Origin of the sequence: Pseudomonas sp. Irchel s3a12 (assembly GCF_900187485.1) — a bacterium.
GTDB classification, from domain to species: Bacteria; Pseudomonadota; Gammaproteobacteria; order Pseudomonadales; family Pseudomonadaceae; genus Aquipseudomonas; species Aquipseudomonas neuropathica.
In genome coordinates this window covers 11301-126392 of the sequence record NZ_FYDN01000011.1, presented here as the reverse complement: position 1 = coordinate 126392, position 115092 = coordinate 11301, and the positions used below count along the sequence as shown (strand labels likewise).

100 protein-coding genes and 1 pseudogene (1 of these 101 cut by a window edge) are annotated in these 115092 nt (G+C 59.4%); 43 read left to right on the top strand and 58 right to left on the bottom strand.

Translation table 11 applies throughout. The features are described 5' to 3' along the window. Positions 1–67 carry the final stretch of an APC family permease gene (locus tag CKW14_RS19405; RefSeq protein ID WP_095125883.1) on the top strand. 1259 nt of this gene lie to the left of the window's left edge, so the window shows 67 of its 1326 coding nt (coding positions 1260–1326); the start codon falls outside the window, past its left edge; its stop codon occupies positions 65–67. Between the two features lie 7 nt (positions 68–74). Here CKW14_RS19405 and CKW14_RS19400 read toward each other — a convergent pair whose 3' ends face one another. Genes CKW14_RS19400 through CKW14_RS19380 form a run of 5 tightly spaced genes read right to left on the bottom strand, consistent with a single transcriptional unit; the run spans position 75 to position 8409 of the window. Further along, a complete protein-coding gene (locus CKW14_RS19400; protein ID WP_095125882.1) occupies positions 75–1478 on the bottom strand; it encodes an ATP-binding protein in 1404 nt (467 codons plus the stop codon). After that, positions 1475–3289: a DAHL domain-containing protein gene (locus CKW14_RS19395; RefSeq protein ID WP_095125881.1), complete on the bottom strand. Its 1815-nt coding sequence runs from the start codon at positions 3287–3289 to the stop codon at positions 1475–1477. Before CKW14_RS19395 ends, CKW14_RS19400 begins: the two co-directional genes overlap by 4 nt. After that, on the bottom strand, positions 3286–4239 hold the full coding sequence (locus tag CKW14_RS19390) for a cytochrome-c peroxidase (RefSeq protein WP_095125948.1): 954 nt from the start codon (positions 4237–4239) through the stop codon (positions 3286–3288). Before CKW14_RS19390 ends, CKW14_RS19395 begins: the two co-directional genes overlap by 4 nt. Before the next feature lie 40 nt (positions 4240–4279). Further along, the gene (locus CKW14_RS19385) at positions 4280–6154 is read right to left on the bottom strand and encodes a bifunctional diguanylate cyclase/phosphodiesterase (RefSeq protein ID WP_095125880.1); all 1875 of its coding nucleotides are present in this window, start codon (positions 6152–6154) and stop codon (positions 4280–4282) included. Next, positions 6151–8409, bottom strand: coding sequence for an EAL domain-containing protein (locus CKW14_RS19380; protein WP_176471309.1), 2259 nt, complete (start codon positions 8407–8409; stop codon positions 6151–6153). The genes CKW14_RS19385 and CKW14_RS19380 overlap by 4 nt, the downstream gene beginning before the upstream one ends. A 252-nt stretch (positions 8410–8661) precedes the next feature. Between CKW14_RS19380 and CKW14_RS19375 the strand changes: the two genes are divergently transcribed. The 4 genes from CKW14_RS19375 (at position 8662) to CKW14_RS19360 (ending at position 11687) form a co-directional block, all read left to right on the top strand. Further along, positions 8662–10023: an HD domain-containing phosphohydrolase gene (locus CKW14_RS19375; RefSeq protein WP_095048305.1), complete on the top strand. Its 1362-nt coding sequence runs from the start codon at positions 8662–8664 to the stop codon at positions 10021–10023. Between the two features lie 67 nt (positions 10024–10090). Beyond that, the gene (locus CKW14_RS19370; RefSeq protein WP_095125878.1) at positions 10091–10525 is read left to right on the top strand and encodes an NUDIX domain-containing protein; all 435 of its coding nucleotides are present in this window, start codon (positions 10091–10093) and stop codon (positions 10523–10525) included. A 23-nt stretch (positions 10526–10548) separates the two neighbouring features. Next, the gene (locus CKW14_RS19365; RefSeq protein ID WP_093430595.1) at positions 10549–11187 is read left to right on the top strand and encodes a LysE family translocator; all 639 of its coding nucleotides are present in this window, start codon (positions 10549–10551) and stop codon (positions 11185–11187) included. A 2-nt stretch (positions 11188–11189) separates the two neighbouring features. Continuing rightward, a complete protein-coding gene (locus CKW14_RS19360) occupies positions 11190–11687 on the top strand; it encodes a GNAT family N-acetyltransferase (protein ID WP_095125877.1) in 498 nt (165 codons plus the stop codon). Positions 11688–11797: 110 nt separating this feature from the next. Here the strand turns inward: CKW14_RS19360 and metR are convergent, their stop codons facing one another. Both metR and CKW14_RS19350 read right to left on the bottom strand, forming a co-directional pair. After that, the gene (gene metR / locus CKW14_RS19355) at positions 11798–12715 is read right to left on the bottom strand and encodes a transcriptional regulator MetR (RefSeq protein WP_007916739.1); all 918 of its coding nucleotides are present in this window, start codon (positions 12713–12715) and stop codon (positions 11798–11800) included. Positions 12716–12864: 149 nt separating this feature from the next. Then, positions 12865–18411, bottom strand: coding sequence for a dermonecrotic toxin domain-containing protein (locus CKW14_RS19350; protein ID WP_095125876.1), 5547 nt, complete (start codon positions 18409–18411; stop codon positions 12865–12867). Between the two features lie 218 nt (positions 18412–18629). On the opposite strand from CKW14_RS19350, the gene CKW14_RS19345 reads away from it, so the two are divergent. Beyond that, positions 18630–19664 carry an alpha/beta fold hydrolase gene (locus CKW14_RS19345; protein ID WP_095048301.1) on the top strand — a complete coding sequence of 345 codons (1035 nt, stop codon included), beginning with the start codon at positions 18630–18632 and terminating at the stop codon, positions 19662–19664. 178 nt (positions 19665–19842) lie between these two features. Beyond that, on the top strand, positions 19843–20508 hold the full coding sequence (locus CKW14_RS19340) for a DsbA family oxidoreductase (RefSeq protein WP_095125875.1): 666 nt from the start codon (positions 19843–19845) through the stop codon (positions 20506–20508). A 200-nt stretch (positions 20509–20708) separates the two neighbouring features. On the opposite strand, the gene CKW14_RS19335 is transcribed toward CKW14_RS19340, so the two are convergent. The 11 genes from CKW14_RS19335 to CKW14_RS19285 all read right to left on the bottom strand — a co-directional run bounded on the left by CKW14_RS19335 (position 20709) and on the right by CKW14_RS19285 (position 33364). Further along, positions 20709–21047 carry a GlpM family protein gene (locus CKW14_RS19335; RefSeq protein ID WP_095125874.1) on the bottom strand — a complete coding sequence of 113 codons (339 nt, stop codon included), beginning with the start codon at positions 21045–21047 and terminating at the stop codon, positions 20709–20711. A gap of 11 nt (positions 21048–21058) precedes the next feature. After that, entirely contained in the window at positions 21059–22387 is a 1329-nt protein-coding gene (locus CKW14_RS19330) for a sigma-54 dependent transcriptional regulator (protein ID WP_095048298.1), read from the bottom strand. Further along, positions 22384–24285, bottom strand: coding sequence for a sensor histidine kinase (locus CKW14_RS19325; RefSeq protein WP_095048297.1), 1902 nt, complete (start codon positions 24283–24285; stop codon positions 22384–22386). Before CKW14_RS19325 ends, CKW14_RS19330 begins: the two co-directional genes overlap by 4 nt. 177 nt (positions 24286–24462) lie before the next feature. Beyond that, positions 24463–25197 carry an amino acid ABC transporter ATP-binding protein gene (locus tag CKW14_RS19320; RefSeq protein WP_007963947.1) on the bottom strand — a complete coding sequence of 245 codons (735 nt, stop codon included), beginning with the start codon at positions 25195–25197 and terminating at the stop codon, positions 24463–24465. After that, positions 25194–25865 (bottom strand): amino acid ABC transporter permease, encoded by a 672-nt coding sequence (locus CKW14_RS19315; RefSeq protein WP_003227756.1) that lies wholly within the window; start codon positions 25863–25865, stop codon positions 25194–25196. Before CKW14_RS19315 ends, CKW14_RS19320 begins: the two co-directional genes overlap by 4 nt. After that, a complete protein-coding gene (locus CKW14_RS19310; protein WP_095048296.1) occupies positions 25865–26611 on the bottom strand; it encodes an amino acid ABC transporter permease in 747 nt (248 codons plus the stop codon). Before CKW14_RS19310 ends, CKW14_RS19315 begins: the two co-directional genes overlap by 1 nt. Positions 26612–26804: 193 nt before the next feature. Further along, positions 26805–27731 carry a glutamate/aspartate ABC transporter substrate-binding protein gene (locus tag CKW14_RS19305; protein ID WP_095048295.1) on the bottom strand — a complete coding sequence of 309 codons (927 nt, stop codon included), beginning with the start codon at positions 27729–27731 and terminating at the stop codon, positions 26805–26807. A gap of 538 nt (positions 27732–28269) precedes the next feature. Continuing rightward, positions 28270–29808 (bottom strand): glycerol-3-phosphate dehydrogenase, encoded by a 1539-nt coding sequence (gene glpD, locus CKW14_RS19300; protein WP_095048294.1) that lies wholly within the window; start codon positions 29806–29808, stop codon positions 28270–28272. A 273-nt stretch (positions 29809–30081) separates the two neighbouring features. Continuing rightward, a complete protein-coding gene (locus CKW14_RS19295; RefSeq protein WP_007916700.1) occupies positions 30082–30837 on the bottom strand; it encodes a DeoR/GlpR family transcriptional regulator in 756 nt (251 codons plus the stop codon). 95 nt (positions 30838–30932) lie between these two features. Next, the gene (gene glpK, locus CKW14_RS19290; RefSeq protein ID WP_093430586.1) at positions 30933–32435 is read right to left on the bottom strand and encodes a glycerol kinase GlpK; all 1503 of its coding nucleotides are present in this window, start codon (positions 32433–32435) and stop codon (positions 30933–30935) included. A 77-nt stretch (positions 32436–32512) separates the two neighbouring features. Then, positions 32513–33364, bottom strand: a complete 852-nt coding sequence (locus CKW14_RS19285) for an MIP/aquaporin family protein (RefSeq protein WP_095125873.1) — start codon at positions 33362–33364, stop codon at positions 32513–32515. Positions 33365–33726: 362 nt separating this feature from the next. On the opposite strand from CKW14_RS19285, the gene ybaK reads away from it, so the two are divergent. Then, positions 33727–34197 (top strand): Cys-tRNA(Pro) deacylase, encoded by a 471-nt coding sequence (gene ybaK / locus CKW14_RS19280; protein WP_090285884.1) that lies wholly within the window; start codon positions 33727–33729, stop codon positions 34195–34197. Between the two features lie 95 nt (positions 34198–34292). Next, a complete protein-coding gene (locus tag CKW14_RS19275; protein ID WP_095048293.1) occupies positions 34293–35075 on the top strand; it encodes a PhzF family phenazine biosynthesis protein in 783 nt (260 codons plus the stop codon). A 78-nt stretch (positions 35076–35153) separates the two neighbouring features. Here CKW14_RS19275 and CKW14_RS19270 read toward each other — a convergent pair whose 3' ends face one another. Then, positions 35154–36263 carry an ABC transporter ATP-binding protein gene (locus tag CKW14_RS19270; RefSeq protein ID WP_007916688.1) on the bottom strand — a complete coding sequence of 370 codons (1110 nt, stop codon included), beginning with the start codon at positions 36261–36263 and terminating at the stop codon, positions 35154–35156. Continuing rightward, positions 36260–37180, bottom strand: a complete 921-nt coding sequence (argF, locus tag CKW14_RS19265) for an ornithine carbamoyltransferase (protein WP_093430582.1) — start codon at positions 37178–37180, stop codon at positions 36260–36262. The genes CKW14_RS19270 and argF overlap by 4 nt, the downstream gene beginning before the upstream one ends. Positions 37181–37583: 403 nt before the next feature. On the opposite strand from argF, the gene CKW14_RS19260 reads away from it, so the two are divergent. The 3 genes from CKW14_RS19260 to grxD all read left to right on the top strand — a co-directional run bounded on the left by CKW14_RS19260 (position 37584) and on the right by grxD (position 40553). Continuing rightward, a complete protein-coding gene (locus tag CKW14_RS19260; RefSeq protein ID WP_016986650.1) occupies positions 37584–37874 on the top strand; it encodes a hypothetical protein in 291 nt (96 codons plus the stop codon). Between the two features lie 134 nt (positions 37875–38008). Continuing rightward, positions 38009–40114 (top strand): molybdopterin oxidoreductase family protein, encoded by a 2106-nt coding sequence (locus CKW14_RS19255; RefSeq protein ID WP_095048292.1) that lies wholly within the window; start codon positions 38009–38011, stop codon positions 40112–40114. A 97-nt stretch (positions 40115–40211) separates the two neighbouring features. Further along, positions 40212–40553, top strand: a complete 342-nt coding sequence (grxD, locus tag CKW14_RS19250; RefSeq protein ID WP_016773402.1) for a Grx4 family monothiol glutaredoxin — start codon at positions 40212–40214, stop codon at positions 40551–40553. 187 nt (positions 40554–40740) lie between these two features. Here the strand turns inward: grxD and bfr are convergent, their stop codons facing one another. Both bfr and CKW14_RS19240 read right to left on the bottom strand, forming a co-directional pair. Next, the gene (gene bfr / locus CKW14_RS19245; protein WP_007916671.1) at positions 40741–41214 is read right to left on the bottom strand and encodes a bacterioferritin; all 474 of its coding nucleotides are present in this window, start codon (positions 41212–41214) and stop codon (positions 40741–40743) included. A 201-nt stretch (positions 41215–41415) separates the two neighbouring features. Beyond that, on the bottom strand, positions 41416–41634 hold the full coding sequence (locus tag CKW14_RS19240; protein WP_093430580.1) for a bacterioferritin-associated ferredoxin: 219 nt from the start codon (positions 41632–41634) through the stop codon (positions 41416–41418). Positions 41635–41948: 314 nt separating this feature from the next. Here CKW14_RS19240 and CKW14_RS19235 point away from each other — a divergent pair, with 314 nt between their 5' ends. The 3 genes from CKW14_RS19235 to CKW14_RS19225 all read left to right on the top strand — a co-directional run bounded on the left by CKW14_RS19235 (position 41949) and on the right by CKW14_RS19225 (position 43653). Continuing rightward, positions 41949–42551, top strand: a complete 603-nt coding sequence (locus CKW14_RS19235; protein WP_003227723.1) for a peroxiredoxin — start codon at positions 41949–41951, stop codon at positions 42549–42551. Positions 42552–42767: 216 nt separating this feature from the next. Beyond that, on the top strand, positions 42768–43238 hold the full coding sequence (locus CKW14_RS19230; protein WP_095048291.1) for a Panacea domain-containing protein: 471 nt from the start codon (positions 42768–42770) through the stop codon (positions 43236–43238). A 1-nt stretch (position 43239) separates the two neighbouring features. Further along, positions 43240–43653: a hypothetical protein gene (locus CKW14_RS19225; protein WP_093430578.1), complete on the top strand. Its 414-nt coding sequence runs from the start codon at positions 43240–43242 to the stop codon at positions 43651–43653. Positions 43654–43715: 62 nt separating this feature from the next. Here the strand turns inward: CKW14_RS19225 and rnt are convergent, their stop codons facing one another. Beyond that, complete coding sequence (gene rnt, locus CKW14_RS19220) at positions 43716–44393, bottom strand: ribonuclease T (RefSeq protein ID WP_007916667.1); 678 nt, start codon at positions 44391–44393, stop codon at positions 43716–43718. After that, positions 44390–45436: a dihydroorotase gene (pyrC, locus tag CKW14_RS19215; protein WP_095125872.1), complete on the bottom strand. Its 1047-nt coding sequence runs from the start codon at positions 45434–45436 to the stop codon at positions 44390–44392. The genes rnt and pyrC overlap by 4 nt, the downstream gene beginning before the upstream one ends. 160 nt (positions 45437–45596) lie before the next feature. On the opposite strand from pyrC, the gene CKW14_RS19210 reads away from it, so the two are divergent. Both CKW14_RS19210 and CKW14_RS19205 read left to right on the top strand, forming a co-directional pair. Continuing rightward, entirely contained in the window at positions 45597–46505 is a 909-nt protein-coding gene (locus tag CKW14_RS19210) for an OmpA family protein (RefSeq protein WP_095125871.1), read from the top strand. A 129-nt stretch (positions 46506–46634) separates the two neighbouring features. After that, positions 46635–47852: an argininosuccinate synthase gene (locus tag CKW14_RS19205; protein WP_007916658.1), complete on the top strand. Its 1218-nt coding sequence runs from the start codon at positions 46635–46637 to the stop codon at positions 47850–47852. Between the two features lie 133 nt (positions 47853–47985). Here the strand turns inward: CKW14_RS19205 and CKW14_RS19200 are convergent, their stop codons facing one another. Continuing rightward, the gene (locus tag CKW14_RS19200) at positions 47986–48702 is read right to left on the bottom strand and encodes a hypothetical protein (protein ID WP_095048288.1); all 717 of its coding nucleotides are present in this window, start codon (positions 48700–48702) and stop codon (positions 47986–47988) included. 510 nt (positions 48703–49212) lie between these two features. Between CKW14_RS19200 and CKW14_RS19195 the strand changes: the two genes are divergently transcribed. Further along, complete coding sequence (locus CKW14_RS19195) at positions 49213–49839, top strand: response regulator transcription factor (RefSeq protein ID WP_064119001.1); 627 nt, start codon at positions 49213–49215, stop codon at positions 49837–49839. Between the two features lie 89 nt (positions 49840–49928). Here CKW14_RS19195 and CKW14_RS19190 read toward each other — a convergent pair whose 3' ends face one another. The 8 genes from CKW14_RS19190 to metG form a co-directional block, all read right to left on the bottom strand. Beyond that, positions 49929–50105, bottom strand: coding sequence for a PA3496 family putative envelope integrity protein (locus CKW14_RS19190; protein ID WP_093430574.1), 177 nt, complete (start codon positions 50103–50105; stop codon positions 49929–49931). 106 nt (positions 50106–50211) lie between these two features. Next, positions 50212–50850, bottom strand: coding sequence for an endonuclease III (gene nth, locus CKW14_RS19185; protein WP_038369071.1), 639 nt, complete (start codon positions 50848–50850; stop codon positions 50212–50214). Further along, positions 50847–51428, bottom strand: coding sequence for an Rnf-Nqr domain containing protein (locus CKW14_RS19180; RefSeq protein ID WP_093430572.1), 582 nt, complete (start codon positions 51426–51428; stop codon positions 50847–50849). The genes nth and CKW14_RS19180 overlap by 4 nt, the downstream gene beginning before the upstream one ends. Then, positions 51425–52030, bottom strand: coding sequence for an RnfABCDGE type electron transport complex subunit G (locus tag CKW14_RS19175; RefSeq protein WP_095125870.1), 606 nt, complete (start codon positions 52028–52030; stop codon positions 51425–51427). Before CKW14_RS19175 ends, CKW14_RS19180 begins: the two co-directional genes overlap by 4 nt. After that, on the bottom strand, positions 52027–53010 hold the full coding sequence (locus tag CKW14_RS19170; protein ID WP_095125869.1) for an RnfABCDGE type electron transport complex subunit D: 984 nt from the start codon (positions 53008–53010) through the stop codon (positions 52027–52029). The genes CKW14_RS19175 and CKW14_RS19170 overlap by 4 nt, the downstream gene beginning before the upstream one ends. Continuing rightward, the gene (gene rsxB, locus CKW14_RS19165; RefSeq protein ID WP_095048285.1) at positions 52997–54205 is read right to left on the bottom strand and encodes an electron transport complex subunit RsxB; all 1209 of its coding nucleotides are present in this window, start codon (positions 54203–54205) and stop codon (positions 52997–52999) included. Before rsxB ends, CKW14_RS19170 begins: the two co-directional genes overlap by 14 nt. After that, positions 54202–54771, bottom strand: a complete 570-nt coding sequence (locus CKW14_RS19160) for an electron transport complex protein RnfA (protein ID WP_095048284.1) — start codon at positions 54769–54771, stop codon at positions 54202–54204. Before CKW14_RS19160 ends, rsxB begins: the two co-directional genes overlap by 4 nt. Before the next feature lie 131 nt (positions 54772–54902). Next, positions 54903–56954, bottom strand: a complete 2052-nt coding sequence (metG, locus tag CKW14_RS19155) for a methionine--tRNA ligase (RefSeq protein WP_095048392.1) — start codon at positions 56952–56954, stop codon at positions 54903–54905. A gap of 155 nt (positions 56955–57109) precedes the next feature. On the opposite strand from metG, the gene apbC reads away from it, so the two are divergent. Further along, complete coding sequence (gene apbC, locus CKW14_RS19150; RefSeq protein ID WP_095125868.1) at positions 57110–58204, top strand: iron-sulfur cluster carrier protein ApbC; 1095 nt, start codon at positions 57110–57112, stop codon at positions 58202–58204. Between the two features lie 131 nt (positions 58205–58335). Here the strand turns inward: apbC and CKW14_RS19145 are convergent, their stop codons facing one another. After that, positions 58336–59094 carry an SDR family oxidoreductase gene (locus CKW14_RS19145; protein WP_064391936.1) on the bottom strand — a complete coding sequence of 253 codons (759 nt, stop codon included), beginning with the start codon at positions 59092–59094 and terminating at the stop codon, positions 58336–58338. Positions 59095–59257: 163 nt separating this feature from the next. Between CKW14_RS19145 and CKW14_RS19140 the strand changes: the two genes are divergently transcribed. The 4 genes from CKW14_RS19140 (at position 59258) to groL (ending at position 62782) form a co-directional block, all read left to right on the top strand. After that, positions 59258–59989 (top strand): HugZ family protein, encoded by a 732-nt coding sequence (locus CKW14_RS19140; RefSeq protein ID WP_095125867.1) that lies wholly within the window; start codon positions 59258–59260, stop codon positions 59987–59989. A 65-nt stretch (positions 59990–60054) separates the two neighbouring features. Continuing rightward, a complete protein-coding gene (locus tag CKW14_RS19135) occupies positions 60055–60531 on the top strand; it encodes an FxsA family protein (protein ID WP_095125866.1) in 477 nt (158 codons plus the stop codon). Positions 60532–60791: 260 nt separating this feature from the next. Next, positions 60792–61085, top strand: a complete 294-nt coding sequence (locus CKW14_RS19130; RefSeq protein WP_007916610.1) for a co-chaperone GroES — start codon at positions 60792–60794, stop codon at positions 61083–61085. A gap of 50 nt (positions 61086–61135) precedes the next feature. Then, positions 61136–62782: a chaperonin GroEL gene (gene groL, locus CKW14_RS19125; protein ID WP_095048279.1), complete on the top strand. Its 1647-nt coding sequence runs from the start codon at positions 61136–61138 to the stop codon at positions 62780–62782. Between the two features lie 197 nt (positions 62783–62979). On the opposite strand, the gene CKW14_RS19120 is transcribed toward groL, so the two are convergent. Next, positions 62980–63723: a phosphatase PAP2 family protein gene (locus CKW14_RS19120; protein ID WP_095048278.1), complete on the bottom strand. Its 744-nt coding sequence runs from the start codon at positions 63721–63723 to the stop codon at positions 62980–62982. Between the two features lie 220 nt (positions 63724–63943). Between CKW14_RS19120 and colR the strand changes: the two genes are divergently transcribed. From colR to CKW14_RS19095, 5 genes are all read left to right on the top strand, one after another. Then, a complete protein-coding gene (gene colR / locus CKW14_RS19115; protein WP_095048277.1) occupies positions 63944–64615 on the top strand; it encodes a two-component system response regulator ColR in 672 nt (223 codons plus the stop codon). After that, positions 64615–65889, top strand: a complete 1275-nt coding sequence (locus CKW14_RS19110) for a HAMP domain-containing sensor histidine kinase (RefSeq protein ID WP_095048276.1) — start codon at positions 64615–64617, stop codon at positions 65887–65889. Before colR ends, CKW14_RS19110 begins: the two co-directional genes overlap by 1 nt. 161 nt (positions 65890–66050) lie before the next feature. Continuing rightward, positions 66051–66719, top strand: a complete 669-nt coding sequence (locus CKW14_RS19105) for a class I SAM-dependent methyltransferase (RefSeq protein ID WP_095048275.1) — start codon at positions 66051–66053, stop codon at positions 66717–66719. Between the two features lie 4 nt (positions 66720–66723). Beyond that, positions 66724–67440 (top strand): lipopolysaccharide kinase InaA family protein, encoded by a 717-nt coding sequence (locus CKW14_RS19100; RefSeq protein WP_095048274.1) that lies wholly within the window; start codon positions 66724–66726, stop codon positions 67438–67440. Positions 67441–67442: 2 nt separating this feature from the next. Continuing rightward, positions 67443–67670, top strand: coding sequence for a hypothetical protein (locus CKW14_RS19095; RefSeq protein WP_034153490.1), 228 nt, complete (start codon positions 67443–67445; stop codon positions 67668–67670). 165 nt (positions 67671–67835) lie between these two features. On the opposite strand, the gene CKW14_RS19090 is transcribed toward CKW14_RS19095, so the two are convergent. The 10 genes from CKW14_RS19090 to CKW14_RS19045 all read right to left on the bottom strand — a co-directional run bounded on the left by CKW14_RS19090 (position 67836) and on the right by CKW14_RS19045 (position 82212). Then, entirely contained in the window at positions 67836–70871 is a 3036-nt protein-coding gene (locus CKW14_RS19090) for a multidrug efflux RND transporter permease subunit (protein WP_095125865.1), read from the bottom strand. Positions 70872–70884: 13 nt separating this feature from the next. Beyond that, positions 70885–72033 carry an efflux RND transporter periplasmic adaptor subunit gene (locus CKW14_RS19085; RefSeq protein ID WP_095048272.1) on the bottom strand — a complete coding sequence of 383 codons (1149 nt, stop codon included), beginning with the start codon at positions 72031–72033 and terminating at the stop codon, positions 70885–70887. 180 nt (positions 72034–72213) lie between these two features. Then, complete coding sequence (locus CKW14_RS19080; protein ID WP_095048271.1) at positions 72214–73314, bottom strand: DUF1513 domain-containing protein; 1101 nt, start codon at positions 73312–73314, stop codon at positions 72214–72216. Between the two features lie 14 nt (positions 73315–73328). After that, entirely contained in the window at positions 73329–74393 is a 1065-nt protein-coding gene (locus tag CKW14_RS19075) for an imelysin family protein (RefSeq protein ID WP_038366849.1), read from the bottom strand. Between the two features lie 26 nt (positions 74394–74419). Beyond that, positions 74420–75847: a di-heme oxidoredictase family protein gene (locus tag CKW14_RS19070; protein WP_095125864.1), complete on the bottom strand. Its 1428-nt coding sequence runs from the start codon at positions 75845–75847 to the stop codon at positions 74420–74422. Positions 75848–76122: 275 nt separating this feature from the next. Continuing rightward, positions 76123–77469, bottom strand: coding sequence for an imelysin family protein (locus CKW14_RS19065; protein ID WP_095125863.1), 1347 nt, complete (start codon positions 77467–77469; stop codon positions 76123–76125). A 211-nt stretch (positions 77470–77680) separates the two neighbouring features. Then, a complete protein-coding gene (locus CKW14_RS19060) occupies positions 77681–79732 on the bottom strand; it encodes a bifunctional diguanylate cyclase/phosphodiesterase (RefSeq protein ID WP_095125862.1) in 2052 nt (683 codons plus the stop codon). A gap of 433 nt (positions 79733–80165) precedes the next feature. Next, the gene (locus CKW14_RS19055; protein ID WP_007918933.1) at positions 80166–80762 is read right to left on the bottom strand and encodes a superoxide dismutase; all 597 of its coding nucleotides are present in this window, start codon (positions 80760–80762) and stop codon (positions 80166–80168) included. A 440-nt stretch (positions 80763–81202) separates the two neighbouring features. Continuing rightward, the gene (locus CKW14_RS19050) at positions 81203–81805 is read right to left on the bottom strand and encodes a LysE/ArgO family amino acid transporter (protein ID WP_095048266.1); all 603 of its coding nucleotides are present in this window, start codon (positions 81803–81805) and stop codon (positions 81203–81205) included. A 5-nt stretch (positions 81806–81810) separates the two neighbouring features. Beyond that, a complete protein-coding gene (locus tag CKW14_RS19045) occupies positions 81811–82212 on the bottom strand; it encodes an ACT domain-containing protein (RefSeq protein WP_095125861.1) in 402 nt (133 codons plus the stop codon). Positions 82213–82308: 96 nt separating this feature from the next. Between CKW14_RS19045 and CKW14_RS19040 the strand changes: the two genes are divergently transcribed. The 4 genes from CKW14_RS19040 to CKW14_RS19025 all read left to right on the top strand — a co-directional run bounded on the left by CKW14_RS19040 (position 82309) and on the right by CKW14_RS19025 (position 86179). Further along, on the top strand, positions 82309–83202 hold the full coding sequence (locus tag CKW14_RS19040; protein WP_095125860.1) for a LysR family transcriptional regulator ArgP: 894 nt from the start codon (positions 82309–82311) through the stop codon (positions 83200–83202). Positions 83203–83256: 54 nt separating this feature from the next. Next, positions 83257–84249, top strand: coding sequence for an NAD(P)-dependent oxidoreductase (locus CKW14_RS19035; protein ID WP_095048263.1), 993 nt, complete (start codon positions 83257–83259; stop codon positions 84247–84249). Positions 84250–84365: 116 nt separating this feature from the next. Next, positions 84366–85217: an ATPase gene (locus CKW14_RS19030; protein ID WP_095048262.1), complete on the top strand. Its 852-nt coding sequence runs from the start codon at positions 84366–84368 to the stop codon at positions 85215–85217. 113 nt (positions 85218–85330) lie between these two features. After that, positions 85331–86179 (top strand): cache domain-containing protein, encoded by an 849-nt coding sequence (locus tag CKW14_RS19025; RefSeq protein WP_095048261.1) that lies wholly within the window; start codon positions 85331–85333, stop codon positions 86177–86179. A gap of 131 nt (positions 86180–86310) precedes the next feature. Here CKW14_RS19025 and CKW14_RS19020 read toward each other — a convergent pair whose 3' ends face one another. Together CKW14_RS19020 and pobA are read right to left on the bottom strand one after the other, a co-directional pair. Then, positions 86311–87828, bottom strand: coding sequence for an MDR family MFS transporter (locus CKW14_RS19020; protein ID WP_095048260.1), 1518 nt, complete (start codon positions 87826–87828; stop codon positions 86311–86313). Between the two features lie 79 nt (positions 87829–87907). Beyond that, positions 87908–89092, bottom strand: a complete 1185-nt coding sequence (pobA, locus tag CKW14_RS19015) for a 4-hydroxybenzoate 3-monooxygenase (protein WP_176471312.1) — start codon at positions 89090–89092, stop codon at positions 87908–87910. A gap of 186 nt (positions 89093–89278) precedes the next feature. On the opposite strand from pobA, the gene CKW14_RS19010 reads away from it, so the two are divergent. Further along, positions 89279–90163: a helix-turn-helix domain-containing protein gene (locus CKW14_RS19010; protein ID WP_093430541.1), complete on the top strand. Its 885-nt coding sequence runs from the start codon at positions 89279–89281 to the stop codon at positions 90161–90163. Between the two features lie 59 nt (positions 90164–90222). On the opposite strand, the gene CKW14_RS30005 is transcribed toward CKW14_RS19010, so the two are convergent. After that, on the bottom strand, positions 90223–90399 hold the full coding sequence (locus CKW14_RS30005; protein ID WP_176471308.1) for a hypothetical protein: 177 nt from the start codon (positions 90397–90399) through the stop codon (positions 90223–90225). Between the two features lie 220 nt (positions 90400–90619). After that, positions 90620–91525, bottom strand: coding sequence for a LysR family transcriptional regulator (locus CKW14_RS19005; RefSeq protein ID WP_218233180.1), 906 nt, complete (start codon positions 91523–91525; stop codon positions 90620–90622). 114 nt (positions 91526–91639) lie between these two features. Between CKW14_RS19005 and CKW14_RS19000 the strand changes: the two genes are divergently transcribed. Together CKW14_RS19000 and CKW14_RS18995 are read left to right on the top strand one after the other, a co-directional pair. Then, a complete protein-coding gene (locus tag CKW14_RS19000; protein ID WP_095048257.1) occupies positions 91640–92518 on the top strand; it encodes an MBL fold metallo-hydrolase in 879 nt (292 codons plus the stop codon). A gap of 45 nt (positions 92519–92563) precedes the next feature. Then, positions 92564–93178: an NAD(P)-dependent oxidoreductase gene (locus tag CKW14_RS18995; protein ID WP_095125859.1), complete on the top strand. Its 615-nt coding sequence runs from the start codon at positions 92564–92566 to the stop codon at positions 93176–93178. A gap of 222 nt (positions 93179–93400) precedes the next feature. On the opposite strand, the gene CKW14_RS18990 is transcribed toward CKW14_RS18995, so the two are convergent. After that, positions 93401–94282 carry a LysR substrate-binding domain-containing protein gene (locus tag CKW14_RS18990; protein ID WP_095125858.1) on the bottom strand — a complete coding sequence of 294 codons (882 nt, stop codon included), beginning with the start codon at positions 94280–94282 and terminating at the stop codon, positions 93401–93403. A 224-nt stretch (positions 94283–94506) separates the two neighbouring features. On the opposite strand from CKW14_RS18990, the gene CKW14_RS18985 reads away from it, so the two are divergent. From CKW14_RS18985 to CKW14_RS18960, 6 genes are all read left to right on the top strand, one after another. Continuing rightward, positions 94507–96144 (top strand): 5-guanidino-2-oxopentanoate decarboxylase, encoded by a 1638-nt coding sequence (locus CKW14_RS18985; protein WP_095125857.1) that lies wholly within the window; start codon positions 94507–94509, stop codon positions 96142–96144. Further along, a complete protein-coding gene (locus CKW14_RS18980; protein ID WP_095125947.1) occupies positions 96144–97592 on the top strand; it encodes an aldehyde dehydrogenase family protein in 1449 nt (482 codons plus the stop codon). Before CKW14_RS18985 ends, CKW14_RS18980 begins: the two co-directional genes overlap by 1 nt. A 217-nt stretch (positions 97593–97809) precedes the next feature. Next, positions 97810–98913: an ABC transporter substrate-binding protein gene (locus CKW14_RS18975; RefSeq protein ID WP_095048253.1), complete on the top strand. Its 1104-nt coding sequence runs from the start codon at positions 97810–97812 to the stop codon at positions 98911–98913. A gap of 186 nt (positions 98914–99099) precedes the next feature. Next, positions 99100–100008 carry an ABC transporter permease gene (locus tag CKW14_RS18970; protein ID WP_095125856.1) on the top strand — a complete coding sequence of 303 codons (909 nt, stop codon included), beginning with the start codon at positions 99100–99102 and terminating at the stop codon, positions 100006–100008. Next, a complete protein-coding gene (locus CKW14_RS18965; RefSeq protein ID WP_095048251.1) occupies positions 100005–100853 on the top strand; it encodes an ABC transporter permease in 849 nt (282 codons plus the stop codon). The genes CKW14_RS18970 and CKW14_RS18965 overlap by 4 nt, the downstream gene beginning before the upstream one ends. 13 nt (positions 100854–100866) lie before the next feature. Next, positions 100867–101922: an ABC transporter ATP-binding protein gene (locus CKW14_RS18960; RefSeq protein WP_095048250.1), complete on the top strand. Its 1056-nt coding sequence runs from the start codon at positions 100867–100869 to the stop codon at positions 101920–101922. Positions 101923–102147: 225 nt separating this feature from the next. Here CKW14_RS18960 and CKW14_RS18955 read toward each other — a convergent pair whose 3' ends face one another. Next, a complete protein-coding gene (locus CKW14_RS18955) occupies positions 102148–103077 on the bottom strand; it encodes an AraC family transcriptional regulator (protein WP_093430530.1) in 930 nt (309 codons plus the stop codon). 338 nt (positions 103078–103415) lie between these two features. On the opposite strand from CKW14_RS18955, the gene CKW14_RS18950 reads away from it, so the two are divergent. Both CKW14_RS18950 and CKW14_RS18945 read left to right on the top strand, forming a co-directional pair. Further along, on the top strand, positions 103416–103769 hold the full coding sequence (locus CKW14_RS18950; RefSeq protein ID WP_095048248.1) for an antibiotic biosynthesis monooxygenase family protein: 354 nt from the start codon (positions 103416–103418) through the stop codon (positions 103767–103769). A 43-nt stretch (positions 103770–103812) separates the two neighbouring features. Next, positions 103813–104055, top strand: coding sequence for a hypothetical protein (locus tag CKW14_RS18945; RefSeq protein WP_095048247.1), 243 nt, complete (start codon positions 103813–103815; stop codon positions 104053–104055). Positions 104056–104059: 4 nt separating this feature from the next. Here CKW14_RS18945 and CKW14_RS18940 read toward each other — a convergent pair whose 3' ends face one another. From CKW14_RS18940 to CKW14_RS30505, 7 genes and pseudogenes are all read right to left on the bottom strand, one after another. After that, positions 104060–104689, bottom strand: coding sequence for a flavin reductase family protein (locus tag CKW14_RS18940; protein ID WP_007912610.1), 630 nt, complete (start codon positions 104687–104689; stop codon positions 104060–104062). Between the two features lie 257 nt (positions 104690–104946). Then, complete coding sequence (locus CKW14_RS18935) at positions 104947–105222, bottom strand: hypothetical protein (protein WP_038366788.1); 276 nt, start codon at positions 105220–105222, stop codon at positions 104947–104949. A 379-nt stretch (positions 105223–105601) separates the two neighbouring features. Beyond that, positions 105602–106921, bottom strand: a complete 1320-nt coding sequence (locus tag CKW14_RS18930; RefSeq protein WP_007912608.1) for an MFS transporter — start codon at positions 106919–106921, stop codon at positions 105602–105604. 400 nt (positions 106922–107321) lie between these two features. Beyond that, positions 107322–108650 carry a sigma-54 dependent transcriptional regulator gene (locus tag CKW14_RS18925; protein WP_095125855.1) on the bottom strand — a complete coding sequence of 443 codons (1329 nt, stop codon included), beginning with the start codon at positions 108648–108650 and terminating at the stop codon, positions 107322–107324. Further along, on the bottom strand, positions 108650–110410 hold the full coding sequence (locus CKW14_RS18920) for an ATP-binding protein (protein WP_095125854.1): 1761 nt from the start codon (positions 110408–110410) through the stop codon (positions 108650–108652). The genes CKW14_RS18925 and CKW14_RS18920 overlap by 1 nt, the downstream gene beginning before the upstream one ends. A 76-nt stretch (positions 110411–110486) precedes the next feature. After that, positions 110487–113225, bottom strand: coding sequence for an RHS repeat-associated core domain-containing protein (locus CKW14_RS18915; protein WP_095125853.1), 2739 nt, complete (start codon positions 113223–113225; stop codon positions 110487–110489). Next, positions 113222–115063: pseudogene (locus CKW14_RS30505) on the bottom strand (RHS repeat-associated core domain-containing protein); the annotation flags it as partial. The pseudogene CKW14_RS30505 and the gene CKW14_RS18915, both read right to left, overlap by 4 nt. Between the last annotated feature and the right edge of the window lie 29 nt (positions 115064–115092).

The window sequence follows — 115092 nt, the reverse complement described above, 5'->3', positions numbered from 1 at the left end:
CCTGGCAGTACTTACCGGTGGTTTCCGTCGCCAGCCACCGGAAATGGACTTTCAGGAAGCGACCTGAGGCGTCTTCAGGCAGCGGGCCGGTTCTGGCGCATCGGCAACTCGATGCGAAAGGTCGTGCCCACCCCCGGTTCGCTGCGTACCGAAATGTCGCCACCGTGCTTTTTCACAATGCCGTAGGACAGGGACAGGCCAAGCCCGGTGCCCTGGCCGACGGGTTTGGTGGTGAAGAACGGATCGAAGATTTTCTGCAGGATCTCCGGCGCAATCCCCGCGCCGGTGTCCGCGACTTCCACCCACGCCGTGTCTTGTTGTTGCCCGGTGCGCAAGGTGATGGTGCCGCGTTCGGGGCCCATGGCCTGCGCCGCATTGACCACCAGATTCATGATCACCTGATTGATTTGCGACGGCAGGCATTCGATGTCCGGCAGGGGCTGGTACTCCTTGATCAGGTCGGCCTTGTACTTGAGTTCACTGGCGACAATGTTCAGGGTCGACTCGATGCCTTGTTGCAGATTGGCCCACTGCCATTGCTGCTGGCTATCGACCCGGGAGAAATCCTTCAGGTCCTTGACGATCTGCCCGACCCGGCCAATGCCTTCCTTGGATTCGCGGATCAGCACCGGAATGTCTTCGAGGAGAAAATCCAGATCGGCGTCTTTGCGCAATTGCTCAAGCCGCGCCACGGATTCGCTGTCTGGTATTGGCCCAAGCGTCTGCCAGGCATCGAGTACGCTGAGCAATTGTTTGAAGTAGCCGTCGAGGGTGCCGAGGTTGGAGGAGATGAAGCCGATCGGGTTGTTGATTTCATGGGCCACGCCCGCCGCCATTTGCCCCAGTGAGGCGAGTTTTTCCGACTGTACCAGCTGACTTTCCAGTTGCTTGCGCTCATCGATTTCCCGTTGCAGGTCTTCGCTGGCCTGCTTGAACTGGGCGGTGCGCTGATCGACCAGATGTTCCAGGTGATGCATTTGCAATGACGCGCGTTCGGTCATCTGCCACTTGGTCAGCAGGGTGTTGGCCATCTGCTGCACTTCGATGTTGTCGAAGGGCTTCTTCAGAATCAGCAAGCGGTCATGCGCCTGCAGACGCTCCAGCAGTTCATCCCAGGAATAATCCGAGTAGGCAGTGCAGACCACCACCTGCAACTGTGGATCCTGCTGCCACAGATGCTCGATGGTTTTCGCGCCGTCCCAGCCGTCGGGCATGCGCATGTCGACAAAGGCCAGCGCATAGGGGCGTTGTTCCGCCAAGGCCTGATTCAGCTTGCCCAGGCCTTCCTCGCCGCCATAGGCCGAGTCCAGCTCGAACGGCGGACGTTCGGCGCGCACCTGAGCGCCGAACAGTGCTGCTTCCATCTCGTCCAGTTCCACCGACTGCGCCGCCGGCGGCGCGAGAATCTTGCGAAAGTCTTCATGGATCGACGGCATGTCGTCGATCAGCAGAATGCGGCGGTTCGACAGCTCGCTCATGCGCTCTCCGTGACGCTGATCAGGGGGATCTGCAAGGTGAATAATGCACCCTGGCCCGGGCCGTCGCTGTGCGCGGTGAGGTGGCCGTTCATCTCGATGGCGGCCAGGGCGCAGCTGTGCAGACCGAAACCGTGGCCTTCCTTGCGGGTGGTAAAACCGTGGGCAAAGATCCGCGTCATGTTTTCCGCGGCGATGCCTTCGCCGTCGTCCTTGACGCTGATTTCAAGGAAGTTGTCATCGACAATTTTGACCGCCAGGGTCATGGTGCGTGGGCGGTTGCTGAGGTCGGACATGGCGTATTTAGCGTTGCTGATGAGGTTGATCAGGATCAGCAGCAAACGGTGTTTGTCGCCCATCACCTGCGGCACGTCAGCGTACTCCCGGACCACCGTGACGTGGTGCCGGGTGAGTGCCCCGGCGTTCATGCGCAACGCGTCTTCGAGCAATTCGTTGATGAACAGCGGTTCGGTCATGCTGTTGGCGCCGGCATAGGATTGCTGGGTGGCGACGATGTCTTTGATGTGGTCGACGCTTTTGTTCATCTGGTTCAACTCGTCGAGCATTTCCTGCTGTTCCTGGGTAATGGCGACCACCAACTGGTTGAGGTAGCCGGGGAGCAATTTGCCCTTGGCGTCTTCGCTGAGGAACACGCCGAGTTCATCAGGGTGTTCGTTGATCAATTGCATGGCCTTGCCCAGGCCTTGGGCCTTGCTGTTGCGCAGCTTGCGCGTGATCAGGTCGCTGGAAATGTTCACGCTATTGAGCACGTTGCCGACGTTGTGCAGCACATTGGTGGCGATTTCCGCCATGCCGGCCTGACGTGCCGCGTCGAGCAGTTCGCTCTGGGCGTCCCGCAGTTCCCGGGTGCGTTCTTCGACTCTTTGTTCCAGTGCATCGTTGGCGGTTTGCAGGGCGTTATTGACCCGGTTGATCTCGGCGAAACTACCGATCAAACGGATGGCCAGCCACACCAGCGACAACACCAGCAAGACCGAAAACAACAGCAGGTAGAAGTGGTACTGCCGGTCGACCTGATCGGCGCGCTGCTGATCGCGATCGAGCATGGTGGTGATGTTGTCGAGGCTGTCGGCCACGGGGATGTTTTCGATGCTTTCGAGCAACTGATTGACCACAGGCTGCTCGCGCGCAATCAGCGAAATATGGCTGCTCATGATTCTGATCGGGGTCTGAAACGCGAGCGGCAGGCGTTGTGCATTGACCTTCAGTTTGTTCAGGCCGACCTCGATGTCGGCGGCCCGGTCGTCGGAGGTGACCTGGGCGAATTCGAGGGCGCTGAGCAGCAGGTCGTAGGTGTCGGTGGTGATGTTTTGCAGCTGCAATTTATCGAAGTCCGACAGGCTGGCCAGTTGCTGTTGGATGTCGTCTTCAGCGGTGGGCAAAAAAGCCAGGGAGTTGCGTAACAGCGCGTTGTGCGATTTGAACTGTTCGACCAGACGGGTCTTTTCCTGCATCGCCTGCAGGAAGCTTTCGTGAGCATCGTTCCATTGCGTCGAGTCGTTGCGCCCATGCCCGGACTCGATCTCGTCGAAGCGCGCCCAGAGCCGGTTCATCTCATTCATCGGTGACACCAGCGGATCGTAGTTGTGGGTCAGCGCCACCCTGGCCTTGAGGATCTCGTTCTCCCACTGCGAATTCTGCTGTTTGATCTGCCGGATCAGATCCCGCGATTCGGTGTACGTCATGCTCTGGTCAGAGCTCGACTTGAAGTACAGGAACAGCAGGATCGAGGCCAGCGCCAGGGCCACCAGGGTCAGCAACAACAGGCTGCGTCGCCGCGAAATGTTGATCATGGCTGGACTTCCCGTTGGCCGGTCAGGGTTGTGAGAAACAGCATGATCAGCCGTTTATCCTCAGCGCTTGGCATGCGCCCCAACTGATACTGGAACATCACATCCACGGCGCGTTCGAGGGTAGGGGCCGATCCGTCGTGAAAGTACGGTGCGGTGATCGCGACATTGCGCAGGCTCGGCACCTTGAACACCGCCCGGTCTGCTTCGTCGGCGGTGACGTTGAAGCGGCCTTGGTCGGCCACGGTCGGGTTGCCACGATCGGCAATGTAATCGCCGAACACGCCGAATTTCTGGAACATGTTGCCACCGATGTTGACCCCCTGATGGCAGGCAATGCAGCCGTACTCCTTGAAGCGCTGGTAACCGTACTTTTCCTCCAGGGTGAGGATGTCGGTATTGCCCTGCAGGTATTGATCGAAGCGTGAATTGGGCGTCAGCAAGGTGCGTTCGAAACTGGCCAGCGCTTGCTGGACGTTGGCCTGGGTTACGCCGTCCGGGTAGGTGGCGGCGAAATCGCGACGGTAATCGGGGTCGTTGCCGATGCGTTCGATTACGGTGCGCCAGTCGCTGCCCATTTCATGGGGGCTGGTGATGACGACGTTGCTTTGTTCCTCCAGCGTTTTAACGCGGCCATCCCAGAACTGGCGGAAGTTGAGGGCTGCGTTGAACAGGGTCGGTGTGTTGACGGCCACCGGTTTACCGTCGAAGCCCAGTGACAAGGCGCGGCTGTCGGCACCGTTCTTGTCGAGTTGATGGCAGCTGGCGCAGGAAAGCGTGTTGTTGATCGACAAACGTGGCTCGTGGAATAGCCGTCGACCGAGTTCCACGCGCCGGGGATCCTGCTGCGGCACCGCGGGCAACGGTTTGAGCGGCTCGTCCAGCGGCTCGGCACTGGCGCCGATACAGACTCCGCACAGCAGCAACGCGACAGCGTGATGGAAAAGGCTCATCGGCATTTGTCTCCCTGACTCAAGGCCGGTTTCACAGTGATCATTCAATCGTCCAGGGCGCGGGTTGCGTACCGGCCAGCAACCGCGCAAATGCCTCTGCGGGTAGGGCTTCGCTGAAAAAGTAGCCCTGGCCTTCTTCGCAGTGATGGGCCTTGAGAAAGGCCAGTTGGTCAGCGGTTTCGATGCCTTCGGCGATGACGTCCAGTTCCAGACTCTTGCCCAGGTTGATGATGGCGCTCACCAGCGCGGCATCGTTGCGGTCGTTGCACAGGTTGCGAATAAACGATTGGTCGATCTTCAGCACATCGATGGGAAATCGCCTCAAGTAGCTCAGGCTGGAATAGCCGGTGCCGAAGTCATCAATGGCCAGACGCGTGCCCAGCGTCTTCAGGCGATTGAGCGCAGTCATCGTCGCCTCGACGTTTTGCATCAGCACGCCTTCGGTGATTTCCAGTTCCAGCCACTCGGGCGCCAGACCTGTCTGTTGCAGTACGCCCTCGATGCCTGCGACGAAGTCACGCTGGCGAAAATCGATGGGTGAAGTGTTGACCGACATGCGGATCGGCGGCAGTCCGGCCAGTTGCCAGGCACGGGTCTGACGACAAGCTTCAGCCAGCACCCATTTGCTCAACGGCACGATGAGGCCGCTGTCCTCGGCCACCGGTATGAAGTCCGACGGATAGACCCAGCCATGCCCGGGTTTCTGCCAGCGCAGCAGTGCTTCGGCACCCACCACTTTGGCACTGCGCAGGTCGACTTTCGGCTGAAAGTGCAGGACGAATTCATGCGCCTGCAGGGCGCGGCGAATGCCCGACTCGATGCTGTGCTGCTCCCGGGCGTGCTGGTTCATGGCTTCGATGAAAAAGCCGATGTTGTCAGGCCCCTGCTCCTTGACGTTGCGCATCGCGGTCTCGGCTTTCTTGATCAGCTCGGTGGCTTCGAGGCCGTCTTCGGGGTAGACGCTGATGCCGACGCTGGCGGTGACGCTGACGTCGTGGCCGGCAATCGTCTGCGGCAGGCGAATGGCGGCGAGGAGTTTTTCCGCGATGCCGTGGGTTTGCTGAGGGTGGTTGATGTCGCCGAGGATCACCACGAACTCATCGGAACCGTAGCGAAACACCGAGTCTGAATCGCGCACGCAGGACAACAGTTGTCGGGCGACCCGTTTGAGCATCTCGTCACCCGCCGGATGGCCCAGCGCATTGTTGATGCGCTTGAAGCGATCCAGACCGAGAAACATCACCACCAATTGTTTGTCATGCCGTCGGCACACGGCCATGGCCTGACTCAGGCGATCACCGAGCAAGGTGCTGTTGGGCAGCTCCGTGAGGCTGTCGTATTGCAGCAGGTGCGAGACCTTGAGCAGTTCGTGCACCCGCGCCTCGATGGTCCGCTCAAGGCTGAGCATCTTCAGCGCCGCGTCCTGCGCCAGTTGCCATTTCCAGGTCAGGGCATTGGCCATCTGACGGATTTCCAGACTGTCGAACGGCTTTTTCAAGATCAGCAACTGATCGCCGAACTCCAGCCGTTCGGCCATCGCTTCCCAGCTGTAGTCGCTGTACGCCGTGCACAAGGCGATTTGCAGGTTCGGGTCGACACGCCACAGTTGCTCGATGGTTTCCAGGCCATCCCAGCCGGGCGGCATGCGCATGTCGATAAAGGCGAGGGCGTAGGGATTGCCACTGGCCAGTGCGCGATTGACCAGTGCCAGCGCTTCCTGGCCTTGATAGGCGGAGTCGAGCTGGAAGCTCAGGTGCGGCGTCTGCTGGCTGCCGAACAGCGTCTGCTCCAGTTGCTGCAAATCGACGGCGTCCGCCACCTGCGGGGCGAGGATCTTGCGAAAGTCATCGTGGATCGCCGGCGTGTCATCGATGATCAGGATGCGCCGGTTGGTCTGCGGAAAAGGCGTTTTCATGCCTCGTCCTCCTTTGGCGCCAGACGGCAACTGTCCTTGAGCAAATGCCCGGCTTGTTCGGCGCTGACCGCTGCGCTGAAATACATGCCCCGGGCGCTGGGCAGCGGGGGCGCGGTGGGGGGCGTGCACGGTTGATCCGACGATGGCTGGCCTTCGGCAATGATGTCGATGTCCAGGTCCCGGGCGAAGTTGACGATCGCGCGCAGGGCGTTGGCACTGGCGACATCGTGGGCGGCACTGTCGACGAAACTCTGCGCCAGTTTGAGGTGATTGACCCGGTAGGTTTTCAGGTAGTCGAACGAGGAGTATTCGGTGCCGAAATCATCGATGGCGATGCTCACGCCCAGTTCACGCAGGCGCGGCAACGCGTCGTTGTGCGTCCACTTGGTCTGGGCCAGTGTGGCCTCGGTGACATCGAAACGCAGGTCCCAAGGGGCGAGTTCCCAACGGGCGGTGGTGCGCAGCACGTTGTAGATCAGCTCGGGGCCGCTCTTGAGTTGGGCCAGCGAAAGTTTGATCGCCATTACGGGCGGCGCGACGCCTTCGTTACGCCACAGATGCATCTGGTGGCAGGCGTGATCCAGCACCCAACGCCCGAGCGGAATGATTGCGCCGGTTTTCTCTGCAATCGGCACGAAGTCGCAGGCCTGCAGCAGGCCGCGACGAGGATGCTGCCAGAGGACTTGTACCTCCATGCCGAGAATCCTGCCGCTGTGCAGATCGACCTCCGGCGCATAGCGCAGCATCAGCTCATTGCCCTCGAGGGCGGTCATCAATTCGCTGACCAGAGTCATGCGTTCGGCCACTTCCCGAGAGATTTCCTCGGAGTGGAAGTGGTACTGGTTGCGGCCCATTTCCTTGGCGCGGTACAGCGCCATGTCGGCTTGCCCGAGCAGCGCGTCGGCATCGAGGCTGAGGTCGCTGTAACTGCTGATGCCGATGCTCACCGAAATATGCAGCGCATTACCGGCCAGGTGGTAGGGCGCCAGCAGCGTGTCGCGAATCTTGGCGGCCATCGCGGCCGATTGGGTCGGGTCGCTGACGTCCAGTTGCAGGATCGCGAATTCGTCGCCGCCCAGGCGCGCCACTACGTCACTTTCGCGGACACCGGACTTGATGCGCCGGGCGACTTCCTGCAACAGCAGATCGCCCACCGGGTGGCCGAAGGTGTCATTGATCCGCTTGAAATGGTCGAGGTCCAGGTAGAACACCGCGAACGGCATGGCGCCTCGTCGTGCGGCGGCGAACGCTTGATGCAGGCGCTCGATCAGCGTGGCGCGATTGGCCAGCCCCGTGAGGCCATCGGAGCGGGCGAGCAAGGCCAGTTTGTCCTCGGCCAGGCGGCGCTCGGTGATGTCGAGGATGATGCCTTCGACTTCCAGCAGACGGCCGTCATCATCGCGCACCGGAATGTAGCGGTTCTCCACCCAGCGCCAGGTGCCCTGGCCGGTGCGCATGCGGAACTCGATGGACGCGCCCGACGCATGCCGATCCAGCACCCGGGCCATGGCCGCATCGACGTTCGCCTGATCGTCCGGATGAATCAGCGCCTGTGCCCAGTCGGGCGAACCCACCAGGTCGGCGGCGACATGGCCGTAACGGGTGATGTTGTGGGAGATGTACATCAGCGCAAACGAGGGTTCGCCGCGCAGACGGTAAAGAATCGTCGGGCTGTTCTGCACGATCACATTGGCGTCGGACAGCTCCCGGGTGCGTTCCTGCACCGCAGCTTCTAGCAGGCTCATCTTCAGTTCGGCGTCTTCGGTCATCTGCCATTTGACTGTGAGGGCGCTGGCCATCTGGCGGATCTCGATGGCGTCGAAGGGCTTTTTCAAAATCAGCAAGCGGTCGTTCAGTGCCAGACGCCGGTCGATGTCTTCCCAGGAATAATCGGAATAGGCCGTGCACAGCGCAACTTGCAGCTTGGGGTCGACTTGCCACAGCCGTTCAATGGTCTCCAGGCCATCCCAGCCCGGTGGCATGCGCATGTCGATGAAGGCCATGGCGTAGGGGCGGTTTTCTGCCAGCGCGGCCTCAAGTTTTTCCAGGGCTTCGCGGCCCTGAAACGCCGAATCCAGTTCGAAATGTTGGGTTTGCGGTGCGGACGGCGTGCCGAACAGCAGGCTCTCGGTTTCGCCCAAACCATCGACACCGGGGATGACCGGGCTGAGAATCTTGGCGAAATCGCCATGGATCGCTGGGCTGTCGTCAACGATCAGCACGCGGCGATTGATGTGCACGGTTGGCGCTGTCATGCCGCGCCACCCGTGGGGAGGCATGCTGTGGTGATCCGGGGCATCCTTTTCCCTCGCCATTTGCCTGTTTGTATCAGCCGATGGAGTCTTGCGCTGTCTTCAGCATAGTCGGCTCCCCGGCACTGCGCTTTCGGCCCCGGACAAAGATCGGCGTGAATGCCGGCCAAAATCATCTAGCCTTGGACTCAGGCGCGGACCGGCGCAGTGTTGGCTCGGTGCGTCGTAATTTCCCTGTTTGCTTGAGGCCATGCCATGGAAGAGCCATCCGCGCCGCTGCCGGCGCATCGACCCACAGTGCTGCTGGTCGATGACGAGGAGTCGATCCTCAACAGCCTGCGCCGCCTGTTACGCGGCCAACCCTACGATCTTCTGTTGGCCACCAGCGGCGCTCAGGCGCTGGAGATCCTCGCGCAGCAGCCGGTGAACCTGGTGATGAGCGATGCGCGGATGCCGGGCATGGACGGTGCTTCGTTGCTGGCGCATGTCCGTGAACGTTTTCCGGCGACGGCGCGGATCATGCTCACCGGCTATGCCGACCCGGCGGCGATCATCAAAGCCATCAATGACGGGCAGATTCACCGGTACATCAGCAAACCGTGGAATGACGAAGAGCTGTTGCTGATTCTGCGCCAGTCCCTCGAACACCAGCATTCCGAGCAGGAGCGCCAACGGCTGGAGCGCTTGACCCGAGTGCAGAACGATCAGCTCAAACTGCTTAACAGCACTTTGGAAAAGCATGTCGCGGCGCGCACCGCCGAACTGCAGCAGACCGCCGACATGCTTGATCTGGCGTACGAAGAGCTCAAGCACAGCTACGTTACCGGCACCGAAGTGTTCTCGCTGCTGGCCAATTTGCGCTTGCCACCTGCCAAACAGACCAACCGGCAGATCATCGAACTGGTGCGCAGCTACTGCAAACAGCATGGGCTGGACGAGGCCACCAGCCGTGATCTGACCATGGCTGCGGCGCTGTACAACATTGGCAAACTGAGCTGGACCGACGCGATGATGACCACGCCCTCGGATCTGCTGCGCCATACCGAACGCGAGCGTTATCGCAGCTATCCGAAGCAGAGCGAATCGTTGCTCATGACCCTGGACCCGATGAAGGATGCGGCGCGTCTGATCCTGCATCATCAGGAGCGTTGGGACGGCAGCGGCTTTCCCGACCGGCTCAAGGGCGAGGGCATTCCGTTCGGCTCACGCTTGCTGAAACTGGCGGTGGATTTCGTCGAGTTGCAGCGCGGTCTGATCCTTGAGCGGCAGATGAACAGCGATGAAGCGCTGCTGTACCTGCGCCAGTACGCCGGACGTTTGTACGATCCCGATCTGGTCGAGGATTTCATTCAGGTGTGTGCCGCGTTCCTCAGCGACGTAACGCTGGCCGATCCGTCGGTCAAGGTGCTGTCCACTCGGGATCTGGCGGCGGGAATGATTCTGGCGCGCAACCTCAATGCCGATAACGGCATGCTGCTGCTCAATGCCGGCAAGGTGCTCAGCGCGCTGTTGGTGGAAAAGCTGATTGCGTTTGAAGCCATGGAGGGCGGCAAGTACACGATTTTCGTCAAGGTGCCGGAGGAGGTTGAAGCCACGCTCAAGGCGCAGGGGGAATGATCGGTGAGGTGACGTCATTGGGCCGGGCATGGGATCCTTGCGGTTTTTCCAGGCCGGTGGCTGATCCATGACTTGTGCATCCGTTGTCTCTGCAAACCTCATTCGTATAGCCGCCGCGCTGTTGCTCAATCCCGCAGGCCAGACTCTGTTGGTGCGCAAGCGCGGCACTACGGCGTTCATGCAACCGGGCGGCAAGATCGAGGCGCACGAGTTGCCGGTGCACGCGCTGGCCCGCGAGCTGGAAGAAGAGCTGGGCTTGCAGATCGATCCGGCGCAGGCGGCTTTTCTCGGCCAGTTCTCGGCGCCTGGGGCCAACGAGCCGGGGTGTGTCGTGCAGGCCGAGATCTTTCAACTGACGATCGAGGCCGACGTCACGCCGGCGGCGGAAATCGAAGAAGTGATCTGGGTCGATCCGGCCACTGATCCTGCTGTGGTTCTGGCGCCATTGACACGTGACCTGATCCTGCCGTTTTATCGCAAGTCGCTGAACGCAATCGCCTGATCATCCACGCAAAGGACTTTGCCATGATCCCGCTTCAAGACTTGCTGATCTTCGCCGCTGCCGCATTGCTGATGGTGCTGACGCCGGGGCCGAACATGATCTATCTGATTTCGCGTTCGATCTGTCAGGGACGCAAGGCCGGGGTCACGTCGTTGCTCGGTGTGGTCAGTGGATTCTTTGTGCATATGTTCGCCGCGGCGGCGGGATTGACTGCGGTGTTTCTGGCAGTGCCGATGGCCTATGAAGTGCTGAAGTGGGCCGGTGCGCTGTACCTGCTGTGGCTGGCCTGGCAAGCAGTGAAACCCGGTGCGCGCTCACCGTTCGAGGCGCAGCAATTGCCGCCGGACTCGTCGCGAAAGCTGATCACCATGGGCTTTCTCACCAGTGCGCTGAACCCGAAAATCGCCGTGTTCTACCTCTCGGTGTTTCCGCAGTTCATCTCCCCTGAACACGGCTCGGTGTTCACCCAAAGCATCATTCTCGGCCTGACCCAGATCAGCGTCAGTTTCTGCGTCAATTTGCTGATCGCGCTGTTCGCGGCGGGCATCGCTTCGTGGTTTGTGCGTAACCCGACGTGGCTGGCACTGCAGCGTTATTTCATGGGCTTCGTCCTCGGCGGCCTCGCTGTGCGGCTGATGCTTGAGCAACGCAGGACGGCGTGAACATGTGGATCGAACGGCTGGACGCCAGTCATGCCCTGGCTTACCGCGAACTGATGCTCGAAGCCTATGACCGCCATCCGCAGGCGTTCACTTCCAGTGTTCGCGAACGCGCGGTGATGCCATTGAGCTGGTGGGAAGGGCGCCTGACCAGCAAGCTCGATGTGGTGCTTGGCGCGTTTGAAGCTGGCACGTTGGCCGGCATCGTCGGCCTGGCCCTCGAACCGCGCGAGAAGGCCCGCCACAAGGCCACGTTGTTCGGCATGTACGTCTCGGCGGATTTTCGCCAGCACGGTCTGGGCCATGCACTGGTGCAGGCGGCCATTACCGAAGCGCAAAACCACCCGGCACTGAAACTGCTCCAGCTTACCGTTACCGCCGGCAATGACGCCGCGTTCAATCTCTACCAGCGCTGCGGCTTTATCCAGTTCGGCCTCGAACCGCTGGCGGTGCGGGTGAACGAAGATTATTTCGACAAGATCCACATGTGGCGTCAACTCTGATATTGCGCTGATCCCTGTGGGAGCGAGCCTGCTCGCGAAGGCAATCTGACAGTCACTATTTGTGTGTCTGATACATCGCTTTCGCGAGCAGGCTCGCTCCCACAAGTGACTCAGCGAACCGCGCTGACACCGTCCAGGGTCGAGAACGACGTGTCCTTCGCCGTCAGCAGAAAATCCCGCATGTACGGTGCATCGAGCATGTCGGTGCGAATCGCCGCGTACAACGTTGCGAACAAACCTTTTTCCCCCAGCCGTTTACCCTTCACGTAACCGCGCGAGCTGTATTCGTGCAGCGCCCAGTGCGGCATGCCACAGACGCCACGGCCGCTGGCGACCAGTTGCATCATCATCACCGTCAGTTCCGAAGTGCGCACCTGCGCCGGCTCGATGTCGGCCGGCTCCAGGAAGCGTGTGAAGATGTCGAGACGGTCGCGTTCCACCGGGTAGGTGATCAGCGTTTCCGTCAGCAAGTCTTCGGGGACGATGTACGGCTTGCTCGCCAGCGCATGCTGATTGGCCACGGCAAGCATGGCTTCGTAGGTGAACAGCGGTACATAGGTGATGCCGGCGATTTCCAGTGGATCGGAAGTCACCACCAGATCCAGATCGCCACGCGCCAGCGCCGGCAGCGGTGCGAAGGCGAAACCCGAAGCGAGATCGAGTTCGACTTCCGGCCAGGCATCGCGGAACTGGTCGATGGTCGGCATCAGCCACTGAAAGCAGCTGTGGCATTCGATGGCCATGTGCAAACGCCCGGCCGTACCACCGGCGAGACGGCCGATATCCCGCTCGGCGGCGCGCAACAGCGGCAGGGTTGCGTCAGCCAGTTGCAGCAAGCGCAAACCGGCGCTGGTGAACCGGACCGGTTTGGTCTTGCGCACGAACAACGCCATGCCCAGGCGTTCCTCAAGCTCCTTGAACTGGTGGGACAGCGCCGACTGCGTCAGGTGCAAACGGTCGGCGGCATCGACCAGGCTGTCGGCTTCACGCAAGGCGTGCAGGGTTTTCAGGTGACGGATTTCAAGCACCGAAGGCTCCATGAGGAAAACTTGTGATAAGCGCAAAGAGGGTGAGTTTGTCTCATGATGATAGCGCTGTCGACATCGACGCGTTCTTTTACGGCAGAACTGCCGAGTGATGGCTCGGCAGTTCTTCATATGACTACAGTGTCTTATGCTCAGAGTCCCTCGAAATGCCGCAGGACAATGGACTGTGCAGTGATTCTGGAATCAAGCAGGGTCGGGTCGTCAGCGTGAGTCAGCTTGCGATGCGCCGGCAGTTTCAGGTGGGCTCTTTCGAATTGGCGCAAGGGTCGGGTCGCCGAACGGTAATGGAAATGCACGTACCAGAGTAATTGCGCGGGCTCCTGTGTGAGGTTCCAGACCTCATATTCCTGCAGGTAGTTGGGGCGCCCCTGATGATCAGCCAGTTTTTGGATCGCAAGGGGTTTGCGGATCTCCACCGCGTTCTGTCCGATGAGGTCATCAAGCATGCCGTCGGTGGGCTTTTGACTGGTCATCGAGCGTTGGGTGCGCAAGGCGCGACCTTCGACGATCAGCTCGGCGGCCTGATCGCGCAATTGCTGGATGATCGGTTGCTCTGCCGACTTGGCAGCGATACCGTCGGCACGGGTGGTGAGTTCACTCGCCTGACTGTCAAGCATGTGTTGCAGGTCGACGGGCAGCATGCCGCGATTGGCGTTGCTCTGCACCGTGGCGCGGTAAGTGGCCACGTTCTCCAGACGTTGCTGTGCCTCAGTTACCAGGGTGGCCAGACTCAGCTCGGCGGGGGAGGGAACTGCCAGGTTTTGCGGGTTGGTCAGGCGCACGACGCCATCGGCGCCATGTTCCCAGATTTCTTCATAGCCTCTAATCCCGGTACTTCTGTATTGACGGGCGTTGGTCAGGTTATCCCATTGCTCCACGCCATGGCGCAATTGGTTGTCATCCGTGATGAACACGCGCTGCAGGGGTTGCCCCGCGACCCTCGGCTCGGGTGGCCTGTTGATAGCGGCACGCGCTCGATCCGCCAGGCGATCAACGCCTTCCAGCAAGGGCTCGACTACGCCCAGATGAAAGAATTGCGGATAGCTGGCGGTCCATACCGCCATCTCGCGCCGATACTCGACGCAAGCGTCGATGCTTTCCTGAAGAATGCGATTACGTTGGGCGGTCGTGTTCTGCATGTTCGGCAAGTCGTACTGGCGGTACAGATGCAGATCGATTCTGTTGCGCAGGGGCTCTGCCATCGTCACAAAATAGCGCCACGAGGCATCGTCGGGGCTGCCGGCTTTTCTGACGATTTCCAAGCGTTGGGAGGTTTTCAGGTACAGCAGGATGGGTTCACTGTGACGGCTGTTAATGTTATCGACCAGCGCCGACATTTCCGGCCGGTCTTTAGCCAGCATGCGATCATACCAGTGATGGACCTGGTCCCTGAGTTCGCCCAACTGATCGAGCTGATTGACGATCTCGACACGAAACCTGTGTATGTCTTCAATGTGTTTCAAACGTTCAGCCACAGCATCACCCGGCAGCGCATTGTGTAGCTGCTTCAATCGGTTGATTGCTCGTGTTGTGCCATGAATTTTATGCGACAGGTGGAAGGCGCGTCGCTGGTAACGATCAGTCAACAGCCATGCGGTCTTGCCTCGCATTTGGGCGACAGTCCTGTGTTTTCTGCCTTGGGTCAACGCAGTCAACTCGGTCAACGCCTCATAACGTTGCCTGGCCAGTTGGATATCGCCAATGCATGCGGCTTCGGCCGTTGGCAACATGGTCAGGCGTTGCGCTTCCGTGGCTTCGGCGTAGGCATTGATCACCTGGTCACTTTTCGCTCCCCTGAGTTGCAATTGGCGGCCCAAATTGTTTGCGGTGGCGGCCAGTTGATGGTGGCGGCGGAAGTTTCGATCTACCAGCCAGCGCGGCAGGTGTTGCCGAATCACCGACGGCCAGTAAGGGTCGAGTGTATCGACCAGGCGCCCGCCGACATTGCCACCCCCCACCACGCCACCTTCAAGGGCTGTGCCATAGACGCCAAACCAGGTGTCCCATTGCCCGCTTTCATCCAGTGCGATCGGCTGCTTGTAGGTTTTTCGCGAGTTGCCGGACAGACGCCAGCTGCGCGAATCCCGGCTCAGCTCTACTTGGTAGACGCGGCCCTGACGCTCGATGAAGTCGCCGTCGGCAAGCCGGTAGATCCCGCGGTAGAGGCCGTGGCTGGCCGGTTTTGTGCCACCCAGGGAAATCGGCTTTTCATAGTCGTAATCCTTGAAGCGCGCCAGCACATGTCGGGCGTGGCGCTGCGACTTGACCTGCAGTGTCGCCACATCGCGCACCACCGCGTGCAGCTGACGCGCCCGTGTCAACGCGCGGGTCGTCCGGGAGGGCGTCGAGGCCGCGGCTTCACCCGGGAGCAGATCCATGAAGGCGTCGATCAGCGACAGCAGCATTGACTCGATTTCAACCAGACCGTCAGCCACGTCACCACGCAAGAACGCGGCGGCTGCCTGATTGGCAGCGGTCCAGGCCTGATAGAGGGCCAGCACACTGCCGACGAAGGGCACCATGCCCAAGGCCATTTTGATGTAGTTGAAGGCGCGCGGGCCTTTCAGGGCGTAGCGCTCGAAGAACAGTTCATCGTTGGAGCGCGACGTGCCGCGATGGGCCTCGATCAAGCGTCCCATGTGCGCATCGAGCAGGTGTGCGGCCAGCGAGGTACTGGCCGGCCAGCGCACTCCGACTTCGATGATCGCATCGAAGTTTTTTTCCACGGCCTGACCGATTCGGTTGACATGGGCCCTGACGTTACCTTGCAACGTTCTGTGCGCCAGGTACTCGATCCACTTGTCACTTGCGCACAAGGTGAACAGTCCTTTGCGCGCCGCTTCGAGCGTGTCGTAGCGGCGCAAGAACTGCCCGTCGTGGCTGTCCGGCAGGTACAGCAGAGTGACGCCGCTGATCTGCTCTTCGATGAAGCTGACGCCGGACAGGGTCACCGGGCCTTCGCCGGGGGTGTCCTTGCCGCCGACTTTCAGCGACACCGGCAACAGCACAAGACGCTTGCCGCTGGCTTGCCACGCCTGTGGGGTGTCGGCGTCGATGGCGATGTTCAGCAGCGCCGCTTCATCAGCGCTGAGGTGTTTTTGCAGGCGTGCATTTTCGCTCTGTATTTTCAGCATCAGGCGCCACGGCTCGATCAGGCTTTCCCGGCGATGTTGTTTGACGAATGCTGACTCGCTGGCGGCGCCCTGGAAGGCGTCACGGATCTTCTGCTCATAGGCTTTGGGCAGGTCCAGCTCCGGCAGAACCTTGCGCAGATAGGTCAGGTTGATGCCGTTGAGCAGGCGCGTCCGATCCTTTTTATGCGTCGCGGTGATTTCCAGACGCAAGAAGATCAAGCGTTGTGACAGCGAGTCATTGAGCACCGATTGCACGTTATCGATATTGAGCTGGGCCAGGTCCTCCAGTGACATTTTGCTGAGTGCTTTGCTGGGCACAATGGTTGTGATCTTTCTGACGCCACCCGGCCCCGACTCCGGGACCTGTTCGGTTTTGGTCGAGTCGGGCAGTTCGACTTGTATGGAAAAGTCGCCCTCAAGGGAAAAGTCCCTGCGCAATCGGGCGTGCAGATGGCGGCGGGTGAAGTCATCACGAGGTTCCAGGGCGAGGGTCATGAGGGCGTGGCTTTGACGCATCGCCGCGACGTACGCCTCGATGTTCTGTTTCAGCGCGCTACGCTCGTTTTCCTTGAGTTTGACCAGCCAGCCCGGCAGGTTGCCGGCGAGGGTGCCGCTGCGTTGCTGTTCCTGCAGATGAGTGAAAGCCAGGTGTCTGGCGGCGTGCAGCGGAACCTGAAGATTGGCGAGGCAGCCCTGGCGCAGAACCTCCAGCGCGTCAGCCTGTTCGGGTTTGCCGCGCAGGGGTGTGGCTTTCGCTTCGAAGTCGCTCACCAGCGCGTTGAGGCAATAAAGCAACGGGTCGGTGGTGATCGGACTCAGTTGCAGGGCCAGGTCGTTGTCGTCGTCGAGAATCCTGAACACCTCGCGCGCCAGTGTCCGGCGATCGGCAAAGCGTTGCAGGCCACCGCCATTGCCCGGCCAGTAGAGCATCAGACTGGAAGTGTCCGAGAGTGCCGCCTGGCGTCCGATGACGAGTGCGCCCTTGAGCACTTCGCTTTGCGTTGTCGTGACCCCGTCCTTGGTTTCGCTCAGTGACAAGGTCAGGCTGGCCGCCGTGATATCCGTGTCACGCTCGGCCGCGACGGGGGGGGCCAGCACGGCCTTGAGCAGATCGTGTTCGGCGCTGTCAAGTTGGCCAAGGTTTGCTTGCAGTCTGCCTTCGGCATACAGGCCGTCCCGGTGTGCCTGACGCAGGGCACTGAGGGCGGTGTTGAAGGTATTCGCGTCGAGGGCCGTTTCGCGGTAAAGCAGGGTTGTGGCAGCGGTCGCGCCAGTTTGTTCGGCGGCTTCCAGCGCTTTGAGGGCGTCCTGGCATTCTCGGTATCGAGAGCCGTCGCTGTCATTGGCCTGCAAGCGCTCAAGCGCCTCGCGTTGGCGTTTGAGCGCCGCGTGGCGCACCGCCAGTGGAATCCCGGCGGACAGGCTGCCGAACAGCGGTGTTTCGTCGGTCTCGACATCGCTGGCGGAATTGAGCGGTTTTGGCGGCGCCGCCACGATGATCGCGCTGCTGCGCTGATGATCAATCAGGTCGACATGCACCAGTGAGCGCGCGCCATGCGCCCTGAGCCCGGGATGGCCTTTGTTGGTATTGCTCAAGGCGTCGAGCTGCGCGTGGTGACGGTCGGCGAACAGATCGCTGGCGCCAGTGACCATCGGGTCAAGCGCTGTGCTGTAGTCAACGCGAAGGATTTTCTTGGGCAGTCCGGTGGGGATCTGTACCTCGCTGGTCAGCCACGTCTGCATGTCTGCGCGGGTGGTGAAGGCCTGGATCGATATGGCGTTTCCGGGCAGATAAAGCAAAGGCGCCGCCGTGGCCAAATTGCCGACGCTGACGACCCATGCACCGGGGAGTTTGATTTTGCTGTCGTTGCTCAGCACCAGGGCCAACTTTTCCGTGTGCACAGGTTGACCCTCGATTGTCAGCGCGCCAGCACCTGAATCAATGATCAGTTGCAGCGTTTTGAGTTGTGCCGGGGTAATCGTCTGATGGGCGAGAGCCATGTGCGCAGTGGCTTCGAAATGCTCGCGGTAAAGCTGCGTGGCGCGGCTACGTCGCGACACCGGTGTGCGCGGCGCTCGCGCGTCCCAGAATTCTGCCCAGCGAATCTCGTGGCTTTTGCGTGGGTCGAGGGCTTTGAGTTTTTCCAGGAGCTGCAGGGGCTTCAGGGTGGCTAACAGATGGCCCGCGCGGATACCGGTGAGGACACAACGCTGATCCAGATCGGTTTCCAGTGTCGGGTGTTGAACGACAAAGGCACAGGCGTCGGTGAGGCTGACGATGTGCTCCGGCTGGTCAGCGGTGGCCGCAAAGCGCAGTCCGGTCTTTTCGCCGTCTAGTTGCAGTTGTTGGCGCAGCAATTCATTGACGCTGTCGCGCAGGGCCGGGCTGGCGGCAAACAAATCGCGCAAACCCTCGCTGCTGGCGCGCCAGCGTTGGCAAGCCTGCAGCAGGAGGCTGTCATCAATCGTTTTCGGTAGCTGTTCGACGGTCTCGGGCAACGGTGACGGTGCGGGGAGCTCATCCAGAATAAGGCGCTCGAGCATGGTGGTGTGACTCGCATTGGCGGGGCGGGGAATCCGTCCCTGAGCGGGTCATTCAAGAGAAATCGCGCAAGGCGATGGCGGTACATAGATATTGTTTGCAACCACCGCCCATGACCATTCGGCACTCTTCATCAAACTGTCATCGAAGTGTGGCAGCGCGCTTGAACAAACTTCATCAGACTCGCGCTCTACTGGGGTTCTGCGTTTCGGTGTTTTTCATGGTCAAGGGTTTTGTATCGGTCGCGGCTGTTCTGGTCGCGATTTTTTTCGGATCGTCGTCTTGGGCGGCGGCGCGTTGCGACGTCAATGTGCCGACCGAGCACGTTGATCTGCAGCAGGTGAGCCTGGCTTACCAGAGCATTGGTCGCGCGTCGGATCCGGCGTTGTTGCTGGTCATGGGCTTGGGTGGACAGTTGATCCACTGGCCGGACGAAGTAGTGGTTGCGCTGTGTCAGCAGGGTTTTCGGGTGATTCGCTATGACAACCGCGACGTCGGTCTGTCGACCTGGCGGCAGGCGCCGGCTGACGCCAATCTGACCTTCGAAGTGCTGCGCTACAAGCTCGGTCTGCCGGTGGCAGCGCCTTACAGCCTGACCGACATGGCAGACGACGCGCTGGGCTTGATGGACGCGTTGCACGTCGAGCAATTCCACGTGCTGGGCGCGAGCATGGGCGGGATGATTGCCCAGCACATGGCGGCGATGGCACCGCAGCGGGTCGAGAGTCTGACATTGATCATGACCACCTCGGGCGCCGAAGGTCTGCCGGCACCCAGCGCGGCGCTGGTGCAGTTGTTGTCGCGTCGCGGCGCACCGAATCGACAGGTGGCGCTGGAACAGCAGGCTGATCTGCTGGCCGCGCTGGGCAGCCCGGCGGTCACCGATGATCGCCAGGTCTTGCTGCATCAGGCTGCGCTGTCGTATGACCGCGCGTTCAATCCCGAAGGCGTGAAGCGGCAGATCATGGCGATTCTTGCCGAGCCGAGCCGGGTGGCATTGCTCAATCAGTTGCGGGTACCGACGCTGGTGGTGCATGGCACGGCGGATCCGTTGTTGCCGGTGATGCACGGGGTTCATCTGGCGGCGCATATTCGCGGCAGCCAGTTGAAACTGATTCCGGGGTTGGCGCATCGCTTTCAAGAGGCGTTCAAGGAGCCGTTGCTGGCGGCGGTGCTGCCGTATTTGCAGGCGCATCGTGAAGACACTTCGCATTGGGCGCAGATTGAGCCGGTGGTGGGCGGGAATCTGCTGTAATCGAGGTATTTGTATCGCCTGAGCGGGCCTCTTCGCGAGCAGGCTCGCTCCCACAGGGGAACGCATTCCAAGGGTGGGAGCGAGCCTGCTCGCGAAGGGGCCACTACGGTCACCAAAAAATCCGGAGCAGGTGTATCGTGCAAATTTTCCCGCACGATTTCCCCCCGCGAGGTGTGTGATGAGTTCTGCCTTGAAAATCGATTTTGTCAGCGACGTCTCCTGCCCCTGGTGTGTCGTCGGTTTGCGTGGCCTGTTACAGGCACTGGAGATCCTACGCAACGAAGTGCAGGCCGAGATCCGTTTTCAGCCGTTCGAACTCAATCCGAAAATGGGCGCAGACGGGCAGAACATCGCTGAGCACATTCAAGAGAAGTACGGCTCGACCCCGGAGCAATCGCAGAAAAATCGCGAAGCCATTCGTGCCCGTGGCGCTGAACTCGGGTTTGCATTTCGCACTGACGGCAACAGCCGTATCTACAACACTTTTGATGCGCACCGCTTGCTGCACTGGGCCGGGCTCGAAGGTGTGCAACTGTTGTTGAAAGAGGCGCTGTTCAAGGCGTATTTCAGCGATGGCGGCAATCCGTCGGATCATCGGCAACTGGTGCAGATTGCGGAAAGTGTCGGGCTCGATCGTCAGCGAGCCGAGGCGATTCTGGCGTCCGACGAGTTTGCCGATGAGGTGCGTGAAGAAGAGCAATTGTGGTTGCAGCGCGGGGTGAGTTCGGTGCCGACCGTGGTGTTCAACGGGCACTACGCGGTGACGGGTGGGCAACCGGTGGAGACGTTTGTCGGGGCGATCCGGCAGATTATGGCTGACGCCCGGGGTGGTGCCGTCAACTGAAAAGCTAAAAGCCCCTCACCCTAGCCCTCTCCCTGAGGGAGAGGGGACTGATTGGGGGATGCTGGAGTGATACGCCGACGTGAACGTGCTGTACCGAATCCATAATCGACTGGATCTTTCAGGTCGATGCAGCTTGCAAGACACCTCGGTCGGCCCCCTCTCCCGGAGGGAGAGGGCTGGGGTGAGGGTGGCTTTTGCACTTAGCCGTGCAGGCGCACCCACACAGTCACCAACACCGTGGCGGCCATCAACCAGGCCACCGCCGCCACCGCCAGCGATGCCTCCAGCCGCAGCCGATCCACCATCACATACAACGTCGCCAGATAGATGAAGTACGGAATGATCGACCACATGCCGAACACAATCGTGGTCTTCAAATCCTCAATTGAACGCCCCTTGCCGACGATGTAATGCGCAATCAGCGCAAACGTCGGAAACAGCGGCACCAATCCGGCGATGTAGTAGTTTTTGGTTTTCGACAGCGCCGCGATGATCAGTACTACCGCGGCGCCCAACAGGGCTTTGAAAAACAGATCCACATCGTTCTCGCTTAATGGCTCAGACCGTATTTTTTCACTTTGTCGAACAGCGTGGTCTTGGCCATGCCCAATTCCAGGCTGGCCTGAGTCAGGTTACCGCCGCTGCGTTGCAGGGCGTCGCTGAGCAGGTTGCGCTCGAAGGCTTCCACCGCTTCGGCAAACGCCAGGCCTTGGCCGCCAGCGCTGGTGCCGGACTTCTTGAACGCCGGCAAACCGAGGGCAAAACGTTCGGCGACGTTGCGCAATTCACGCACGTTGCCCGGCCAATCATGGCTCATCAGGTTCGACAGGGTCTGGTTGTCCAGCTCCGGCAGTGCGCGGTCGAAGCGCAGTGCTGATTGCTGGGTGAAGTGTTCGAACAGTTGCAGGATGTCTTCGCGGCGCTCGCGCAATGGCGGCAGTTCCAGGGTCACGACGTTGAGGCGGTAGTACAGGTCGCTGCGAAACTCGCCAGCCTTGCTCGCTTCGTCGAGGTCGGATTTGGTTGCTGCGATCACCCGGCAATCCACGGCCACGCTCTGGTTCGAGCCGAGACGTTCGAGGGTGCGCTCCTGCAACACGCGCAGCAGTTTGATCTGCAATGGCAGCGGCATGCTTTCCACTTCGTCGAGGAACAGCGTGCCGCCGTCGGCGTGTTCGATCTTGCCGATACGGCGTTTGCCGGCACCGGTAAAGGCGTTGGCCTCGTGGCCGAAAATCTCGCTTTCGAAAAGGTTTTCCGGCAGACCGCCGCAGTTCAACGCGACGAATTGCTTGCTGTGGCGACGACTGAAATCGTGCAGGCAGCGGGCGACCAGTTCCTTACCGGTGCCGGTCTCGCCTTCGATCAGCACGTTGGCCGAAGTGTCGGCGACGTTGGCAATCAGTTCGCGCAGGTTCTGCATCGCCGGCGAGCGGCCAATGATCCGCCCTTCAAGGGAGTCGCGCTCGGCCAGTTGCCGGCGCAGCGATGAGACTTCGCGGGCGAGGCTGCGTTGCTCCAGTGCCCGCCGTGCGACGTCGACCAGGCGCTCCGGCGAGAACGGTTTTTCCATGAAGTCATAGGCGCCTTTCTGCATCGCGCCGACGGCCATGGAAATGTCGCCGTGGCCGGTGATCAACACCACCGGCAGGCTGCGATCACGTTGCTTGAGGCGGGTCAGCAGTTCGAGGCCATCGATGCCCGGCAGGCGAATGTCGCTGATGACGATGCCGGCAAAGTTGTCGCCGACGCGCTCCAGCGCTTCTTCTGCACTGCCGACGCCGACACAGGGAATGTCTTCGAGGGTCAGCGCCTGTTGGCAGCCGAGCAGCACATGGGGGTCGTCTTCGACGATCAGCACACTAAGGTCGTGGTTCATATTGGCTCGGCAGGAGTAGGGCTTACCAACGGTAAACTGAGGACGAAGGTGGTGCCACCGCTGGCCGGGTGTTCGACACCCAGATGCCCGCCGGTGGCGGCGGCGAGGCTGGCGGAAAGGGTCAGGCCAAGGCCCAGGCCTTGTTCGCCGGGTTTGGTGGTGAAGAACGGTTCGAACAGATGCTTGCGCGCTTCAGCGTCGATGCCGTGACCGTTGTCACGTACACGCAGGCGATATTTGGCGTTGAATTCTTCACCCTCCAGCCACAGCTCGGGCAGGGGTTGCGCCTGCATGGCGTCGAGGGCATTGCCGATCAGGTTGACCAGAATCTGTTCGAGGCGGGTCTGGTCGATCTGCACCTGGACATCGATGAACTGGCGGTGAATGTTGACCGCCGAACTCTCCAGGCGTGCACCGAGCAATTGCAGCGCGGCCTCCACGGCTTTGCCGAGGCTGGCCTGGCCCTGGTTGTCACCGCGCCGGGCGAACGAACGCAGGCTGGCGGTGATCCGGCCCATGCGGTCGATCAGCTCGTTGATGGTTTTCAGATTGGTGCTGGCGACATCCAGTTGGCCCCGTTCGAGGAAGCGCACGGTGTTGCCCGACAGCGTACGCATCGCCGCCAGCGGCTGATTCAATTCGTGAGCGATGCTGGTCGACATCTGACCGATGGCGGCGAGCTTGCCAGCCTGCACCAGTTCATCCTGCGCACGGCGCAACGTCTCTTCGGCCTGACGCCGTTCGCGGATCTGGCTCTTCAGGCGCTCGTTGCTGGCGCGCAGATCAGTGGTGCGTTCGGTAATCCGACGCTCCAGTTGATTGTTGGCTTCCTGCAAGGCTTCGCGGGCGGCGAGACGGGTGGCGATGACCTTGCGTCGCTCGTTCCAGGCGATCAACAGGAATGCCACCAGCGCAAACGCGACGGCGACCAGAATCCCTTGGTTGATGGCTTCGCGGCGCAGGTCCTGCAACGGCGTGAGCAGGGTGAAGTTCCACGGTGTGTCGCTCAGTGGCCGGGTCTGTGCCAGATAGCTGATGTCGTCATCGTCGGAGCGCACTTCGCTGTTGGCGGGGAAGGTCAGTTTTTCCACGCCTTCGGACAGGGTTTCCCGGGCCAGCGGTTGCAGTTCGTTGAGCGGGAACCAGTAGTACTGCAGGCTGCGGGCGAGTTTTTCTTTGATTTCGTCGGTGAGCGGGATCACTGACTTGAGGCGTCGAGCCGGATCGCTGGAGAGAATGATGATGCCGTTCTCATCGCTGACAAAGGCTTCTAGACGCGCGCGTTGCCAGCGTTCTTCCATGGCTTCCAGGCGCACTTTGACCACGGCGACGCCGATGATCTTGCCATGCTCTTCGAGGCCGTGGGCGAGGTAATAGCCGGGCTCACCGTTGGTGCTGCCGATGCCGTAGAAACGCCCCGACTCACCGCGTACGGCTTTCTGGAAATAGGCGCGGAAGGACAGGTCTTCACCGAGATAACTGTCGACATCGCGCCAGTTGCTGGTGGCCATGACACGGCCGGTGGTGTCCATCACGTAGATGGCCCGACTGCGACTGCGCCGGTTCAGGCCTTCAAGGTAATCGTTGACCGTTCGCCGGTGTTCCGGGGTCGGGTCGGCCAGCAACTGCGACACACTGGTTTCGAGTTCCAACAGGCTGGGCAGGTAGGTGTATTTGCTGATTTCGCTTTCGACGGCGCGGGCGTTCAGTTCGAGCTGACGCTGGCCGTTTTCGCCGAGGCTGCGAATGCCGAAATGCTCACTGGTCCAGAAGCCGGCGTAACCCAACCCGATCATCAGGACGATGACCAGTGGCGGCAGGAACAGATGACGAATCAGACGAGGCTTCACGGCAAGTGATGGCGGCGCGGCGCGATAGAGATTGGGGTCGCATTTCATCACAGTTGCCTTGGGTCAACCACCACACTTGTTGCAAGGGCAGCGCCGGCCCTTGTGGGAGCGAGCCTGCTCGCGAAAACGGACTGACATTCAACATCCAGGCTGAATGTAATGGCCTCTTCGCGAGCAGGCTCGCTCCCACAGGGATGGAGCAATGCCCCGGCAGGTGTGTTGCTTTTAGTGCTGCAGGATTTTCTCGAGGAAGTGCTGCGCGCGTTCGGAGCGGGCGCTGATGTCGCCGAAGAACTCCTCTTTCGGGCAGTCTTCGATGATCTTGCCGGCGTCCATGAAGATCACCCGGTCAGCCACTTTGCGCGCAAAGCCCATTTCGTGGGTCACGCACATCATGGTCATGCCTTCGTGGGCCAGTTGCACCATCACGTCGAGCACTTCGTTGACCATCTCCGGGTCGAGCGCCGAGGTCGGTTCGTCGAACAGCATGACGATCGGGTCCATCGCCAGCGCACGGGCAATCGCCACACGCTGTTGCTGACCACCGGAGAGTTGCCCCGGATGCTTGTGGGCGTGAGCGGACAGACCGACGCGCTCGAGCAGTTGCAGGCCCTTCTTGGTCGCCTCTTCCTTGCTGCGGCCCAATACCTTGATCTGCGCGATGGTCAGGTTTTCGGTGATGGTCAGGTGCGGGAACAGTTCGAAATGCTGGAACACCATGCCCACGCGCGAGCGCAGTTTCGGCAGGTTGGTCTTCGAGTCGGCAATCGAGGTGCCGTCGACGACGATGTCGCCTTTCTGGAACGGCTCCAGCGCGTTGACGCATTTGATCAGGGTCGATTTGCCGGAACCCGACGGGCCGCAGACCACGATCACTTCGCCTTTTTTGACCTCGGTGCTGCAATCAGTCAGCACCTGGAAGTCCCCATACCACTTGTTGATGTTCTTGATAGAGATCATACGGCGAACCTTTTTTGCAGACGCTTGACCAGCAGCGAGGCGGAAAAGCTGATGATGAAGTAGACGACACCGGCGAAGATCAGGAACTCGTTGGATCGACCGATGATGTCGCCGCTGGAGCGGGCGGAGTTGAGGAAGTCCACCAGGCCCACGGTGTAGACCAGCGAGGTGTCCTGAAACAGGATGATCGACTGTTGCAGCAGCAACGGGGTCATCTTGCGGAACGCCTGGGGCAGGATGATCAGACGCATGGTCTGGCCATAGGTCATGCCCATCGCTTGTGCGGCGGCCATCTGGCCTTTGGGGATCGACTGCACACCGGCGCGGACGATTTCGCAGAAGTACGCGGCTTCGAACATCATGAAGGCCACGACGCAGGAGGTGAACGCCCCGATTGGCGTGTCTTCACCGGTGATCCAGCGCAGTACGAACGGCACCGCCAGGTAGAACCAGGTGATCACCAGCAGCAGCGGGATCGAACGGAAGTAGTTCACATAAGCGCCGGCCACCCGCGACAGCAGTTTGCTCGACGACAGGCGCATCAGTGCGAGGATGGTCCCCAGCACGATGCCGCCGACCACGCCCATGACCATCAACTGCAAGGTCATGACCATGCCGTTCCACAGGCCCGGAATGGCGGGGATGATGCCGCTGAAATCGAAGTCCATTATTTACCCCCCACGGAGATCAGGCCGGGCACTGCGACTTTCTTCTCGACCATGCGCATCAGCAACATCAGGCTCATGTTCAGGGTGAAGTAGATCAGCGTGGCCAAGGTGAAGGCTTCAAACAGGTTGGCCGAGAATTCGGCGGTCTGTTTGGTTTGCGCCAGCAGTTCCATCAGGCCGATCAGGGACGCCACGGAGGAGTTCTTGAAGACGTTGAGGAATTCCGAGGTAAGCGGCGGAATGATGATCCGGTAGGCCTGGGGCAGCAGCACGTTCCAGTAGATCTGCGGCAGCTTGAATCCCATGGCGCGCGCGGCGGATTCCTGGCCGCGTGGCAGCGCCTGAATGCCAGTACGCACTTGCTCGCAGACACGGGCGGCGGTGAACAGGCCCAGGCACACGACAACGCTCAGGTAAGCCGAGGTGGTCGGGTTGAGGTCCTGTTTGTACCAGTCCTGCAGGTTTTGCGGCAGCAGGTCGGGCACCAGGAAGTACCAGATGAACAGTTGCACCAGCAGCGGCACGTTACGGAACAGCTCGACGTAGCAGGTCGCGATGCCCGATACGATGCGGTTTGGCACCGTGCGCATGACCCCCAGAATGGAGCCCAGCAGCAAGGCGATGATCCATGCCACGATGGCGATGGCAATGGTCCAGCCCAGGCCGGAGATGTACCAGTCGAGATAAGTCTCGCTGCCAACGCCGGTGGACTTGAAGAACACGCCCCAGTCCCAGTTGTAATTCATTAGGGTCTCCCCTCGAGATCGATCGATGTACAAGCACCCGCTTGGGGAAGATCCTTTCCCGCCTGACGTTGAACGTCAGGCACACGCGATCGGCTCGGAAACCGCCAGGTCGAGTGTTCCACAGTGAAGCCAGCAGGTAGTAACAAACGCCTGAGGGAGGGTCGCCCCCTCAGGAGACAAGGTTAGTCAGGAATCAGATTTTTACGTCAGGCGCCGGCTTGTCGCTCGGGTTGGCGATCAGATCTTTTACCTTGTCGCTCATCGGGAAGTTCAGGTTCAGGCCTTTTGGCGGGATCGGGCTCTCGAACCACTTGCTGTAGATCTTGTTGATCTCGCCGGACTTGTACAGGCCGACAATGGCGGCATCGACGGCTTTCTTGAAGGCCGGGTCGTCTTTACGAACCATGCACGCGTAGGCTTCGAAGGACTGCGGCGTACCGGTGATGATCCAGTCAGTCGGCTTCTTGGCCTTGGCTTCTTCGCCGGCCAGCAGGGCGTCGTCCATCATGAAGGCTACGGCGCGGCCGCTTTCCAGCATGTTGAAGGATTCGCCGTGGTCTTTGGCGGAGATGATGTTCATGCCCATCTGCTTGTCGGCGTTCATCGCTTTGATGATGCGCTCGGACGTGGTGCCGGCGGTGGTCACGACGTTTTTGCCTTTCAGGTCGGCAAAGTCAGCGTAGGACGGCTTGCCATCCTTGTCTTTCTTGACCAGCAGACGGGTGCCGATTTCGAAGATGTTGACGGTGAAGTCGACTTGCTGGGCGCGTTCGGCGTTGTTGGTGGTGGAGCCGCACTCGATATCCGCGGTACCGTTCTGGATCAGCGGGATACGGGTTTGCGAGGTTACCAGGTTGTATTTGACCTGCAGGTCTGGCTTGTTCAGGTCTTTTTTCAGGGCTTCAACGATGGCCACTTGAATGTCGTGGGAGTAGCCCACTGGTTTGCCGGAAGCATCCGCGATGTAGGAAAACGGAATGGAGCTGTCGCGGTGAGCGAGCGTGATGGTGCCCGAATCGTTGATTTTCTTCAGGGTGCCGGTGAGTTCGGCGGCGAAAACTGGCGTGCTGATCAGAGCGGCCGCAATGGCTGCGCCCAGGATATGGGGAACGATGCGCATCAAATTTTCCTCGAATTGTTTTTTTTATGGAGCCAGTTCGTCGGCCCTTTTGTGCTTCGAATGCCTGACGGCTCCTGAAGTGTTGGCACAACAAGCATTCGTCGAGAGAGTGTAGAGCATGACTCGTGCCAGACCAGGGAGATGTACTTAACTTGATGATTTATAACGTTATTAAAGTTTTGTGATGGTTTGTTTTGGCATAACTGATCCGGTTTACCGAATCGACCGGGAAGTCGCGTTCGGAAAACCGAACGATCAAAAGCCCCTCACCCTAGCCCTCCCGAAACGTCGGACCGCCCAGAGGGAGAGGGGACTGAACGCGGCGACTGGGCGAGATGCACCGACCTGAGATACCGAGTCGAACTCAGAATTTGAACCTCATGAAGATCGGCTCCCTTCCCCCTCTACCCCCCTGGGGGAGAGGGCTGGGGTGAGGGGGAAACGATCAAACTGACACAATCAAATTTTGCAGAGCCCACAAAACAAAAAGCCCCTGAATCTCTCAATTCAGGGGCTTTCGTTTAAAGCGATGTTCACATCACGCCGCTTCAATCTTGCTACGGTTCTGCTCGACCTTGCCTAGGTACGCCGCCAGTTTCTCCTGCTCGGCCGGAGTGGTGAACAGGCCCAGCTTGCTGCGGCGCCACAGAATGTCGTGGGCCGTGGTTGCCCACTCTTCGCTGCACAGGTAATCGACTTCGCGGGTGTAGAGCCCGCCGCCGATGTGTTCGCCCATGTCCGCGAGGCTTTCCACACCTTCAAGCATGCGCCAGGTCCGGCTGCCGTAGGTGGTGGCCCAGCGGCGGGCGATCTCGGTCGGTACGAAGTCGAACTTGTCGCGGATCTGCGCGCACAAGGCTTGCGGGGTGGTCATGTCCTCGCCGCCAGGCAGGGTAGCGGTGGCGGTCCAGCTCGGGCGCATCTGGGTGAAGAACGGCATCAACTGCGCCATCGCCGATTCGGCGAGCTTGCGGTAGGTGGTCAGCTTGCCGCCGAACACCGACAACAGCGGTGCCTCTTCAGTGCTGCCCGACAAGGCCAGGGTGTAATCACGGGTGACGGCCGACGGGTTGTCGGATTCGTCGTTGCACAGTGGGCGTACGCCCGAGTAGCTGTGCTGGATGTCGTCACGGCTGATCTGCTGCTTGAAGTGGGCGTTGACCACTTTCAACAGGTAGTCGGTTTCGGCGTCGGTGATTGCCACTTTCGCCGGATCACCGGTGTACTCACGATCAGTGGTGCCGATCAGGGTGAAGTGGTTCAGGTACGGAATGGTGAAGACGATGCGCTGATCTTCGTTTTGCAGAATGTGCGCGTGATCGCCTTCATACAACTTCGGCACGATGATGTGGCTGCCCTGGATCAAACGGATGCCGTAAGGCGATTCCATCTTCAGGTCGTCACGAATGAACTTGGCAACCCACGGGCCGGCGGCGTTCACCAGCGCTTTGGCGGTGATTGAAAACAGGCTGCCGTCGGCTCGTTCCAGATGCAGGTGCCACAGGCCTTTGGTGCGACGGGCGCTGACGCACCGGGTCTGAGTGTGCACGTGGGCACCTTTTTCGCGGGCGGCCATGGCGTTGAGTACCACGAGGCGGGCGTCGTCGACCCAGCAGTCGGAGTATTCGAAGCCTTTCTTGATTTCGCTTTTCAGTGCGCTGTCGGCACCAAACTTGAGGCTTTTCGAACCTGGCAGTTTTTCGCGCTTGCCGAGGTTGTCATAGAGGAACAGGCCAGCGCGGATCATCCATGCCGGGCGCAGGTGTGGACGGTGCGGCAACACGAAGCGCATCGGTTTGACGATATGCGGCGCCTTGGCCAGCAACACTTCGCGCTCAGCCAGCGCTTCACGTACCAGACGAAATTCGTAATGTTCGAGGTAGCGCAGGCCGCCGTGGATCAGCTTGCTGCTGGCCGACGAGGTGTGGCTGGCCAGATCGTCTTTTTCGCAAAGGAACACCGAAAGCCCACGACCGGCGGCATCCGCTGCGATCCCCACGCCATTGATCCCGCCGCCAATGACAGCGATGTCGTAGATCTCGGAGAGAGGGGGCGTACGCAAGGTAGAGGTGGACATCGGCTGGCCTCGGGTTCTTTTGATTTTCTATATTGGAAATCGAACATGAATGTTCATTTGCGAAAATGGTAGCCCATAAACACGCGCACAGCCAGTCACGTTCGATTGAAAAAACTCATCGAAGGGCGAGTAAAAGAAAATATTCGAACATTTACGGGCAGATCGTTCCCATGCGCAGCAAAGGAATGCATCCATCGACGCTCTGCGTCGGCTTTGAGGTGGGACGCAGAGCGTCCCGGGCTGCATTCCCACGCGGAGCGTGGGAACAAGTAACTAGACGACTTCCAGGCGAATCTTGTGCTGACTCAACAACTGCGCCAGCGCCGGCACCGGCTGCTGATCCGTTACCAGGCAATCGATCAGGCTGATCGGCCCCAGGCGAATCATCGCATTACGCCCGAATTTGCTGGAGTCCGCCGCCAGAATCACCTGCCGCGCATTGGCAATGATCGCCTGCGACACCCGCACTTCCTGATAATCGAAATCCAGCAAGCTACCGTCTTCATCAATACCGCTGATCCCGACCAGGGCGAAATCAACTTTGAACTGATTAATGAAATCCACGCTCGCCTGACCGACCACGCCGCCATCACGGCGCACATTGCCGCCGGTCAGCAGCACATCGAAATCATCCTTGGCACTGAGCATCGACGCCACATGCAGGTTGTTGGTGATGATCTTCAGATGATTGTGGTTGAGCAGGGCGCGGGCAATCGATTCGGTGGTGGTGCCGATATTGATGAACAGCGAGGCGTGATCGGGGATCTGGGCGGCGATGGCTTCACCGATGCGTTGTTTTTCATCGCGCATCTGGTCGGCGCGCATTGCATAGGCAGTGTTTTCGACGCTGGAATCGTAGGCTGCGCCGCCATGGTAGCGACGCAACAGATTGGCTTCCGCGAGCTGATTGATGTCGCGGCGGATGGTTTGCGGGGTAACAACGAACAGCGTGGCCATTTCCTCGATGCTCACATAGCCGCGTTCGCGGACCAGCTCGAGGATTTGCTGCTGACGGGGAGGCAGATTCATGGGGCTTCCTTTGGGCTGCCGTGCAAAATTTGCCCATGATGCCGCACGAATCCGCTCCCGACCAGTTAGATGCCTATCTAGATCTGAAGGTTGGCTTATTCAGCGTCTTCACGCGCCCAGTCACGGGTGCGGCTGACGGCTTTTTTCCAGCCTTTGTACAGCTTCTCTTTCTCGGTTTCGTCCAGGCTCGGTTCAAACTCACGCTCGATCACCGCTTTACCACGCAGTTCGTCCAGGCTGCCCCAGAAACCGCACGCCAGACCGGCCAGATACGCGGCGCCAAGTGCAGTGGTTTCGCGCATTTGCGGACGCTCGACCTGAGTGCCGAGGATGTCGGCCTGGAACTGCATGAGGAAGTTGTTCGCCACGGCGCCGCCGTCCACGCGCAGGGCTTTGAGGCGTTCGCCGGAGTCTTGCTGCATGGCGTCGAGCACGTCGCGAGTCTGGTAAGCGATCGACTCCAGTGCGGCGCGGATGATGTGATCCACGCGCACGCCGCGAGTCAGGCCGAACAGCGCGCCACGGGCATACGGGTCCCAGTACGGCGCGCCCAGACCGGTGAAGGCCGGCACCAGGTACACGCCGTTGCTGTCCTTCACTTTATTGGCGAAGTATTCGGTGTCGTGGGCGTCGTTGATGATTTTCAGTTCATCGCGCAGCCACTGCACGGTCGAACCGCCGTTGAACACCGCGCCTTCCAGTGCGTAAGCGACTTCGCCACGCGGGCCGCAAGCGATGGTGGTGAGCATGCCGTGTTGGGATTTCACCGCTTTGTCGCCAGTGTTCATCAGCAGGAAGCAGCCGGTGCCGTAGGTGTTTTTCGCCTGACCCGGCTCCACGCACATCTGGCCGAACAATGCGGCTTGCTGGTCACCGGCGATACCGCCGATGGCAATGCCGCTCTTGGTACGACCGTAGATTTCCGAAGAAGCCTTCACTTCCGGAAGCATCTCGCGCGGGATGTCGAGGATTTCCAGCATCTTCGAATCCCATTCCAGCGAATGGATATTGAAGAGCATGGTGCGCGAGGCGTTGGTGTAGTCGGTGACGTGCACCTTGCCGCCGGTGAATTTCCAGATCAGCCAGCTATCGACGGTGCCGAACAGCAGCTCGCCGTTGCGCGCTCGCTCGCGGCTGCCTTCGACGTTGTCGAGGATCCACTTCAGTTTGGTGCCGGAGAAGTACGGGTCGGTGACCAGACCGGTGTTGTCGCGGATGTAGTCTTCGTGGCCATCGCGCTTGAGCTGCTGGCAGATCTCGGTGCTGCGGCGGCACTGCCAGACGATGGCGTTGTACACCGGGCGGCCGGTGGTCTTGTCCCAGACCACGGTGGTTTCACGCTGGTTGGTGATGCCGATGGCAGCCACCTGATCGTGATGCAGCCCAGCCTGGGCCAGCGCTTCAACCATCACCGCGCTCTGGGTGGCGAAGATTTCCATCGGGTCGTGTTCAACCCAACCGGCTTGCGGGTAATGCTGGGCGAATTCGCGCTGCGCGGTGCAGACCACGTTCGCGTCGCGGTCGAAAATGATCGCGCGGGAGCTGGTCGTACCCTGATCGAGGGCAATGATGTAGTTCTTATTCTGAATGTCGGTCATGTCGATTGCCTTGGACGAAATAAGGGAGAGTGGGCCGTGGCGCAGGCTCTATAGGGCAGGAGCCGGTGCCGACTGTTTCAAGAAGTTCTTGGTTTGCCGTCAATGGCCGGTTCTGCATCCTTTGTAGCAGGTGTGGCGCCGGTCAGGTGACGGGCGATGAGCCCGCGATACCCGGCAGCGCCGAGGCAGGCACCGACAATCGGTGCAAAAATCGGAATCAGGAAATACGGAATATCACGGTCGCCAGTGAAGGAAATTTCACCCCAGCCGGCGAAGAAAGTCATCAGTTTCGGACCGAAGTCACGCGCCGGGTTCATGGCGAAACCGGTCAACGGCCCCATCGAACTGCCGATCACCGCGATCAGCAAGCCGATCAGCAGCGGTGCCAGCGGGCCTTTCGGCAGGCCGTTGTTGTCATCGGTCAGGGACATGATCACGCCCATCAGGATCGCGGTGATGATCATCTCGACCAGGAATGCCTGGGCGGTGGACAGCACCGGGTTCGGGAAGGTCGAAAACACCGAGGCCAATTCAAGGCTGGCGGCCGAGCCGCGGACCATTTGGTGAGTTTGTTCGTAATCGAAGAAAAGATTGCTGTACAGCGTGTAAACCAGCAGCGCGCCGCAGAAGGCGCCGGCGATCTGGGCAAGAATATAGAACGGCAGTTTGCGCTTTTCAAAGTCGGCGAAGATCGCCAGGGCGATGCTCACGGCCGGGTTCAGGTGCGCGCCGGAAACTCCGGCGGTGAGGTAGATCGCCATGCTCACGCCGACGCCCCAGATGATGCTGATTTCCCACAGGCCGAAGCTGGCACCCGCGACTTTGAGCGCGGCGACACAGCCGGTGCCGAAAAAGATCAGAAGAGCAGTACCCAGAAACTCGGCCATGCATTGGCTTGAGAGCGTTGGTTGCTGTAAAGCAGTTGTCATTGAAAACCTCGTTTTTGTTGTTGTCTGGCGCGTTTGCCAACAGGGCAAGGCGCGATTTTCCCCGAGTAGGAATCCCCATTCCGTTCCCGGTTTACTGCTGGGTGTCGCTGTGACGACAATTCTTACATTATTCAGATTCGAAAAAATATAGACAAGAAACAAACCTGTCAAAGGTCGAAAGTGAACCATCGGTCACAATAAAACTATTCGCTGGGTGAATGATCCTTTGTGGCCCAGGTGCGACAACGTGCGCTGAATGTCTGCGAGCCGCGGGAATCGTGGCTTGGGATAGAGCCTTTTGGAGGCTGATCACCTAGAATCCGGCGGAGGTTTTTTTTGCCATTGCCGAACCTGGAGCTGCCATGACCCCTGCGTTGGACTTGTTGAAAAAAGTTCGTGCCGAACATCGCGTGCACAGTTACGAACATGACCCGAAGGCCGCGTCCTATGGCCTTGAGGCCGCAGAGAAGCTGGCACTTGAACCGGCACAGGTGTTTAAAACCCTGCTCGCGGCCAGTGAAAAAGGCGAGTTGCTGGTGGCGGTGGTGCCGGTCGTCGGAAGCCTCGACCTCAAAGGTCTGGCCCATGCCGCTGGCGTAAAAAAAGTCGAGATGGCTGACCCGGCAGCCGCTCAGCGCTCCACCGGTTATCTGTTGGGCGGCATCAGCCCGTTGGGGCAGAAGAAGCGCCTGCGTACCTTTATCGACAACTCGGCTCAGGGTTTTGCGACTATTTATGTCAGCGCCGGTCGGCGTGGCCTGGAAGTGGAACTGGCGCCCGCGGTGCTCGCCGAACACACCCAGGCCAAATTTGCCGACATCGGCCGTCCTTAGTCATTAATGCTGTATGTAAAAAATTGACTGGTTCTGTCACTGGCGCTGATCACGGCGTGGCTGCATCCTCCGCCGACTGACCCAGGGAGAAAGTTATGCAGCTCGAGTTTCATCAGGTCGACGCGTTCAGTGATCGGCCGTTCAGTGGTAATCCGGCGATGGTTTATCGGCTGGAGACGTGGCTCGCGGATGAGCTGATGCAGAAGATCGCCGCCGAACACAATCTGGCGGAAACTGCGTTTCTGGTGCGCGAAGGTCAGGCTTGGCATATCCGCTGGTTTACCCCGACCACTGAAGTGCCGTTGTGCGGGCACGCCACGTTGGCCAGTGCTTATGTGCTGTTCGAGATCTACAAGGAAAGCGCCGAGCGTATCGACTTTACCTGTAAATCCGGTCCGCTGAGCGTCACGCGGGAAGGTGATCGGTTGTGGCTGGATTTCCCGTCGATCATGCCGTCTGAGATTGGTGTGACTGTCGACGTTGAGCGGGCGCTGGGGGTCGAGGCGGTGGATGTGCTCGGCTCCAACGAACTGTTTGTGGTGCTGGAGTCGGAGCAGGCGGTGCTCGATTGCAAACCGGACATGGTCGCGCTGGCCAAATTGCCGTGGCTGGGCGCTATCGTCACGGCGCGGGGTAATCAACACGATTTCGTCTCGCGCTATTTTGCACCGGCGATCGGCATCAATGAGGACCCGGTGACCGGTTCGACGCATTGCAGCCTGATTCCGTATTGGTCCAAGCGTCTGGGCAAGTCGAGCCTGACCGCGTATCAGCGATCGGCGCGGGGTGGGGAGTTGTTTTGTCGGCTGGAGGGTGAGCGAGTGAAGATTGGCGGCAATGCGACGCTGGTTGCGAGCGGCACCCTGATCCTCGGTTAAAAGCTAAAAGATCGCAGCCTTCGGCAGCTCCTACATTGATCCCTGTAGGAGCTGCCGAAGGCTGCGATCTTTTGATCTTTAAAGCGCGGTGCTGTAGCGGCGCACGCCGTTTTCCACTGCCGGGATTTGTGCGGCGGTGCTGCCCGATGCCTGGAACAGCACCAGATGCTCAGCGGCAACACGAATCCCCACCTCCGCGCCCACCTGATGATCCGCATGGCTCGGGAAAATCGATTCCAGCTGCGCACCCGTCGGCAATTGCAGGCGATACAGCGTCGAAGCGCCAAGGAACGTCTTACCCACAATCCGTGCTTTCAAGGCGCTGTCCGGCGCATACACAATGTCATCCGGGCGCAGCAACACGTCCACTGCACCGCCAATCGGCCAGGTATAAGCGCGATTTCCGCGTAACTCACCCAGTTCAGTCTGCACCGATTCCGGGCTGTCGAGCTGGCCGCGAATGAAGTAACCCTGACCGATGAAGCTGGCCACATACGGTGTCGCCGGTTCGTGATAAAGGTTGTACGGCGTGTCCCACTGCTCCAGTCGACCTTCCTTGAACACGCCAACGTGATCGCTGACGGCAAAGGCTTCCTCCTGATCGTGGGTCACCAGAATCGCGCTGGTACCTCGGGCCTTGAGGATGTCGCGCACTTCGTGGCTGAGCTTGCGGCGTAGTTCGCCATCGAGGTTGGAGAATGGCTCGTCGAGCAACAGCAATTGCGGTTCCGGCGCCAGGGCGCGGGCGAGGGCAACACGTTGCTGCTGGCCACCGGACAACTCGTGCGGGAAGCGTTTGCCGAGATTCTTCAGGTTGACCAGTTCGAGCAGCTCTTCGGTGACGCGCTCTTTGTTCGGATGCTTGCGAATACCGAAGGCGATGTTGTCGGCAACGCTCAGGTGCGGGAACAGTGCGTAGTCCTGGAACACCATGCCGATCCGGCGTTTTTCCGGGGCGAGGGTGAAGCCGGCGCTGGAAATGGTTTCGCCACCGAGGGTGATTTCCCCTTCGTGCACTGGCTCGAATCCGGCAATGGCACGCAGGGTGGTGGTCTTGCCGCAGCCAGACGAGCCTAGCAGGCAGCCGATATCACCGGCGTTGAGGTGCAGATTGAGGTTCTGCACCACACGTTGATCTTGATAGCCGCAAGCGAGGTTGCGCAGGTTCAGCAGTAATTCATGGCTCATGCGTGGTGATATGCCGGTTCAACGAGGAACTCGAGCAGGGCCTTCTGTGCGTGGAGACGGTTTTCTGCCTGATCCCAAGCGACGGAGCGCGGGTCATCAAGCAGGTCGAGGCTGATTTCTTCGCCACGGTGCGCCGGCAGGCAATGCATGAACAGCACGTCCTCGGCAGCGAGGTCGAGCAGGGCGCGGTTGACCTGAAACGGCGCGAACAGCTTGAGGCGCTTGGCAGTTTCCTCTTCCTGACCCATCGAAGTCCAGACGTCGGTGCTCACCAGATGCGCGCCGCGCACGGCGTCTTGCGGGTCGCGGACGATGGTCACGCGATCGCCAGCTCTGGCGACGAATTCAGGATTTGGCTCGTAGCCTTCCGGGCAGGCAACGCGCAACTGGAAGTCGAACTGGATCGCCGCTTCAATATAGCTGTTGCACATGTTGTTGCCGTCGCCGATCCAGGCGACCGTTTTGCCCTGGATCGAGCCACGGTGTTCAAGGAACGTCTGCATGTCGGCCAGCAACTGGCACGGGTGCAAGTCATCGGACAGGCCGTTGATCACTGGCACGCGCGAGTTGGCGGCGAATTCGGTCAGGGTGCTGTGGGCAAAGGTACGGATCATCACCGCATCGAGCATGCTCGACATGACGATGGCGCAGTCGCCGATCGGCTCGCCACGGCCCAGTTGGGTATCGCGCGGCGACAGGAAGATTGCCTGGCCGCCGAGCTGGATCATGCCGGCCTCGAACGAGATCCGGGTACGGGTCGAGGATTTTTCGAAGATCATCCCCAGCACGCGGTTTTTCAGAGGCTCGAACAGTACGCCGCGGTTACGCAGGTCCTTGAGCTCAACGCCTCGACGGATCACGCTGACCAGCTCTTCGGGCGTGCAATCCATCAGGGAGAGAAAGTGCCTTGCGCTCATCATTGACTACCTTTTGCTACAAACCGCAGATGCTCAAAGCCTTGTTTAACGGAACAACGGGCGAGACCTGCGGCGTAAGCCGCACGGGGCGACGAAATAGGGGAAGGCGCGATATTGACACTAAATGTCGCGTTTTTCCAATAGGCTACGGTTTTTGCGGGATTCGGAGGGCGCACTGAATGTTGCAGTCGCGCATTTGAAGCCGGGTTCAGGACAGCAGCGAGCCTCTTTGTACACTGGCGTTACAGGGGTTGGCAATGCGGCGTGGCGGGGATCGCGTCGCTTGGGTCGGTTTACCACCGTGGCGCCATGCCATCACTTGGTCGGATGCTCAGGCTGAAACATTTGCTAAAGCAAAGTGCTGGGTTATAAATAAGTTTCGAGCGACGCAGGAAGCCTCCGCATGGAATCGAAAGAAAAACTGTTAATGGAACTGCTGGGCCACACGGCTCGCTCACTGACCCATCTCACCGCCTCAGTCACTTCAATGTCATTCGAACTGCTGCGCAGCGAAGACGAAGTGGTGAAGAGCGCCGGCCGCCACATGATCGATCGCATGGCGACCATCAGTGCCGGGCTCGACGAACACTGGCGATTGATCGGCGAGCTCACCGGCGTACATGTCGCCCACGAGCAGATTGAAACCATTCAGGAGATTCAGTTGGCCGCACCGCCTCAGCTGCCGTCGAACTGATCATGGCGGTTTATCGGCTCGCCTGATAACCGCCGATTCACAAGACGAACGTCGCTGGCGCAGGATCGGCGCCGGGGCCATAGTTTTGTTCCCGCGGGCGTGATTGCCTGCCCAGAACAAGACAGAGACTGGCCATGACCAAGACTCTCCATCACCGTGCCTGCCATCTGTGTGAAGCCATTTGCGGGCTGACCATCGAAACCACCGAAACCGAGGGCAACGTCGCGATCACTTCAATCAAGGGTGACGCGCTCGACACGTTTAGTCGTGGACACATTTGCCCCAAGGCTGTGGCCCTGCAAGACATCCAGAACGATCCTGATCGCCTGCGCCAGCCAATGCGCCGTGTGGGCAGTGAATGGCTGCCGATAGAGTGGGACGAGGCTTTTGCGCTGGTGGCCGAGAAGCTGGCGGCCATCCAGGAGCGTCATGGCCAGAACGCCGTGGCGGTCTATCAAGGCAACCCGAGCGTGCATAACTACGGGCTGATGACCCACAGCAATTATTTCCTGGGGCTGCTGAAGACGCGCAATCGCTACTCGGCGACCTCGGTCGATCAGTTGCCGCATCACCTGAGCAGTTATCTGATGTACGGCCATGGTTTGCTGTTGCCGATTCCAGATATCGATCACACCGACTTCATGCTGATTCTCGGCGGTAATCCGCTGGCGTCCAACGGCAGCATCATGACCGTGCCGGATGTCGAGAAGCGTTTGAAAGCGATTCAGGCGCGCGGCGGCAAAGTGGTGGTTGTCGATCCACGGCGCAGCGAGACGGCGGCCATGGCTGATCAGCATTTGTTCGTGCGTCCGGGGGGCGATGCGGCGTTGTTGTTTGGCGTGTTAAACACCCTGTTTAGCGAAGGCTTGACCAGCGAAAGTCATTTGCCGGTCGATGGGCTGGATGACGTGCGCGCCGCTGTCGCTGCGTTTACCGCTGAAGCCATGAGCCCGTTGTGTGCTGTTCCTGCCGAGCAGATCCGCCAACTGGCCCGGGATTTCGCCGCCGCGCCGAGTGCCGTGTGCTACGGACGCATGGGCGTTTCGACGCAGGCCTTCGGCACCTTGTGTCACTGGGTGGTGCAATTGATCAACCTGGTCACCGGTAATCTTGATCGCGTCGGCGGTGCACTGTGCACTGAACCCGCAGTGGATCTGGTGGCGTCGACTTCGGGCGGGCATTTCAACAAATGGCAGAGTCGCGTTTCCGGGCGTCCCGAGTACGGCGGCGAGCTACCGGTCTCGGCCCTGGCCGAAGAGATGCTCACCGAAGGCGAGGGCCAGATTCGTGCGCTGATCACCGTCGCTGGCAACCCGGTGTTGTCGACGCCGAACGGGCGGCAACTGGAGCAGGCGCTGGATGGCCTGGAGTTCATGGTCAGCGTCGACCTGTACATCAATGAAACCACGCGCTATGCCGACCTGATTCTGCCGTCGACCTCGGCGCTGGAAAACGATCACTACGACACGACGTTCAACCTGTTCGCGGTGCGCAACGTCACCCGCTTCAACCGCGCGATCCTCGCCAAACCCGAGGGCGCTTTGCATGACTGGGAGATTTTCGTGGGCCTGGCCAAGGCCTTGGCCGAGAAGACTGGCAAGGAACTGAAACCGACCATGCCACCGGCGAAGATGATCGACATGGGCCTGCGCATGGGCCTGTACGGTGACGCGTCCGAGCAAAAGCTTTCGTTGGCAACGTTGTTCGATCATCCCCACGGGATTGATCTGGGCGCGTTGAAGCCGAACCTGGCTGCGCGCCTGAAAACGCCGAATCAGCGCGTGCAGGCTGCTCCGCCAGAGATCCTTGCTGACCTCGCACGCTTTGCCGCATTGCAGGCGCCGGCCGCCGATGAGCTGTTGATGATTGGCCGTCGTCATGTGCGCAGCAATAACTCGTGGATGCACAACTATCACCGTCTGGTGAAGGGCAAGCCGCGCCATCAACTGCTGATGCACCCGGATGACCTCGCTAGCCGTGGGCTTAACGATGGTCAGTTGGTTCGCGTCAGCTCGCGGGTGGGGCAGATCGAGGTCGAGGTGCTCGGCAGTCTGGACATGATGAAAGGCGTGGTCAGCCTGCCGCATGGTTGGGGGCATGCGCGGCCGGGCGTGCAAATGGCGATTGCCAGCAGTCAGCCTGGGTCTAGCGCAAACGATCTGACCGATGAGTGTCAGCTTGATGAGCTGTCGGGTAACGCCGCACTTAATGGTGTGCCGGTGACGGTGGCGGCGGCCTGAATGTGACCGTCGGGGAGACCGAGCATGGCGCTCGGGATTCCGTTACAATGCGTCACCGTGCCGACCCATGAGTCGGAAAGTTCAGCCGAGGTGCTCCATGGATATCATCGAAACGATTAAAGAGCAGATTGCCAACAACACCATTCTGCTTTACATGAAAGGCTCGCCGAATGCCCCACAGTGTGGCTTCTCTGCGAAAGCTGCGCAGGCTGTGATGGCTTGTGGCGAAAAGTTTGCGTACGTGGACATCCTGCAGAACCCGGAAATCCGCGCCAACCTGCCGAAGTACGCCAACTGGCCGACTTTCCCGCAACTGTGGGTCGGCGGTGAACTGGTCGGCGGTAGTGACATCATGACCGAGATGGCTGCAGACGGTTCGCTGCAAAGCACCATCAAGGCGGCTGTTGAAGCGGCAGCGGCGAACAAGTCCGAAGCCTGATCGGCCAGGTTTCATGCGACAGCTGCTGCTTGTGTAGGAGCTGTCGAGTGAAACGAGGCTGCGATCTTTTGATCTTCAGCCAATAAAAAGCCCCGCCACTCGAAAGAGTGCGGGGCTTTTTAGTGCGTTCGAAAAGTTACTGCAAGTTGCCGGTGCAACCTGAAAAGATCGCAGCCTTCGGCAGCTCCTACTCTTCGCCCATCTGCGATTGCAGATAGTTCTCAAGACCGACTTTGTCGATCAGGCCCAGTTGGGTTTCCAGCCAGTCGATATGTTCTTCTTCGGATTCGAGAATGTCTTCGAGCAGTTCACGGCTGCCGAAATCGCCAACGGTTTCGCAATGGGCGATTGCGGTCTTCAGGTCAGCGTGACCGGTCTTCTCGATACGCAGGTCGCACTCCAGCATTTCCTTGGTGTGCTCGCCGATGTGCAGCTTGCCCAGGTCCTGCACGTTCGGCAGGCCTTCGAGGAACAGGATGCGCTTGATCAGCTTGTCCGCGTGTTTCATCTCGTCGATGGATTCTTTGTACTCGTGCTTGCCGAGCTTGTTCAGGCCCCAATCTTCATACATGCGTGCATGCAGGAAGTACTGATTGATCGCGACCAGCTCATTGGCAAGGATCTTGTTGAGATGCTGGATGACTGTAATGTCGCCTTTCATGATCGGAGTCCTGCCCTGTATTAGCTGTATATACGGCAGAGTTTGAGCTTCGTACTTATAAGTGTCAAACCTAAGTTATTGAATAATATATGAAAATTAATCGGAATAAGAATGTTTGTGTTCCGCGTCTGGGCGCTAAGCAGTTGATTTACAGGCATAAAAAAACCGGACATAAGTCCGGTTCTTTGAAATGGAGGGCAATTAGGCGGCAGTAAATTCTACAGGGTAGGGGATCGCAGCCTGAGCGGTTTGCAGCTTGGTCAGGGTTTCGCGAACGACTTCCTTGGCAAGGCACGCACATTTGCCGCATTGGCTGGCGACGCCGGTGGCCTGGCGGACTTCTTTATAGCTGCAGCAACCTTCATAGATCGCATCGCGGATCTGTCCGTCGGTGACGCCAGTGCAGAGACAAACATACATAAGTGAGAACCGTCGCTGGTTGTGACTCAATTGCGATGGATCTTAATGTTAACGAGAATGATTGTCAAAGTGCTTTCGGAAGGCTTCTGCTGATTCACAGCCGTGACTGACGAACGGTATTTGCTGGCGATTTGCCTGGCCCCGTAAATGCAGCGCCGTTCTACGCCTGCTTCGAAAAACCGTTAAGGACAGGCCAAATTCGCAGTGTATGATGGTCGGCCCTTGCGAAGGGGGTTCGTGTCACAGGGCTGTCGCTTGAGGGTGGCAGGCTGGCGCGGACCCTGAACTTCAAGTTTTTACACCAGGAGATATCAATGAGCGTACTCGTAGGCAAACAAGCCCCTGACTTCACCGTCCCGGCCGTACTCGGCAATGGCGAGATCGTTGACAGCTTCACCCTGTCCTCGGCCATCAAAGGCAAATACGGCCTGGTGTTCTTCTACCCACTGGACTTCACCTTCGTCTGCCCGTCCGAGCTGATCGCTCTGGACAACCGCATGGCCGACTTCAAGGCACGCAACGTTGAAGTGATCGCTGTGTCGATCGACTCGCACTTCACTCACAACGCATGGCGCAACACCCCAGTAAACAATGGCGGCATCGGCCAGGTGAAATACACCATGGCTGCCGACATGAAGCACGACATCGCCAAGGCTTACGACGTTGAATCCGAAGGCGGCGTGGCTTTCCGTGGCGCGTTCCTGATCGACGACAAAGGCGTTGTCCGTTCGCAGATCATCAACGACCTGCCGCTGGGCCGTAACATGGAAGAGCTGATCCGTCTGGTCGACGCTCTGCAATTCCACGAAGAGCACGGCGAAGTCTGCCCTGCCAACTGGAAAAAAGGCGACAAAGGCATGAACGCTTCGCCAGAAGGCGTTGCGGCTTACCTGACCGAGAACGCTGCAGCCCTGTAAGGCGCAACGTCGAGGTACAAAAAACCGGCCCACGTGGCCGGTTTTTTTATGCGGAGAATTAATTGAAACAGCCTCTCGGCATCATTTGTTTCAAATGTTCGGAAAAAATACTGGATGAGTGAACAGTGGCTGGATAGGGTTGTGCTCGAGCGATAACGGGGTACGAAGGCGACTGCCTTGTCCTGAATCGCGCCTCACTTCAGTAAGGACGGTGCAATGGATTGCATGATGCAGAAGGGGATTCAAATGCCGAGTAGCTTGGACGTTGCGGATTATTTCCTCTGCCTGGAAGGGCATGAGGGCGAGATATCCAATCTCAAGATTCAAAAAATGGTTTATTACGCTCAAGGGTTCAGTCTGGCCGTCCATGGTGAGGCTCTCTTCCCTGAAAAGCTGGAGGCGTGGATGCACGGGCCGGTGGTTCCGGATCTGTATCGAAGATTCAGCCAATTTGGATCGAGTGCCATTCCTCCTCCAAGTGATTTCAATCCAGATCTTTTCAGTGCCAAACAACAAAGTCTGCTCAACGAAGTATTCGACGTTTATGGCCAGTTTTCGGCGTGGAAACTACGTCAGTTGACGCATGAAGAAGCCCCTTGGCGTAGAAACTTCAAGGAAGGGGAGTTCAGCCGAGAAATTCCCGCCTGTGAGATGGAGGAGTATTTCCGGGAGCATTTGGTGAACTGAAATGGCCAAGTTCAAACGCAGGGAACGCGATGCGGCAATTACAGTAACGGCACGGACGTCCACCATCGAAATAGATTCATCGGAAGCGCGACCTCCGGTTTTCTCATTTGAGTATTTGCAGAATGGCTGGTGCATTCAAGATTGCGAGGCCGTCGAACGGTCGAAAATGCTTGAGCGTCTGAGGATTCTGGGAAGAATGCCGTGGAGAGAATTGCGCAGAGAGCATAGGCATCGATATGGCTGTGAAACAATTGAGAGAAACAGTCTGAAAGTGGGAATTCCTGCTTTTTTGACAGGTGATGTCAGATTGCTTGTGTTTCGGGCTTTTGAACGTGTAGCGATGGTGGGATACAAGAGCCATCGGATTTTTTATGTCGTGTGGATTGATCGAGAATTTAAGCTCTATAAGCATTAAACAAAAAAACCGGCCCACGTGGCCGGTTTTTTTATGCGCGGGATTTACCCGACGACCCTCAATCAGTCGTCGAAGTCTTCCCAGCCGCCCATCTGTTTCCAGCGGTTGACGATGCCGCAGAACAGCTCAGCGGTTTTCTCGGTGTCGTAACGTGCCGAGTGCGCCTCGCGGCCGTCGAAATCGATGTCAGCGGCCTGGCAGGCTTTCGCCAGTACGGTTTGGCCGTATGCCAGACCAGCCAGCGTCGCGGTGTCGAAACTGGAGAATGGGTGGAACGGGTTGCGTTTCATGTCCAGACGCGCAACGGCTGCGTTCAGGAAGCCAAGGTCGAAGCTGCTGTTGTGCCCGACCAGAATCGCGCGCTTGCAGCCATTGGCCTTCAGCGCCTTGCGAATGCCACGGAAGATGTCGGTCAGCGCGGTTTCTTCGCTGACCGCCATGCGCAGCGGGTGATCGAGTTTGATTCCGGTGAACTCCAGCGCCGCAGCTTCGATGTTGGCGCCTTCGAACGGCTCAACGCGGAAGAAGTAGGTGTGATCCGGGTATACAAAACCCTTTTCATCCATGGCGATGGTGGTCGCGGCAATCTCCAGCAGAGCGTCGGTGGCCGAGTTGAAGCCACCGGTCTCTACGTCAACGACAACCGGCAGGTAGCCGCGAAAGCGTGCTGCCATCGGGTGACGGGAGCCGCCGCCACCACTTTGACCGTCCAGTTCGTCGTCGAAATGGTCTTCACTCACGCGTGTTCCTCCAGCAGGCGCCAGCGCAGTTTTTCACCGGCGCGCAGCGGGATAACGGTCAGCTCGCCAAATGGCAGGCTGGTCGGGGCGGTCCATTCTTCACGAACCAGGGTGATGCGATCGGTGTTCGCCGGCAGGCCGTAGAAACGCGGGCCGTTGAGGCTGGCGAAGGCTTCGAGTTTGTCCAGCGCATTACGCTGTTCGAAGGCTTCGGCGTACATCTCGATGGCGGCGTACGCGGTGTAGCAACCGGCACAGCCGCAAGCGGCTTCCTTGGCGTGCTGTGCGTGCGGCGCCGAGTCGGTGCCGAGGAAGAACTTCGCGCTGCCACTGGTGGCGGCGTCGAGCAGGACTTCCTGGTGCGTATTGCGTTTGAGGATCGGCAGGCAATAGAAGTGCGGCCGAATCCCGCCCACCAGCATGTGGTTGCGGTTGTACAGCAGGTGATGCGCGGTGATGGTCGCGCCAACGTTGGCCGAGGCCTCGTTGACGAACTGCACGGCGTCGCCGGTGGTGATGTGTTCGAACACCACTTTCAGCGTCGGGAAGCGCTCGACCACGCGGCGCATGTGCTCGTCGATGAAGATCTTTTCGCGGTCGAACACATCGACGTCGCCACGGGTGACTTCACCGTGGATCAGCAACGGCATGCCGACTTCGGCCATGGCTTCCAGTGCCGGGAAGATCTTGTCGATGCTGGTTACCCCGGAATCGGAGTTGGTGGTCGCGCCGGCCGGGTACAGCTTGGCTGCGTGCACAAAACCACTGGCCTTGGCTTCACGAATTTCTTCGGGCTGGGTGCGGTCGGTGAGGTACAGCACCATCAGCGGTTCGAAGCGACTGCCGGCCGGGCGGGCAGCGAGAATCCGCTGGCGATAGCTGTCGGCTTCAGCGGCGTTGCGCACCGGTGGTACCAGGTTGGGCATGATGATGGCGCGGCCAAAAGTGCGCGCAACATCGGCAACGGTATTGGTCAACACGGCACCATCGCGAAGATGAATGTGCCAGTCGTCGGGACGCAGCAGGGTCAGGCGGTCGGACATGAGGGGATTCCAGGCGGGTCAAACTGAGGCGAATGCTACCGGAAAAGACTCTTGCAGGCACTCGCTATCAAGTTTTGCCGGAACCTTCCGATATCCCGTAGGTATGCCGTAAACATAGTGTGAATCGGTCTTTGTGTTTCAGAAGCCAATGGAGCCTCCCGTGCGCCAGCGTTATTTAGCCTTGCTCAGTGTGTTTGCCAGCCTTCCCGCGATGGCGCTCACGTACCAGACCCGTCTGGAGAACATTGAGTGGACGGTCGCCGGCGACAAGTTCGAGTGTCGTCTGACCCAGCCGATCACTGATTTCGGCTCAGGTGAGTTCGTGCGCAAGGCCGGCGAGCAGGCGATATTCCGTCTGAACGCCTACAACGCCATGCTCGGCGGCGGTTCTGCAACGTTGCTGGCAGCGGCTGCGCCTTGGCAGCCGGGCCGTGGTGACATTAATCTGGGCTCTGTGCGGCTCGGCAGCGGCAACGTGCTGTTCAGCAGTTCGCAGTCCCAGGCCGGGGGGCTGATCAGCGGCCTGCTGGACGGGCGCAGCCCGGTCGTGCGTCGCGCGTCTGGCGATGGCCGTGTCTCGGAAGTACGCCTGTTGCCGGTCAAGTTCAGCAAGGCCTTCAACGATTACCAGACATGTGTGGCGAAATTGCTGCCGCAGAATTTTGACCAGATCAAGCAGTCGCAGATCGGTTTCCCCGGTGAAGGCGTTGACCTCGACGCTGCCGCCAAAGCCAAACTGCAAGTAATGCTTGAGTTCATGAAGGCCGATCCGACGGTCAATCACATCGAACTCGACGGCCATTCCGACAACAGCGGTAATCGCCTGACCAACCGTGAACTGTCGCGCCGCCGCGCGCTGGCGGTGGTCGACTTCTTCAAGGCTAACGGCATTCAGGAATCGCAGATCACCGTGCGTTTCCATGGCGAGCAATATCCCATTGTGCCGAACACCAACGCGGCCAATCGCGCGAAGAACCGTCGGGTCAATGTCAAACTGGCGCGCGTGGCGCCGGTCGCGGCTCCGGCACCGCAAGCGAGCACGCCAGCCAATACTGCGGCGACTTCCTGACCCGCCGGTCATCGTCGCGCTCTCGACAGATTCTGTCGCTTTGTCGTCTTAAGCTGTCGCGCCTCTGTAAATTATCGCGTTGGAGCGGTAGACTCCTCGGCTTTCCGTAGAACCCCGTGGAGTGATGGCATGGCGGACGTAAACAAGGTCGTTCTGGCGTATTCCGGCGGCCTGGACACTTCGGTGATCCTCAAGTGGCTGCAGGATACTTATAACTGTGAAGTGGTGACCTTCACCGCTGATCTCGGGCAAGGCGAAGAGGTCGAGCCGGCCCGCGCCAAGGCTCAGGCCATGGGCGTCAAAGAAATCTACATCGACGACCTGCGCGAAGAGTTCGTGCGTGATTTCGTGTTCCCGATGTTCCGCGCCAACACCGTTTACGAAGGCGAGTACCTGCTGGGTACTTCCATCGCGCGTCCGCTGATCGCCAAACGTCTGATCGAAATCGCCAACGAAACCGGCGCTGACGCCATTTCCCATGGCGCCACCGGCAAGGGTAACGACCAGGTGCGTTTCGAACTGGGTGCCTACGCGCTCAAGCCAGGCGTGAAAGTGATCGCGCCTTGGCGTGAGTGGGACCTGCTGTCTCGCGAGAAGCTGATGGACTACGCCGAGAAGCACGCGATCCCGATCGAGCGTCACGGCAAGAAGAAGTCCCCGTACTCGATGGACGCCAACCTGCTGCACATCTCCTATGAAGGCGGCGTGCTGGAAGACACCTGGACCGAGCACGAAGAAGACATGTGGAAATGGACCGTCTCCCCGGAGAACGCTCCTGACAAAGCGCAATACCTGGAACTGACCTACCGCAACGGCGACATCGTTGCACTGGACGGCGTCGAAATGACTCCGGCCACCGTGCTGGCGACGCTGAACAAGATCGGTGGCGCTCACGGTATCGGCCGTCTCGACATTGTCGAAAACCGTTACGTCGGCATGAAGTCCCGTGGCTGCTACGAAACCCCGGGCGGCACCATCATGCTGCGCGCTCACCGCGCCATCGAATCGATCACCCTGGACCGCGAAGTCGCTCACCTCAAAGACGAGCTGATGCCGAAATACGCCAGCCTGATCTACACCGGTTACTGGTGGAGCCCAGAGCGTCTGATGCTGCAGCAGATGATCGACGCTTCGCAGGTCAACGTGAACGGCGTTGTGCGCCTGAAGTTGTACAAAGGCAACGTGATCGTTACCGGCCGCAAGTCCGACGATTCGCTGTTCGATTCCAACATCGCGACCTTCGAAGAAGACGGCGGTGCTTACAACCAGGCTGATGCCGCGGGCTTCATCAAGCTCAACGCGCTGCGCATGCGCATTGCTGCCAACAAGGGCCGCAAGCTGTTCTAAGCGTTCTGGTCTGAAGCGTAATGAAAAGGGCGGCCTTGTCATCGAGACAAGGCCGCCCTTTTTGCATGATTCTTTGTTTGCGTCTGATTGAAGCCTGTTCCTGGTCTTGGCATCTGTGGCTACGACTCATCTTTCATGCCCGTCCCAGCAGCGTTACCGCCTGTGCGCAAAGGTTATAAACAATACAAATCGTTTTGCCTGAGCCTTTCCTGACGTGCCTGATCTTCAGCAATGAATGCTGCGTCAGTAAAACATCCGATACATGATTGGAAAGAAACACCACTACCCGGGGAGTTTTCCGGTCCAGGTTCCGGATGTTTTCCAGAATCGTGGCTAACTCTCTCGATGCATCGACACCCCGAACGTCGATGAGGTGCAGGTCACTGACCCACGCGGGCAACTGAATGTTGTGCTGAACAATCAGGTTCGATTTTGAATTGATGGCCGAGGGCGGGTCAGGTGCGTTGTGGACTTTGCACGCGTCCTTGCATTCGGTTGGGCCTGACTCGCTGGGCACGATACAACTTGATAGTCCAAATGTCCCTTGCGTGGCTGGCTCCAGGGGCGGTGTGTTTCGTTTGTTCTCGCGATCGTTGTTATCGATTACTTTAAGAAAGTTTTTGTCCTTGCCGAAGTCCGAGGGTGAGTAGAGGGAACGGTAATTAAAGTTTAAAGTTATAAAAAATAGAAACAGCAAGTAGAACGGAAAGCTGATCAGAAACCATACGTAGATCTCTCTGTCCTTGTTGTCTAGAAAAGGCAGCGAAATGGCGGCTGATGTTTCCGAAATAGCTGCAAATATGGCAATTACCGTCATTGGGTTAGTGATTTTGTTTTTTATTTTCAGCATGCTTGTACTCTTGTGTTTGATCTGTCTCGTTGGTGATAAGTTTGTGTGGTTGAGTAGCTTGGCAGACGGGTTTCAAATACTTGTATTTATAGCAAAAGTATTGTGTTAGGTATAAATATCTTGTTTCAAGTGTTTATATCGGGTTTGAAGTTGTGAGGTTGGTGTGTCGGCTGTTGCATTGTGTTTCGGGTTAATAATCAAAGTTCTCGGCCGAGCGCAGATTTGCACGTGTCATGGCCGTTCGGGCATAGTGAAACTCAGCGATAAGGCATGATTTCTGTGTCGCTAGTCGTAGTCTGTAACAAGTTAAAAGCGAAATATTTCCGTGAGCGGAGGAGGAAATAACGTCGGATGTTTACTGGGGGTAGCGGCTTTTTGTAGGAATAGTCCGCAATGACTGTAGGGTATGTCTCTCGATGCTGGTGCGTGTTAACACTGCCATGCCATAGAGCAAGTGACTGGGCTATTGTGCGTGTTCTGAAAATTCGAACAGCGAAACTGGACTTGCCCATGAATAAAGTGCTGATCGTGGATGATCACCCTGTCATTCGTCTTGCGGTACGTATGCTGATGGAACGTCATGGCTACGAAGTCATCGCAGAAACTGATAACGGTGTGGATGCGTTACAACTTGCTCGAGAACAAATGCCGGATATTGTCATTCTGGATATTGGAATACCCAAGCTTGATGGTCTGGAAGTTATCGCGCGCCTGACTACGACGGCCATGCCTATTAAAGTTCTGGTGTTGACCTCCCAGGCTCCCGGGCACTTTTCAATGCGCTGCATGCAGTCGGGAGCGGCCGGGTATGTCTGTAAACAACAGGACCTGACCGAGTTGCTCAGTGCGATCAAGGCGGTATTGTCGGGCTATAGTTATTTTCCCAATCAGGCTTTGCATACAGTCCGCACCAGTCTGGGCAATGCCAGTGAAGCCGACATGGTGGATCGTCTGTCCGGTCGGGAAATGATGGTGTTGCAGCAGTTGGCGCGAGGCAAGACAAACAAGGAAATTGCCGATGGTATGTTTTTGAGCAACAAAACCGTAAGCACCTACAAGACGCGCTTGTTGTTGAAGCTCAATGCGCGATCCCTGGTTGATCTGATCGAGTTGGCGCAGCGTAATGGTCTGGTCTGAATGTATCGATGGCTGACAGGGTGATGGGCCGGTCGAACTCAGCTAGCCGCAGAAAGTGAAAAGCCTCCATTTCGGGAGGCTTTCAAATATCAGTCATCAAAATCGTAATCGGCCAATTGCTTTTGCAGTCGGCGCTCCTCAAGCAGGTTATCGATCGTACGGCGCTTGCTGAGATTGGTCTTGGCGACTTCGACCACAGGTTCGGTGTCCTCAGTTTCCGCAGCGATATCATCATCTACATCAAGTGGCTCTTTGTCGCTACTCATCAGCTAACTCCCGGCTAAGAATGCCTTTGGCGCTCCTTATATCGATATTCCTGCGGCGGGTAAAAAAGATTTTTTCAATCGACTTATCAATTATTCCAATAGCCGGTCAATCGTCCGAAGTTTTCTCCTTGTACTCGCACAGGTCTTCGATCCGGCAACTGCCGCAGCGTGGCTTGCGGGCCAGACACACATAACGGCCATGAAGTATCAGCCAGTGATGAGAGTCGAGAAGGAATTCTTTGGGTACAAACTTCATCAGCTTCTTTTCCACTTCGACCACATTTTTACCCGGTGCAATGCCGGTGCGGTTGCTGACCCGAAAGATATGAGTGTCGACGGCCATGGTCAGTTGGCGGAAAGCCGTGTTGAGTACGACGTTGGCGGTCTTGCGGCCCACTCCCGGTAGGGCTTCGAGCTCTTCACGGGTTTGCGGGACTTCGCTGCCATGGCGTTCGACCAGCAAGCGGCAGGTCTCGATGACGTTCTTGGCCTTGCTGTTGTAGAGGCCGATCGTCTTGATGTATTCGGATAGCCCCTCGACGCCCAAAGCGTGGATCGCCGCTGGCGTGTTGGCAACCGGGAACAGCTTTGCCGTGGCCTTGTTGACGCCGACGTCTGTCGATTGCGCAGAAAGAATCACCGCGATCAACAACTCGAACGGCGAGGAGTAGGCCAGTTCGGTCTTCGGTTCCGGGTTGTCTTCGTGCAGGCGGCGGAAAATCTCCAGGCGTTTTGCTGCATTCATGAGCGATGTGTTTCCTTGGATATCGAGTTCGGGCGAACTATCGCCTGACGCGCCGCCAGCAGCAGCGCCAACAAAATAAAAGCACCGGGGATCAACGTGATCAGGTGCAGCCCTTCGCCAAATACAACAAGACCTGGCCAGTGTTCGAACAGTCCCCGGCCGAGACTGCCGTGACCGACGAGTTCACGCAGCCCGGCGAGCCCGAGCAGCAATCCGCCGAACATGCCGCAGAGTTTGAGCCGCTCGATCCACGACTGTCGCCAGAAACCGTTGTGCTCCAGCACCACGCATTGCAAGGCGATCAGGCCGACATAGAGGCCGAAGGTTTGCTGCCAGGGCAGAAACCAGCGTTGCGCCAAAAGATCTGCGCAACTGGTGAGGGTCGCGGCGAGCAACACGCTGGCGAGCAACACGCTTTTTTCTGTGAGTCGTGGTCGCAAGGCAGCCATGCAAAGGCCATACAAGCCTGCGACAGTAACGAACATCAATAATGTCCCCACACCACCTGCCAGTGAGTCACTGGTGCCAAGCAGCAATGTCAGCATCAAAGTGTTCGAGAGGACTGCTGATCGGTTCATCTTCCGCTCCCCAGCAGCGCGGCCCGATGTTCATCGAAGTAGCGCAGGGCATCATGGATCGCGCTGATGGCTGCGCGCGAGGTGATGGTCGCGCCAGCTATTTGATCAAATTGTCCCTGATCCTTTTGCAGCGCCCATCCCGCATCAGTCGGCTCCTTGCTCGATGTGCCGATAAACGACTGTAGCCAGGTATTCGGCCAGTCACCCAGATGCCCGCCGAGTCCTGGCGTTTCCCTTTGTTTAAGGGTTTTTACACCGAGCAATTTGCCGTTGGTATCGATGGCGATCAACAGTTCGATGGCGCCCGCATAACCCTGGGTTTGACTGTGCAGCAAGATCGCAACGGTCTGGCCGCGTTTGGTCGCGCGATAGCCACCCGTTAAGGTGCTATGGCTCAAGTTCAAGTCTGCCAAGGCCAAAGGCTGCTCGAGCGGTTGATTGTCGTAGGCATCGAGTGGAAGCAAATCCAGCAGTTTGCGGCTTTCGATCCAGTGCTGCCCGCTGGCAATTTGCGCTGCAGAACTACGGTATAAAACATAAGTCGCAGCGACGCCGATGACCGCCAACAGCAGCACAATAGACGCGCTGGCCGTGCGATTCATGGGCGCACCTCTGACTGACGGCTCGCGGCAAATCGCTCCAGCGCAGGCACGCAAAGATTCATCAGCAGCACTGCGAACGCCACGCCATCCGGGTATCCACCCCAGGTTCGAATCACGTAAGTCAGCAGCCCGACACTGCCTCCGAACAGCAGACGGGCAAGCGCGCTTTTAGCGCCAGAGACCGGTTCAGTGATGATAAAGAACGCCCCCAGCATGGTCGCGCCACTGAGTAGGTGAAACAGCGGTGACCCATGCGAGTCCGAGCCGGAACCGTTCCAGCACAGCAGACTGATGACAAACAGGCTGGCGAGCATGCCCACTGGCGCATGCCAACTGAAGACGCGGCGCTGCAGCAGAAACAACCCGCCGGCGAGGAACGCCAGATTCACCCATTCCACACCGTGTCCGCCCCATCGACCGAAGGCTGGATTGCTGGTGAACAACTCGTCCATGGTCAGGCTTTTATTGATGCGCAGGCTGTCCAGTACGGTGGCCTGGACCCAAGCATCCGGCGCCTGACCTGCGCCGAACACTTGTTGAAACGTTGCCGTCAGATCCAGGCCATGAGCCGGCCAATGGGTCATTGGTTGCGGGAACATCACCATGGCCAGGGCAAACCCGAGCATTGCCGGATTGAACGGGTTTTTGCCGACGCCGCCGTACACGTGCTTGCCGAACAGCAGACCCGCAGCCATGGCCGTTACCGTCAGCCACCAGGGGCAATAAGGTGGCAGGGCAGCAGCCAGCAATGTCGCGCTGACCAGCGCGTTGCCGTCGCTCAGCGCTGGCTGCAGGGGCTGTCGACGCAGGTGCAGGACCGCTGCTTCGACAATCAGTGCTGTGGTGGCCGCCAGAATCAGATTGATCAACACCCCCCAACCGTACAGCCAGAACAGTCCGAGCAGCCCCGGCAAAGCGGCCAGCAATACCAGCTTCATTGCCTGTTGCAGGCGATTGTCCGGTGCCTCAAGGGGCAACATGATCTTGCACCTGGCGCTCGGCGTCTTGCAGGCGGGCGCGGGCCTTGGCGAGGATTTCGGTGGGCGTGTCGGCGCGCCGTTCGAGTTTGTTGAGGTCGGCGCGGGCGTAGGCCAATTCGGTTTTCAACTGGCGAAGCTGGCTGTCGACCGGGCGTTTTTCGACGCGCACCAGGTCAGGCAACGGCTGATCGCTTGTAGCTTCGGCGGCGTGCAGGGCCTGTTCGGCATCGCGTAGTGCTTGTTCCAGCGCGGCGATCTGTTCGGGCGCCGCTTCGGCGGTTTGGGCTTTTTTCAGTTCGGCACGACGCATTGCCAACTGGATTTTTGCCCGTTTCAAGTCGGCATCTTTCGCCGGGGCCGTGACTGCCGGGGCAGGCGGGGCGCTGCTTTCAAGTTTCGCTAAGGCCTGCTCGGCCGCGTCGAACTGCTGCTGCAACACGATCAATTGTGCCTGCTGCTCGAACGTCGGCGGATGACCGAAGGCTTTCAACGACTTGTGCAATTGCGCGCGGCTCATCGCTACATCAATTTTGGCTTTCTTCAGCGCCGCGTCAACGGTGGCGGCTTTCTGCGCACGCACGCGTTGCAATGCTGCCTGCACCGGATCGGTCGCGGTCACTTCAGGCTGCACCGCCCGTTTCGCCCGCGCTTCACGCTCAGCCTGTTTCTGTTGTTCTTCGCGGTGCAAGCGCTCGTTTCGGCGCTCGAAGCGTTGACGCGCGTGATCGCGTTTGGCCGCGCGCGCGCGCTGCTCGTCGAGACTGACGGCGAGGCCGCCCACCACCGGCAACGTGCCCGGCGACAATGGATGCATTTCGATGCAATCCACCGGGCACGGTGCGACACACAGATCGCAACCGGTGCACTCGTCGACGATGACCGTGTGCATCAGTTTCGCCGCGCCGACGATCGCGTCGATCGGGCAGGCCTGAATGCACTTGGTGCAGCCAATGCATTCGGCTTCACGGATAAACGCCACTTGCGGCGGTGCCGAGCCGCGACTGATGTCCAGCTCCAGCACCGGCACTTTCAACAGTTCAGCCAGCGCCGCGATGGTTTCGTCACCGCCCGGCGGGCACTTGTTGATCGGCTCGCCCTCGGCGATGCCTTGTGCGTACGGTTTGCATCCGGGATGGCCGCACTTGCCGCATTGGGTCTGCGGCAGGAGGGCATCGATGCGTTGAATCAGACTCATGTTTTGATCAGTCCACTGAATCCGAGAAAAATCACTGCGATCAGTCCGGCGCCGATCAGATCAATCGGCAGGCCACGAAAGGGCAGGGGGATATCGTTGTCGGCCGTGCGCTCGCGCAAATCGCTGAAGAGGCTCAGCACCAGCCAGAAACCCAGCCCGGCGCCAAGACTTAGCGCTATTGCCTGCGGCAGGCCTTGATCGTTTTGCGCGTTGATCAGTGCCAGCCCGAGCACTCCGGCATTGCCCAGCAACAATGGCCATAGCCCGTCGAAAGGCAGACCGTGAAAGCCGCCGGACAACAGTTTCAGCAGCGGTGCGATCAGCAACACACTCAATGGCAGAAACACGAACAGCCGCAGGGCTTCAAGATGAAGCGGCACCAGTAGCCAATGCCAGATCACGTAAGCGGTTACGCCCGCAACCAGCATCAGGCACAACGTCGCCAGTCCCAGCGCATGCACCTGGCGACGACTGCCCGCCAGCAGCGGATCGACGCCCAGGGGCCAGTGCAACACGAAGTTGTTAAGCAGCGCAGCACTGATAAGCGTAAGCACGAGTTCGGTCATGGTTCTGCCAGAGAAACGGGCGGCTATCTCATAAGGTTAGGCATTATCCAGCAGCCACGTAGGGTGGGCCAGATATGAAAAATCCCACCGGCATGCGGGGCACGCCGGTGGGATCGATTTGTTGCCGGGCCTTACTTGATGCGTTGACCCGGCTTGGCGCCGCTGTCCGGGCTCAGCAGGTAGATTTCTTCACCGCCAGGGCCGGCGGCCATCACCATGCCTTCGGAGATACCGAACTTCATTTTCCGTGGCTTGAGGTTGGCGATCATCATGGTCAGGCGCCCGTCGAGTTTCGACGGATCCGGGTACGCGCTCTTGATCCCGGAGAACACGTTGCGTTGCTCGTCACCGATGTCCAGGGTCAGGCGCAGCAGCTTGTCAGCACCTTCGACGTGTTCGGCTTTGACGATCAGTGCGACGCGCAGGTCGATCGCGGCAAAGGCGTCGAAGTCGATTTCCGGCGACAGCGGATCCTTGGCCAGTTCGCCGTTGCCGGCCGGAGCGGTTGCACCGGTGTCGGTCTGGCTGGCGGTCAGGTCTTCTTTCGAGGCGTCGGACATGGCTTGTACTTTCACCGGGTCGATGCGGGTCATCAACGGTTTGAATTCGTTCAACTGGTGGTTGGCCAGCAGGGTGGTGTGGTCGTTCCAGGTCAGCGGGGCGACGTTGAGGAACGCCTCGGCATCGGCGGCCAGCAACGGCAACACCGGCTTGAGGAAGATCACCAGTTGGCGGAACAGGTTGATGCCGGTGGCGCAGATCGCCTGGACTTCATCCTGCTTGCCTTCCTGTTTATTCAACGACCACGGCGCCTTGTCAGCGATCCACGCGTTGGCGCGGTCGGCCAGGGCCATGGTTTCACGCATGGCGCGGGCGAAGTCGCGGGCTTCATAGGCGTCGGCAATGCTTGGCGCAGCGGCGAGGAAAGCCTCGGTCAGCTCCGGCGCAGCGTTTTGGTCGACCAGCAGACCGGCGTTGCCTTTTTGAATGAAACCGGCGCATCGGCTGGCAATGTTGACCACTTTGCCGACCAGATCCGAGTTGACCTTCTGCACGAAGTCTTCGAGGTTCAGGTCGAGGTCATCGACGCCACGGCCCAGCTTGGCTGCGTAGTAGTAGCGCAGGTATTCCGGCGACAGGTGATCGAGATACGTCCGGGCCTTGATGAAGGTGCCGCGCGACTTGGACATTTTCTGGCCGTTGACAGTCAGGTAGCCGTGCACGTTGATGCCGGTCGGCTTGCGGTAGCCCGCGCCTTCGAGCATCGCTGGCCAGAACAGCGCGTGGAAGTTGACGATGTCCTTGCCGATGAAATGGTACAGCTCGGCGGTGGAGTCCTTGCCCCAGAACGCGTCGAAGTCCAGCTCCGGCGTGCGGTCGCAGAGGTTCTTGAAGCTGGCCATGTAGCCGATCGGCGCGTCCAGCCACACGTAGAAATACTTGCCCGGCTCGTCCGGGATCTCGAAACCGAAGTACGGCGCATCGCGGGAGATGTCCCACTGCTGCAGGCCGGCGTCCAGCCATTCGGCGATCTTGTTGGCCACGGCGTCTTGCAGTGTGCCGCTGCGGGTCCAGGCCTGCAGCATTTGCTGAAAGTCTGGCAGTTTGAAGAAGAAGTGCTGGGAATCCTTGAGCACCGGGGTGGCGCCAGAGATCGCCGACTTCGGATCCTTCAGATCGGTCGGGGCGTAGGTTGCACCGCATTTCTCGCAGTTGTCGCCGTACTGGTCTTCAGTGCCGCATTTCGGGCAGGTGCCCTTGATGAAACGGTCGGCCAGGAACATTTTCTTTTCCGGGTCGAAATACTGGGTGATCGAGCGTTGGGCAATGTGCCCGGCGTCACGCAGCTTGATGTAGATCTGGCTCGACAGCTCACGGTTTTCTTCGGCGTGAGTGGAGTGGAAGTTGTCGAAATCGACCAGGAACTCGGCAAAGTCGGCGCTGTGTTCAGCCTGTACGTTGGCGATCAGTTGTTCCGGGGTGATGCCTTCCTTTTCCGCGCGCAGCATGATCGCCGAACCGTGGGCGTCGTCGGCGCAGACATAAATGCACTGGTTGCCGCGATGCTTCTGGAAGCGCACCCACATATCGGTCTGGATATATTCCAGCATATGGCCAAGGTGAATCGAACCGTTGGCGTAGGGCAGGGCGCTGGTGACGAGGATCTTGCGTGGTTCGGACATGTGGGGCTTCGCTACTTGATGAAACGGAGGTCGGCCACTATAAAGCGCCGGGCAAGATATTTCACCCCTGCAAATCGTTGCCGGGCGTGCCGTCCGGAGGATAGAAGGGGTAGGATACCCGCCATCTTTTCCCAGTCTTGTTATCGGAGTTGCCCATGAGCGCCGTCACTCGCGCAGCGGTGGAAGCCGTCCTCAGCCAATACACCGACCCTTACCTGAACCAGGACCCGGTCAGCGCCGGTTGCGTGAAGCACATCGAGATCGTCGGTGACCGCGTCAACGTGCAGCTGGAAATCGGTTACGCCGCCGGTCTGTTCAAGAGCGGCTGGGCGCAAATGCTGCAACTGGCCATTGAAAACCTTGATGGCGTGACCGCGGCGAAAGTCGAGATCAACACCGTGATCGCCGCGCACAAGGCGCAGGCGCAGATTCCGGGGCTGGCCAACGTCAAGAACGTGGTTGCCGTTGCTTCGGGCAAGGGCGGTGTGGGTAAATCGACCACCGCCGCCAACCTCGCGCTGGCCCTGGCCCGTGAAGGCGCCAAGGTCGGGATTCTCGACGCCGATATCTACGGCCCGAGCCAAGGCATCATGTTCGGCATCCCCGAGCGCACCCGCCCGGAGGTCAAGGATCAGAAGTGGTTCGTGCCGCTCAAGGCCCATGGCGTTGAAGTCATGTCGATGGCGTTCCTGACCGACGACAACACGCCGATGGTCTGGCGTGGGCCGATGGTCTCCGGCGCGCTGCTGCAACTGGTTACGCAAACCGCGTGGGGCGACCTCGATTATCTAGTCATCGACATGCCGCCAGGCACCGGCGACATTCAACTGACTTTGGCGCAAAAAGTCCCGGTGGCTGGTGCGGTGATCGTCACCACGCCACAGGATCTGGCATTGCTGGATGCGCGCAAAGGCGTGGAAATGTTCCGCAAGGTCAACATTCCGGTGTTGGGCGTGGTGGAAAACATGGCCGTGCACATTTGCTCGAACTGCGGGCATGCCGAGCATCTGTTCGGTGAGGGTGGTGGTGAAAAACTGGCGACCCAGTACGGCGTAGAGCTGCTGGCTTCGCTGCCATTGTCGATGCTGATCCGCGAACAGGCCGACGGCGGCAAGCCAACCGTGATCGCCGAGCCGGACAGCCAGATTGCCATGGTCTATCAGGAACTGGCCCGCCACGTTGGTGCGCGGATTGTGTTGCAGGAAGCGGCGACGCCGGCGATGCCGAACATCACCATCAGCGACGATTGATACATCAGCAACACCGATAACCCTGTAGGAGTGAGCCTGCTCGCGATAGCGGAATAACATTCAACAGATTTGTTGAATGAATGACCGCAATCGCGAGCAGGCTCACTCCTACATTTGTTTTGTGTTGGCAGTTAGATACGCAACCCGCCATCCATCTCCAGAATACGCCCGGTGTAGTAGTCGTTCTCGAAGATATACGCCGCCGAATGGGCGATTTCTTCCGGCTTGCCCATGCGCTTGAGCGGAATCCCCGAAGTCATCTTCTCCAGCGCTTCCGGTTTCATGCCCAGGGTCATCTCGGTTTCGATGAAGCCCGGTGCAATCCCCGCCACGCGAATGCCGTAACGCGCCAGCTCTTTGGCCCAGGTCACCGTCGCCGCCGCAACACCGGCCTTGGCCGCCGAATAGTTGGTCTGGCCAACGTTGCCCGCACGCGAGATCGACGAGATATTGATGATCGCGCCGCTGGTCTTTAGCTCAACCATTTTTGCAGCCACTTCACGGGTGCAGAGGAACACGCCGGTCAGGTTGACGTCGATGACGGCCTGCCACTGTGCCAGGCTCATCTTGGTCATTTCGCCGTCCTTGACCTTGAGCAGCAGGCCATCACGGAGGATCCCAGCGTTGTTGATCAGGCCGTGGATCGCGCCGAAGTCGGCGGCGACCTGGGCGACCATGTGCTCGACCTGCTCTTCATTGGCGACGTTGCAAAGATAGCTGCGCGCCTCGACGCCCTTGGCTTTGCAGGCCGCGACCGCGTCGTCGAGTTTTTCCTGATTGAGGTCGACCAGCGCGAGCTTCGCGCCTTTGCCGGCGAAATACTCGGCCATCGAGCGGCCCAAACCCTGGCAACCGCCAGTGATAATGATTACTTTGTCGTTGAGTTGCATTCGCATGCCCCGATAGCAGTCTGAGTCGTTTTTGTTTTCAGCGACTCCCGATCTGCACCGGCCGTGGCTGGGTTGCACATGAGAGTTGCCCGCCGGCGTGACTGGGACTTGATCCCAGGCGCCTGTCCGTTTTTTCGACGGATTCTATTTAAGGAGTCATAAATTGAGCGTTGAAGTGGCGAAGAATGCCCGAGAATTGCTTCTCAAGGAATACCGTGGAGTGCTGTCGACCCACTCCAAATCGATGCCCGGTTTTCCTTTTGGCTCCGTGGTGCCGTACTGCCTGGACGAGCAGGGCCGGCCGCTGATCCTGATCAGCCGCATCGCCCAGCACACCCACAACCTGCAAAAAGACCCGAAGTGCTCATTGCTCGTCGGCGAGCGTGAGGCAGATGATGTGCAAGCCGTTGGTCGCCTGACCTATCTGGCGGAGGCGCAAAAGCTCGAAGACGTTGCCGCGATCGAAGCCGCCGCCGAGCGTTACTACCGTTATTTCCCCGATTCGCAGAACTACCACAAGGCCCACGATTTCGACTTCTGGGTGTTGAGCCCGGTGCGTCATCGCTACATCGGCGGTTTCGGCGCGATTCACTGGGTAGATCAACTGACCCTGGCCAACCCGTTCGCTGGCAAGGCTGAAATCAGCATGGTCGAGCACATGAACAGTGACCACGCCAAAGCCATCGCGCACTACGTCGACCTGGCCGGTCTGCCGAAAACCGTGCCGGCGCAACTGGCCGGGATCGACACCGAGGGCATGCACCTGCGCATCGGTCAGGCGTTGTACTGGCTGCCGTTCCCGGCACCTTGTAATACGCCGACACAAGTGCGCGAAGCCTTGGTTTCTCTGGCTCACGCCGAGGTCTGGCCAAAAAATGAGGTGGCTGGTGCTTGAATTCACGAAAGGGCGACGTCATCTAAGGCTTACTGCAAGGCATTTCTTGCGTTGAGGAAACTTTGATGCGCCCTTTTCTGTTGCTCTTTCTGCTGTTTCCGGTGCTGGAGCTGTTCGTATTCGTCAAAGTGGCAGGGGCTATCGGGTTTTTCCCGGCCCTGCTGCTGATCATTGTCGGCTCGATGTTCGGCATTTTCGTGCTGCGCGTCGCCGGTCTGGCCACTGCATTGCGTGCCCGTGAAAGCCTGAACCGCGGCGAACTGCCTGCGCAAACCATGCTGGAAGGTTTGATGCTGGCATTGGCCGGTGGCCTGTTGATCCTGCCGGGCTTCATCAGTGACGTGGTCGGTCTGGTGATGTTGCTGCCATTCACCCGTCGCCTGCTGGCGAACAAAATGCGCCAGCGCGCCGAAGAACAGGCCATGCGCCAGCGTGCGTTCGCCGACGACCTGCAACCCCGTGGCGGTCCTGCACCGCGCCAGCCTCTGGGCCGCGAGGGTGACGTGATCGAAGGCGAGTTCGAACACCGGGACTCCAAGTAACATCTGCATCGACACGGCACCTTCGGGTGCCGTGTTCGTTTATGGGCTGCTTTTGTGCAGCACATCGGTGAAAATTTTTTCGCCTCGCCCTTGTAATAAGCTTATGCGCCCTTATGTATCGGTCACCGAAAGGTTTCCGGTATTTGAACCGGACAGACTTCCGCGGTTCGCTTGACGAATCGCAACCGGCGCAGGCCGGATTTGTTAAACCCGCCGGGACTACACCGGCCGATGAAAACCACAATTAGGAGAGATCGACAATGAAGCTTCGTCCTCTGCATGACCGCGTCGTAATCCGTCGCAGCGAAGAAGAAAAGAAAACCGCTGGCGGTATCGTCCTGCCAGGTTCGGCTGCTGAAAAAGCCAACCACGGTGTGATTCTCGCTGTAGGCCCGGGCAAAGCTCTGGAAAACGGCGAAGTGCGCGCACTGTCCGTGAAAGAAGGCGACAAGGTTGTGTTCGGTCCTTACTCCGGCAGCAACACAGTGAAAGTCGACGGCGAAGACCTGCTGGTAATGAGCGAGAACGAAATCCTCGCTGTTATCGAAGGCTGATAACCCCGTTCATTTTCCCGCTACTACAAAGTATTTAAGGAATATCGATCATGGCTGCTAAAGAAGTTCTGTTTGGCGATTCCGCCCGTAAAAAAATGCTCAAGGGCGTCAACGTCCTGGCTGACGCTGTAAAAGCGACCCTGGGCCCGAAAGGCCGTAACGTGATCATCGAGAAGAGCTTCGGCGCTCCGACCATCACCAAGGACGGCGTTTCCGTCGCCAAAGAAATCGAACTCGAAGATCGCTTCGAAAACATGGGCGCGCAGCTGGTCAAAGACGTTGCCTCCCGTGCCAACGATGACGCTGGTGACGGTACTACCACCGCTACCGTTCTGGCTCAGTCGATCGTCAACGAAGGCCTGAAAGCCGTCGCTGCCGGCATGAACCCGATGGACCTGAAGCGCGGTATCGACAAAGCGACCATCGCTATCGTCAAAGAGCTGAAGAACCTGTCCAAGCCATGCGCTGACACCAAGGCCATCGCTCAGGTAGGCACCATCTCCGCCAACTCCGACAACTCCATCGGCGACATCATTGCCGAAGCCATGGAAAAAGTCGGTAAAGAAGGCGTGATCACCGTTGAAGAAGGCACTGGCCTGGAAAACGAACTGTCGGTTGTTGAAGGCATGCAGTTCGACCGTGGCTACCTGTCCCCGTACTTCGTCAACAAGCCAGAGACCATGGTTGCCGAGCTGGACAGCCCGCTGATCCTGCTGGTCGACAAAAAGATCTCGAACATCCGTGAAATGCTGCCAGTGCTGGAAGCCGTTGCCAAAGCCGGCCGTCCACTGCTGATCGTTTCCGAAGACGTTGAAGGCGAAGCCCTGGCGACTCTGGTTGTAAACAACATGCGTGGCATCGTTAAAGTCGCAGCCGTCAAGGCGCCAGGCTTCGGCGACCGTCGTAAGGCCATGCTGCAGGACATCGCTGTTCTGACCGGCGGTACCGTTATCTCCGAAGAGATCGGCCTGAGCCTGGAAGCAGCTACCCTGGAAAACCTGGGCAGCGCCAAGCGTGTGACCATTTCCAAGGAAAACACCATCATCGTTGACGGTGCCGGTGCAGATTCCGACATCCAGGCGCGTATCGCTCAGATTCGTGCTCAGGTTGGTGAAACTTCCTCGGACTACGACCGTGAAAAACTGCAAGAGCGTCTGGCCAAGCTGTCCGGCGGCGTTGCAGTGATCAAGGTTGGCGCTGGTTCCGAAGTTGAAATGAAAGAGAAGAAAGCCCGCGTTGAAGACGCCCTGCACGCAACCCGTGCAGCCGTTGAAGAAGGCGTGGTACCTGGCGGTGGCGTTGCGCTGATCCGCGCTCTGCAAACCCTGGTTGACCTGAAAGGCGACAACGCTGATCAGGACGTGGGTATCGCTGTGCTGCGTCGCGCTGTTGAAGCACCGCTGCGTCAGATCGCTGCCAACAGCGGCGACGAGCCAAGCGTTGTCGTCAACGAAGTCAAGAACGGCAAAGGTAACTTCGGTTACAACGCTGCGACTGGCGAATACGGCGACATGATCGAAATGGGCATCCTGGACCCAACCAAGGTGACTCGTTCCGCTCTGCAAGCGGCATCGTCGATCGGCGGTCTGATCCTGACCACCGAAGCAGCTGTAGCTGACGCGCCGAAGAAAGACGGCGCTGCAGGCGGCGGCATGCCTGACATGGGCGGCATGGGTGGCATGGGCGGCATGATGTAAGCCAGCCTTACCCCTGTAACGCAAAACCCCGCTGGCGCAAGCCAGCGGGGTTTTTTATTGCCTTTGATTTAGTGTTGGCGCAAGTCCGAGTAATCGTTCATCGCTGGCAAGCCAGCTCCCACAGTGATTCGAGCGTTCACAAAATGTGTGCTCGGCACCAACCCTGTGGGAGCTGGCTTGCCAGCGATGGCGTCAGATCAGGCGCTGACCGGTTGCGCCTCGACCACGGCCGCGGTTTTCACCGCCGGGCGATACAGCACCCAGTAATACGACCCCAGACAAATCAGCCAGCAGAAAATCGCCGTCCACACGTTGTGCGAAAAGAAGTGCGCACCCTGCATCATCCGGCTGATCGAAAACACCGAACCCAGCGCGAAGGCAAAGATAAATGCCTGACGGGCCAGACGCGGACGGCGATCACGCAGGACAAAGAACAGCGCAAACAAGGTGAACCCCGTCGCCGCATGACCACCGGGCCAGCAACGGCCGGGTTTGTCCGTTTGTGGACGATGTTCCATCAGTTTGCTGTAGGTTTCATGGCCGCCGAATTGCTCCAGGCTCCATGGGCACTGCACCGCCGTCACGGCTTTGACCGGGGTAACGAACGAGGTCGCCAGGCCCAGCGACAGCACCAGACAGCCCAGTTCGCGCTTGAACGGTTTCAGTCTGCCGACGAAGAACGAGCTGATGAAGCCGAGGATGGCAAACACCGAGAACGCAATGACCACCTGCTTGGCGCGATCATGGAGGATGTCTTCAAGGAAAAAACTGTGTCGCCCGATAAAGTCACCTGCGACCGGGTCATAGAACAGTCGGGCCAGATCCATGTCCAGATCAGTCAATTCAAGCAGCACCAGAATGATCGCCGCGACGGTGGGTATTCCCAGGCATAACCAAAAATTCAGTGGCCTGGAAACGGGGCGGGCAGAAGTCGACACCATGGGGCAATTCCTTGGTCGTAAATAGGGTCTGAAGAGCGCAACCGCGCGGAGTCTGCGCGCGTGCGCGTCGCCGATTTGTTAACCGAAAGTGAAAAAAACGTTGGCATGCACAATGAGCTTTTTCTCGTTAAACAACCCGACGCACGCCTAGCTCTGAGCCACACTTGGCCGTAAGCTGCGCGGGCCAAGACGGCCGTTACCCCGTACGGAGGAGGTGCCCATGCGAATTCTATTGGTCGAAGACAACCGCGACATCCTGGCCAATCTGGCCGATTATCTGGGCCTCAAAGGCTATACCGTCGATTGCGCCCAGGACGGTCTGTCGGGCCTGCACCTGGCCGCCACCGAGCATTACGACCTGATCGTGCTCGACATCATGTTGCCCGGCATCGATGGCTACACCCTGTGCAAACGCCTGCGTGAAGATGCCCGCCGGGACACGCCGGTGATCATGCTCACCGCTCGCGATCAACTGGACGATCGTTTGCAAGGCTTCAAGTCCGGGGCTGACGATTACCTCATCAAGCCATTTGCCTTGTCTGAACTCGCGGCGCGGGTCGAAGCGGTGATGCGACGTGCTCAGGGTGGTGGCCGCCGTGCCCTGAAAGTCGCAGATCTGAGTTACGACCTCGACACGCTGGAAGTGACCCGCGATGGCAAACTGCTCAAACTCAACCCGGTAGGCCTCAAGCTTCTGGCCGTGTTGATGCAGAAGAGCCCACACGTACTGCGTCGGGAAATTCTCGAAGAAGCGTTGTGGGGCGATGATTGCCCGGACAGCGACAGCCTGCGCAGCCACGTTCACCAACTGCGACAAGTCATTGATAAACCTTTTGCCAAACCACTGCTGCACACTGTGCACGGGGTGGGTTACCGGCTGGCCGACGTGTAATGGAGTTCAGGCAAAGTCTTTCCCAGCGGATCATCATTGCTTTTGCCTTGATGAGCGCACTTGTGGCCGGCGCCTTCGCGATGGGCATCGTCGCGACCGTGCACCTGGTGGAAGAAAAATTGATTTCGGCGGGGCTGGGCGGCGATCTGCAACGGCTTCTGCTGATGGACAACGTTTCGGACTGGAGCCATCGCCCGGAACCCGACCAGTTGTTCTATTTCAGTGGCGGGCCGGGCGATTTTGAGCTGCCCAAGGACCTGCGTCACCTCGATTCGGGTTTCCATGAAGTGTTCCGCGAGCAGCTGTCGTATCACGCGATGGTCGAGGTCGTCGACGGTCGGCGTTATGTGCTGCTGCAGGATCAAAGTGATTTCGAAGAGCGCGAGCGCGTGCTGTTTGCCGTGGTGCTGGTCGGCTTCGTGCTCAGTCTGGCCCTGGCGGTATTCCTCGGGTGGGTGCTGGCGCGCAAGGTAATGGCGCCGGTGGTGCGACTGGCCCGGCAGGTGCGCCATCGCGATCAGTTGCTCGGTCTGGCGCCGCCGCTGGCACCGGATTATGCGGCAGACGAGGTGGGTGAACTGGCGGTGGCGTTCGATGCCACGCTGGGACGCCTTCGTCAGGCGCTGACGCGTGAAAGGTTGTTCACCAGCGACGTCAGCCATGAATTGCGCACGCCGTTGATGGTATTGGCCAGTTCCTGCGAACTGCTGTTGGAGAACCCGGGGATCGACCAGCGCGGCCGCTCGCAAGTCGAGCGAATTGCCCGCGCCAGTGAGGAAATGCGCGAGCTGGTGCAGACCTTCCTCATGCTGGCGCGCGCCCAGCACGAAGATGCGGGGATGGCTCTGCAGCAGAACCTCTCGCAGGTGGCCGAAAACTTATTGTGTCTGTGGCGCGGGCCGATCGAGAGCAAAGGCCTGAATCTGGTCTTCGAACCTGGCAATCCGACGGACGCTCGTTACAACGCGACCCTGTTGAATGCCGTGATGGGTAACCTGTTGCGTAACGCGCTGCATTACACCGAGAAAGGCTTCATTCGCCTGACACTCACGGCCAACGGCTTTGTGGTGGAAGACTCCGGTGTCGGCATTCCGGAAGAAAAGCGTGAAGCCATGTTCGAGCCTTTCGTGCGTGGCAGCGAAAAGCGCGGCGAAGGCTTGGGGTTGGGATTGTCGCTGGTTCAGCGGATCTGCGAGAACCAGGGCTGGACCGTCAGCTTGAGCACGATGGAACCCAATGGCTGCCGCTTCGAGGTGGATCTGGGCAAAATCTGACGCACGGAGTGGCTCGATGCTACTCCCTCCTTCCTGTCTAAATCCTGTATAACGCTGTAATAATTTGTCTATTTACCGGACATTTTTTTCACAAATGGATGACCTGACGCTGACATGCCGCTCCTTAAGGTGGTGACATCAGCAATTCAGGAGTCCAGGTGATGGCCGGTCCGATCAAACTCGATTTTTCCGAGAAGTACGACGATCAACACGCGCAGAAATACCTGCGCAAGCACAAAGAAAGCCTTGGACGTCGTCTCTCCCATTGGCGTGACGAACAGCTAGCCCGCAAGGCGCTGGCGTTGGTGGGTGAGCCGGGACTGGTGCTGGATTTGCCTTGCGGTGCCGGGCGTTTCTGGCCGTTGTTGGGCGAAAAGGCCAACCGGGTGATTATCGGCGCGGACAATTCCGAGTCGATGATCAAGACGGCCATGGAGTCGCAACCGGCGGATGTAGTGAAACGGGTACAACCCTTGCACACCTCTGCCTTCGACATTGCCTTGCCTGACAACGCGGTCGACAGCATTTTCTGCATGCGTTTGCTCCACCACATCGGTGAAGCCGAGCATCGCCGGGCGATTCTGAGCGAATTCGAGCGCGTTACCCGGGACAGTGTGATCGTTTCGCTGTGGGTTGATGGCAATTTCAAAGCCTGGAAACGCCAGCGAGCCGAGCGCAACCGTGACAAACGCGAGTATCAGAATCGCTTTGTGTTACCGGCCGCTACGGTGGAAAAGGAGTTCGAGGAAGCAGGTTTTCGGATTCAGGAACAACTGGACTTTATTCCGCTCTACGCCATGTGGCGGGTTTACGTATTACGCAAGAGGTAACAGGATGGCAGTGCAATTTGCAGCAGAAACGGACGTCGCTCCGCAAGATCGCTTTGACTTTTACTGGAACCAGCGCGGCGAGTGGGTGGAAGAACCCAACGTTCGACGTGGTGGGGAAAGTGGCGTGCAAAGGGTCGTGGGGCGCGATGGTCAACTGCTGTATGCCAAGCGCCAGACCGGTCATATCTATCGCAGTTGGTTGCACCCTTTTGGCCGTCCTACTGTTTTGCGTGAACTTGATGCGCTGACCGGCGTGAGCAAGCTCGGTGTGCGCGTGCCGCAAATCGTTTTCTGCGGCGCCCAGCCTGATCCGCAGCACAAATGGCGTGCACTGCTGGTCACCAAGTCCCTGGACGGTTTCCAGGAACTGGAACATTGGCTGGCGGCTGCCGGCGGTCGCGATCAGTGCGGCGATGTGGTGTATGAGCGTGTGCTCAAGGACCTCGCCGAAAACCTGGCGCGCATGCACAAGGGCCGTTGGCAGCACAGCTGCATCTACATCAAACACGTGTTTGTGCGTGTGACGGGCGAAGGCGACTCGGCCAAGGTCGAGGTCGCTTTGATCGATCTGGAGAAATGCCGCCAGCGTCTGACCGCCTATCGCGCCGCTTCCCACGACATGAAGCAATTGCGCCGCCATTCGTCGTTCCGCGACGCGGACTGGAAAAAACTCGTCTACTTTTATGAGACGGCGTTTGGCAGCGCTATCAAAGGTTTATAGCGATGAAACTAGAAATTGCACGAGGTTTGTTTTTAGTTGGAGCCTTGGCAGTTGCGTCATTGGCGGTGGCTGCCTGGGAGCAGCCCCGCATGCAGGTGGTGGGCGCGTCCGTAGACGACGCCCACTGCGCAGTCCCACGGGTGGCGAAAGCCTCCGTGGCGACCAAACCCGATCATGATCTGTTGTTGTTCATGTTCGGACTTTCTCAAGGGATGAGGCCGCAGAGTTGAAACGATTGAAGCCCACATAAAAGGCCTCGCAGATGCGAGGCCTTTTTTATGCCCGGAGCAACACAGATCCCTTGTAGGAGTGAGCCTGCTCGCGATAGCGATTTGTCAGTTAAAAATGATTTAAATGACACACCGCTATCGCGAGCAGGCTCACTCCTACAGGGGTTATGCGGTTGGCTTGGGATCGGGTTTCGCCAGCAGGGTGTAAACGCACGGCAAGACGAACAGCGTAAACAACGTGCCAATCGACATCCCCGTGGCAATCACCATGCCGATATCAAAACGGCTCACTGCACCGGCGCCCGTGGCCAGAATCAGCGGCACCATACCAAACACCATCGCCGCCGTGGTCATCAACACCGGCCGCAAGCGAATCGCCGCCGCTTCCTCAACGGCTTCGCGCGCCGTCAGGCCCTTGTCCTTGCGCAACTGGTTGGCGAACTCGACGATCAGGATGCCGTGTTTACTGATCAGCCCGATCAGCGTCACCAACCCGACCTGGGTATAGATGTTCATGCTCGACCAGCCGAGGAACAGCGGAATCAACGCCCCACAGATCGACAACGGCACCGTCACCAGGATCACCAGCGGATCGCGGAAGCTTTCGAACTGCGCCGCCAGCACCAGAAAGATAATCGCCAGCGCCAGCGCGAAGGTTACCCACAGGGCACTGCCTTCCTGCACGAACTGTCGCGATGCGCCGCCGTAGTCGAAAGCAAACCCGGCCGGTGCTTCTTCGCGGGCAATCTGCAACACGGTGTCGATAGCTTCACCCATGCTCACCAACGGGAAACCGGAGATCTTCGCGGCGTTAAGTTGCTGGAACTGATTGAGCTGGCGCGGTCGAGCGCGGTCGCTGACCTTGATCAGCGTCGACAGCGGCAATAACTCGCCCTGAGTGTTTTTCACGTAGTAGTTGTTCAGCCAGTCCGGATTATCACGATAGGGGCGCTCGACCTGGGCAATGACCTTGTAGCTGCGCCCATCAATGGTGAAACGGTTGATTTCCGCCTCGCCCAACAGCGTCGCCAGCGTGCCGCCGAGATCCTGCATCGACACGCCCATCTGCGCTGCTTTGGCGCGGTCAATATCGACCACCACCTCGGGTTTGTCGAACGCCAGATCGAGATCGACGAAGGCGAACTTGCCCGACTCCATTGCACGTTTCTTGATCCGGTCTGCCACTTGCAGCAGTAGTTCATAGTCGTTGGCGGTGTTGACCACGAACTCAAACGGCAGGCCTTCACCGGTGCCGGGCAGGGAGGGCAGGTTGAAACCAAAGATCTGCAAGCCAGGAATGCCTTCCAGTTTGCCTTGTACCTCGGGGAGGATTTGCATCTGCGTGCGACTGCGCTCGTTCCATGGTTTGAGCAGGAAACCGCCGATGCCGGCCTGCACGCCGTTGTAGCCGTTGATCTGGAACGAGGAGTAGTACTCCGGGAATTCCTTGAAGATTTTGATGAACTCGTCGGTGTAGGTACTCAGGTAATCGAGGTTGGTTGGCTGCGGCGCAGTGGCCATCATGAAAATGATGCCCTGATCTTCGTCCGGGGCCAGTTCCGATTTGGTGAACTTGAGGAACACCGGGATCAGGCACAACACGATCACTGCGAACACCAGCACCACCGGACGCGTGTTCAGCGTGCCGTGGAGCATGCTCTGATAGCGGCGCTTGAGGCCGTCAAAAATGCGGTCGAGGCGGTGCGCGAGGCCGCTGGGATTTTCCTCGTGGCGTAGCAAAAACGCGCACATCATCGGCGACAGGGTCAGGGCGACGATCCCGGAGATCACCACGGCGCCGGCCAGGGTCAGCGCAAACTCCTTGAACAACGCTCCGGTCAGCCCGGTGAGGAAACCGATCGGCGCATACACCGCCGCCAAGGTGATGGTCATCGACACCACCGGCATGGCGATTTCCCGTGCGCCTTCCAGCGCCGCATCAAATGGCGTCTTGCCTTCCTCGATATGCCGGTGAATGTTTTCCACCACGACAATCGCATCGTCCACCACCAGACCGATGGCCAGCACCATCGCCAGCAGCGTCAGCAGATTCATCGAGTAGCCCATCATCTGCATGAAGAACATCACGCCGATCATCGACAGCGGAATGGTCACCACCGGGATTACTACCGAGCGCAATGCGCCGAGGAATAGGAACACCACGACGATGACGATCAGCACCGCCTCGAACAGGGTTTTTACCACTTCATCGATCGAGGCCTGGATAAACAGTGTGGCGTCGTAGGCGATCTCGCTTTTCAGGTTCGGCGGCAGTTGCGCTTCCAGCTCCGGCATCAGCTTGCGCACTTCCTTGATCACATCCAGCGGGTTGGCGCCCGGGGTGGCCTTGATGCCGATGTACACCGACGGCGTGCCGCCAAACGAGCTGATCGAGTCGTAGTTTTCCGCGCCCATTTCCACCCGCGCGACATCACTCAGCAACACGCGGCTGTCGCCACTGACCTTGAGCGGAATCGCCGCGAAGGCTTCAGCGGATTTCAGTTCGGTGTTGGCGTTGATGCTGGTGACCACGTACTCGCCTTTCACTTCGCCAGCAGCGGAGAGGAAGTTGTACTGGCGCACGGCGTTGGTCACATCGCTGGCGCTGAGGCCGAAACCGGCGAGTTTCACCGGGTCGAGCCACAGGCGCATGGCGAACACCTGATTGCCGAGAATCTCCGCCTCGGCCATGCCCGGCAAGGTCGCCAGTTTTGGCTGGATCACCCGTGACAGGTAGTCGGTGATTTGCGGGTTGCTCAAATCCTTGCTGAAGAAGCTGATGTACATCAGCGCCGAGGCGTCGGCGGACTCCTTGCTCAGCACCGGGTCTTCGGCGTCCTGTGGCAGCTTGTTTTTCACCTCGTTGGCTTTGGCCAGCAGTTCGGTGAACAAACGGTCGGTGTTGGAGCCGATGCGCGCGTAGATCGAGATCACCGAGAAGTTCTGCCGGCTGACCGAAGTCATGTAGTCGATGCCCTCGGCGCTGGCGAGGCTCTGCTGCATAGGTTGGGTGATGTAGCCCTGAATGGTTTCGGCGTTGGCCCCGGGGTAAGCGGTGGTCACCGTGATCAGGGCGTTTTCCATTTGCGGGTATTGGCGCAGCGGCAACTTGCTCCAGGCCTGAAAGCCCAGCAGCACAATCAACAGGCTGACCACGGTGGCGAGCACCGGGCGGCGGATGAACGGATCAGTAAAAGCCATGGGATTTCCTTGATCAGTCGGCGCGCGGCGGACTGTTCTGCTCGCCGAGGGTCTTGTCGTCGCTGATGGCAATGTGGGCGCCGTTGTCCAGTTTGATCTGGCCAGCCGTTACCACTTGTTCGCCGCTCTGCACGCCCTTGTTGATCATCACCAGGCCATCGCGGCGTTCACCGGTTTCGATGAAGCGGCGTTCGGCGATCAGCACCGGTTGGCCCTTGTCGTCCTTTTCGAGACTGCCGTCTTCGGCTTTCTTTTGCCCGACCACGTAGATCGAGTTGCCGTAGAGGGTGTAGGTGATCGCGCTCTCCGGCACGACGATGTGTTTCTGCGGATCCGGCAACAACACCTCGAGGCTGGCGAACATGCCCGGCAGCAATTTGCCGTCGGGGTTGGCCAGCGTGGCGCGAACCAGAATGTTGCGCGTAGTGCTTTCGACGATCGGGTTGATCGCGCTGATCTTGCCGGCGAAGTTTTGCTTGGGATAGGCGGCGACTGCAATCTGCACCGGCTGACCGATGGCCAGTTTCGGCACCGATTGTTCGGGCAGGTAGAAGTCGGCGTAGAGGCTGCTCAAGTCCTGCAGCGTGGCGATTTTGGTGCCGCTGGCGAGGTAGTCGCCGACGTCGACCTGACGGATGCCGATGGTGCCGCTGAACGGTGCGAGGATGCGTTTTTTCGCCAGCGAAGCGTTGAGCTGATTGACCGTGGCTTTATTTTTCTGCAGTACAGCGGAGAGCCGGTCGTACTCGCCTTTGGAGATTGCGCGGCTGTCGACCAGTTGCGCGCCACGGCCGAAGTCCAGTTGCGCCAGACCGAGATCAGCCTTGGCGGTTTCCAGCAGGGCGGTTTCGACGCCACTGTCGAGTTGCAGCAAGGGTTGCCCGGCCTTGACCTTCTGTCCGGACTCGAACTTGAGTTCGGTGACGGTGCCGGCGACTTCCAGGCTCAGCTCGACACCTTGCAGCGCCTTGAGCGTGCCGACGGTCGGCAGACGCATCTGCCACGGCTGTTCGGTGGCATTGGCCACGGCAACGCTGATCGGCGGTTTCGGCTTGGAAAAGCCCTGGATCATTGTGTAGATCGAAAAGGCTTTGTATCCGCCCAGCACCAGGACGATCAACAAAACAACACCCAACATGATCAGCATGCGGCGACGCAGCATATTTCCAGTTCCTTGGATAAATCAGGTGAGACAGGCGGGCACATTACTCCGAGTACAGGGGGGATTCCAACTGGCAGTTCTTACAGGGGGGCGCAAAAAGATCGCAGCCTGCGGCAGTTCCTGCAGAGGAGTGCATTCCAATGCAGGAGCTGCCGCAGGCTGCGATCTTTTAAGGCAGTTTTACGCCATCAAGTGCAGATGGTTGTCCCAGAGCCCCGCCGGTAATTCCAGTGGCTTGGCCAGCAGCTCATCCTGACGGCAATCGTAGTAACGGCAACGTCCTTGCCCGGAGGTCACGACAAAACCGTCCTTCACCGCACCCACACCCGCGCAATCGGGCAACGGCGCGTCGAGGCGCACCTCGCCACTGTCCAGATCCCAGATAAAGAAGCGGTTGCCACGCGGCGCCGTCAGCGCAACCAGGCGCAAGTCGCTGTGCACCGCAACACTGGCGGTGTAATGCCCCATCGACTGCAACTGATGCTCCGGCACCGGGAACGCCACGAACGGCTGCCCCGGACGCTTGATCGCCAGCAACTCCGAACGCTCATGCGAGGCGCCCATGAACTGCTGACCGGCGACGATGGTGCCATCGCTGGCGATGCCCAGATGGCGCACGCTGTTCATCTGCTGGGCGAGGGTTTCCTTGCTCAGCAGGGTGCCATCGCGCTGCATCAGCACCAGACTTGGCTCCATGGCGTTGAGGTTCATGTCGACGCGGCTTTCCGCCTCGGTACGAATCCCGCCATTGGCCACCACCAGCGTCTCGCCATCGGGCATCCACGACACCTGATGCGGGCCGAGGCCGTGGGTGGAAATTTCGCCGGTGTGCACCAGCCGTTCGCCTTCGAACTTGTACACACCGAGCAAACCACGGCCAGGATCGGTGGTGTCGTTCTCGGTGGCGTACAGGTATTCGCCGTCCTTGTGCACCACGGCGTGGCCGTAGAAGTGCCGGTTCGGCTGCGAGGTCACCGTCTGCAGCAACTTACCGTCGCGCAGGTCGATCAGGTAACTCTCGGTGCCCGGGCGACGTGCGACGAACAGTGCAATCGGCTGCGTCGGATGGTTGATGATGTCGTGGCAGCGTTGGCCGACTTCGGTGGCGAACACCCGCGTGCCATCCAGCCGATAGCCGACGGCGTAGTGCTTGCCGTCGGTGTCGTCGCGCGCCGACAGCAACAGCGGGCTCTGATCCTTGCGTTTGAACAGCGTCCAGCCGCCCAGCGTCACTGCTCCCAGCAGTGCACTACCTAAAGTCAGAACCTGACGTCGCAGCATGGCACTTGCCCTCATCAGTCACCGTCGTTGGCGTTGAAGCCCAGTTGGATGCCCAGCGCCTTGGCCAGTTCGCCTTCGTGCAGGCGATGGACGACGTTGAGGCTGTCGTAGATGTCGTTCAGTTGCTGACGACCGGCGTCGTCTTCGAGCATTTCGCCGAGCGAACGCTGAGTGCTGTCGAACAGTTTCAGCGAAGCGGCGTAGGCAGCGTCGATCTTGTCCGCCAGTGGCTTCTGCTCAGCCGGCAACAGACCGCGCAGGCCTTTGTTGTCGACACCTTCCCAGACGGTTTTGGCAGCGGCGAGGCTGGCTTCCAGTGCGGTCAGCGAGGACTGGCTGCGCCAGGCATCGGCCTGGAACGGTTGAGGCACGCCTTTGCTCTGGCGGCCCATTGGCGTGCCGAGTTTTTTCTTCAGAGTGTCCAGTGCAGTGACTTGCACACGCAGCAGATCGGCGATCGCTTCGTGGGAGTCGGCATAGCGCTGGTTGGGGAACTTGGTCATCTGCGCGAGCATGCCGTCAGTGTTGTTCCAGCCCTGCAGAATCTCTTCGGCCAGTTGCTTCTGTCGTTCGCCAATGGCGATCAGCAGTGGGCAGTACTTGGCTTTCTGCTCGGCGTTGGCCACGTCAGGCTTGGCGTCGAACAGGATGTACTCGTACGCCGACAGACCTTGAACGACTACGCTCGATTTGGCCAGGGCGGCGGCGTCGATCTGCGGCTGCGCGACGACCAATTGCTCGACCTGACGGCCGACGAGGTTCTTCTTGTCCGGCCAGAACTGTACTTGCCACGAACGGTTGCCCTCGGCCAACGGGCCGATCAGCAGCGGTTGCAGCTCGGCCCAGGCTTTCTGCGCGTGCAGGAAATCGGCGCGGGCGGTTTCCAGGGTTTCCTTGCCCTGGCAGTAGGCGAGGGCGCTGACCGCCAGTTGCTTGTCGGCCTCGACCCAACGAGTGTAGGTCGGCAGGATCACTGATTTGGCGATGGCCGCCGACGTGACCGCTTGCGGATCCTGCGGCGAGCAGGCACCGAGGGCGAGCGCGGCAAGGCTGGTGAACAGTAGCTTGGGACGGAACATGTCGGGCTCCCGATTCTTTTCAGTGTTTAAAGTGAGTTCAAAAACGCCAGCAGCGCGGCACGCTGCTCGGCATTGAAAGACAAAACCTGTTGCTGCGCGGCTTGCGCTTCGCCGCCATGCCAAAGCACCGCTTCGAGCAGATCGCGCGCGCGACCGTCATGCAAAAACTGTGTGTGGCCGCTGACGGCTTGCGTCAGGCCGATCCCCCACAACGGCGGCGTGCGCCAGTCGCGGCCAGAGGCCTGGAATTCCGTACGGTTGTCGGCCAAGCCGTCGCCCATGTCATGCAGCAACAGATCGCTGTACGGACGAATCACCTGATTGGCCAATTCAGGTTCGGCTGCGTTGGCGACGGTGGTGTATTTCGGCGTGTGGCACGAATCGCAACCGGCCTGGAAAAACAGGTTCTTGCCGGCCAGCACTTGTTCATCGTTGACGCCACGCCGCGCGGGTACGGCGAGGTTACGGCTGTAGAACAGCACCAGACGCAGGATGTTGTCGCTGACTTCCGGCTCGCCGTCCGGGCCATTGCCGTTCGGTGCCTGTTTGCAGGCAGTTTGCGCGTCGGTGCAGTCATCAAAGGGTCTCAAACTCGTCGTAAGACCCATATCACCGGAAAACGCGTGAACATTTTGTTGATTGAGGTTCGGTTGCCCGGCTTTCCAGCCGAATCTGCCCATGACGGTCTTCTGCAACGCATCATCCCAGACCTGATTGGGACGGCCATTGATGCCTTTGTTGTCTTTGGCTTGCGCGGTGGCGTTGGCCAGAATCGCTTCTTCGGGGATCGCTTCGAGCAGGCCCAGACCAATCATCGGCGGGGCAACGCGGGCCGAGAAACGCGTGTCCGGGTGCATCGGGCCGTAGCCCAGTTGGGTGATCTGCAACACTGGCTTGCGCAACTCGACTTCGGTGCCGTCCTTGAAACGCAGGGGCACAGGCGTGTAGTCGACGCGCACTTTGCCTTCGGGGGCTACGCCGGGCACGGCCATGTCCTGGAACTGGCCGCCGTAGACCGGCTCCGGCACTACGCCGACCTGCTCAATGAGCTTGGCGAATTGCGGCGCATCAGGGATCGACAGGCGCACCAGCATCGATACCGCGTTGGCGGCATCCGGCGTTGGCGGATGGCCGCGACCGTCCTTGATGTGGCAGTTCTGGCAGGCGTTAGTGTTGAACAGCGGGCCGAGACCATCGCGCGCAGTGGTGGTCGACGGTGCGATCACCCATGGGCTGCGGAAGAAACTGTTGCCGACACTGAAATCCACCCGCCGCGACGGTGGCAGATTCGCCGAAGGCAGGGAGAATGCGTTCTGATCGGTCTTGCGCACGGTCGCTGCACCGCCCGAACGTGCTTCACCCGGCTCAGCCTTGGTGAAACGCGGGGCGTCATCGCACGCACTCAGGCCCAGGGCCAGCAACAGTGCGGACAAGCGAAGAGGCAGCGAGGGCATCAGACATCCTGCGGACGGGCGAAAATAAAGGCGCAAAGTCTAACAGGGCGAAGGAGTTTGAATAAGAGGAATTATCGTTTGCTTGATACAACGCGAATCTGAAGGCCTATGCAAAACCGCTGTAGGAGCTGCCGAAGGCTGCGATCTTTTGATCTGTCTTTTTAGAAGCAAAGTCAAAAGATCGCAGCCTTCGGCAGCTCCTACAGTGAGCCGTGTACGGCAGGTATGAAAAAGGCGACCCGAAGGTCGCCTTTTTTTGACGCAGACGCAGTTGATCAGAACTCGTGATCAGCGTTGTCCGGGTTCAGGTCGCTGATGCCCAGTTTGCCGGCCGCGGCTTCGATCGAACCGGTCTGCTTGACCAGCGATGCGATCGCGTCGCGAACGATCTGGTTGCCAGCGGTGTTGCCGGCAGCGATCAACTGGTCGTAGTGCTCACCCTTGTTGGCGTGATCGACCATGACCTGGATCTTGGCTTCAGTGGCGGCCAGATCGGCTTTCAGTGCGGTGTCGGCAGCCGGGTCGGCCTTGGCCACCAGCGACGACAGGCTGGCGCCGGTCATTTTGGTGCCGTCAACACGGGTGTACTCGCCCAGGTAGACGTTACGAATGCCTTTGGCATCGTAGAAGTGCGAGTTGTGGGTGTTGTCGCTGAAGCAATCCTGCTCGTCTTCAGGGGAGTTGGCTTCCAGGGAAACCTTCATGCGCTCGCCGGCCAGTTCGCCCAGGGACAGGCTGCCCATGCCGAAGAGCATTTTGCGCAGACCGGTTTCGCCCGGCTCGGCTTCCAGGGTGGCGCGGTAGTTGTCAGCCACGTTCGGCTTCCAGTTGCCGACCATTTCTTCCAGGTCGCTGACCAGCAGTTGGGTCACGGACTTCAGGTAAGCACGACGACGATCGTTGTGACCGCCAGTGGCGCCGGCGCCTTCCAGGTAGTCGGAGGCCGGACGGTTGCCAGCGCCTGGGCCGGTGCCGTTGAGGTCTTGGCCCCAGAGCAGGAATTCGATCGCGTGGTAGCCGGTGGCGACGTTGGCTTCGGAACCGCCCAGCTCGTTGAGGCTGGCGAGTTTTTCCGGGGTGATGTCTTTGACGTCGACCTTGTCTTCGCCGACCTGAACTTCGGTGTTGGCGATGATGTTGGCGGTGGCGCCCGGGTTACCCAAAGCGTGCTCGTAGGATTTGTCGACGTAGTCGATCAGACCCTCGTCCAGAGGCCAGGCGTTAACCTGACCTTCCCAATCGTCGATGATGGTGTTGCCGAAGCGGAACACTTCGCTCTGCAGGTACGGAACGCGCGCGGCGACCCAGGCAGCCTTGGCGGCTTTCAGGGTGTCGGCGTTCGGCTTGGCGAGGAAGGCGTCAACGGCGGTTTGCAGGGTTTTCGCGGTGGATTCGGCGTCGCTGTAAACGGCGAAGACCATGTCGGCGTAGTGCGCGACCACAGCCTTGGCGGCGGCTTCGTCGACTTTACCGGCAGTGGCAGGCGCCGCCGCAGGTGCGGTGGTGCTGGCGGCTGGGGTCGGTGCGGCCGGAGCGGCGGCCTTGTCTTTGCCTTCGCCGCAACCGGCGAGGGAAATAGCGATGGCCAGCAGACTGGCGGTAGCCAGAGGCATACGAATCATGGCGAACATCCTGCTTCGATAGTTGAGTGGACTCGCGCTGGGGGTGCGCAAAACTGCGACATAATGCAAATCTTTCGCATTATGTGTAAAGGGTTGTGGCTGGAAATATTTCTTATTTACGCAGATCAAAAGATCGCAGCCTGCGGCAGCTCCTACAGTGGGAACGCATTCCAAATGTAGGAGCTGCCGCAGGCTGCGATCTTTTGATCTTCTAGAGAATGGCCGCGTTACTGCGTTGCGCCTGTTTGAGATAGGCGCCCAGTTCCCGGGCCGGCAGCGGTTTGCTGTAGTGGTAACCCTGACCTTCGTGGCAGCCTTCGGAGATGATGTAGCTTTCCTGTTCGGCGGTTTCCACGCCCTCGGCAATCACCTGCATGCCCAGGCTCTTGCCCAGTTGAATGATCGCGCGAACGATGGTCGCATCGTCGTCGTCATCGAGCAGGTCCTGAACGAAGCTCTTGTCGATCTTGATCTTGTCCAGCGGCAGGCTTTTCAGATAGCTCAGGGATGAATAGCCGGTGCCGAAGTCATCGATGGCGATCAATGCGCCAGAGCGGCGCAGGCTGAGCAAGTGCTGGGCGGCGGTGCTGATGTCTTCCATCAGGCCGGTTTCGGTGACTTCCAGTTCCAGACTGCGCGGTGGCAGGCGGTACATCTGCAGCAGGTTGTTGACCACTCGCGGTAGCTCGGCGTGGTGCAACTGAACCGTCGACAGGTTGACCGCCATGCGCAAGTCGACGAAGCCCTGATCGTGCCATTCGCGCAATTGCTTGCAGGCCTGATCCAGCACCCATTCGCCGATGGCGATGATCGTGCCGTTCTGCTCAGCCAGCGGAATGAACAGGTCCGGCGGCACCAGACCGTGTTCCGGATGCTGCCAGCGAATCAGCGCTTCGACGCCGACCACGCGGTGATCGCGATAGCTGATCTGCGGCTGATAGACGAGGTAGAACTGATCACGCAACAGCGCATCGCGCAGGTCTTTTTCCAGTTCGCGACGGCGGCGCATCTCGCTGTCGACGCTGGCGATATAGAACTGATAACGGTTGCGCGAGCGGGTCTTGGCCAGGGTCATGGTCTGCTCGGCCTTCTGCAACAGCTTCTCGGTGCTGTCGCCGTCCTCCGGGAACAGGGTGATGCCAATGGTCGCGCGCAGGCGGATTTCCTGATGGTCGAGGGCGAACGGCGCCTCCAGATCATCAAGGATGCTTTGCGCCAGTTCGGCCGCTTCGTAAGGTTGCTCGATATCCGCTTGTACCAGTGCGAACTGGTCGCCGCCGAGACGGGCGAGGGCGCCGAGGCGACCGCTGTGGGCGCGCAGACGATCGGCCAGGGCCAGCAACAATTGGTCGCCGGTCTGGTAGCTGAATTGCTCGTTGATACCTTTGAAATCATCCAGCCCCACGCACAACACCGCGACCCGGCGTTGCAGCTTGCCGGCGTCGACCAGAATCTTGTCCAGTTGCTGCTGGAGTTGCTGGCGATTCGGCAGGCCGGTGAGGAAGTCGTACTGGGCCATGCGCAGCAGACTGTTTTCCGCTTCATGGCGCAGATGAGTGTTGCGTTCGATCGACTCGAGCAACTGATTGGCGGTGTTGATCCAGATCCCCAGCTCGTTTTTTTCGTGGCCCTTGATCTGCGGAATCTTGTGTTCGCTGGGGCGATCGGGGTTGATCTCGGTGAGGTGTTCGATGATCCGCGACAACGGCTTGGTCAGCAGCCAGTGATAGACCAGATACAACACCAGGCCCATCGCCAGTGCGCGCAACACCCCGGAAATAAAGATGATCACCGAACTGACGATAAAGCCCTCGCCATAGGTGGCGGTGTCGAGGGTGATGCTCAGGTCACCGTAGTACTCGCTGTACGGACCACGCCCTACCAGTTGCGTGGTGAAGGTGCGTTCCTGGCCGAGAATCAGGTCGGTCAGCCAGCGGCTGTTGGACTGCTGCAATTCGCGGGATTTCTGCGCGAGCATGGCTTCGTTGGGATGGCCGATAGAGGCCTGACGCACGGCATCGTCCTGGAACAGGCCTTCGATCACCTGCATGCCCATTTCCCGGTCGAGGCTGTAAACCGCCTGGGTCGAGGGATCGCGGAACATGTCGAGGATGCGTTCGGCGTCGCCGGCAACGGCCTGGCGGGTTTTGTAAGCATCGAAAACGATCTGTGCGCAGCTCAAGACTACGCCGACGATCAATGCCGACAGGAGCACGACCCGGAGCAACTTCACCGACAAGCTGTTCTTGAGTTCCAGCTTCAAAGGGTTATTCCTTGTTCCGTGCGGGTAGCGTCAAGTTGCCATGAGTATTGGCAATCCCGAGTTGGCAGTCAAAGGGACAATCAGGCCGGGGATGATTTGCCCGTGGTCTCGTCCGAAATGCTGCTGTCTGGAGTATTAGCCCTAATTTGTACTATGTCGGTAGTTTCGCCCCTCAACTTGAGCGGTTCGCAGCATTTTTTCCTCTTTTTGATGTTAGCCCGCAGTGGCACGGCAGCAAGCGGCCTGAGGCTGCATTTTCTGTTTGATCGTTCCCACGCTCCGCGTGGGAATGCCTCCAGGGACGCTCTGCGTCCAGTGACGCGGAGCGTCACGGGCTGCATGCCCACGCGGAGCGTGGGAACGATCATCGTACGGGGTCTATCCGGGCATAAAAAAACCCGGCAAAAGCCGGGTTTTTTGACTGGCGCGCAGCTTAAGCGGTGAAGGTTTTGCCTTCGAACTGCTCAGCAACGAACTTCCAGTTGACCAGGTTCCAGAACGCTTCGACATACTTCGGACGAACGTTGCGGTAGTCGATGTAGTAAGCGTGTTCCCAGACGTCGCAAGTCAGCAGCGGGGTGTCGCCGCTGGTCAGCGGGTTGCCGGCGCCGATGGTGCTGGCCAGAGCCAGGGAACCGTCAGCCTTTTTCACCAGCCAGCCCCAGCCGGAACCGAAGGTGCCGATCGAGGTTTTGCTGAACTCTTCCTTGAACTTGTCGAACGAACCGAAAGCAGCGTTGATGGCTTCAGCCAGCGCGCCGGTTGGTTGACCGCCGGCGTTTGGCGCCAGGCAGTTCCAGTAGAAAGTGTGGTTCCAGACCTGAGCGGCGTTGTTGAAGATACCGCCCGAGGAAGTCTTGACGATTTCTTCCAGGGTCTTGCCTTCGAACTCGGTGCCTGGCACCAGGTTGTTCAGGTTCACGACATAGGTGTTGTGGTGCTTGTCGTGGTGGTATTCCAGGGTTTCCTTGGAAATGTGCGGCTGCAGGGCATCGTGTGCGTAAGGCAGCGGCGGCAATTCGAAAGCCATGATGATTCTCCTAATCAGGTCTGTTGCGGTGAGCGCAAGGCCGATCACGGGCGGCCAGAAATGCACCGGCGAGTTTTTACTCTTTGCGGCGCAGGGTTTCGATCATAGCACCGGGGTTGCGCCATAACCACGCAACAACTGTGTGGGATAGAGGTTCAAGGGGATGCCCTCACTAAATGACGGATCGCGTTGGAACAGTGATCGTGCCAAGCAAGGCGCGGGACGAAGAGGATGCTTTTTGCCTCTTCGAGTCCTGCAACGCCGCTTGGCACGATCACAGCTCCAACCCGAAGGGCCGCCGCCCCGTAAGGCGCAATCCGTCGTTGTTCGTCGCTCATTTGGCCCGCCAAACCACGCTCCTCACGCCTAGTCTTGCGCTTTACGGGGCAGCGGCGCGACCGTCATTTAGTGAGGGCATCCCCTTAGCTGTTTGGAATAAATCAGCTGGCGAAAATTAATTGCCCAGCCACGGTAAACATCATCAGCGCCACCACCAGATCGAGAATCCGCCAGGTACTCGGACGTGCCAGATATGGCGCCAACCACGCAGCACCCAGTGCCAACGTGAAAAACCACAGCAACGAAGCACTCGCAGCACCGACCACATAAGCGCCGGGCACCGATTGCTGCGCGCCGAGCGAGCCGATCAGCAACACCGTATCCAGGTAAACGTGCGGATTGAGCAGCGTCACCGCCAAAGCGCTGAGCATCACCGCCCGCAGGGAGCGCACGGTCTGGCTCTCGCCCTGACCCAGGCTCTGTTTCGAACAGGCCCGGCGCAACGCCTGACTGCCGTACCAGATCAAGAATGTCGCGCCACCCCAACGGGCAATCGCCAGCAGTGTCGGGTTCTGCGCCAGAATTGTTGCCAGCCCGAACACCCCGGCCGCGACCAGCAGCGCATCGCAGACCACGCACAGTGCTGCCACCGGCAGGTGATGCTCACGACGCAAGCTCTGCGCCAATACAAATGCGTTCTGCGTGCCGATCGCCATGATCAGCCCGAACGCCACCAGCAGGCCGTTCACATAGCTTTGCCACATAACAATTACTCCGCGTTGGCTGCGAGATCGCGCAGCACTTGCATGGCGCGTTCGGCGTCGGCCTGGCCGACGAACAAATGGTCGTGGTAATAGCCGGCAATCACGTTGCAACTGATCCCGGCCTTGCCCAGTGCCGTGGCGAATGCGGCGGTGAGGCCCACGGCTTCCAGCGCCGAGTGCACGTTGAGGGTGATCCACGCGGCGACGTAGTCGAAACTGAAACCGGCCTGTTCAGCTTGGTAGCGTTCGAGAATCACGGTCAGGCCTTCCTGTTCGCGGAAGCTGCCGACGATCTCCAGATCCCTCGGTAACATGCCATCGGGCAGGGTGCAGAATACGTATTCGCCGGCGTTCAATTGCGGGCTCATGCTGCGCAACAAGGTTGTGAGTGAGGTTTCGCCAGCCATTGCAGTGATCCTTGATAAAGAGTGCTTGCTGGCTATTCTCCGGGCGAAACCTGTATAAGAAAAACCAATAGTGCTGATCGCTCATTAGGAAAACTGATGTTCGACTACAAATTGCTTTCTGCTCTGGCCGCCGTGGTCGAGCAGGCCGGATTCGAACGGGCCGCGCAAGTGATGGGTTTGTCGCAATCGGCGATTTCGCAGCGGATCAAACTGCTCGAAGCGCGGGTCGGCCAGCCGGTGTTGATTCGCGGCACGCCACCGTCGCCGACCGAGATAGGCCGGCGTCTGCTCAACCATGTGCAGCAGGTGCGTCTGCTTGAGCGTGACCTGCAAACCCTTGTGCCCGCGCTGGACGAGGAGGGTTTGCCGGAACGTTTGCGCATCGCTCTTAATGCCGACAGCCTCGCCACGTGGTGGGCCGAAGCGGTGGGAGATTTTTGCGCCGAACAACATTTGCTGCTCGATCTGATTGTCGAAGACCAGACCGTCGGCCTCAAACGCATGCGCGCCGGTGAAGTGGCCGCATGCCTCTGCGCCAGTGAACGGCCGGTGGCCGGCGCACGCAGTGTGTTGCTCGGGGCGATGCGTTATCGCGCGCTGGCCAGCCCGGCATTTATCGAGCGACATTTCCCCGACGGCGTGCGCGCCGAGCAACTGCCACGCACCCCGGCGCTGGTGTTCGGCCCGGACGACTTCCTCCAGCATCGCTACCTCGCCTCGTTGGGCGTCGATGGCGGATTCGAACACCATTTATGTCCGTCCTCGGAAGGTTTTATCCGCCTGATCGAAGCCGGACTGGGCTGGGGCCTGGTGCCGGAACTGCAAGTGCGCGATCAATTGCAACGCGGGTTATTGCGTGAACTGCTGCCAGATAAACCGATCGACGTGCCGTTGTACTGGCATCATTGGCGCAATGGCGGTCAACTGCTGGGCTTGCTGACCGAGCAATTGCTGCGTTCTTCGGCGCAATGGCTGGTGCCGTTGGACTGACGGCCAGCGTCAAGACACACGAATCAGGCAAAACGAAAGACATCGGAGCTTTACATGAAAATTCTGGTCACCGGCGCAAGCGGCTTCATTGGCGGACGCTTTGCGCGTTTCGCCCTGGAGCAGGGCCTGGACGTGCGGGTCAACGGTCGCCGGGCCGAGAGCGTCGAACATCTGGTGCGCCGTGGCGCCGAGTTTGTCCCCGGCGACCTGACCGATCCCGATCTGGTCCGCGAGTTGTGTTCCGACGTTGAAGCCGTGGTGCATTGCGCGGGCGCCGTCGGGCTGTGGGGCCGCTATCAGGACTTTCATCAAGGAAACGTGCAGGTCACCGAAAACGTTGTCGAAGCCTGTCTGAAACAGCGCGTCCGCCGTTTGGTGCATCTGTCGTCGCCATCGATCTATTTCGATGGCCGTGATCATTTCAACCTGACCGAAGAGCAAGTGCCCAAGCGGTTCAAGCATCACTACGCCGCGACCAAATATATGGCTGAGCAAAAGGTTTTCGGTGCGCAGGAGTTCGGCCTGGAAACCATCGCCCTGCGCCCGCGTTTCGTCACCGGCGCCGGCGACATGAGCATCTTCCCGCGCCTGCTTAATATGCAGCGCAAGGGCCGCTTGGCGATCATCGGCAATGGCCTGAACAAAGTCGATTTCACCAGCGTGCAGAACCTCAACGAAGCGATGCTCAGCAGTTTGCTGGCCGCCGGTTCCGCACTGGGCAAGGCCTACAACATCAGCAACGGCGCGCCGGTGCCGCTTTGGGATGTGGTCAATTACGTGATGCGCAAAATGGAAGTGCCGCAGGTCACCAAGTACCGTTCGTATGGTCTGGCCTACAGCGTCGCGGCGCTCAACGAGGGCGCTTGCAAACTCTGGCCGGGGCGCCCGGAGCCAACCCTGTCGCGCCTGGGCATGCAGGTGATGAAAAAAAATTTCACCCTCGACATCAGCCGCGCCCGGCATTATCTCGACTACGATCCGAAAGTCAGCCTGTGGTCGGCGCTGGATGAGTTCTGCGGCTGGTGGAAAGCTCAGGACATCCGTTGAAACGATTCGGCCGGGCGGCAATGAACCGTGTAGCCGCTTGGGGGTCAATCCCTGCGGCTGCGGCGGTTATACTTCGCAGCATTTAGCCATCACCGCGTTTCACAAAGGTTGCCTCAATGTCCATGCGTAATGATGCCCACGACGATTTCGATGATGTCCCGAGCCTGCGGGCCGACACCTTCGACGACGATGACATTCCGACCACCGCTCGCACCTCCGTGCACTCGCGCACGCCGCCCGTGGTCAAGGTCAAGGCGGCCAGCACCGGCCCGTTGTGGGCGTTGGTCGGCGCATTGTTTTTCGCCTTCGTCGGTCTGGCTTGGTGGAGTTTCCAGCAAATCTCGTTGATGGAGCAGCAACTGGTTGCGACTCAGGAAAGCTTCGCGCGCATCAGTGAAGAAGCGGCGGGGCGCTTGCAGGACATTTCCGGCAAGGTCGTGGCCAGCCAGTCCAACGTCACCAGCGACAGCGAAGCCCTCAAGCTGCAGATCAAACAGCTTGAAGGCAAGCTGCTCGATCAGAGCAAACAGCAGCAAGGCGTCGCGGGGCAGGCCAGTGATCTGGACAAACGACTGGCACAGATGACCGCGCAGACCACTGAACAGCAGAATGCCAATACCCAGTTGCAGGCGCAGGTCAAAGCCTTGACTGCGGAACTGGCGACGGTGAAAAGCACACCGGCCGACACCAGCAAGGTCGATGCTCAGTTGAAGGCCTTTGACGCGCAGTTCAAAAGCCTCGGCGCCGACATCGCGGCGTTGAAGAAGCAGGGCAACCCGAGCGCGGCGATCGATCGCCTCGAACAGGAAATCGTCGTCCTCAAAAGCGAGCAGGACAACCGCCCGGCAGCCCCGCAAGGCGGCAATACCGCCGAGTTCGACGCCTTCCGCGGGCAGATGACCCGCAACATCAATACGTTGCAGGCGCAAATCCAGAATCTGCAGCAGCAGATCAACGCCCGCCCATAAGCTTTGTTGATCAGTGCAGGGGATTCTGTAATCCCCTGCATCATTCTGAATACTCGTACATCACCCCAAGCCGTCTACGCTCTTGAAACACCAACAAGAACGAGGGATGCGCTATGGGGTTTTTGCATAAAGTGGCCTGGCTCGGCGTGATATTACTGGCCGGTTTCGGCCAGGCCAGCGCCGCCACGACCGCCAAGGATGACAGTCAGGCCGCCATCGCCTTGCTGGAAAAAGCCCTGGCCTATTACCACGACAATGGCGACAAGGCGTTCGCCGCGTTCAGCCGTCAGGGCGAGTTCGTCGACAAGGATCGCTACGTGTTCGTGGTCGACACTAAAGGCGTGATGCTCGCCAGCGGCGGGCCTTCATCAGCGTTGATCGGTCGTGACGTCAGTGAAGTCCTCGGCCCGGATTTGCAGAAAACCTTCAAGGACGCGTTGAAAGTGCCGGAAGGCAACGGCATCCAGCAGGCAGAGTATCGTTGGCAGAACTGGTCGGACGGCAAGGTCGAGCGTAAGCATGTGTTTTATCAACGCATCGGCGAGCGGATTCTGGCGGTGGGTTACTACTTGCCGCGAGCGTCGGCCGAGCAGGCCAAGGCGTTGCTCGACAAAGCGGCGACTGATTTGGGCAAAGACGAGAAGGGCACGCTGACCGCGATCAATTCGCTCAAGGGCGGCTACTTGCAGGATGACTTGTACGTGTTCGTCGTTGATCTGAATACCCAGCGTTATGTCGCCCACGGCACCAATCTGCGCTTGATCAATACCGACTTCGGCAAGGTCAAGGATCCGGAAGGCAAACCGGTGGGCGAGCCGATTCTGGCGCTGATCGGCAAGCAGGATGAGGGTGAATATGAATACCGCTGGAAGAACCCGGTGACCGGCAAGGTTGAGGATAAACATGCTTACCTGAAGAAGGCCGGGCACTTCCTTGTCGCCGTGGGTTACTACAGCCCTTGAAGGATGATCGTTCCCACGCTCCGCGTGGGAATAATGCAGCCCAGGACGCTCTGCGTCCCATCCAAAGCCGAACGCAGAGCGTCCGTTGAGGCATTCCCACGCAGAGCGTGGGAATGATCAAGGGGAGACAGTTATTTTGCGCCGTGCTCGCGCCCGCGCAGCAGGTTGTTCGGCATCGCAATCGCTGCCGCCAATCCCAGCAACGACACCGCCGCACTTACCCACAGCAAATGCCGGAACGTCACCAGCAACTCCGCACGCAAGGCATTTTGCGCATCCCCCGGCGCGGCGTTCAGACCATCCAGCAGGACGTTGCCCGAATGGCCCTCGCTCATCAGCGAACTGCTCGCCAGATGGGCGAAGCTGGAGTCCTGCAGCAACGCCAGCAACAGCGCCGACATCAGCGCCACGCCCACTGCGCCGCCGAGGGAGCGAAACAGGTTGGTGGTGCTGGTCGCAACGCCGATGTCGCGTTGCTCCACCGAGTTCTGCGTGCCGACCAGCGAAGTAGGGAATTGCATGCCGCTGGAAATACCGCAGAGCAACATGAACAGACCACTGACCAGCGTCGCCTCGGGCGGGCTGAGCGCCATGCCGAAGATCGCAACCGGCATCAGCATCGCACCGGTCAGAATCTGCGGTTTGTAGCGCCCGGTGATCGACGTGCGACGCCCGGCGAAAAACGCACCAATCGGCAGCCCCATCGCCAGCGGCAGCAAGTGCAACGCGGCACTGTCGGCCCCGGCCCCGGTGACACTCTGAAAGCGCAGCGGCATCAGCACGATCAACGAAATCGCCTGGAAACTGGTGAAGAAAATCGTGCACCAGCACAGCAGGGCATTGCGGTTGGCAAACAGGTGCATCGGCAGCAACGGCTCGCGCGCCCGACGCTCGTGCCAGACAAACAGCGCCAACACCACCACCGCACAAGCGAGCAGACCGAGCACTTCGCTGCTGCGCCACGAATGCCCCTGACCAACCTGAGTGATGCCCAGCAGCAGGGCGGTCAGGCCGATGATCATCAGCAGCGTGCCGAGGTAGTCGATGACCGGTTTGCGCTGGGGAATCGGCAGGCCACGCAGATTGCGGCGGGCCACCCACCAGGCACCGAGGCCCAGCGGCAGGTTGATCAGAAATACCCAGCGCCATGACAGGTATTCGGTCATGTAACCGCCGAGTACCGGGCCGGCGACACTGGCCACCGCGTACATGCTGCTGAAGTAACCCTGATAGCGCCCGCGTTCGCGCGGCGGCACGATGTCGCCGATGATCGCCTGACTCACCGAGATCATCCCGCCGGCGCCGATGCCCTGAAGGATCCGCGCCAGCACCAGTTGCTCCATGCTTTGCGCCATGCCGCAAAAGAGTGAGGCGAGGGTGAACAGGCCCATGCCGAACAGCATCAGTTTGCGCCGCCCATACAAGTCGCCGAGCTTGCCGTAGATCGGCACGGCCACCGTCATCGCGACCATGTACCCGGAAATCACCCAGGCCAGCAGGCTGACGTCCTTGAACTGCGCAGAAATGGCCGGCATCGACACGGCGACGATGGTTTGGTCCAGCGCGCCGAGAAAGATCGCCATCATCAGCGCGACCAGCACGCTGCGAATGGCCGGTTTGGGCGTTTCGGGGTGATTGAGATTGGTCACGGGCAAAACCTGCGGGCAGTGAGAGTCCCGCAGATCGTCAGGCGAGCGGGGATGCTCGCCAGTGTAAGTCGGTAGCAGGCTATTCGATAGCCTCATAAGGAAGTCCGACGTAATTTTCTGCAATGGTTTTTCGCCCTGCTTCTGAACTGACAAAGTAGTCCAGTTCCGAGGCGCTGATGCGCTGGCTGAACGCATCGTGATCATCGAAGCGATGCAGCATCGAGGTCATCCACCAGGAAAAGCGCTCGGCTTTCCACACGCGGCGCAGGCAGATTTCCGAGTATTTCTCCAGCAGATCGGTGCGGTCGTCGCGATAAACCTTCAACAGAATATTGAACAGCGTACTGACGTCGCTGGCGGCCAGATTCAAACCCTTGGCGCCGGTCGGCGGAACGATGTGCGCGGCGTCACCGACCAGAAACATCCGCCCGTACTGCATCGGCTCGACGACAAAACTGCGCAGCGGCGCGATGCTTTTTTCGATCGAAGGGCCGGTAACCAGTTTCTCGGCAAGCTCCACCGGCAGACGATTTTTCAATTCATCCCAAAAGCGCTGATCGCTCCAGTCATCGACATTTTCATCCGCCGGCACTTGCAGGTAATAGCGGGTGCGCGTCGCCGAACGCATGCTGCACAACGCAAAGCCACGTTCATGGCGGGCGTAGACCAACTCTTCATGCACCGGCGGTGTGTCGGCCAGAATCCCCAGCCAGCCAAACGGATAAACCCGCTCGAAGACCTTCAGGCTATCGGCCGGAATCGACTGCCGCGCGACACCGTGGAAGCCGTCGCAGCCGGCGATGTAGTCGCAATCGACGCGAAAGATTTCGCCGTCCTTTTCGAAGGTGACAAATGCCTCGTCGCTTTTCATGTCGTGAGGAACGACATGGCTCGCCTGGTAAATCGTCGGCGCGCCAGCCTCCCGACGAGCGGCCATCAGGTCGCGAGTGACTTCGGTCTGGCCGTAGATCATCACGCTCTTGCCACCGGTCAGCGCGTGCAGATCGATGTGCACCTGACGTCCGTCCAGGGCCAGATCGAAACCGCCATGCACCAGACCTTCGGCGTCCATGCGCTGACTCACGCCAGCCTGACGCAACAGCTCTACCATGCCTTGTTCAAGTACCCCGGCGCGAATGCGTCCGAGCACGTAATCAGGTGTCTGGCGTTCAAGGATGAGGGTGTCGATACCAGCGTTGTGCAGCAACTGGCCGAGGAGCAATCCGGACGGACCGGCGCCGATAATGGCGACTTGGGTTTTCAGCGTTTTCATTGTTTTTATGGCTCGCAAGCTTCACGCGACAAGCGCCGGTGAATATTTTTTATGGATCGAGTGCTTGCATTTTTCCCTTGCGGGTCTGTCAATTGAAGGTGAAAACTGAGCTGATACCTGTACATTCTGCCAATCGGTGCGATTATCGCCCACAACCCCGAGGCCTGGATTGAAGTGATGAACAAGCCTGAGCTGCCTTCGATTCCAGTGTTCAAGCTCTACGGTGAAAGCCTGGACTGGCCGACCCCTGACTTGCTGCACTGTGAAACCATTTCCTCCCGCAGTCGCGAACATGAGTGGGAAATCAAACCCCACCGCCATGCTGATTTGTGCCAGTTGCTCTTCGTCTTCAAAGGTCAGGCAGAGCTTGAGATCGAAGGGCAGCGCACGCAACTCCAAACCCCGGCGATTCAAGTGCTGCCACCGTTATCGGTGCACGGCTTTCGCTTTTCCGAAGACGTCGAAGGGTTCATCGTTACCCTCGCCACACCGCTGATCAATCACTTGCAGGCGCAACTGGGCGATTCGGTGCACGCACTGGCCAGTGCAGAAAACTACCCGGCAGGCACCGACGGTGATTACCTCAACAGCCTGTTTTCGGCGTTGCAGGCTGAGTACAACGGCCACCAACCGGCGCGGGAAATGCTCATGCATTCGCTGGTCAGCGTGATCATGGTCTGGGTTAGCCGTCAGGCGATCGTGCGGCACAAAGCCAGTCAGCGGCCGCAACGTCAGCGCGAATACCTCAATGGCTTTATTCAATTGGTCGAGGAGACTTACCGCCAACACGTGAAGGTTGAAGACCTTGCGCATCGGCTGGGGATTTCGGTATCGCACCTCAACGGCACTTGCCGTGAACTGGCGGGGCAACCGGCGTTGCAGATCATGCACGAGCGTCAGTTGCTGGAAGCCAAGCGCTTGCTGACCTACACCAGCATGACGATTTACGAGATGTCGGAGTTGTTGGGATTTTCCGATCCGACCAACTTCACGCGCCTGTTTCGGCGCCGGGTGGGGATTTCACCAAAGGCTTTCCGCGACCGTCTGAAGGCCGAGCAGTAATCCACTGACATCACAACCCTCCCTGTAGGAGTGAGCCTGCTCGCGCCTACAGTTGAATATCAGCGCAGCGCGTTCAGCGTGGCATTGTGCGGAATGCAGCGCTCGAAGTTGCAGCTCGCATACTCGCGCGGCAGTTGTCGCTGCTGTTCGACCCGCCAGGCGGCGGTGCCGTACAGCGCCAGCGTGGCGGCGCAGGTGATGAAAATCGCGACGTACCTTCTTGTTTTGATGTTCATGGCGTAGACCTCTGAACGACATACCCTGCGGTATTACTTTCAGCATAGGTCAGCGCTGGGGAGTTGCCAGCGAGTGTGCTTGAGGATTTAACTCGCCATTCAGAACACTGATACCCCCCCTGTAGGCCTTCGCCTGCTTGCGATAGCGGTGTGTCAGTCGGATAGATGTTGGCTGACACTCCGCTATCGCGAGCAGGCTCACTTCTACAGGGGATTGGGTTTATAGGCCGGTATCCCATTCGGGGTTTTCGGGGAATCTGAGCACCAGAAAATCCAGCATGCTGCGCAGCGCCGCCGGCATGTGTTTGCGTGAGGCATACACCGCATAGATGTTCATCTGTCGCGGCTCGGCATGGGGCAGCAGGCGGACCAGTTCGCCGCTGTGAATATGCACCCCGGCCTGATAGGTCGGCAGCATCGCCACCCCGGCGCCGGCCAGGGTGGCGCGCAGTAACGTGCTGGCCTCGTTGGCGCTGATATTGCCCTGCACCGGCACTGAAACCGGTTCGCCATCCTCCTCGAAATGCCACAGGCTTTTGCCGAAATAAGAGTGCGTCAGGCAGTTGTGTTGGCTCAACTCTTCGACCCGCAATGGCGCCGCTTGCTCCTGCAGATAAGCGGGCGCGGCGCAGACTACCGAACGACAAACGGTCAGGCGTCGGGCGATCAGGTTGGGGTCGAGATCGTTACTCGTGCGAATCGCTAGGTCGATGCGCTCATCGACCAGATTCACCGTGCGATCGAGCATTTGCAGATCGATGCTCACCCCCGGGTAGCGTTTGACGTAGGCGGCCATCGCATCCGCCAGTTGGGCCTGGCCGAACGAAGTGCTGACGCTGATCCGCAGCAGCCCGCGCGGGGCGTCGTGGGGTTCGCTGACGGAGGCCTGCATGTCCGTCGACAGTTCTAGCATCTGCCGGCAGCGCGGCAGAATCTCACTGCCGGCGGCGGTCAGGCTCAACTTGCGCGTGGTGCGGTGCATCAGGCGCGCGCCGACCCAGTCTTCCAGCTCTGCCAGATAACGTGAAACCACCGGCCGCGAAAGGTCCAGATGATCGGCTGCGGCCGACTGGCTGCCCAGGTCCACCACGGTGACAAACACCCGCATTGCTTGGAGACGATCCATGATTTGCCCGCTTTCAGAAACAAACTATGTTCAAGCATCGCATTTTTTGTACTGAGTCAGGCAACTAAGCTCTGTTCCATCGCCAAACACGGCATTCGGACACCGGAGCAACAGATGATCGGTTTCACCACACTCAAACGCGTTCTGCTCGCCACTGCTTCTCTGGGTTTCGCCGCGCATGCAGCGGCTGCCAATCTGACCCTGGATGTCTACAACCCAGGGACAAACGCGATTTTCCCGGTGACCTCGGTGCTGGTCAGCGGTGAGAAAGACGCGATCCTCGTTGATGCGCAATTCGGCAAATCCCAGGCCGAGCAAGTCGTGGAAAAGATCCGCGCCAGCGGCAAGCACCTGACCACTATCTACATCAGCCATGGCGACCCGGATTACTACTTCGGCCTTGATACCCTGACCAAGGCATTCCCGGAGGCCAAGGTACTGGCCTCGCAACCGACGGTTGATCACATCAACAAAACCGTCGCCGGCAAACTGGCCTTCTGGGGCCCGAAAATGGGCGCCGACGTTCCGGCGAAAACCATCGTGCCGGGTGTGCTCAAGGGTGACAGCCTGATGCTCGAAGGGCAGAAATTGCAGGTCATCGGCCTCGACGGCAAACAACCAGATCGCAGTTTTGTGTGGATCCCGTCGCTCAAAGCCGTGGTCGGTGGTGTGGTTGTCGCCGAGAACATCCACGTATGGATGGCCGATACCCAGAGCGCGCAATCCCACGCCGACTGGCTGCAAACGTTGCACTCGATCGAAACCCTCAAACCGAACACCGTGGTGCCGGGTCACTACCTGGGTGACAGCCGCCGCTCGCTGGCCAGCGTGAAATTCACCGCCGACTACATTAAGGCTTTCGACGCGGAAACCGCCAAGGCCAAAGATTCCGCCGCACTGATCGCCGCGATGAAAAAGCGCTACCCGACACTCGGCGAAGAAAGTTCGCTGGAGCTGAGCGCGAAAGTCGCCAAGGGCGAAATGCAGTGGTAAGCCGATTCTGAAAACGCAGCACTCTCAAGCCAACTGGAGAATGTCATGAGCAAGATCGCAATCATTGGTGCCACCGGCCGTGCCGGTAGCCAACTGCTGGAAGAAGCCCTGCGTCGCGGCCATAGCGTTACCGCTATTGCCCGCGATACGTCGAAGATCGGCGCCCGTGCCGGTGTGGTCAGCAAGAATGTCGATGTGCTGGATTCGGCCGCGTTGCAGGGCGCGGTGGCCGGTCACGATGTGGTGATCACCGCCGCGCATTTTGCCACCGTGCCTGCGGCGGCGATTGTCGGGCCAGTGAAGCAGGCGGGCGTGCAGCGCTTGCTGGTGGTCGGCGGTGCTGGTTCGTTGTTGCTGCCGGACGACACTCGGGTGATCGACAGTGCGGGTTTCCCGGCGGAGTACAAAGCTGAAGCCAGCGCTGGCGCGGTTTTCCTTGATGCCTTGCGTTCGGAGAAAGATCTGGACTGGACCTTTCTGTCACCTTCGGCAGAGTTTGTCGAAGGTGAGCGCAGCGGCAAGTTTCGTGTCGGCCAGGATCATTTGCTGGTGAGTGCCGAGGGGCGTAGCTGGATCACCTTTGCCGATTACGCGATTGCGCTGATCGACGAGGTGGAAACGCCGAAGCATTCGCGTCAGCGGTTTACTGTCGGGTACTGAGGCGTTTCTGAGGGATGGGTCTGGCTCTAGATCTTTCCCCCCTCACCCCAGCCCTCTCCCGAGGGAGAGGGAGCCGACCGAGGTGTCTGGTGTTGTACATCGACCTGAGTGATCGAGTCGATTATGGATTCAACGCAGTAATTTCACGTCGGCGTATCTCCAGAGCATCCCCCAATCAGTCCCCTCTCCCTCTGGGAGAGGGGTAGGGTGAGGGAAAAAGCCTCACCGCAAATGCGCCTGCTCTACCAGCCAGATCATCAGTTCCTCCAACTGCGGCGAAGGCTCGGTTCCCGCAGGCACCACCACGTAATACGCCAACCCCGTCCTCACCTTCAATTCAAACGGCATCACCAGCCGCCCCGCGCGCAAGTCATCGCCGATCAACGACCAGTCGCCAATCGCCACCCCCGTCCCATGCGACGCCATCGACATCGCCTGATCCAGCGTTTCGAAATGCTGGCCCATGTTCACATTGTTCAATTGCAACTCGGCTGCCGTCAGCCACACCGTCCAGTCCTGGATGTCGCGGGTCGGATGCAACAACAGATGCTGTTGCAGATCGGCCGGGTCGGACAGTTCCGGTGGGCCTTTCAAAAGTGCCGGTGAGCAAACCGGGGTCAGTTGTTCATCGAACAGATGCAGCGCGGTCGAGGAGTTGTCCGGCGGCGTTCCGTAGATCACCGCCGCGTCGAACTGCTCGCGCTGAAAATCCACGCCATGGGCCAACGTCGTGGTCAGTTTGACCGGCACATCCGGGCGTTCCTTTTGCCATTGCAGCAGGCGCGGCACCAGCCAGCGCATCACACAACTTGGCGCCTTGAGTTGCAGGGTTTCGCGCTTGAGACCGATCTGCTCGGTGGCCTCAGTGATCAGACCGAAGACCTTCTCCACCCGTGGCAACCACTCCCGGCCTTCGGCCGTCAACTCCAGGCCACGGGCCAGACGAATGAAAAGTTCATACCCCAGATGATCTTCCAGCCCGGCGATCTGCCGGCTCACCGCGCCCTGGGTGATATGCAACTGCTCGGCGGCCCGGGTGAAGTTGCAGCACTGCGCTGTGATCAGAAACGTATGCAGGGCGGGCAGGGGAGGCAGTCGTTTCATGGGGATCCAAGGTATGACGTGAGGACATGGCTAGTATGACTTTTAATCGATTGTTGCCGCTACCTGCCGACCGTTCAATGAGCCCATGTTCAGGTCATGTGGGAGCGAGCCTGCTCGCGAAGGCTGTTTCACATTCAGCATTGATGTTGGCTGATCCAGCGCTTTCGCGAGCAGGCTCGCTCCCACAAGGGATCTGTGTTTTTAGCTGACAAAAGGGCAATGACATGGCGACGTGTGGCGAAGTACTGGTCAAGTTACTCGAAGGTTATGGGGTCGAGCAGGTGTTCGGCATTCCTGGCGTGCACACCGTGGAGCTGTATCGCGGGCTGGCCCGTTCGAGCATCAACCACGTCACCCCACGACATGAACAGGGCGCCGGCTTCATGGCCGACGGTTATGCGCGGACCAGCGGCAAACCGGGTGTGTGCTTCATCATTACCGGCCCGGGCATGACCAACATCACCACCTCCATGGGCCAGGCTTACGCCGACTCGATCCCGATGCTGGTGATCTCCAGCGTACAGAGCCGCAACCAGTTGGGCGGCGGGCGCGGCAAGCTGCACGAGTTGCCGAACCAGAGCGCACTGGTCGCTGGCGTCGCGGCGTTCTCTCACACCCTGATGTCGGCGTCGGAATTGCCCGGCGTGCTCGCTCGCGCATTCGCCTTGTTCCAGGCCGGGCGTCCGCGTCCGGTGCACATCGAAATTCCGCTGGACGTGTTGGTGGAAGAGGCCGATGAGCTGCTCGCCAGTGTCCCGGTCAACATCGACCGCGCCGGTGCCGCGCCCGCTGCCGTAAGCCGGATGAGCGCGTTGCTGGCCGGCGCCCAACGTCCGTTGATTCTCGCCGGTGGCGGTGCGATCGATGCCGCAGCAGAGCTTACCGAACTGGCTGAACTGCTCGACGCACCTGTAGCGCTGACGATCAACGCCAAAGGTCTGTTGCCGTCGACGCATCCGCTGCTGATCGGCTCGACACAAAGCCTGGTCGCCACCCGCGAATTGGTCGCCGATGCCGATGTGGTACTGGCGATCGGCACCGAACTGGCCGAAACCGATTACGACGTGACCTTCGCCGGTGGTTTCGAGATTCCCGGCAAGCTGCTGCGCATCGACATCGACGCCGATCAGACCGTGCGTAACTATCCGCCACACGTCGCCCTGGTTGCCGATTCGCGCAATGCCGTGCAGGCATTGCTCAGCGCCTTGTCGCACAAAACGCTGGCCGAGCGCCGCAACGATTGGGGCCAGGTACGCGCGGCGCGTCTGCGAGATGATCTGGCCGCGACCTGGGATGCACCGACGCTGGCGCAAACCCGTTTCCTCGAAACCGTGCTGCACGAATTGCCCGACGCGGTGTTCGTCGGCGACTCCACGCAACCGGTGTACACCGGCAACCTGACCTTCAATCCGGAGCGTCCGCGTCGCTGGTTCAACTCGTCGACCGGCTACGGCACCCTCGGCTATGCGTTGCCGGCAGCGATTGGCGCATGGCTCGGTGGACAACCCGATAAAGGTGCACGGCCACCGGTGGTGTGCCTGATCGGCGACGGCGGTCTGCAGTTCACCCTGCCGGAACTGGCCAGCGCCGTCGAAGCGCGCACCCCGGTGATCGTCCTGCTGTGGAATAACCAGGGCTACGAAGAGATCAAGAAATACATGGTCAACCGCGCCATCGAACCGGTCGGCGTCGACATCTACACCCCGGACTTCATTGGCGTGGCCAAGGCCCTCGGCTGCGCCGCCGAAGCGATCAACTCAGTGGAACAACTGCGCAGTGCACTGCGTGCCGCGACCGATCGCCAAGGCCCGAGCGTAATCGAAATCGACCAGAACCTGTGGATGCAGGCGGTGGCCAAGTGATCAATTTTCCAACCACACTCGACGGCCTCTACATCAACGGCCAATGGTCGGCCGGCCGCGAACATCTGCGGGTGATCAACCCGGCCACTGAGGCGTTGCTGACCACGGTCAATGGTGGTGACGAGCACGCGGTGAGCCAGGCCGTGAGCGCTGCGACTGAAGCATTCAGGGACTGGTCGCAAACCAGCGGTGCTGAGCGCGGCGCGATTCTGCGCAACATCGCCAATGGCGTGCGCAACGGTCGCGATCACTTGATGAAACTGCAATCGAGCAACAACGGCAAACCGCAGTTCGAAGCGGCCATCGACGTCGACGATGTGATAGCCACCTTCGAGTACTACGCCGAACTCGCTGAAGGCCTCGACGCCAGACAGGACAGCAACGTGCCGCTGCCCAGCGATGATTTCAGCGCACGCTTGCGGCGCGAGCCGTGCGGCGTGGTCGGGCTGATCGTGCCGTGGAATTTCCCCATGGTCACCACCGCGTGGAAACTTGCGCCGGCCCTCGCCGCCGGGTGCTGCGTGGTGCTGAAACCGTCGGAAGTCACGCCGCTGCCAGAGCTGGAGCTGGCGGCGATCATCGCCGAAGCCGGCCTGCCCAACGGCGTGTTCAACGTCGTTTGCGGTACTGGCCTGGCGGTCGGTGCACCACTGTCGGCGGATCCGCGCATCGCCAAGATTTCCTTCACCGGTAGTAACGCCGTCGGTGTCCAGGTGATGCAGCGCGCCGCCGAAACGGTGAAGGGCGTGAGTCTGGAATTGGGCGGCAAATCTTCGCTGCTGGTGCTCGAAGATGCGGATCTGCAACTAGCGGTCGAGTTGGCTTGCGGTGGCGGTTTCTTCAATGCCGGGCAGATGTGCTCGGCCACCAGCCGTGTGTTGGTTGCCGATGAATTGGCGGATGAATTCCTTGAACGTTTGCACAAGCGTGCGCAGGCGATTCGCGTGGCGGATCCGTTCGACCCGGACGTGGAGATGGGCGCACTGGTCAATCAGGCGCAATACCAGCGCGTGCTTGGTCACATCGACCGGGGTCTGAGCGCTGGCGCGAAGCTAGTGTGCGGCGGCAATCGTCCGGCAGATCTGCCGCGCGGATATTTTTTGCAGCCAACCGTGTTCACCGACGTGCCCCTCGACAGTGCGCTGTGGTGCGAAGAGATTTTCGGTCCGGTGCTGTGTGTGCGCAGTTTCAGCAGCGAAGCCGAGGCAATTGCCCTGGCCAACGACAGCCAATTCGGCCTGGTCGCCAGTGTGGTGACGCGTAACGCCGAGACCGCCGAGCGGGTCGCCAACGCCCTGCAGGCGGGGCTGGTGTGGCTCAACGCGCCGCAAGTGATCTTCCCGCAAACCGCGTGGGGCGGTTACAAGCAGAGCAGCATCGGCCGCGAATTGGGACCGTGGGGCCTGGCCGCGTTTCAGGAAATCAAACACGTGATCCGGGCGCTCTGAACGCCCGAAAAAGGTGAGCGCATGCCTCGCAACGAGGCATGCGTCGACGTCATGGCTTCAATGAGTTTTTTTCGATAGTCAGGTGTTTTGCACGACCTCAGGATGAACCCGTCGGCAGCGCTGCAGGCCTTTGAAAACAAGGCCTGCAGCGGATCCGGCCGCGCGGATGCAACGGTTGCGACCAACCTCATACTTAAAAGAACAAAGGGAGTCCGTCATGGGCGAGCACGATCTGAACAGGCGTCAATTCATTAAAACCGTCGGCGTCGCCTCGGTGGCTGCGGCCGCCCTGAGCATGCCCTTCATCCGGGCGAGCGCCAGCGACACGCGGTTCGCCGGCAAGACCCTGCGTTTGCTGACCTGGTCGGATGACACCGGCCTCGCGGCACTGCGCAACATCGCCGCCACGTTCGAAGCCAAGACTGGCGCCAAGGTCATCGCCGACCGCACCGGCAGCACTTCGGAAATGGTCGCCAAACTCAAGGCCGGCGGTGATCGTCCGCAGTACGACATCATCACGTTGGCCGGCGTCGGTGCCGAAGGTCTGGCGGCCGCCGGGCTGCTGGAAAAACCCGACCTCAACCGTATTCCCAACCTGATCGACGTCCCGGAAAAATACCGCACTGGCGCCAATGGCCACGGCATCGGTTACCTGTTGTGGTGCAACAGTCTGGTCTACAGCACTCGCACCCAGAAAGAGGCGCCGAGCAGTTATGCCGCGTTGTGGGATGCCGATCTGGCGCCGAATATTTTCCTGCCTCCGCCGAACTGGACCGAGGCGATGGACCTGATCATCATCGCCGCGAAACTGGCCGGCGGTGACGAACACAACATCGAACCGGGCTTCAAGAAACTCGCCGAACTCAAGGATCGCGTGGTGACGTTGGGCGAAAACCCGAACCAGATTGCCGAGCTGTTCCGCACCGGTTCGCTGGACATGGGCGGCCTCTATGCCCCGGCATTTTTTCCCAAGCAGATCCGCGATCCGAACTACGGCCTCGGCGCTACGTTCGGCATGAAGGAAGGTTTCTACACCGACCTGATGCTTTCGGTGATGCCGAAGAATCGGCCGGGAGATACCGATCTGGCTTACGCGTTTATCGACCACTCCCTCGACCCGCTGGTGCAGGGCAAGATGGCCGAAGACATCTTCAACGGCCCGGTCAACGCCAAGGCGATCATCTCCGCCGAAGCGCGCAAGAGCCCGTTCATTCTGACGCCGGAGCAGATTGCCGAGAAGGCGATCATGCACGACAACGCCTTCCTGGCCACCGTGCATGACCAATGGATTCGTCGCTATACGGAAATTTTTTCTTCCTGAGCCGAACACAAACCTTCAGAACACCGCAAACCCTTGTGGGAGCTGGCTTGCCAGCGATGACGGCCTTCCTGTCGACAATGATGTCACTGACAGATTGCTATCGCTGGCAAGCCAGCTCCCACAGGTTTCTCAGTGAATATGAAGGTTGTGTTTGTCAGTTGTTCTTCCATTGACGAGATCATTGCTATGGAACATCAATCCCTGACCCAACCGGTTGGCGCCGGCGATGTGCGTCCGGCGCGCGGTATTTCTCCGACAGCGCGGGCGTGGCTTTTCCTCACGCCGTCGATGCTGTTTCTCGGCGTGCTGATCGCCGCCAGCCTGTTGGTGCTACGCATGAGCGTCGGCACCAAAGGCGCGGAATGGAGCGGTTTCAGCCTGGCCAGTTATGCCCAGTTGCTCGAACCCTATTACCTGAAATCCTTGCTGCTGACCTTGCGTCTGGCGCTGATCAGCGCGGTGATTGCCGTGGTGCTAGCGATCCCGGTGGCGTACACCATGTCGCGGCTGACCTCGCCGTTTCTGCGGCGGATTTTCCTCGCAGCGGTGCTGTTGCCACTGCTGGTCAATCTGCTGCTGCAAAGCTACGGCTGGCTGGTGATTCTCGGTCCCGGCGGCATGCTCAATCAGGCGCTGATGGGCCTCGGCCTGATCAAGCGGCCGATCATGTTGCTGTACAACCAGAACGGCGTTCTGATGGGCCTGGTGCAAACAGCGTTTCCACTCGCGGTGTTGCCGATTGCCAGCGCCATGCGCGGCGTCGCGCGAAGCTATGAAGAAGCAGCCGCAACCCTCGGTGCCAGCCGTTTTCAAGTGTTCCGCCAAGTGGTTCTGCCGATGAGTTTGCCGGGGATCATCACCGGTGCAACGTTGGTGTTCGCCTACAACGCCAGCAGCTTCGTGGTGCCGTTGCTGCTCGGTGGCCGTCGCGTGCCGATGCTGGCGGTGATGGTGCATGACCAGATCGCGCCGCTGATGAACTGGCCCGCCGCGTCGGCAGCCGGGGTGGTGCTGATTGTCACCACGCTGGCGATCATGACTCTCTCTGAATACATCACTGGCCGTCGTCGGCGTCTGCTGGAGGCTTCGCAATGAGTGCCCTGACCAAGAAGCGCATGGTGCTGTTGCCCGGCGAAACCGGCAAGTTCGCCGGCATCCTCTCCGGCTTCATTCTGCTGCTGGCGGTGTTGCCGATCCTGACCATGATCGTCATGTCGTTCAGCGGTGCGTCGAACCTCGACTTCCCACCGAGCAGCTACAGCCTGCAATGGTACAAAGCGGCCTGGCACACCTTTGTTTCGCCGGACGCCAGCGACGTGCTCAGCCTCGGTCAGGCCATGGCCACCAGCCTGTTGGTGTCGTGCCTGACGATGGTTTTTGCCACGCTGATCGCGGTGCCTGCCGCGTATGCGCTGACCCGCTGCGAATTCCGTGGCAAGGCCGTGGCGCTGCAACTGATGTCGCTGCCGCTGGTGTTCCCGATGGTGGTGTTAGGCCTGGCCTTGCTGCTGGTGTTCGACAGCCTGCCGTTCCACCTGACCACTTCGCGGCTGGTGATTGCCCACGTGATTCTGGCGCTGCCGTTTGTGGTGAAGAACTGCACCGCAGCGATGCTTTCCATCGGCAGCGAGGTCGAGGAAGCGGCGCGGATGCTTGGCGCTTCGCCGTTGCGCGCAATTGTCGATGTGGTGGTGCCGTTGATGAAATCGGGGATTCTGGCCGGCATGCTGCTGGCGTTCATCGTCTCGTTCAACGAATTCACCGTGACCTATTTCCTCTACACCATCGACGTCATGACCGTGCCGATCTGGATGTACAGCCGCACCGTGTCATCGCTCGACCCTACCGTGTTCTCGTTTGCCGTGCTGATCGTGCTGATCGACTTCGTCCTGATCTGGGCGCTGGAGAAGCTGGTGGGCGAGGGCGGCGTTTCCTTTTGATTTGAGGTGCAACATGACTGGTCTGATTCTGGAAAACGTCGAGAAATTCTATGGCTCGGCGTGCGCGGTACAAGACGTCAACCTGCATTTGCCGGAAGGCAAACTGGTGTGTTTCCTCGGCCCGTCCGGCTGCGGCAAAACCACCTTGCTGCGGATGATCGCCGGGCTGGAAACCTTGAGTGGTGGCGAGATTCGTCTGGACGGCGAAGACATCGGCCAGACCCCGGCGCACCTGCGCAACTTCGGCATGGTGTTCCAGTCGCTGGCGCTGTTCCCGCACATGACCGTTGGCGAGAACATCGCCTACCCGCTGAAGTTGCGCGGCGTCAGCAAGGCTGATCAACACAAGCGCGTGGTCGAGTTGCTGGAGCTGATCCAGTTGCAGGCGATGATCGATCGCCCGGTGGCGAAACTTTCCGGCGGCCAGCGGCAGCGCGTGGCGATTGCCCGGGCGATTGCTTCGCACCCGAAAATCCTCCTGCTCGATGAGCCGCTATCGGCGCTCGACGCCAAGCTGCGCGAGTCGATGCAGGTGGAAATCCGCCAACTGCAGCAGCGCCTGAACATCACCACGATCATGGTCACCCACGATCAGCGCGAAGCGATGACCATGGCCGATATCGTCGTCGTGCTGGGCGAACACAAGGTGCAGCAGGTCGGTACGCCGATCGAAATCTATCGGCATCCGGCCAATGAGTTTGTCGCGGACTTCATCGGCTCGGGCAATATTTTCCCGGCCACGGCGCTGGGCGATGGCAAGGTCAGCCTGCCGGGTGGTGACGCGCTGCAAGTGCCGATCTGCAGCAGCATTGTCGTCGGGCAGAAGGTGAAGATGCTGATTCGCCCCGAAGACCTGCAACTGTCCGCACCGCAAGCGACGGCGGGGAATCGATTGCTCGGCAAGGTGACGTTTGTGCGTGATATCGGCGCGACCATCGAGACGACGGTGGAGTGTTCCGGGGTGACGTTTACGGCGCTGAGTACGCCGTGTCAGGGGATCGGGTTGGGGATTGGGCATCCGGTGTCGGTGACGTTGCCGGCGGACGCTTGTCGGGTGTTGGGGGCTTAGATTGGGGGCTGACTCCAAATCGCCCCTCACCCCAGCCCTCCCGAAACGTCGGACCGCCCGGAGGGAGAGGGGGCCGACCGAGGTGTCTGGCGCTATCCATCGACCTGAGATATCGAGTCGATTATGGATTCGGCAAAGTACTTTCAGGTCAGCGTACTTCTTCAATATCCCCCATTCAGTCCCCTCTCCCTCTGGGAGAGGGTTAGGGTGAGGGGCTCTTGAAGTTCACACCGAAAGTCTCAATCGCGCCAAATCCCTTAACGGCGGTGCACCAAACAAGCGGCTGTACTCACGGCTGAACTGTGACGGACTTTCATACCCGACGCGATACCCCGCCGCCGACGCTTCCAGCCCCTCGGCCAGCATCAGGCGCCGCGCCTCTTGCAGGCGCAACTGCTTCTGATACTGCAACGGACTCATCGCCGTCATCGCCTTGAAACGGTGATGCAAGGTCGAGACGCTGAGGTTCACTTCTTTGGCCAGGTCATCAATGCGCAGCGGCTGTTCGAAGTTGCCGTTCAACCATTTGATCGCCTGACTGATGCGATGGCTCTGGCTGTTGGCGATCGCGATTTCATACAAACGATGGCCCTGCGGGCTGCGCAACAGGCGATAAAGAATCTCCCGGCGAATCAGCGGCGCGAGCATGGCGATGTCTTTCGGTGCATCGAGCAATCGGGCCAGACGCAGCACGGCATCGAGCATCGAACTGTCGATCTGCTCGACATACAAACCCCGCCCGGTCGGCCGCGTCGGCACGCCCATCGGGCCGGCGTCGGCGATTAGCGCGGTGATTTCGGTCGGGTCGATATCCAGGCGCACGGCGAGGATCGGTTCTTCCGGCGAGACATTCACCACGCGCCCGCTTAACGGCATCGAAACCGACACCACCAGATAATTCAGCGGATCGTAATTAAAGAACTCGTCGGCCAGCCGCACTTCCTTACGTCCCTGCGCCATGATGCACAGCGCCGGTTGCGCGAGCACCGGGGCAAAGTCGTGGGATCGGGTGTGGCGCGACATGAACAGCGAGCCGATGGCGGTCTCGTAGCTGCCATCGTCGGTGGTGTTGCGGCGGATGATCGCCGCCAGTTCCGCGCGCTGTTTTTCCATGTCAGCGGTGGGTTCGGCTTGAAAACGATCGAATGACGTCATGCACGGCATCCTCGGCAGGGGAGGTGGAATGGAGCAGAGCATATGTTTGTGCAAGCGCCAGCGGTAGACACATCCTGCGAAATGCTTGCCTGATTCTGCATGGGATTGTGGGCGGGCTCAGCCATAGCAGGATGTAGGGCGGCAAAGTTGCTTGATACGCCGTATGACAACCGTGTGACGCAGTTTTACAGGTTGTTACAGGTCTTCTGCGCAGTCTCGCAGGATTGTGCAACGCAGCGACAGGAATCGACTAACGGCGGCTGGCGTGCGGCCCTTAACCTTTGATCCTGTCGCAGCCCGTCCCCCGGCTGCCACGCGACTCCCTGGGAGGGTTGAACATGTCCAAGCAGATTCCCGTCAGTCATATGGCCTTCGTTCGAGCGCGCGCCGGGCGTTCGGCGGAACTCGGTGTACGCCTGAGCGCGTTGATCGAGCCGTCCCGCGCCGCCCCCGGTTGCCTGAGCTTTGCCTTGCAGCATTCGCAGTGTGATCCCGAGTTGTGGCTGGTCTGCGGGTTCTGGAGCAGCCAGCAAATGATGACCAACTATTTCAACAGCCCGTCGATGGAAATCTTCGCCGAGCTTGTGCAGGAACTGGTGGTCAACAGCCTCGACTTCCACACGTTCAAGGACGTATCGGCGGCGCAAGCCCTCGGTCAATGCCCGGCGCCGGTACACAAACTCGTCGGTTGAGGGTTTAATGTCCGGCTTGTTTGTCTGAGCCGGGATATGTGACATGGCACGTAAAGAGTTCGAACACTTCGAAGCAGTTTCCGCAGTCGTCCCCGTCGAGTTGGGCGGCAACAAGGGCTATCACGCGGCAATCGCGGTCAAGGCCCTGGTCGATGGCGGTGCACCACGCTTTCACAAACTGTTGAATGACCAGATCTTCCCCGGCGCCATTGCCGCTGATGAAGCGGCCATCAATGAGCTGGATAACCTCAAAGGCGTCACTGAAGACGCCGAGTTGATCTGGTAACGCGTTACTTGTTTGCGCCCGGACGCCACATCTTGAACAGGGCCTCAGGCCCCAACTGGAAATAATCCGCCGGTCCGCCGCCGCGCAGAATCGGTTCTGCTGCGGCGGTGTCGTAAATGCCGTCCTTCAGCAGCCACTTGGCGATATGCACGGCGACCACTTCGCCGAGGATCAGCCAGCTCGGCACGGTTTCGCCATCGGCGCGCTGCAACTGAATGATCTGCGTGACCTTGCATTCAAAGGACACCGGACTTTCTGCGACCCGTGGTACTGAAATCACCTTTGACGCCACTGTCGTCAAACCCGCCAATTCAAACTCGTTGACCTCAGGCGCGACCATCGCGCAGCTCTGATTCATCTGCTCGGCCAGCGGGCGGGTGGCGAGGTTCCAGACGAACTCGCCGGTCTGCTCGATGTTGTTCAGGCTGTCTTTGCGCCCGACGCTGGAAAAACCAATGATCGGCGGAATGTAGTTGAAGGCATTGAAGAAGCTGTACGGCGCCAGGTTCAAGCGGCCGTTGGCATCCTGCGAGGAAATCCAGCCGATGGGGCGTGGGCCGACGATGGCGTTGAACGGATCGTGGGGCAGACCGTGGCCGTTGGCGGGTTCGTAGAAGTGGATGTCATCGGGCATGGTGGGTGAATTCCTGAGGCTGCGTTTCGGATGCAGCCATAGTGCAAGGACGCCCCGCATATTTCCAGCCAGACGCAAAACCCCGTGTAGGAGCTGCCGAAGGCTGCGATCTTTTGATTTTGCTTTTAAAGATCAAGATCAAAAGATCGCAGCCTTCGGCAGCTCCTACAGTGGATTTGTGTGTATTTGAGAAAATTGTCATCCCCCAGAAATGACTAAGCCCGGCCAAGGCCGGGCTGTGGGACGAACGCTGAAAATTAGCTGATGGCAGCCGCGGTGCCGGTTTTATCGAAACCGTCAGCCGCGACGGTTTTACCCAGGTTGGTCTTGTCGAAACCATCAGCAGCCACAGCTTTGCCAAGGCTGGTTTTATCAAAACCATCAGCGGCATAAGTACCGGTGTGGCTGGTTTCGATGGCGGCGCTGGCGCCGTTGATGAAGTCGGCGGATTTGGTGCGATCCGAGCCGTCGGCAGCAAAGGTATTAGCGGCCAGTACGGACAGGGTCAGGGCGAGGATCAGTTTGGTTTTCATGTCGGTTACTCCAGATTCGTTGGCGGTGTGTCTTGCATGGGTTTAATGCTACGCCAAATAAATTGATTAAAAAGCGCAAATTAATGCTAAGAACAATCGATTAACTTGATGTTAAGGGCGACACGTTGAATTCGCTTTCGTCGTCGGAGCGAGCGTCGCGCAGGTCATCGATCAGGTGATTGCAGAATGAGGGGGCAGCATTAATTAGCGATTAATCGCTGTGCGGCGTGTGTGAGGGATTTTTCATGCAGGTCTGGATAACGCTGTGACCCAATTGCGAGCAGGCTCGCTCCCACAGGGAAATGCATTCCAGATGTGGGAGCGAGCCTGCTCGCGAAGAGTCCATCACAGCCACCATTGCAGTGGCTGTGAAACCCGATCAGTCAGTCACGATCCGCGAATGCTTCTGGGTGTCCTTCATGGTGATGTACACCAGCAACGACACCGCGATGCATGCCGTCACATACCAGTAGTAACCGGTTTCCATGCCGATGCTCTTGAACCACAGCGCGATGTATTCAGCGGTGCCGCCGAAGATCGACACGGTCAGTGCATACGGCAGGCCAACGCCCAGGGCGCGGATCTCGGTCGGGAACAGTTCGGCTTTCACCACCGCGTTGATCGAGGTGTAGCCGCTGACGATGATCAGCGCTGCCATGATCAGGAAGAACGCGCCCCACCAGGTCTGAATGGTGTGCAGGGTCATCAGGATTGGCACGGTGAAGATCGTCCCCAGCACGCCGAAGGCGATCAGGATCGGACGACGACCGATCTTGTCCGAGAGGCCGCCGATGATCGGTTGCAGGCACATGAACAGGAACAGCGTGGCGGCAGAGATGGTGGTCGAGTCGGAGATGCTCATGCCGACGGTGTTCACCAGGTATTTCTGCATGTAGGTGGTGTAGGTGTAGAACGCCAGGGTGCCGCCCATGGTCAGGCCGACCACGGTCAACAGTTCTTTGGGGTGGCGCATCAAGGTGCGCATGGCGCTTTCCTTGGACTTCTCTTTTTTGGTGAACGACTCGGTTTCTTCCATGCCGCGACGCAGGTACAGCGCCACGACCGCACACAGCGCGCCGATGGCGAACGGAATACGCCAGCCCCACGCGTACAGTTGTTCAGTGGTCAGCACGTTCTGCAGCACGATCAGGACGCCCAGCGCGATGAGCTGGCCGGAGATCAGGGTCACGTACTGGAAGCTGGAGAAGAAGCCGCGACGTTCCTTGGTCGCCATCTCCGAGAGATAGGTTGCCGAGGTGCCGTATTCGCCACCGACCGAGAGGCCCTGCAGCAGACGGGCGAACACCAGCAGGATCGGCGCGCCGATGCCGATGGTTTCGTAGTTCGGGCTGAGGGCGATCAGCAGCGAGCCGAAGCACATCAGGTAAACCGAGGCCATCAAGGCTTTTTTACGGCCGACCTTGTCGGCGTACATCCCCATCAGCCAGCCGCCAATCGGACGCATCAGAAAGCCGACGGCGAAAATCGCGGCGGTGTTCATCAGTTGGGCGGTGGTGGAACCGGCGGGGAAGAAGGTTTTCGCGAAATACAGGGAGAAGGCGGCATACACATACCAGTCGTACCACTCGACCATGTTGCCGACGGAACCGCTGAAGATCGATTTGATCCGGCTGGCGGTGGTTCTTTCTTTGGCCGGCACGGCAGCCGACCCAAGTGGCAGGGCGTTGGAGTTATCCATTGAAGGATCCTTCGTTTAATTGTTTTTGTGGAGCGCGTCGAAACGCAGCCTGCGAGGGCTATAGCAGGAGGTGTGCCAACGGGGGGAGGGCCGGTTTAGAGGGCGTGGCGGGATTGGGTGAGCGGATTTGTGCCGATGGAATTGATCTTGTGAGCGGATTTCCGCTTATTGGGGCTGAGATCAAAAGCCCCTCACCCTAACCCTCTCCCGGGGGGAGAGGGGACTGATCGAGGTGCTTTTGATAGTTACGCCGACCTGAGATACCGAGTCGAACTCAGGTTTCGAAAAGCATGAGGATCGGCTCCCTTTCCCCCTCGCCCCCTTGGGGGCGGTCCGACGTTTCGGGAGGGCTGGGGTGAGGGGGATGGTTTTCAGCCGCAGCAAAAATCCCGACCCAGCCTCACTCAGCCAAAAACATCTCCCGACTCAACCCATGCCGCTGCAGCTTTTCATTGAACGTGCGGCGCGGCAGTTGCAACTCTTCAAGTACCGCTTTCACATCGCCCTTGTGCCGGGTCAGCGCCGCACGCAAACACTGCGCCTCAAACGCCTCCTGCTGCGCCGCCAGCGATTGCCCCGGATCAATCCCCGGTGCCGGTTCATCCAGGCCCAACACCTGACGTTCGGCAACGTTCGCTAGTTCGCGTACGTTGCCCGGCCAGTCGTGGCTGAGCAGATGGCTCAATTGCGCGCCACTCAAGGGTGGAAAGGTGCGGCCCAAGCGTTCAGCGGCATTGTGGGCGAAGGTTTCGAACAGCAGCGGAATGTCTTCGCGGCGATCGCGCAAGGGCGGCAAGCGCAGTTCGGCAACGTTCAGGCGATACGCCAGATCCTCGCGAAAACGTCCGGCCCGGGCTTCATCGAGCAGGTCGGGTTTGGTCGCTGCGACAATGCGCAGGTCAACGCGAATGCTCTGGTTCGAGCCCAGCCGTTCAAGCTTCTGCTCCTGCAACACGCGCAACAGTTTCACCTGTTGTGCCAGCGGCATGCTTTCGATTTCATCGAGAAACAAGGTGCCGCCATCGGCGTATTCCAGCTTGCCGATGCGCTTGCCCGAGGCGCCGGTAAATGCACCGCTCTCGTGACCGAACAACTCCGCCTCGAACAACTGCTCAGGGATCGCCGCACAGTTCAGCGCCACAAACGGCTTGGCCGCGCGCGGACCGAAATCATGCAGGCAACGCGCGACCAATTCCTTGCCGCTGCCGGTTTCGCCACGGATCAGCACATTGACCGGCAGCGCCGCCAGGTCCAGCACTTGCCGACGCAACGTCTGCAAACCACGGGACACACCAAGCAACGTCGCATCGAGTTTCGCGCGGTTGTCGGCCTGCTCGTGCAGTGCACGGTTTTCCAGAATCAGCCGGCGTTTGTCCAGCGCCCGGCGCAAGCTGCCGAGCAGGGTTTCCGGGCTGAACGGTTTTTCCAGAAAGTCGTAAGCACCGTCGCGCATCGCCTCGACGGCCATCGGTACATCGCCATGACCGGTGAGCAGAATTACCGGCAGGTCAGCGTCGCGTTTCTGCACTTCGGCCAACAACGCCAGGCCGCCTATGCCGGGCATGCGCACGTCGCTGAGGATCACCCCGGCAAAGTGCGCGGGCAGGGCGGCGAGGCATTCTTCAGCGCGGCTGAACAGCTGCACCTCGAAGCCGGACAGGCTCAGCCACTGCTCGACGGCGCTGCGAATGCTGCTTTCGTCATCGACCACCATCACTGAATTGAGCATCAGATGTGTGCCTCCAGATCGATCGGCAAAGTCAGGCTGAACACTGCGCCGCTGTCGCCATTTTCAGCACTCAGACGGCCGCCGGATTCATGCACGATGGCGAAGGATACCGCCAGGCCGAGACCCAAACCGTCGCCCACCGGTTTGGTGGTGAAGAACGGATCGAAGACCTGGCCCAAATGGTCTTCGGCGATGCCGCCGCCATTGTCGCTGACGCTCAGGCGCCACAGTTGTTCATCGGCTTCCAGACGGATTTCGAGACGCTTGCACGCTTTGCCCTGCATCGCATCGAGGGCGTTGCGCAGGAGGTTGATCAGCACCTGTTCGAGACGAATCGCATCACCGCGCACCCATGCCGGACGCGTCAGGTGCAACACCAGACTGACCTGCTCGTCACGCAACCGTGCATCGAGTAACTGCAAAGACTGATCGACCACCGTCGCCAGATCCAGGCGCTCACTCAAGCCGCTGGGGCTTTTGCGCGCGAAGGTCTTGAGGTGGCCGGTGAGGGCAGCCATGCGCGTGAGCATCTCGTCTACCGGTTTCAAGGCTTTATAAGCATCGTCGACCCGGCCATGCTCGAGCAGCAGGCGCAGCGTCGCCAGTTGCATGCGCTGAGCTGTCAGCGGCTGATTGATTTCATGGGCCAGCGCGGCGGACATCTGGCCGAGCGCGGCGAGTTTGGCCGATTGCACCAGACCGTCCTGCGCGGTGCGCAAATCGCGGGTGCGTTCTTCCACCAACTGTTCAAGTTCTTCGCGGTTGCGCTGGCGGATTTTCGACAGGCGCCAGCGCTGGTTGAGAAACAGCAACAGAAACACCAGCGCCAGCCACACCCCGGCGGCGGCCAGCCCGGCGTTGCGCAGGTCTTCGAACGCCACTTGCGGATGGCGCAGCAGGTGCAGGGTCCAGCCTTCGGCGCTCAGGGGCAGCGATTCCCATAGATAATCCGCCGTGCCTAGCGGGCCTTCGACGCGGCGCAGGTCGCTGTTGTCATCGAAGCGGCGCAGCGACAAATGAGTCAAGGGCTGCAGCGATTGCTTGTCGTACTGCCGGGTGGCTTTGATCTCATCGATGTCGCGGGCGCTCAATGGCCGCAGCGCGCGATAGCGCCAGCCGGGCTGGTTGGCGATGAAGATGATCCCGCGCGCGTCGCTGACCAGCAGTGTGTCATTGCCCTGACTCCATTCGCGTTCCAGCTCGGGGAATTCCAGCTTGACCACCATTGCGCCAAGGAACTCGTCGTTGTCGCCGAGCACCGCGCTGGAGAGGAAATAGCCGGGAATTCCGCTGGTCACGCCCACCGCGTAAAAACGCCCGGTGCCTTGGGTGCGGGTCTGGCTGAAGTAGGGGCGGAAACCGTAATTGTGGCCGACGTAACTGCTCGGCAAGCGCCAGTTGCTCGCCGCCACGGCGAGGCCCGTGTGATCAAGCAGTTCAAGGGTCGAGGATTGCGCCGCGCCGTTGATCTTTTCCAGCTTGAGATTCAGCGCCGCCTGTTCGTCGGCATCGACCGGCCCGGCCAGCGCCGAACGCAATTGCGGGTCCAGCGCCAGCACGGCGGGCAGGGCGCGGTAACGGTCGATCAGGGTATGCAGGGAGTTGGCGTACAACGCCAGTTGCTGGTTGGCACGGGCGGCATCCTCCTCCAGCGCCTGACGTTCGGCGTGGCGGATCGCAAGCGTAGCGGCAAGCGCCGCGCCGGCAATGATCAGCAGGGTATACAACGACAGACGCAGGGTACGGGAAGTCGGCAGCATGCTGGGCGCAGGAATAAGGACGGGCAGGCACCTTACCATGAGCACTGTTCAGGCCAGGAGTCGCGTCGTCACCTTTTCATACGGCAGTAAAAGTCGACGAATTGGAATGAAGCACGGTCCTCAGGTTTCGAAGCCTTTTTATTCGCTGTCCTGTGTCGCGTTCAATGCGTTCAATGCGCTTAGAGGGGTCAGTACGACTCAGGGTCTTGACCGTTTCGATTAAATGTTCCGAGCGATACTGCAGCATATTAATCGTGTCGGTAATGTCGGCATCCAGTGCAGTCACCTCATCCTCGGTAAGATCATTTGCGCTGGTTGCTATTTCATTCAAGAGATCAAGGGTGTCCGGAATCACCTTGATAGTCGGCCCGACGTAGGGGATCTTGCCAGCGCCTGCCAGCGCCAATTCCTTGCCAGCCGCGATGCCGCCTTGTTTGATCTCTTGCCGTCCTTCGGGTTTGAGCGGGTTGTAATCGGCGATAGCTTTAAAGTTAACCACGGGCCCTTGTTCGGCCTGTGTTTGCTTTAACAGCCTGGTTCCTTTCAATCGATCCGGTTGCAAGCTGATGGAGGTGTTCAAACCGGTTTTTCTGCCGATCGCTTTCGTCGTTTTACTCACGGTTTTTCCGACTAGGAAACCAAGAGCCCCGCCAATCAGCATTCCCAGAGGGCCGCCAGGGATTCCCAGTGCTACCCCGGCTGCGCTCATGCCTATGCCAACCGCGTTGGATGTGCCCTTTTCCGCAAGAAAAAAACCTGTACGTTTCGCGGTTGATACCCTGCTGTTGGGCTCAGAGCGATGATTGAGTATTTGAGTGGTGACATCCCTGACAGCCAGATCGACAGCTGAAAGCAGCTCGTTATGGAAGGCCAGTTTCTTCTGCATACGCTCTGTGGGAGTGTTTCCGGTAATAAATGCCCGAACGCCTGCGCTTGACGGTTGAGCTTCTTCTGTTTTGTTGCCTGTCGTGTCGAAGTAAGTCATGGGATTGTTGCGCACAAACCCATATAGGTTCAGCCCATCCACATCCCCTGCCGGGTCGGCACTGACCCAGCGTTGCAACCACGGCGCGTAATAGCGGGCGCCGTAGTAGTACAACCCGCTGACATCCATCTCCTTGCCCGAATAGCGGATGAAGCGGTACCTGGTTTCCGAATTCGGTGCCATCCACGCGGTTTCGCCAAAGGGGTAATAGCCTTCCTGGCTGATCATGACGGCGTCTTGATCCAGTTCCATCACGCTGGAGCCGAGATGATCTTCAAGGTTGTAACGCAATTGATCGCTGTCGATATCTTTGGGGTTGTTCTTTGCCCAATGCAGGCAGCGGGCGTTACTGAGGGTGATGACGTGCAGTTCTTCACCGTTGTCGCGGGTGCGGATTTCAAGCCCGGGCAGGTAGCGCACCTGGTGGAAATGTTCGGCGTTGGCAGCGAAGGTTTCGTGGCGTTTGAACACGCGAATGCCCTGGCTGTAAAGGTAATGCTCGGCGTCATTGCGATCGTTTTCACGCTGGATCAGCGTCACGCTCTCCACCTCATCGCGGGCATTCCAGATCAGCGGCTTGCCGGGGTGCATCGCTTTCTGGTTACCGTGACTGTCGAACAGATCGCCAAACACCGGTTCCGGGTCGCCGGTTTTCCAACGCACCCCGCGATTGCTCTTCAGATCGATGAACATTTGCCGGGTCGAGTTGTTGCCGGCGCGTACGTGACACAGTTCGATCAGGTTGCCACCGTTGTCGTACTGGTAGGTCTGGGTGTAGTTGAGGCGATTGTTCGGGTCGCCCGGTTGCGGCAGGCCGGGAATGTCCGGCGGCGGGGCGTCGTCGTAGCCGGTGGCGCTGGTCAACCGATAGAGCGAGTCGTAGGTGAAGTCGCGGTGGCCATCGATCAACTGATTGGCGAAGTAACGTGGTTGAAAGGCGTGGTCTTCGATGCGGGTGATATTGCCGACGGGATCGTAGAAATATTCGAGGTTCTGCAGCACTGCGCCGGTGTCTTTGCGACTGGACTGAGTGTGCAGACGACTGTCTGCAGGGTCGTACGTCCACGTACTGAGGACGCGATTGCCGGCCAGTTGTTCAATGATCTGCTCGTTGGCGTTGTACTGTGCGTCCAGCAATACCGGTTGCCAGTCAGACGTATCCTTGATCAGCAGTTCCGTTTGCTTGAGTTGCCCGGCCAGGCCGTAGCGCGAGCGTCGCCGATGGCCACCGGCGTCGGTCTGCTCGAGCAGCGCGCCGAGCGAGCTGAACACATGGTGAGTGGTGAACGGCTCACCGTCGTGGAACGTGCGGGTTTCCCGCAGCGGCTGGCCGGTCAGGGAAAAGCTGTTCGTGAGCAGCGAACCGGAATGGTCTTTCTGTTCCAGCAACTGGCCGCGACGGTTGTATCCGGCTTCGGCCGAGGCATCGGCGTAAATGAAAACATCGACATCGGGTTGGCCATTTTCCTCGACCGCGACCACCCGCAGTTGCTCATCGAAGATCGTCTGCCACTGGCTACCGCGCTGATCCCAGCGCCGCAACGGCTCACCCGCCAGCCCCGGCAGGATCAGGCGCCAGCCGGCGTCGACGCTGTCGGTCAATACCCCATCACCGTTTAGTGAGTAGACGTTAATGAGGTTCGCAGTGGGCAGACGCGGATCCCGCTGCGCCACCATACGGCCGACCACATCGTATTGCTGAAGCGACACGAGTGCTTTTGGTGTGTCGTCTGCCAGAGTGCGCAAGTAACTGACCTGACGGATCGGCGAGCCCCGGCCATCGATCACCGCCACCGTTGGAGTGCGCCTATGAACAGGGTCGTATTTCATGCGAATTTGTGTTTGGTGAAGGGCTGAACAAATGTCTGAAATTTCGACGCTGGTTTCGCTTGTTTGCGCAAAAATCTGTTGTCTGTCAGCAAATCTTCTTTGTGCCACTTCAGGGTGGTCTGGCTGCTTTCGATATATCCCAGGATTGCACTGGTCTGCTCTCGCAAGGTATCGAGCCGAATGGTCTTGGCAGCCATTAAGCGGCTCTTGTCAGGTAGCACGTCAGCCGAATTGATCGTGTTTTGTCCTACGCGTCTGAAGGCTTTCTCAATATCGGCCATTCGCGAAGTGAGGACTTGTTTCCAGTCGGCGAGCATCGTTTCGATTTTTTCAATCTTGACCGGATCCAGACCCTGTTTAATGTCCTCCACCTCCTGCACCCGCGAACCGATATTAAGTGTCGCCCCCACGCCTGGAACAAATGTTCCGACGCCGCGGTTCAGTAAGGTGTTGGCGGCATCGGCCGGCGTGAAACTCGATGAACGCTCTGTGATGCCGACCTTTTGATCAATGGCTGCGACGCTCATTGCCGAAGTTTGTGGAATCAATGGGACTGTCATATTTGCAAAGGACGTGTATTTGCTGGCGATCTCCTCGCCGATATCGCCGCTGATGTGCATGGCAATCATCTCCGACAAGAAGCCGACGGCGGCGGGCATAGCAGCGGTAAGTGTTGAGCCTGCGAACCCGCCGCCGAAATAACCAGCGAAGAAGCCGGCAGTGCCTATCAGTGACTCTGCAACAATATTCGCCAGCAGTTCAGTCCCGTACTGTCCGCTTGATACTTTCAGCATTTGGTCCAGCGTTGTGGCTGAGTAATCACCGAGAGTGGTCACGAAGTTTGAGAAATTTACGATATCGAATTTCTCTTGGCTGTTGCCTTGCACATCCACATAAGTTAACGGGTTGTTCAACACCATCGCATACAGATTCAACCCATCCACATCTCCGGCCGGATCGGCACTGACCCAACGCTGCAACCACGGCGCGTAATAGCGTGCGCCGTAGTAATACATGCCACTGACGTCCATCTCTTTGCCCGAATAACGGATGAATTTATAGCTGACCCCGGTCTCTGGAGGTGGGGTCATCCACGCCGTGGCGCCAAACGGGTAATAGCCTTCCTCGCTGATCAGTTGTGCTTGCTGATCCAGTTCCATCGCACAGGAACCGAGGTGATCTTCGAGGCTGTAACGCAATTGATCGCCGTCGATGTCTTTGGGATTGTTCTTTGCCCAATGCAGGCAGCGGGCGTTGCCGAGCGTGATGACGTGCAGTTCTTCACTGTTGTCGCGGGTGCGGATTTCAAGCCCCGGCAGATAGCGCACCTGGTGGAAATGCTCGGCGTTGGCAGCGAAGGTTTCGTGGCGTTTGAACACGCGCATACCCTGGCTGTAACGGTAGTACTCGGCATCATTGGAACCGCCATCGCGCTGGACCAGGATCACGCTTTCCAGCTCATCGCGGGTATTCCAGAGCAGCGGTTGGCCCGGTTGCACGGTCAGTTGATTGCCGTGGCGATCGAACAAAGTGTCGAAATCCGGCGGCTCGTCGCCGGTTTTCCAGCGCACCCCGCGATTGCTTTTCAGATCGATGAACATTTGCCGGGTCGAGTTGTTGCCGGTGCGTACGTGACACAGTTCGATCAGATTGCCACCGTTGTCGTACTGGTAGGTCTGGGTGTAGTTGAGGCGATTGTTCGGGTCGCCCGGTTGCGGCAGGCCGGGAATGTCCGGCGGCGGGGCGTCGTCGTAGCCGGTGGCGCTGGTCAACCGATAGAGCGAGTCGTAGGTGAAGTCGCGGTGGCCATCGATCAACTGATTGGCGAAGTAACGTGGTTGAAAGGCGTGGTCTTCGATGCGGGTAA

What these genes read in the sequence shown, in the direction of transcription:
- CKW14_RS18950 (WP_095048248.1), top strand. Translation starts at nt 103,416, where the DNA reads ATGTCCAAGCAGATTCCCGTCAGTCATATGGCCTTCGTTCGAGCGCGC.
- CKW14_RS19260 (WP_016986650.1), top strand. Translation starts at nt 37,584, where the DNA reads ATGGAATCGAAAGAAAAACTGTTAATGGAACTGCTGGGCCACACGGCT.
- CKW14_RS19170 (WP_095125869.1), bottom strand. Translation starts at nt 53,010, where the DNA reads ATGTTGCCCCTTGAGGCACCGGACAATCGCCTGCAACAGGCAATGAAG.
- CKW14_RS19035 (WP_095048263.1), top strand. Translation starts at nt 83,257, where the DNA reads ATGAAAATTCTGGTCACCGGCGCAAGCGGCTTCATTGGCGGACGCTTT.
- CKW14_RS19240 (WP_093430580.1), bottom strand. Translation starts at nt 41,634, where the DNA reads ATGTATGTTTGTCTCTGCACTGGCGTCACCGACGGACAGATCCGCGAT.
- CKW14_RS19005 (WP_218233180.1), bottom strand. Translation starts at nt 91,525, where the DNA reads ATGGATCGTCTCCAAGCAATGCGGGTGTTTGTCACCGTGGTGGACCTG.
- CKW14_RS19325 (WP_095048297.1), bottom strand. Translation starts at nt 24,285, where the DNA reads ATGAAATGCGACCCCAATCTCTATCGCGCCGCGCCGCCATCACTTGCC.
- groL (WP_095048279.1), top strand. Translation starts at nt 61,136, where the DNA reads ATGGCTGCTAAAGAAGTTCTGTTTGGCGATTCCGCCCGTAAAAAAATG.
- CKW14_RS18990 (WP_095125858.1), bottom strand. Translation starts at nt 94,282, where the DNA reads ATGAAACGACTGCCTCCCCTGCCCGCCCTGCATACGTTTCTGATCACA.
- CKW14_RS19045 (WP_095125861.1), bottom strand. Translation starts at nt 82,212, where the DNA reads ATGGCTGGCGAAACCTCACTCACAACCTTGTTGCGCAGCATGAGCCCG.
- glpK (WP_093430586.1), bottom strand. Translation starts at nt 32,435, where the DNA reads ATGACCGACATTCAGAATAAGAACTACATCATTGCCCTCGATCAGGGT.
- CKW14_RS19030 (WP_095048262.1), top strand. Translation starts at nt 84,366, where the DNA reads ATGTCCATGCGTAATGATGCCCACGACGATTTCGATGATGTCCCGAGC.
- CKW14_RS19010 (WP_093430541.1), top strand. Translation starts at nt 89,279, where the DNA reads ATGAACAAGCCTGAGCTGCCTTCGATTCCAGTGTTCAAGCTCTACGGT.
- CKW14_RS19310 (WP_095048296.1), bottom strand. Translation starts at nt 26,611, where the DNA reads ATGAATTACAACTGGGACTGGGGCGTGTTCTTCAAGTCCACCGGCGTT.
- CKW14_RS19360 (WP_095125877.1), top strand. Translation starts at nt 11,190, where the DNA reads ATGTGGATCGAACGGCTGGACGCCAGTCATGCCCTGGCTTACCGCGAA.
- CKW14_RS19395 (WP_095125881.1), bottom strand. Translation starts at nt 3,289, where the DNA reads ATGATCAACATTTCGCGGCGACGCAGCCTGTTGTTGCTGACCCTGGTG.
- CKW14_RS19285 (WP_095125873.1), bottom strand. Translation starts at nt 33,364, where the DNA reads ATGACAACTGCTTTACAGCAACCAACGCTCTCAAGCCAATGCATGGCC.
- CKW14_RS19375 (WP_095048305.1), top strand. Translation starts at nt 8,662, where the DNA reads ATGGAAGAGCCATCCGCGCCGCTGCCGGCGCATCGACCCACAGTGCTG.
- CKW14_RS18995 (WP_095125859.1), top strand. Translation starts at nt 92,564, where the DNA reads ATGAGCAAGATCGCAATCATTGGTGCCACCGGCCGTGCCGGTAGCCAA.
- apbC (WP_095125868.1), top strand. Translation starts at nt 57,110, where the DNA reads ATGAGCGCCGTCACTCGCGCAGCGGTGGAAGCCGTCCTCAGCCAATAC.
- CKW14_RS19145 (WP_064391936.1), bottom strand. Translation starts at nt 59,094, where the DNA reads ATGCAACTCAACGACAAAGTAATCATTATCACTGGCGGTTGCCAGGGT.
- CKW14_RS19050 (WP_095048266.1), bottom strand. Translation starts at nt 81,805, where the DNA reads ATGTGGCAAAGCTATGTGAACGGCCTGCTGGTGGCGTTCGGGCTGATC.
- bfr (WP_007916671.1), bottom strand. Translation starts at nt 41,214, where the DNA reads ATGAAAGGCGACATTACAGTCATCCAGCATCTCAACAAGATCCTTGCC.
- CKW14_RS18965 (WP_095048251.1), top strand. Translation starts at nt 100,005, where the DNA reads ATGAGTGCCCTGACCAAGAAGCGCATGGTGCTGTTGCCCGGCGAAACC.
- CKW14_RS19380 (WP_176471309.1), bottom strand. Translation starts at nt 8,409, where the DNA reads ATGACAGCGCCAACCGTGCACATCAATCGCCGCGTGCTGATCGTTGAC.
- CKW14_RS19085 (WP_095048272.1), bottom strand. Translation starts at nt 72,033, where the DNA reads ATGCTGCGTCGCCGCATGCTGATCATGTTGGGTGTTGTTTTGTTGATC.
- CKW14_RS18930 (WP_007912608.1), bottom strand. Translation starts at nt 106,921, where the DNA reads ATGGATAACTCCAACGCCCTGCCACTTGGGTCGGCTGCCGTGCCGGCC.
- CKW14_RS19190 (WP_093430574.1), bottom strand. Translation starts at nt 50,105, where the DNA reads ATGAGTAGCGACAAAGAGCCACTTGATGTAGATGATGATATCGCTGCG.
- CKW14_RS19100 (WP_095048274.1), top strand. Translation starts at nt 66,724, where the DNA reads ATGGCAGTGCAATTTGCAGCAGAAACGGACGTCGCTCCGCAAGATCGC.
- CKW14_RS19055 (WP_007918933.1), bottom strand. Translation starts at nt 80,762, where the DNA reads ATGGCTTTCGAATTGCCGCCGCTGCCTTACGCACACGATGCCCTGCAG.
- CKW14_RS19180 (WP_093430572.1), bottom strand. Translation starts at nt 51,428, where the DNA reads ATGAACCGATCAGCAGTCCTCTCGAACACTTTGATGCTGACATTGCTG.
- CKW14_RS19400 (WP_095125882.1), bottom strand. Translation starts at nt 1,478, where the DNA reads ATGAGCGAGCTGTCGAACCGCCGCATTCTGCTGATCGACGACATGCCG.
- CKW14_RS19330 (WP_095048298.1), bottom strand. Translation starts at nt 22,387, where the DNA reads ATGAACCACGACCTTAGTGTGCTGATCGTCGAAGACGACCCCCATGTG.
- CKW14_RS19090 (WP_095125865.1), bottom strand. Translation starts at nt 70,871, where the DNA reads ATGGCTTTTACTGATCCGTTCATCCGCCGCCCGGTGCTCGCCACCGTG.
- CKW14_RS18935 (WP_038366788.1), bottom strand. Translation starts at nt 105,222, where the DNA reads ATGAAAACCAAACTGATCCTCGCCCTGACCCTGTCCGTACTGGCCGCT.
- CKW14_RS19065 (WP_095125863.1), bottom strand. Translation starts at nt 77,469, where the DNA reads ATGATTCGTATGCCTCTGGCTACCGCCAGTCTGCTGGCCATCGCTATT.
- CKW14_RS19315 (WP_003227756.1), bottom strand. Translation starts at nt 25,865, where the DNA reads ATGGACTTCGATTTCAGCGGCATCATCCCCGCCATTCCGGGCCTGTGG.
- CKW14_RS19130 (WP_007916610.1), top strand. Translation starts at nt 60,792, where the DNA reads ATGAAGCTTCGTCCTCTGCATGACCGCGTCGTAATCCGTCGCAGCGAA.
- CKW14_RS19200 (WP_095048288.1), bottom strand. Translation starts at nt 48,702, where the DNA reads ATGCTGAAAATAAAAAACAAAATCACTAACCCAATGACGGTAATTGCC.
- grxD (WP_016773402.1), top strand. Translation starts at nt 40,212, where the DNA reads ATGGATATCATCGAAACGATTAAAGAGCAGATTGCCAACAACACCATT.
- CKW14_RS19340 (WP_095125875.1), top strand. Translation starts at nt 19,843, where the DNA reads ATGAGTTCTGCCTTGAAAATCGATTTTGTCAGCGACGTCTCCTGCCCC.
- pyrC (WP_095125872.1), bottom strand. Translation starts at nt 45,436, where the DNA reads ATGTCCGACCGCCTGACCCTGCTGCGTCCCGACGACTGGCACATTCAT.
- CKW14_RS19105 (WP_095048275.1), top strand. Translation starts at nt 66,051, where the DNA reads ATGGCCGGTCCGATCAAACTCGATTTTTCCGAGAAGTACGACGATCAA.
- CKW14_RS18925 (WP_095125855.1), bottom strand. Translation starts at nt 108,650, where the DNA reads ATGCTCAATTCAGTGATGGTGGTCGATGACGAAAGCAGCATTCGCAGC.
- CKW14_RS19320 (WP_007963947.1), bottom strand. Translation starts at nt 25,197, where the DNA reads ATGATCTCTATCAAGAACATCAACAAGTGGTATGGGGACTTCCAGGTG.
- CKW14_RS18960 (WP_095048250.1), top strand. Translation starts at nt 100,867, where the DNA reads ATGACTGGTCTGATTCTGGAAAACGTCGAGAAATTCTATGGCTCGGCG.
- CKW14_RS19230 (WP_095048291.1), top strand. Translation starts at nt 42,768, where the DNA reads ATGGATTGCATGATGCAGAAGGGGATTCAAATGCCGAGTAGCTTGGAC.
- CKW14_RS19255 (WP_095048292.1), top strand. Translation starts at nt 38,009, where the DNA reads ATGACCAAGACTCTCCATCACCGTGCCTGCCATCTGTGTGAAGCCATT.
- CKW14_RS30005 (WP_176471308.1), bottom strand. Translation starts at nt 90,399, where the DNA reads ATGAACATCAAAACAAGAAGGTACGTCGCGATTTTCATCACCTGCGCC.
- CKW14_RS19075 (WP_038366849.1), bottom strand. Translation starts at nt 74,393, where the DNA reads ATGTTCCGTCCCAAGCTACTGTTCACCAGCCTTGCCGCGCTCGCCCTC.
- CKW14_RS19350 (WP_095125876.1), bottom strand. Translation starts at nt 18,411, where the DNA reads ATGCTCGAGCGCCTTATTCTGGATGAGCTCCCCGCACCGTCACCGTTG.
- nth (WP_038369071.1), bottom strand. Translation starts at nt 50,850, where the DNA reads ATGAATGCAGCAAAACGCCTGGAGATTTTCCGCCGCCTGCACGAAGAC.
- CKW14_RS19365 (WP_093430595.1), top strand. Translation starts at nt 10,549, where the DNA reads ATGATCCCGCTTCAAGACTTGCTGATCTTCGCCGCTGCCGCATTGCTG.
- CKW14_RS19370 (WP_095125878.1), top strand. Translation starts at nt 10,091, where the DNA reads ATGACTTGTGCATCCGTTGTCTCTGCAAACCTCATTCGTATAGCCGCC.
- CKW14_RS19040 (WP_095125860.1), top strand. Translation starts at nt 82,309, where the DNA reads ATGTTCGACTACAAATTGCTTTCTGCTCTGGCCGCCGTGGTCGAGCAG.
- CKW14_RS19025 (WP_095048261.1), top strand. Translation starts at nt 85,331, where the DNA reads ATGGGGTTTTTGCATAAAGTGGCCTGGCTCGGCGTGATATTACTGGCC.
- glpD (WP_095048294.1), bottom strand. Translation starts at nt 29,808, where the DNA reads ATGTCCACCTCTACCTTGCGTACGCCCCCTCTCTCCGAGATCTACGAC.
- CKW14_RS19275 (WP_095048293.1), top strand. Translation starts at nt 34,293, where the DNA reads ATGCAGCTCGAGTTTCATCAGGTCGACGCGTTCAGTGATCGGCCGTTC.
- CKW14_RS19070 (WP_095125864.1), bottom strand. Translation starts at nt 75,847, where the DNA reads ATGCCCTCGCTGCCTCTTCGCTTGTCCGCACTGTTGCTGGCCCTGGGC.
- argF (WP_093430582.1), bottom strand. Translation starts at nt 37,180, where the DNA reads ATGAGCGCAAGGCACTTTCTCTCCCTGATGGATTGCACGCCCGAAGAG.
- CKW14_RS19080 (WP_095048271.1), bottom strand. Translation starts at nt 73,314, where the DNA reads ATGCTGCGACGTCAGGTTCTGACTTTAGGTAGTGCACTGCTGGGAGCA.
- CKW14_RS19205 (WP_007916658.1), top strand. Translation starts at nt 46,635, where the DNA reads ATGGCGGACGTAAACAAGGTCGTTCTGGCGTATTCCGGCGGCCTGGAC.
- metG (WP_095048392.1), bottom strand. Translation starts at nt 56,954, where the DNA reads ATGTCCGAACCACGCAAGATCCTCGTCACCAGCGCCCTGCCCTACGCC.
- CKW14_RS18915 (WP_095125853.1), bottom strand. Translation starts at nt 113,225, where the DNA reads ATGAAATACGACCCTGTTCATAGGCGCACTCCAACGGTGGCGGTGATC.
- CKW14_RS19385 (WP_095125880.1), bottom strand. Translation starts at nt 6,154, where the DNA reads ATGAAAACGCCTTTTCCGCAGACCAACCGGCGCATCCTGATCATCGAT.
- rsxB (WP_095048285.1), bottom strand. Translation starts at nt 54,205, where the DNA reads ATGAGTCTGATTCAACGCATCGATGCCCTCCTGCCGCAGACCCAATGC.
- CKW14_RS19390 (WP_095125948.1), bottom strand. Translation starts at nt 4,239, where the DNA reads ATGAGCCTTTTCCATCACGCTGTCGCGTTGCTGCTGTGCGGAGTCTGT.
- CKW14_RS18940 (WP_007912610.1), bottom strand. Translation starts at nt 104,689, where the DNA reads ATGCCCGATGACATCCACTTCTACGAACCCGCCAACGGCCACGGTCTG.
- ybaK (WP_090285884.1), top strand. Translation starts at nt 33,727, where the DNA reads ATGACCCCTGCGTTGGACTTGTTGAAAAAAGTTCGTGCCGAACATCGC.
- CKW14_RS19095 (WP_034153490.1), top strand. Translation starts at nt 67,443, where the DNA reads ATGAAACTAGAAATTGCACGAGGTTTGTTTTTAGTTGGAGCCTTGGCA.
- CKW14_RS19225 (WP_093430578.1), top strand. Translation starts at nt 43,240, where the DNA reads ATGGCCAAGTTCAAACGCAGGGAACGCGATGCGGCAATTACAGTAACG.
- CKW14_RS18945 (WP_095048247.1), top strand. Translation starts at nt 103,813, where the DNA reads ATGGCACGTAAAGAGTTCGAACACTTCGAAGCAGTTTCCGCAGTCGTC.
- CKW14_RS19235 (WP_003227723.1), top strand. Translation starts at nt 41,949, where the DNA reads ATGAGCGTACTCGTAGGCAAACAAGCCCCTGACTTCACCGTCCCGGCC.
- CKW14_RS18985 (WP_095125857.1), top strand. Translation starts at nt 94,507, where the DNA reads ATGGCGACGTGTGGCGAAGTACTGGTCAAGTTACTCGAAGGTTATGGG.
- CKW14_RS19305 (WP_095048295.1), bottom strand. Translation starts at nt 27,731, where the DNA reads ATGCGCATCGTTCCCCATATCCTGGGCGCAGCCATTGCGGCCGCTCTG.
- CKW14_RS19270 (WP_007916688.1), bottom strand. Translation starts at nt 36,263, where the DNA reads ATGAGCCATGAATTACTGCTGAACCTGCGCAACCTCGCTTGCGGCTAT.
- colR (WP_095048277.1), top strand. Translation starts at nt 63,944, where the DNA reads ATGCGAATTCTATTGGTCGAAGACAACCGCGACATCCTGGCCAATCTG.
- CKW14_RS18975 (WP_095048253.1), top strand. Translation starts at nt 97,810, where the DNA reads ATGGGCGAGCACGATCTGAACAGGCGTCAATTCATTAAAACCGTCGGC.
- CKW14_RS18970 (WP_095125856.1), top strand. Translation starts at nt 99,100, where the DNA reads ATGGAACATCAATCCCTGACCCAACCGGTTGGCGCCGGCGATGTGCGT.
- CKW14_RS19160 (WP_095048284.1), bottom strand. Translation starts at nt 54,771, where the DNA reads ATGACCGAACTCGTGCTTACGCTTATCAGTGCTGCGCTGCTTAACAAC.
- CKW14_RS19345 (WP_095048301.1), top strand. Translation starts at nt 18,630, where the DNA reads ATGGTCAAGGGTTTTGTATCGGTCGCGGCTGTTCTGGTCGCGATTTTT.
- CKW14_RS19120 (WP_095048278.1), bottom strand. Translation starts at nt 63,723, where the DNA reads ATGGTGTCGACTTCTGCCCGCCCCGTTTCCAGGCCACTGAATTTTTGG.
- CKW14_RS19135 (WP_095125866.1), top strand. Translation starts at nt 60,055, where the DNA reads ATGCGCCCTTTTCTGTTGCTCTTTCTGCTGTTTCCGGTGCTGGAGCTG.
- CKW14_RS18920 (WP_095125854.1), bottom strand. Translation starts at nt 110,410, where the DNA reads ATGCTGCCGACTTCCCGTACCCTGCGTCTGTCGTTGTATACCCTGCTG.
- CKW14_RS19195 (WP_064119001.1), top strand. Translation starts at nt 49,213, where the DNA reads ATGAATAAAGTGCTGATCGTGGATGATCACCCTGTCATTCGTCTTGCG.
- CKW14_RS19175 (WP_095125870.1), bottom strand. Translation starts at nt 52,030, where the DNA reads ATGAATCGCACGGCCAGCGCGTCTATTGTGCTGCTGTTGGCGGTCATC.
- CKW14_RS19000 (WP_095048257.1), top strand. Translation starts at nt 91,640, where the DNA reads ATGATCGGTTTCACCACACTCAAACGCGTTCTGCTCGCCACTGCTTCT.
- CKW14_RS19110 (WP_095048276.1), top strand. Translation starts at nt 64,615, where the DNA reads ATGGAGTTCAGGCAAAGTCTTTCCCAGCGGATCATCATTGCTTTTGCC.
- CKW14_RS18955 (WP_093430530.1), bottom strand. Translation starts at nt 103,077, where the DNA reads ATGACGTCATTCGATCGTTTTCAAGCCGAACCCACCGCTGACATGGAA.
- CKW14_RS19295 (WP_007916700.1), bottom strand. Translation starts at nt 30,837, where the DNA reads ATGAATCTGCCTCCCCGTCAGCAGCAAATCCTCGAGCTGGTCCGCGAA.